Consider the following 115,343-nt stretch of genomic DNA (forward strand, 5'->3'; position numbering starts at 1 on the left):
GCTTAGCCCCGCAAAAGGACTGGGCAGGCAATGAGCCAGAGCAGCTGCAACGTGTGCTTGAGGCGTTAATCCGCATTCAGTCTGACTTTGATAAAGACGTGAGCTTGGCCGATTTGATTGTGCTTGCTGGTAATGCTGCTATTGAGCAGGCAGCAAACGATGCAGGCATAGAGGTTACGGTACCATTTACCGCAGGTCGCGGTAATGCAGAAGCGGCAATGACCGATACCGAATCTTTTGCAGACTTGGAGCCTTTGCATGACGGCTATCGCAACTGGGTCAAAGAAGACTATGCAGTCTCTCCTGAAGAGATGCTGCTCGATCGCACGCAGCTAATGGGATTGACAGCGCCTGAGATGGTGGTATTGATTGGCGGTATGCGCGTCCTTGATACCAACCATGGACAGAGCCAACAAGGCGTCTTCACTGACCGTGCTGGGGTCTTGACCAATGACTTCTTTGTCAACTTGACCGACATGAACTACACGTGGCATCCCGTGAAAACAGGTGACGAGCCAAGCAACACGGTCAATAGTTACGAAATACGTGAGCGTAGTACCGGTAATACCAAATGGCAAGCCAGCCGTGTGGATTTGGTATTTGGCTCAAACTCTATCTTGCGTGCTTATGCTGAGCTATATGCGCAGGACGATAACTTAGAGAAATTCGTTCGTGATTTCGTTAGCGCTTGGAGTAAAGTCATGAATGCGGATCGTTACGATATCGCCAAATAAGTCTGGTTCGCCAAACTGATTGATCATAGATGAGTATATAGATGATGAGCAGCTGTCTTTTAGAAGGCAGCTGTTTTTATGTTTGTGTCTAACACAATAGCTAGTACTATTTTGGTTGTTTTGCCTTGATAAAATAGAGACTTATAACTAATATTAAAAATCCTAGTCTTATATTCATAATTATCATAAATTGATAGCTATTTATTATATACAAGAATAAAACCTTTGTTTTACACTAGCCTTTTACGGCATACTTATACGTTTTTACTTTCATATACAGACCTTTTTAATACAGATAAGGTTGGTATCGTCATACAATAGGATTCAGTGATGGCAATCGATGTAGTGGTCAACCAGCGACATTTACAAATTCAGCTCAAGCAGCTGGAAACAGTATGGCATACGGTGATCAATGGCTATAATTTAAGTCAAGCAGCCACGGTGCTGCATACCAGTCAATCGAGCTTATCCAAGCACATTGCTGCGCTTGAGAGTCAACTAAAAACAGATGTGTTTATCCGTCAAGGCAAGCGCTTAACCGGCCTTACCGACATGGGCACTGCACTACTGCCACATATCGAAGCTATCTTTGCTGAGATACGTACGATTGAGAACTTAAGCCTCGATTATAATAACCCTAATACAGGTACGCTCACCATTGCCACCACGCATACGCAGGCGCGTTATGTCTTGCCGCATGTGGTAAAAGCCTTTAAAGAGCGCTTCCCTAAAGTGAATTTGATTCTGCAGCAGGCTGATCCTGAAACTATCGCGCAGATGGTCATTCGCGGACAGGCGGACATCGGTATCGCTACCGAATCTCTACTTCATAATAACTATCTACGCTGCCACCGCTACTATGATTGGACCCATCGCATTATCGTCCCTAAAGATCATGAGCTTGCCGGTCTAGAAACTATCGATCTGCCCACGCTTGCCAGCTATCCTATTGTCACTTATCACGGCGGCTATACGGGTCGCAGCGCTATTGATAAAACTTTTAGCGATGCAGGGCTAGAGCCTGATATTGTTTTAGCGGCTCTTGACGCTGACGTGATCAGTACTTATGTTGGGTTAGGTTTAGGGATTGGTATCATCGCGGAGATGGCCTTTGAGCCTAGTCATTATCATAACCTTACTGCTATACCCGTCGATCACTTTGGCCGCTTTACCAGTTGGATGGCGGTGCGTGATGATGCTGAGGTTCGCCAGTATGGCCGCGCCTTTATTGAGCTCTGTCAGCAGCAATTCGATCATAAAGGTGTGGTTTGACAATATTTCTGTCGCACGCAACCTAGTCTTTTAATATTTGTTACCCTCGTTAACACAGCCCTTGATAAACTCATGATCTACCCCATTATATACAGTATCAAACGCTCGCCCTTTTCATAAGCTGTCTTAAACGATAATAACAAAAGACTGCCTAAAGCTTGTGAGCGCTTATCACTACTCAATAATAGGTGAGATATGACCAACAGTAATACTACTACCATTCCTTTATCATTTTTAGATTTAGCCCCTGTACCGGAAGGTAGAACCATCACCGAGGGCATCGCCCAGACAGTCGAGACGGCACAAAAGGCCGAAGAAGCCGGTCTTAACCGCTACTGGATGGCAGAGCATCATAATATGGCAGGTATTGCCAGTGCGGCGACCTCTGTGCTGCTATCGCACATCGGTAGCCAGACTGAGCGTATTCGTATTGGGGCGGGCGGCATTATGCTGCCGAACCACGCACCGCTTGTCATCGCTGAACAGTTCGGTACGCTACAAGCACTGTATGGCGACCGCGTGGATTTGGGCTTAGGCCGAGCGCCGGGTACTGATGGCGCGACTTTTCAAGCGCTGCGCCGGCAAATGAAAGATGCTGAGCGCTTCCCGCAAGATGTGCAAGAGCTGATGTATTTCCTTGGTGATAGTACCGATAGTAGTCCTGTACAAGCTTTTCCGGGCGCTAAATCAAAAGTGCCCGTATGGATATTAGGCTCGTCAACTTTTGGTGCGACACTAGCGGCGCATTTAGGTCTGCCTTATGTGTTTGCCTCACACTTTGCCCCGCAAATGATTAGCCAAGCGATCAAAGCTTACCGCGATAACTTCAAACCTTCTGTTTATCTCGATAAACCTTACGTGATGCTAGCGGCCAACTTACTGTTAGCGGATGATGATGACACGGCAAATTATCACTTTACCTCAGCTCAGCAAAGTTTTGTACGCCTGCGCCGCGGTGAAAAAGGTCAAATGCCAAAACCTGTTGCCGATATGAGCTCTATTTGGAGTCCAAGCGAGAAAGCGATGGTTGATAATGCGCTGTCTGTGTCATTTATCGGGTCTGTGGAGACGGTTCAGCCAAAGCTTGCTGAGTTTATCGACCACTACCAACCTGACGAGCTGATTGTTACCGCTAACGTCTATGACCAAGCAGCACGTCTACGCTCATTTGAGCTCATCTCTCAGTTAAATTTGTTTACTTTACAAGGTGATGCCGCCATTGCATAATAATCAAAAGCACTAATTGGAAACCTGACATGGAAGCTACCCCTGTGATTGCAGCATCATTGTTTATTGGCAGCTCTATATTCTTATATATAGTCGCCTTTATTATCGTTCTGGTATTTTTTGGCTATTTAACTTATCGTGTCAGTCCGAAAGGCAAAGCTCGGCGTGAAGAGCGGCGCAATCGTGATAGACGCCGCTAAATTTAATCTTCACTTTTAGTATAAATAAAAACCTCCTTCTCGCTAGAGTAGGAGGTTTTTATTTACTCTGCTTTATTTGCTAAACAAATAGCACACCGTCCTCGGTTTGATGCGCCTTTATATCGACATCATAAACCGCGCTTAATTGCTCGCTATTCATAACCGCATTAGGAGAGCCTTGAGCCACAACTTGTCCATTATGTAATAGCACAACGGCATCGGCATAGCGATGTGCATGAGTCAAGTCATGTAATACGACTAAGATGCTTTTATGTTGACGGCGCGCCAGATCACGCAAATAGGTTAATAAAAAACGCTGATGGCGAATGTCTAAATGGTTGGTTGGCTCATCGAGCATCATAATGTGCGTATCTTGCATCAGCGCGCGCACGATAGCTAAACGCTGTTTTTCGCCCCCTGATAGAGTCTGTACTCGCGCTGATAGCAAATGATATAGCTCAAAATCCTCAAGCAAGCGTCTGGCCTGACTCACATGCTGAGCCTTTGGTCGTTGATACCAAGCTAGATTAGGGGATACGCCTAGCAGCACATAATCTAATACGGTCAATGGCAACTCAAAACGCTCATGCTGTCCGACCCAAGCGATATGACCATGGCGCATGACCTCATCAATGGGCTGACCATGAACGCTAATCTGTCCATCAGTTTTAAGACCTGATCCGGTATGCTGCCCTAATATAGCATGTAGCAAAGTGCTTTTTCCCGCTCCATTAGGGCCAATAAAAGCCACTAACTTGTGGCTAGGTAGCGTCAGCGAATTGACGCTTAATAGCACTTTAGCGCCATGAGCAATATGAATACCTTGTAAGCGTAGCAGCTCAGTATTATCTTCATGCTCATGATAGTCTATGGTAGTGGTTGTAGCTGCCCTAGCAGTTGAATTGAACATAGAGGGCATCCTTGATAGTTACTTGATTAACGACGGCTACTACGTACAAACAGCCAGATAAAAAACGGGCCGCCTAACAGCGCCAGCACAATGCCAACGGGCACATCTATTGGATAAGCCACATGCCGCGCCATACTGTCAATCACGAGTAGCAGCATCGCGCCCAGCCAGCCCGACCATATCATCAGCCGCATCCGTCCACCGCCAAACAAGATAGCTAGCAAGTTGGGCACCATCATGCCAATAAAGCCAATCACTCCGGCCAAAGATACTGCTGCTCCCGTTAACAAAGCTGAGGCAATAATTACCAGACAGCGGCTCAAGCCAACCTTTATCCCTAAAGATTTTGCCGTTGTTTCACCTAGCATTAACCCATCTAGTTGACGACCCAAAGGCAGTAAAATAATGAGTCCTAGCACCATAGAGATAATCGAATAACGTAGCGGTACAAAGCCTGCTTCTGCCATACTGCCCGATAGCCAGTTGGTCGCGGACCTAAGTACCATATCATCAGACATAAATAAAATTAGGCTCACCACTGCCGCGCAAAAGGCACTAATGACAAAGCCTAAAATCAGTAGCCCCATCTGACCGCCGCCCAAAAACCTATGACAGCCTAGGATAAACAAACAGACAATCACACTACCCATAAAGGCGGCAAAGGGAATACCAATACCGCTGACCCCAAAAGCAAGCACTAGCACCACGCCCAGTGCCGCACCGCCTGAGGTACCGATAAGACTTGGATCAGCCAGCGGGTTTTCGAATAATGCTTGCAGTGCAGCGCCGCTCACCGATAGTGCCATACCAACAAGCAACGCTGTAACCACACGCGGATAGCGCAATTGCCAAATGGTCTCATCTAAGTGCACCGGGCTTGACCACTCACCAAAGCCAATACCCAATCCCAACCAAACCAGCAGCAATGACGCTAGAGCTGCTAAGACATAGTAGACGCTCTGCTTATATTTAGAAGGTATATTCAACGCGCCGACATGAGAGCGACTCTGACTTTTGGAAGTGGCACTGTTTGACATAAGGATATCGTCTGTAGCGTGATAAATGAGGAATTAAACCGATGAATCATGACAGTAGAGGTTTAGAGTGCCCGCTACTTTGCCATATCGTGTAGCGATTTGATGACCTTTGGAGAGTTTAGGCCGTAGCGTAAAAACTTATCGGCAGGCCAAAACTCAACCTTATTATTTTTGGCGGCATTACTTACGGCAATCTCAGGACGCTTCCTAAACTTACTGACGCCGCCGATGACCTTTTGATTATGATCGGCGATGATAATCACATCAGGCTTGGCAGCCAGCCTTCACGCGACATAGGTTTGAGTCCTGAGACATTCGCCGCATTAATCCCGCCTGCCCGGCAAATCAGCTCATCCCCCACCGTCCCTTTGCCTGCGACAATGCGCCCATCATAGCTTAAGATATAGCGTTTGCCCGTTTTTGCTAACGGCTGCATGTCCTGAGACCAATGATCTGCAAGTTGTGCAGCTTCACTGCGGTTACCGATATAGATACCCGTCGCTTTGATGCTATTGGCAAAATAATCGACGCCCTCTTTTGGCGCTACGTTAGCGGCTTTGACATTTAAGTCATTGAGGCGCTGATAGACACTAACCGGCTGCACCATATAACTACCAAGTACCAAATCAGGCTTAACTGCCAACACGGACTCTGCGGTAATGTTGCGGTGCATCCCCACTTTTGGCACATCTTTTAAGGCAGGATGGCTATTGGTCGCATCTTTGCCCACCAGCTTGTCGGTCGCACCAAGCGCGACGATGATATCTGCCACATCAGGACTCATGGCGACGATGCGCTCATAAGCTTGTGCCGATAAGGCAGTCAGCGCGCAGATACTGCCAACAAAAAAAGATGATATGAGGCGGGAGCGAGAAAAAGAAGATGATAATTGCGCGAACATAAACGTTCCTTGTAACTGTGAATCATAAAATAGGAGTCATGAGTGGCTAACAGCCCTTTCATTAAGCAGGCTGCGCCGGATTATTGTGCATGGCAGTATGCTGCGCCTCTGCATTCAGCCCTTGTGAGAATTTAGCCACGATATCAGCAGTGATTTTTTGCCATGCTGCAAGCTCACTAGTGCCTTCCATACGCTGACCAAATACAGTCAAAATACTGCTGCCAAACTGATCGAACCCTTCGATACACGTGACGATACCATCAGCCGTTGGACGCTTGACGCACCATAATTGCGCCAGCTGCTTGTCTTTTAGATGCAAAGTGAAGTTATTGTGACTCTTATCTAAGATGTTGATCCAGTCGCCCATGCGTTTGATGGTTTTTACTGTACCGGTTTGAATTTGTACCAGCCCTGAATTGCCAACAAATATCATAATAGGACACTCGCTATCACGCGCTTGCTCAAAAACAGCACTCATCGCATCAAGGCTGAGCGAATATGCAGACCCTGTAGGCGCTTGACGGTAGCTACTGGCGCGATCAACCTCAAGCTTATTTAAAATGTGATAAAACTGATGGACGTCCGTCATCTTGCGCCATCGACGCTGCAACTTGTCACGGTTATCATCACTCAATTCTTTATACTGCCAAGTCTTGGGTACGGTTGCCTCATCAAGCACCAGCTCGGTTATATCGACCGCTTGCGCATGCTTATCGACTAACTTTTGCCAGCGCGCGATATTATCATCACTTAATTCGCGTAAAAACACCTTATCGATCGCAGCGCCCTGCTCATCAAAAAACTGAATGCTATAAGAGGGCTTATCACGCTTGCTAAGATCTGTCACGGCGAGCATATGCTGCCAGCGTCCCATAAAAAAGCGCAAATCTAAACCACCAACATTGAGGGCAATGCCCCTTTTTTCGCCAAGTTTTAGATTGTGATATGGTGCGGTTTTTTCATGGACGGCTAAGGCGTTACGTACGATACTCTCAACAGCACCGAAATTCTCTAGCTGCTCAAGCACTGCTCTGCATTGGCCACCAATATACTGGCTATGCGGTGAGGCAAGTAACAGCTCAAACTCACTTACACCCAATACCGCCGCGCCTTCGGTCGGAAATAACATCGGTGTCACCATTTTTTTATCTTGGTAGGCCTGCCAAAGTACCGAGTCTTTTTGGCCAAGCTGAATGGGGTGAGTCATGGTCGTATCCTCTATTAAGCAAATATAAAAGCGGCGTCTCTATGCTTTTTTAATAAAATGCCGGAGCGCTCACTGACAAAACGCATTATGACCAACTTTTTTTTATTTGTGAATGATAATAATTATTATTTGCTCATTGATAACCAATATCATTTGTATTAATCTATGCTTACTTTGTTACTTAAAACTAAGAATTATGTAACTTATATTTACTCAAACTTCCTTATTCTTACTGTGTACACTTATGCCAATATCTAATACTTTTAAAGTTTCTCATAAGCCTTTGAGTGCCGCTATAACGCTTGTATTAGCTGTCATGATAACGGCAAACGCGAAAGCAGCAGATCCTTATCAGCTCAATAGTCTTGCTGATAGCGAGCAAAGCTTGGCAAATAGCGCCATGCCTAGCACCGTACTTGATCCTATTGTGGTAACTGCCACCCGTTCACACCGAGCTCTTAGCGACGCCCCTGTCAAAGTAGATGTCATTAGCAGCAAGCAAATCGAGGATAATCATGCGCATACCCTAAAAGAGGCGCTAGAATTATTGCCTAACGTTTATCTCAAGCAAGTACATGGCAAGACGGGCTATGAAGTCAGTATGCAGGGTTTTACAGGCGATCAGGTTTTAGTATTGATTGATGGTCTGCCTATCACCGCCAGTACAGGCTCGACAGTCAATCTCAATCAGTATATGACCATGGATATCGAACAAATTGAGGTGGTTCAAGGAGCGGCATCCGCGCAATTTGGCAGTGCAGCAATGGGCGGAGTGATTAATATTATTACCAAACCTACTAACAAAACCAAAGCTTATGTCAATACCGAGCTTGCCACCAATGGCGATCAAAACCCTTCAGGTGATGATATTGATGCCAATAAACGCTTTATCGCTGCCGGTATCGAAGGAGCACTGGATCCAGCGCAGCGCCTGCAGGCCCGTCTGTCTGCTTCTTATTTAGATGATGATGGCCTAAATACCGATACCGCGCGCTGGCCACGAATCAAAGACGCTAGCGAACAAACGCAGGTAACAGGACGTCTCAGCTATACTCCTGATGATCGTACTATGCTGACGCACTCAAAGCTGTGGGCTGAGGCGAGCCGCTATAGTGAGGACGATACCAGCCGCTTTAATCTCCGCGTGGCGCAAAATATTTTGCCGCAGCAGCGTGAGGAGTCGATTAACAAGGATCGTATCAGCATCGGTGGTATAGTCGAACCACTATTAAAGTGTTACAGCGTTAGACTCGTTTAGCCTACTACTGTAGTACTTGCACTCGTCTGCCTTGTACCACTTTTAATATTGATTGACTATAGCACTGATATTCATCTCAATGAAAATACGCAAACCTATCAGTTATCTGCGCAAGCGTTATATGAAGACTATCAAAGCGACTCAGACACCCTATCCAATGAGGTGCTTGCATCAGCGCGAAATACAAACATCACCACCGCGCTAGGTCAGGTGCAGCTTGATTTACCAGCCATCGATTCAGGTGCGCATATGCACTTATTGCAAGTAGGCGGACAGGTGCAGCGCGACTCCCTATCTCAAACCAAAAACAGTATCAGCGAGCTTATCAGCGATGAGGTCAGCCGTGATGTGGGCGAGCTATACCTCCAAGATGACTGGCTGATTGGTGCTCATTGGGAGATACTCACGGGCATTCGTTATCAAGATGATCAAGACTTTGGCGATCATGTGGCACCAAAAGTAGCTGTCAAATACAACCGTACGGACGCAAGTGGACGCGATCATATCTTTCGCGCCAGCGTCGGCAGCGGCTACCGTGTGCCCAACTTAAAAGAGCGCTATTACGTCTTTGACCACAGTAATTTGGGCTATAAAGTCATGGGCAACCCTAGCTTACAGCCTGAAACCTCAACGAGCTATCAAGTCGGTTATCAAGGGCAGATTGGTGATGATTTAAACCTATCCATTAACGGCTTTTATAACGATGTGGAGGACTTAATCCAAACGGATAACGAAAACGCCATTATCGAAAATGGCATCCGTATTTTTCAATATACCAATATCGATAGTGCCTACACTTATGGCGGTGATATTGGCATCGATTGGCAAGTGGATGATCGCGCCACCCTACAAGCCACATACGCCTATCTAAAAACCAAAAATGCGAGCGCCAACAGCGAATTAACTTACCGTCCTAATCATAAAGTCATGCTGGCACTCGATTATCAATTGAGTGATACATTGCAGCTTATTCCTAGGTTGAACTACGAGTCTAAGCAGCTGATTGATACTGCCGCGCAGTCCTACTCACCATCATGGTGGACGCTTGATAGTCAATTGAACTACAAAATTGATGATAATTTTAGTCTGTATGGCGCGGTGAATAACATCTTTGATACCCAGCGTGATGTACGCGATACCAGTGATTATCGCCCGATTGACAACCGTGAGTGGCTAATTGGCGCACGTTTTAACTGGCAATAAGCTGGATCACAAAATCTTTAACCCTTACTTTCCTCGTTTTACTTAATATCATCGTTTTATTCAACAGGAGCTTTTTATGTCATCTTATTTACGCCTGACCAAAACATCTGCCTTAGGCGCACTCAGTGCCGCCATATTAGTTGCGCTAACCGGCTGCGGTAGTGATAGCGATAACAGTAGTAGTGGCGGTTCAACTACGGCACCACCCACGGCTACGGCGAGCTTTAGTCAAAGCGCTGAATGGACGATCAGTGGCGCGAGTCTCAACCCTAATGTGCAGACTTGTTTTGATTTTGACAGTGATAGCGAGGTGGACTGTAGTAGCGCCACGTGGGACGTTAAATTTGATAATCAACAACGCGGGGTCAGTCTTTGGTCAAACAGTGGCAGCTCAGGCGACGGTGATGGCGGCGTGTTTGGATTGATGGATTGGTCAGAGCTAAGCGCTTATAACAACGGTATGCAAGACCCAAAAACCGGGAGTGACATCACGCACCATTATAACGAAGATAACAGTGGCGGTATTTTTGATAGTGACTCATGGTACGCTTATAATATTGCAGAAAATCATAAGCTATATCCTAATAACCGCGTGTACCTTATCACAACAGACCATACCGATCCGGCCACTGCCAGCAGTGTGCAGCAGCCCATTTATGCCATGCAGATTATCAACTACTACGATGAAGCTGGAGAATCTGGCCACCCAACCGTGCGCTGGATTGATACCGCAATGCCGCGCGCCGATCAAGTCAAAACCAAGACCATTGACGCCACTAGCAACACGGAGTGGACTTATCTGAATCTAAAAACGGGTAACATCGTTGATGATGCTACAAAACAGTGGCAGGTGGCATTTAGACGTGACAGTGTCAAACTAAATGGCGGCGCGTCCGGTACCGGTAAGGTCGGTGGTTTTGTCGCTAATACTCCAGACGGCTACTATGATGATAAAGACGAGCCTATCAGAGCTAAGTTCATGACTGACAATAAAGAGCAAAGCCTTGCCAATCTATTGAATGTCACAGACTTTGATACGCCAAAATCAGCAGGCAGCTGGATGGTGGATAGCGACAGCTCAGATCTAAACCCAGGCTACACCGGCACTTATCCAAACCTCGATTTTGGCTGGTACACTTATAATGGCATGACTCATCAACTCAGTGCAAAACCTGATGACATAGCTCAAGGCGCGCTGATCCGCTCAAACAGTGGTGATAGTTATGCGCGCATGCGTCTGACACAGATTAATTATCCTGATGCTACCACCAAAGCCACCTCTTGGGTATTTAAATTTGATGTCCAGCCTGCTGAATAAATAAGATAAGTCATCAGGTTTATTATAAATACAACTTCATATCAGCAAAACACCAGCCATAGTTATTATGGCTGGTGTTTATTGTTCAGGACAATAGAACTTTAAGTTAAAATCTTAAGCTAATGAGTAGCCTCTTTGGCTATTTATGATCAGGCTTTTTGACCCATCTCCCATCGTCGTTTTTATGATAGACGTTTTCAACCGCCGCCCACGCGGTAGCAAACTGACGCGACTCATCTTCATATTGCTCACTTGCACTATTAAACGCCGCTTGAAAAATCTCTTGGGCATGCTTAGGTAAATTGTCTTTTACATTATCAGGCAGATCAGATAGTTTATCGTATGGCATGGCAGACTCCTTTACTTATATTATTTTTTGGGGCTGTCCTAGATAAGTAAAATTATTTAGGATAGCACTATGAGAAAGAGTAAACTAAGTTGGTATAAACAAAACAGACTCATCGAGTTATTTGTTGCTGGTTCTACCGCCAGAACAGCAGCAAGCCTAATTGGTGTTAATAAAACGACAGCCAGTTATTACTTTCATAGGCTACGAGTGCTTATTTACGAGAATAGTCAAGACCCTGGTCTATTTGAGGGCGAAATCGAAGTAGACGAATCATACTTTGGTGGCACTCGTAAAGGCAAGCGAGGGCGAGGTGCTGGTAGCAAAGTGCCCGTGTTTGGTCTACTAAAGCGTAATGGCAAGGTCTACGCTTGTATTATACCCAATGCTAAAGCAGATACTTTGATCCCAATCATAAGAGAAAAAGTGAAGCCTGATAGCATTGTTTATACTGACTCATTTAAAAGCTATAACGCATTAGATGTCAGTGAGTTTACTCATTATCGTATCAACCACTCCAAAACCTTTGTTAATGACAAGAATCACATTAACGGTATAGAGAACTTCTGGAACCAAGCTAAACGGCATCTACGTAAGTTTAACGGAGTTCCAAAAGAGCATTTTCACCTCTATTTAAAGGAATGTGAGTGGCGTTTTAATCACAGTGACCCAAAGTCGCAATTACTACAATTAAAACAATGGGTTAAACAGGGTTTGAACTAGTTATCTAGGACAGCCCCTATTTTTTTATTATAAAAAAAAGACGCTGCAAAACGCCATATGTCTTTGGTTAACACGGTTAAAGTTAGTGACAATACCTCAGCACCTCTTATCTTTAAATACACTAAGCCTAAGCTCACCTCACTTTTTACATCAATACTAGTTACATCAATACTAGTTACATCAATACTAGTTACATCAATCCTAAAGTACGCAATACCGCCGCGCCTAGCGCCATACCAAATAGACTCACCACCGTGGTAAACGCCAAAATATTGGCAGCTAAAATGTCATTACCGCCCATCGCTTTGACCATCACATAGCTTGCCGCTGCCGTTGGCGATGCGACCATCAAGAACAGCACCCCCATATGCACGCCCGTTAAACCAAATGCCAAACCGATAGCGATAGCCAGTAGCGGCGCAATCACAATACGGCCTATACTCGCTTGCATCGATAAGCCTGACAGACTGAGCATCGCTTTTAGGTTGATACTTGCGCCCGCACAAAGTAGAGCGAGAGGCAGCGCCACTGCTGCGAGTAAATCACCAGTATGATGAATGACTGAGGGCACAGGCGGCAGTGGTAATGCTTTATAAGTAAAAGCCGCCAGTAGCGCTAAGATAAGCGGATTGGTAAATACCTTTTTTATTACCATTAGGCTACGGCTTAGACGGGTATCATCTAAGCTTTTAGACACTCGGCTAAGCGTAATCACCGCTAGGATATTAAAGAGAATAGTGACGATGCCCATATAGACCGCGCCGATACTGAGGCCGATATCACCATAAGCGTTGGCGACGGTAGCAAGACCGATAATCGCCATGTTGCTGCGAAAGATACCTTGGACAAACACCCCTTGATCCGCGCTATCGGCTATAAAGCGCTTAGCGTAAATCTCGCTACCAAGAAACAAAATAAAGGTGACGACAACGCCTGCCGTTATTAAGGTGATTTGCTTAGCATAGTCAACCTCGCTATCGACCACACTAAAAAACAATAAAGCTGGCAGACAGTAATTAAAAACAAAATAAGAGGCTTGATCGATAAACGCTTGGCTCACTTGTCCGCGTTTTTTCATAAAAAAACCCAACCCCATCAAAAAGAGGTTGGGCAGTACGATAGTAATAGCAAAAATAACCGCAGCGATCATAAGTGACTCACGTCAATAAAACGTTAACTCATGTTTTAGATAAAACCTGTCTACAGCCTCATCAATAGTATAAAACTTACGACTCCAGTGCCGACTTGGCTTTTTTCTGCTTTTTGACTGTCATCGCTAGCAGTTGAATCGCGGCAGGGGTAACCCCGCTAATACGCCCCGCTTGTGCGAGCGTGGCTGGACGTACTTTACTGAGTTTCTGTACAATTTCATTCGACAGACCAGAGACGATACTATAATCAAAATCGAGTGGTAGCGCGGTATTCTCCAAACGCTTCATTTGCTCAATATCATCGCGCTGACGATCGATATAGCCGGCATACTTGACTGAAATCTCAATCTGTTCACCCACTTGGTTATCGACTTTGGAATCAGTAATCGCAGCGATATCGGCAAAGTTAATCTGCGGACGCTTGAGCAAATCATAAGCGGTCGCTTCTTTTGATAGCACCTCACCCGTTTGCGCGGCGACTTGCTTACCTAAGTCATTGACTGGCGTCGCCCACATGTCTTTGAGACGCGCGGACTCACTAGCTATCGATTCCATCTTTTGCTCATAAGCTTGCCAGCGGCTATCATCAACGAGACCTAATTTGCGACCGGTCTCAGTCAAGCGCTGATCAGCGTTATCCTCACGTAGCAGCAGACGATACTCAGCACGACTAGTAAACATTCGATACGGCTCAGTGGTGCCATGAGTGATGAGATCATCGACGAGCACACCTAGATACGCCTCGTCACGGCGCGGCGTCCACGTGTCATACTCGCTATTATTCGTGGTCTCTAGTGCAGCATTAGTACCTGCTAATAAGCCTTGCACCCCTGCCTCTTCGTAGCCTGTCGTGCCATTGATCTGACCGGCAAAATAAAGCCCATCAATCGACTTAGTTTCAAGCGTTGGTTTGAGGTTTTGCGGATCAAAATAATCATACTCAATGGCATAGCCAGGGCGGGTAATATGTGCGTTCTCAAGGCCTTTCATACTATGGATAAACTCTAACTGCACATCGAAAGGCAAGCTGGTGGAGATACCATTAGGATAAAGCTCATGAGTAGTGAGACCTTCAGGCTCAATAAAGATTTGATGACTGTCTTTATCAGCGAAGCGGTGGATCTTGTCCTCAATCGACGGGCAATAACGCGGGCCTACGCCTTCGATTTTGCCAGAAAACATCGGCGAGCGATCAAGGTTTTCGCGGATGATGTCATGGGTACGCGCATTAGTATGAGTAATATAACAATTGACTTGCTCAGGATGCATATCTACATTACCCATATAGCTCATCACTGGCAATGGCGTATCACCAGGCTGTACGGTCATAACGCTAAAGTCCACCGTGCGCGCATCGATACGCGCAGGCGTGCCTGTCTTCAAGCGGCCGACAGGTAGCTTTAGCTCGCGCAGACGATCAGCAAGCTTAATTGAGGGCTGATCTCCCGCGCGTCCGCCTTTAGAATTCTCAAGGCCGATATGTATGACGCCGCCTAAAAAAGTCCCTGAAGTCAAAATAACCGTCTGGGTTTTAAAAATAATACCGGTAGAGGTGACAACAGCAGTCGCGCGACCATTCTCGACTAAGATATCATCTGCACCTTGCTGAAACAGATCAAGATTAGGCTGGTTCTCAAGCGTATGACGAATAGCCGCTTTATAAAGAATACGATCCGCTTGCGCGCGCGTGGCCCGTACTGCTGCGCCCTTACGACTGTTTAGTACCCGAAACTGAATGCCCGCCTTGTCAGTCGCCAAAGCCATAGCACCGCCTAACGCATCAATCTCACGCACTAAGTGCGATTTACCGATACCGCCGATAGCAGGATTACAGCTCATCTGGCCTAAGGTCTCGATATTGTGCGTCAATAGCAAGGTCTGCGCACCCATACGCGCTGCTGCTAGAGCGGCTTCGGTCCCCGCATGACCGCCGCCGATGACGACTACGTCGTAATGTTTTGGGTATTGCATTTGTGCCTCGCTTGATAGATATCGACCCAAAAATAAGGACATCAACATCTATCGTATTCAGTGATTTAAAAAATGGCTAGAGAGTTGACATTGGTGCTCATTATAACAATTTTTTGCCGTTATTAGTGAGCTGCATTAATCAAACTTTATATTTTTGCCCTCGCTTAGCGGTACAATTTGATCGGAATGACCACTGACCAGCATATGCTGACTGCCATGACCTTCTGGGTTAATTTGCAAATAAGCATTCATCTGTCCAATCGCTTCGCCATCATCGCTAGCTAGTATTTGCTCTTTGATGAGCTCAACAGGCGGTAGTGGCAGGTTCTTCAATAAGGCCAAACGCTGCTCATTATCGCCTTTATTGACGACAATCTCGATAAGCTGACGAGCATCAACGGGCAGATCTGGCGTATTCTGTGCCAAAAGCGCTAGATGATAAGCCCCCGCCGCATCTTGATCAGCAACGATACGCTGCTCGATTGCAGTATATGTACCATCTGTCGCCCCGCCAGCGACGCTGAGCTGATGAATACATCTAAGCGCTGAGAAGTCCTCGTTATTGGCCATCTCGATGATGCGCGTTGATTCATTCTTAAGATGCTCGCGGCGTTTTTCTAAAGCGGCATCTTCATAGGCTTGCGTATTGGTTTGATTGGTCATAATACCCTCTTATTGTTTATTTGATTATGCAGCCGTATATGGGGATAAATACGCCGAAAACAACAAAGCCTGAGTCAGCAGCTATTGGCTGACTCAGGCTTTAACTAAGGCTGATTATTATTTTGAGTATTTACTCAAAGCTTATATGGGATCCAGACAACCTGATCGTTAACTTTGATTAAGCGGCAGGGCTATTAGCTTCGACTAGTGGCTTCAATTCGCCTGATTGATACATTTGTAGAATGATATCTGAGCCGCCCATCAGCTCGCCATCAATCCATAACTGTGGGAAAGTAGGCCAATTCGCCACTTTTGGCAAAGTCGCGCGAATCTCAGGGTTCTCTAAGATATTAACAAAAGCAAACGGACGGCCGATTTGCGTTAATACTTCAATAGAGCGCGCGGAAAATCCACACTGCGGAAACTGCGGCGTGCCTTTCATATAAATGAGTACTTTATTGTCACGAATTTGATCGCGAATCAATTGTTCGACATCATTAGCAGCGGTATTTGGGGTTTGCTCGCTCATAAAAGCTCCTATCCTATTAGTAGGGTGATTAAAATAGCAGGGTTATTAAAAATTTTGCTTAGCGTTATGTGCTACATGGGGTAGAGATAACTTTATTGCAAGCCATTTTGAGGACTTATTCTAAATCTTTAACAATGGCTTATTAAGGGTCACTATCAAAGCCACTAACGATTAGGACTTATCAGCCAATAAAAGGACGACAGCACTTGCCATAATGCCCTCTTGACGACCGGCGAATCCTAGCTTTTCAGTAGTCGTGGCTTTGACACTGATGTTGCTGACATCAGTTTGCAAATCGCTGGCAATATTATCACGCATCGCCTGATTATGGGGAGCAAGCTTAGGGCGCTCACACATCACGGTAATATCAGCATTACCAATCTTGTAGCCGGCGTCGACTATTTTGCTATACACATAGCGCAGTAACACTCGCGAGTCCAAGCCAGCATGCGCGCTATCAGTATCGGGAAAATGCTGACCGATATCACCCATCGCCAGAGCGCCAAGCAGAGCATCCGCAAGTGCGTGCAGCACTACATCGCCGTCTGAGTGCGCAAGCAAGCTATGGGTGTGCTCAATCGGCACGCCAGCTAATATGACATATTGTTGCTGTTCACCATTGTTATGAAAAGCATGAACGTCAATGCCTTGACCAATTTTTATCATTGTTCATCCAAAATTTTATTCAACATAAGCGAAACGATTATGAAAGCATCTAAGCTATTTTTAAAACTAGAAATTAGCTTGATAAGCATTGATTTTTAATTCAATGCTATAATATAGCGCCTATGTTATCACAAATTGTTGAGCGCTCCGTTATGCCAGTTACATCAGCCACGCAAAATTTATCCAGTCAAGCTACTACGATCACTCACCATCGCCCTCTAAACTTAGCCGACATCGATAGCCCAAACACGAAGCGGGTCATCGTTGGTATGTCAGGCGGTGTCGACTCTTCGGTATCGGCCGTACTTCTGCAGCAAGCAGGCTTTATCGTCGAAGGTCTGTTTATGAAAAACTGGGAAGAGGACGACGGCACTGAGTACTGCACGGCTATGGACGATCTTGCAGATGCGCAAGCGGTCTGTGACAAAATCGGTATCAAATTGCACACTGCCAACTTTGCGATGGAATACTGGGATCGCGTGTTCGAACATTTTTTGGCGGAATACAAAGCCGGACGCACGCCCAACCCTGATATTTTGTGCAATAAAGAGATCAAATTTAAGGCGTTTTTGGACTATGCCTCTGATCCAAAATTTGGTCTTGGCGCTGATTATATCGCTACCGGTCATTACACGCGCCGCAGCGTAAATTATAAAAATAGCGCGGGTATGGAGGTAGCGCAGCTATTGCGCGGCCTTGATAATAACAAGGACCAAAGCTACTTTTTGCATGCGGTGGGCGGCGACAAGATAGCCAAGACTTTATTCCCAGTCGGAGAGTTAGAGAAGCCTGAAGTACGCCGCATCGCAGAAGAGCATGATTTAGTGACCGCGAAGAAAAAAGACTCAACCGGTATTTGCTTCATTGGTGAGCGCCGCTTTAAAGACTTTTTGCAGCAGTACTTGCCTGCTCAAAAAGGCGATATCATCACTGACGATGGACATGTTATCGGTCAGCATGATGGGCTAATGTACTACACCTTAGGTCAGCGCGGCGGTATCGGTATCGGCGGAGTCAAAGACCGTCCTGAGGAGCCTTGGTTTGTCCTTGCTAAAGATTTAGAGAAAAACCAGCTAATCGTTGGTCAAGGCCACGAGCATCCTATGCTAATGAGCAACGAGCTAAAAGCGTACAAACTCGACTGGGTCGATGGTGCTGCACCCAAAGCTGTTTTTACTAGCGAAGGTTTAAGCTGTATGGCAAAGTCTCGCTATCGCCAGCCTGATCAAGCGTGCCGCGTGTTTGCGACCAATGCTGATGGCAGTGAGGTTCGAGTGGTATTTGATGAGCCGCAGCGCGCTGTCACCCCTGGTCAGTCAGCGGTATTTTATATCGATGAGGTATGCTTAGGCGGCGGTGTGATTGAATCTATTGATGCGCCATGCGGTTTTTAGATAGCGTTTAATTTCTAACAAGCGGCAGTAGCAACCGTAGCGTTTAATTTCTAACAAGCGGCAGTAGCAACCGTTACTGCTCCGCTTGTCATGTCGTCCGTTCGCGTTTGGATTATGATCCTCAATCGTTTTTGACTCCTCTCTCTATTCAATTTCTCCCAAATCTATTGACGTTGATGTCTGTCTTTGACGTACTATTAATTCGTGGAAAATATCGCTGACACTCCCTTTTTTGCATCAGTTTTTGCTATAATTGCGCCACCAAAATTTACTGCTGTCGTAAGCAGTCATTCACTTTCTGTTCATTCAAAGGCGATACCATGACCCCACTTACCGCTCTTTCCCCAATTGATGGCCGTTATGCTTCAAAAGCTGACAGCTTACGTCCTTATCTTTCTGAGTTTGGTCTTATTAAAGCGCGTGTCACCGTTGAGATCCGCTGGTTACAGTCGTTAGCAGATAATGATGCCATCGGTGAATTATCAGCGTTTGATGCAGATACCAATGCCTTTTTGAATAGTATCGTTGATGATTTTAGTGAAAGTGACGCGCAGGCGATTAAAGATATTGAGGCGACGACTAATCACGACGTCAAAGCGGTTGAGTACTTTATCAAAGATAAGTTTCGCGGCAATCAGCAGTTAGAGGACAGCTTGGAGTTTATCCATTTTGCTTGTACCAGTGAAGATATTAACAATTTGTCTTATGCGCTTATGCTCAAAGACAGCCGCGAGCTTGTGGTTGCAAAAATGCAGCAAGTGACCGACAGTATCGCCGAGTTAGCCATTGCCCATGCCGATCAGCCTATGCTGTCACGCACGCATGGTCAAACTGCCAGCCCAACGACGCTAGGTAAAGAGATGGCAAACGTCGCCTACCGCCTCGCTCGTCAAATCAAGCAAATCGGTCAGGTTGAGCTACTCGGTAAAATCAATGGCGCAGTCGGTAACTACAATGCTCACCTATCAGCCTATCCAGAAGTCAACTGGCAAAGTCACGCTGAGCAGTTTATCAATCAAAGCTTAGAGCTGACGTTTAATCCTTATACGACTCAAATTGAGCCACATGATTATATCGCTGAGTTGTTTGATGCGGTCAAACGTTTTAATACTATATTAATCGATTTTAACCGTGACATTTGGCAATATATTAGCTTAGGCTATTTTAAGCAGCGCCTAAAAGACGGCGAAGTCGGTTCATCTACCATGCCGCACAAGGTCAATCCGATTGACTTCGAAAACTCAGAAGGCAACTTGGGCGTGGCCAATGCCATGCTAGCGCACTTAGGGGAAAAGCTGCCTATCTCGCGTATGCAGCGTGATTTGTCAGATTCTACCGTCCTGCGTAATATCGGTGTCGGCCTGGCGCAAAGTATGATTGCTTATGATGCATGCCTAAAAGGTGTAGGCAAATTAGAAGTCAATCCTCAGCGTTTAAATGATGACTTGGAGCAAGCGCAAGAGGTACTTGCCGAGCCGATCCAAACGGTCATGCGCCGTTACCGTGTCGAAAACCCATACGAGAAGCTCAAAGCCTTGACTCGCGGTAATGCCATGACTCGCGAAGCCATGCTCACCTTTGTAGAGAGCGATGAGTTGGCTGCTGTCTCAGATAGCGACAAAGCAAGCCTGCGCGAGCTGACGCCAGCTACTTATACGGGTAACGCTGCTGAGCAAGCACGCGCTATTCAAGACTGGATAGCAAAGCTTTAAAGTTTGCTAAGGTGAATTGAATACCTTAAAGCAATAGAGATAAGGCACAATTGCCTCATCTCTATTTGTTCAAACTGGCTATACATTCGCCTAAGTCTATAAAAAAACAACCTTACTTTGCATGCTATGATGATCTTAAAAACTCATAGGTGATAAGTAAGGTTTTATTTTTTATCCTTTTTATCATCATCGTCATCACTGTCGCCTGGTATGATAGCCTTGCCGACCGCGACCGTGCCTTTGACTACGCCTTTGGTGGTTTTATAAGCAACTTTGGCAGGTACAGTGACAATTTTGTGGACACAAGCTTGTAGGACAAATACGCTGGCGATAATGACGATGAAATGCAACTTTTTCATAAACTTCCTATAATTTTAAGATAAGCCGATAGTCTTTGTATTAAGCTATCGAAAAGTCATCATAAACGATTAAAACTCTCCTATAAAGTCATCCTGACTATTAATTTTTCCTAATTTTTATATGGATTTACCAATGATCGCTATACCCCTTTGTTTACCTGATAATATGACCCCTGAGCAATTCTTAAACGAGTATTGGCAAAAAAAGCCATTGCTGATCAAGCAAGGTCTGCCGCAACTAATCGGTATGTTTGAGCCAGAAGATATGCTCGGCCTAGCGCTTGAAGAAGAGGCCTCTGCCCGCCTGCTCACTCAAGCGGCAACTAAGCCAGTCGATGAGCCGCAGTGGCAACTCAAAAAAAGCCCCTTAAGCAAAACCGACTTTGACAACCTGCCAGCGCAGTGGACAGTCCTTGTGCAAAACCTTGAGCAATGGTCGCCTGAGCTTGGGCAATTGTGGCAAGCGTTTGACTATATTCCGCAGTGGCAGCGTGATGATATTATGGTCTCTTACGCGCCTAAAGGCGGCTCGGTCGGCAAGCACTATGATGATTATGATGTGTTTTTGGCGCAAGGCTATGGCTCTCGCCGTTGGCAGCTAGGTAAATACTGTGATAAGAATACGGAGTTTGTCGCAGATGAGCCGATAAGACTGTTTGATGATATGGGCGACATCATCTTTGATGAGATATTAGAAGCGGGTGACGTGCTTTATGTGCCGCCCAAACTCTCGCATTTCGGCGTGGCGCAAGATGATTGTCTGACTTTCTCTTTTGGCTGCCGTCGTCCAAATTTGATGCAAATTATCGATAGCCTAGCGGATATCGCCACCAACGATAGCGATTTGTTTATTCCGCTGCTATTGCCGCAAGCACTACAGGCATCTGGCTCATTGCAATCAGAGAGTATCAGTGCGATCAAAGAGCAGCTCTTGCACATGCTACAGTCTGAGCGTGGTGACGATATCATTCGTCAAGCCGTGTCTGAGGTCGTCAGCAAGCGCCAATATGACGCGCTCGTACCTGAGGAGACTCTAACGACCGATGAGCTCATGCAAGCCATAACGGAAGGCGCGACCTTACAAGCAGATTACAGCAATCGGCTGCTCTATCATAAACATGCCGGTGAACTCATCCTGTACGCTAATGGTCAACGCCTAGATGGTCTAGATACTATTGCCAAACAGACATTGCAGCGCTTGGCAGATGGTGAAGCTTTGCAGGCGGATGATGTTGCAGACATCGATCCCGATGACTTAATGGAGTGGCTGGAGAACGGCTGGGTGTGGGTGAATATTGCTGATGATTTTTAACCTGCCTGGTTATATCTACTATTGGCTAAAAGACTGCAGCACTTATTAAATGAGCTCTATTGAAAGAGGTGCTGTCTCAGCAGTGTCGGCAGTGTAGAGAGAAATGTTACACTCAGTCACGAAAGTTATGCAGTTATACCGTGTACATATCTTATTGCTTGAACCATACTATTTTGGATACTATAAATAAATATGGAACAACACTAACTAGGAGTACTTTATGTCAAATCGTGATAAAACTGATGCAACAACCAAGATGGCACCTAACGATATTAATCAAGATGGCCTATCTGAAAAGGATCAACAACGTACTGACGATTCAGCTCTCGATATGATGCAAGGTATGCACGAGCATGAAGATCATGAAGATGAGAATGAATAAAACAGTTAAAAATTTAGCTTTTTATAGGTACTGATTAGAGCTACTAAACTTACATCGCTTATAAAATTGCTAATAGACTATCAAAATTAAAAAGCGCTTATCATATTGATAGGCGCTTTTTAGTGAGTAGATGGTATGCTCTGTATGCAAGCGAGACAAATTTTACAAAGCAGGAGGACGTCTCTCAGGTAGCTGATCTAAGGATTGGTTATATATAAATGCTGCTGCTAAGACGATAACAATAGGAACGATAAAGGCGGCATAATCAACTCTAGCAAATAAAAAAGCCCCGACTACCCCGCCGCCACAAAAGCAGTACCAAATAATGGCCTGAAAGCCTAAAGTGGGCTTACTAATAGCGCGTCCTGCCAGCCAATTACCGATAGCCGCGCCCATATCTGAGGTCAGTCCCGTCAGATGCGTGGTACGAATCACCGCGCCGCTATAAGTCGCTACCATGGCATTTTGTAATCCGCAAGCCATTGCCGCAGTGAGCTGACCTAGATAGGCATGCTGCTGATAGAGCCAGTAGCTCGCTATTTAGGACGACACTCTAGCGCTAAGAGTAATGAACCAGCAGTAATCTACGTTATTTATCCGCTTCATCTAGCATCATCAGCTGCTCGCTGATTGCGACGGTGTTGAAACCTGCATCCACGAACATAATCTCGCCCGTGATACCCGATGCCCAAGGAGACAGTAAAAACAGCGCAGCATTACCAACCTCCATCTGATTGATATTGCGCTGTAGAGGTGCGATTTTTTCGCTGATATCGAGCATCTTACGAAAAGACTTGATGCCACTAGCAGCAAGTGTACGGATAGGCCCTGCTGAGATAGCATTGACCCGAATACCCTCAGCGCCCATCGATGTTGCTAGATAGCGCACGCTCGCCTCTAAGCTGGCTTTTGCCATGCCCATGACATTGTAATTGGGTAGTACTGAGATGCTGCCTTCATAAGTTAGCGTCAACATGGAACCGTGACGCATCGCTAATAATTCGCGGGCGGCCTTAGCTAAAGCCACAAAGCTATAGCTTGAGATATCATGAGCGATTTGGCTGCCCTCGCGGGTGGTAGCGCTAACAAAATCGCCATCTAATTGCTCCATAGGGGCAAAGCCAATAGCATGCACCACCCCATCAATACCATCGCCCCAATGGTTTGTCACTTGCTCAAAGCAAGCAGCGATAGAGTCATCAGAAGCGACATCGCATTCAAGGACTAAATCTGCTTCAAACTTCTCAGCAGCCATATCGACGCGTTTTTTGATTTTGTCATTAGGGTAAGTCAGAATTAATGAAGCACCTTCGCGGTGTAGTGCCTCAGCGATAGCCCAAGCAATAGAGAGTTTGCTGGCGATACCAGTAACGACAAAACGTTGGCCTTGAAGTAACATAATAGGTCCTTATAAAGCAGTTATAATTATCTAAATCTACGGGTTCTCATTATACACGAATCAATTTAAGTAAACAGTCGTAAACTTAAATACTGCTAGCGCAATCGACAGCGGTATGAAGTTGCGCTGATTTCAAGTATAATCACAACCCTTCCAAGCTTGCACTTTCTTCATAAATCCTCAGCCGCCCAACATAAACTGTCTTGGGCACGAGAGGCTTTAGCGTTAAGCGATACCCACATTTTGGATGGCTGTCAAAATTATGAGTAATGACTCAACTCTAGCATCAAACTATCAAGAAACCATCGAATCTTATCGTCAACTGATAGAGTCGACTGGTGAAGACCTAGAACGTCCAGGCTTACAAGATACGCCTATGCGGGCGGCAAAGGCTTTTGCTCACCTGACCCAAGGCTATCATCAAAACCTAGCCGATGTCGTCAACGATGCGGTATTTCCATCGAGTAACCGAGAGCTGGTGTTGGTTCAGAATATAGAGTTTTATTCTCTATGTGAGCACCATATGCTGCCTTTTCATGGCCTTGCGCATATCGGCTATCTGCCTAACGGACAAGTGTTAGGGTTATCAAAGTTTGCGCGGATTGTCGATGTGTTTGCGCGTCGCCTGCAAATTCAAGAAAACCTCAGCGAGCAAGTGGCACAGGCTATTATGGATGTGACTGGCTGCCGCGGGGTGGCAGTGGTTATGGATGCCTCACACATGTGTATGATGATGCGCGGTGTCAATAAGCAGCACTCTACGACTCGTAGCACGGCTATGCTTGGCGAATATGTACATGATAACCAAGCACGTAATGAGTTTTTAAATGCGCTACCAGCGCGCAAGACAGCGTTTTAATTTGACTCTTCTTAATTTGTATTAGGGCGTGTTGAACATTCACAAATGCGCACTGCTGATCGCTACTAGTTAATCAAAGCTGTGTTCTAGTGGTCGTTAAAATTGCAGGTAATGCTTATTGCATTGGCTAGCTGATTTTATTTAAACAGTCGCAACGACTAGGGCGATTTTAGCATCAGCCCTCACGACAACAACAGGGACAGGACTATTTTTTGCCGCTTTATTGATAAAAATAGACGCTTAGAACGACTAAACTTACCATTTTTATCTGCAAATCGCCTAAAAAATAGTCTCTGTCAGTGCCATGGTCGAATGTTCAACACAACCTAAACAAAAAAAGGACGCTTAATTGCGTCCTTTTTCATATTAGATACCTCACACTAAACATCAAAGCTCAGCTTAGCTCGTTTTTACGTCATCAATCCACTGACCATAGCCTTCTGCTTCCATATCCGCTAAAGGAATAAAGCGCATCGCCGCTGAGTTCATACAATAGCGCTTGCCCGTTGGCGCAGGACCGTCATTAAAGACATGGCCGACGTGTGAATCTGCATAGCGACTACGAATCTCGGTACGAGTTGAGAAAAACCCTTTGTCTTCTTTTTCAATGACCATCTCTGGGCTCAGTGGCCGCGTAAAGCTTGGCCAACCAGTCCCAGACTTATACTGATCGCGAGAAGAATATAGCGGCTCACCTGAAACCACATCAACGTATAATCCGGGCTCTTTATTATCCCAATACTCATTATTAAAAGCGCGCTCAGTACCGTCCTCTTGCGTGACTTTATACTGTATATCACTTAAAGACTGCTTGAGCTCTTCCTTGCTAGGCTTAACAAATGACGCAGGATTAAAGCCTGAGTTTGCAGTTGTCGTTGAGCTCATTGTCTGGGTATTATTTATAGTAACTTCGCTATCTTTGGGCTTAAACTGACTAAAATCTAGCTCATAGTCCTTGCCGTAGACGCTCTCGATAAACTGATAGCGACCTGAATTAAAGGTATAAGCCTTATAACGTAGTGGATTTTTCTTATAGTAGTCCTGATGATACTCTTCAGCAGGATAAAAAGTACTCGCCGGTACGATCTCTATCACTACTGGCTTATCGTACACACCGGAGGCTTGCAGATCTTTTTTAGCCGCTTCTGCTATTTGTTTCTCTTTTTGGTTATGATAAAAAATAGCCGGACGATACTGCGTGCCTCTATCGACAAACTGACCTTGGTCGTCAGTAGGGTCAGCGATACGCCACAACGCTTGTACGATACCATTGTAGGTTATCTTAGTAGGATCATAATAGACCTGAGCAGCTTCAGTATGCCCTGTGCCTCCCGCTGATACCGCATTATAGGTTGGGTTATCAGTCTGTCCACCACTATAGCCTGAGACAACTTCTACGACGCCAGGGATCTTTTCATAACCGGCCTCTACGCACCAAAAACAACCACCCGCTACCGTCGCTACTGCTAGATTGGGATCTGTAGGGGCATAAGGATTGTCAGCATTAGGGTTTTTTATACTAGTGCTGTTTTCTGTGGAGGCGCAGCCTGCTAACAGAGCGCTACTGGCTAATGCCGCCATACTCATAACTTTAATTTGACGTTGAAAACTCATAAAACGCTCCTAACCGTTTTGTTTGCTACCTTCTTTGAATACTATAGCCTTATTACACTATAGTAACGCTCAAGCATGACAAAAAATACTTTATTCTTGTTATATATTTATTATTTATAGTTTCTACATAGTCAACGACTTCGATTCACATCTATTAAATGACTGAAAAGCGTTAGCTTTCAATAGAAAAAGAGCCTATTACTTTACGGTGATAGACTCTAGCTCTGCTAATAACCAATAGTTTTAAATAATATCGACCATAAGGTCAGTTAAGCGCTTTTTTTATCTTAAGTATCATTATTGGGTCGATCTTCACTCGCGGTTTGAATTTTTTGTAAGATCTTCTTGATACCCGCCGGTGGCATATAAGTGGGTACTGCATAAGTATCGCTGACTTCTTTGGCAGCGGCTTTGGCAATATTGTCATAATCTGTCTTTTTCATACCTTTAACGGTAGGATCAATGCCGACAGTTTCGATAAGCTCACGGACTTGCTCGATAAAGTAATTGGTCAGCTCTTTATCGGTTTTAGTCGCTTGAGCGCTTTCAACGATGCCTGTTTTTCTAGCAAGTTTCGCCAATCTTTTCTCTGATCCTTTACGGTTGACCTCTAACACATAAGGCAAAACGATTGCGTTAGCGCGGCCGTGAGGGATACTGTAATGCGCGCCCAATTGGTGAGCGATCGCATGCACATAACCTAAACCAGCTTTATTAAAGGCGATACCGCCATAATGTGCAGCTATCCCCATCTCTTCGCGAGCCTGCAGGTCTTCCCCATTTTCATAGGCGATTGGCAGATACTGCATCACCGCTTTGGTGGCAGAAGCGGCATAATAGTCGGTCTCAACGCTAGCATTAGCGCTCATCCACGCCTCTAAGGCATGAGTCAAAACGTCAATACCAGTATCCGCAGTGATATGCTTAGGCATCCCTTTCATAATCACAGGATCGATAGCGGCGGCTAATGGAATCATTCTAGGATCGATTGATAGCGCTTTTTGATGCGTGTCGTTGTCCGATACTACTGCGCCAAGCGTCGCTTCTGAACCGGTACCGGCAGTCGTTGGAATACAGTACAGCGGCACTCCTTTCTTTCTTGCCTTAAGGATACCGATAAGCTTTTGCGGCTTACAGTTATTGCCTTGTGACATTGCGATCATCTTCGCTGCATCAATAACTGAGCCGCCGCCAATAGCGATTATCGCATCGCACTTAGCGTTGAGCGTTTGACTTAGACCTTCTTCTACGACGGCAAAAGTAGGGTCTGGAGTGATGCCATCATAAACCTGATAGCGGATATTATGCTGATCTAAATAGTCAGTAACTTTGGCCGGGATACCAAGCTTATTGAGTACGGCATCGGTTACGATAAAGACGTTAGTGCCGCCTTCATTGATGACCATATCGCACAGCTCATTACAAGCGTCCTCACCGACGAATAACAAAGGTCTAGGTAGCGGAATAAGGTGCGAGAATACTTTTAGTGCTTTAGCACGCGTTTTTGCGACAGCTAAGTAGCCGGCATGTTGTAATTTGTCGTTGTTCATGAGTTTTGCAAGAGGAGAGTTTGTAGCAGGCATAGAAATATCCTTTTCAATAATGCGGCGGTAAATAAAACAAAGACCAAACGACTGTTTGTATGAATTGTACCACTGTCATTTTATATATATTGCGATAATTATGAACTCATATGTTCTAGTCAATATTTAGTCGTGGCAGCGTCTAAACTTTGGTAATCGTCTCTTTATCCTATATAACACTAGCCTGCAATAAGCGCTGAGAATACCGATGCTGCGGATGGTTAAATAGCTCCTCTGTTGCACCTGCCTCTATGCAAACGCCTTGTTTGAGTACCATAGTATACTGACACAGCGCCCGCACGACTTTTAGGTCATGGCTGATAAACACATAGCTGATATTAAACTTAGCTTGTATCTCGCGTAGTAGCGTCACAACCGTCACTTGCGTGGTGCTATCAAGCGCTGAGGTCGGCTCATCTAATATCAGCAGCTTTGGCCGCATCACAAGCGCTCTTGCCAACGCGACCCGCTGGCGCTGACCACCCGATAACTCATGCGGATAACGATGAACAAAATCAGCGGGTAGATGCACTGTCTTGAGACTCTCTAACACAGCCTGCTGACGCGCAGCCTGAGTGACGCCTTGCACCAGCAACCCCTCTTCGACCACCTGCATCACCGTCATACGCGGATTAATACTAGCAAAAGGATCTTGAAAGACCATTTGAATCTGCGAGCGAAACTGACGTAATTCGCTACTACTCAAGGCGAAAAGATCCTGACCGTCGATGAGCACTTGTCCGCGCACGCGCGCTTGATTGCTCAGTAGTTTGCTCAGCGCCAAGGCAATAGTGGTCTTACCAGACCCCGACTCGCCAACGATACCCAAAGCTTGACCAGCTGATAAGCTCAGGTCGACTGATTTTACTGCTTCGAACCAGCGCTTAGTGCCGCCAAATAGGTTTTTTTCTATCGGAAAATCCACTTGTAGCTTATTGACTACTAAGACTCTCTCGTCAGTGGCGGTTTCATTGGTAATCGTTAGCGCTGAGCCAAAATTTTGCTGCATCAGTGTGCGAGTATAGTCCGCTTTTGGCTGCGCAAAGATAGCAGCAGTTTTGCCTTGCTCAATCGTTTGACCTTGGCGCATAACGATAATCTCATCGCTATAGCGTTTGACTAAATTTAGGTCATGGCTGATCAAAATCATCGCCATATCTCGCTCAGACTTTAGGCTATTTAGTAGTGCTAATATCTCGTGCTGCAAAGTCACATCAAGCGCGGTAGTTGGCTCATCAGCGATCAAAATGTCAGGCTGCTGTGCTAATGCCATCGCAATCATCACCCGCTGGCGCTGACCGCCTGAGAGTTCGTGCGGATAGCGGTTGAGCTTATCAATAGGATCAGTGATATTGACATCTTCTAACAGCTGGATAGTATGCTTGCGCCACTGCGGCTTTGCGATACCGTTTAGGCGCAGCGATTCGGCGATTTGCTTGGCGACGGTATGTAGCGGATTCAGCGCAGTCATCGGCTCTTGAAATATCATGCCGATGCGCTGACCACGAATGGATCTGAGCGCTCTGTTTTGCGCCTTATCTTTACCTTGGTTATTGGTAATGGGTAGCTGCGTTCTTCCATCGAGCAAGATCTGACCACTGACGCTTAGGCTATTTGGCAGTAATCCTAACAGTGCTAGGCTGGCGATTGATTTGCCTGAGCCCGACTCACCAACGATAGCGAGCGTCTGGCTTTGATGCAGCTGATAAGATAAATTATCGACTAATATGGCTTTGTTATCCGCCTTGATAGTCAGATCTGTAACGCTTAGAACACATGGGTTTTGCTTAGTATTATCAGTCATATCAGCTGCGCCTTGGGTCAAAGGCATCACGTAACGCTTCGCCAATAAAGATGAGCAAGGATAAAATAAAGGTTAAGCTAAAGAACCCTGATAACGCAAGCCAAGGCGCATCGAGATTGTTTTTGCCTTGTACCATCAGCTCCCCTAATGACGGTGAGCCGGGCGGTAATCCGTAACCTAAGAAATCAAGCGCAGTCAGTGCAATGATATTGGCGGTTAAGATAAACGGCAACTGCGAAAGACTGGAGGCTAAAGCGTTAGGCAAAATATGTTTACGCATGATTTGGCTGTCAGAGACCCCTAAATTACGCGCCGCCCGTACATAATCAAAATTACGCGCCCGCAAAAACTCAGCACGCACCAAACCGACCAAACCCATCCAGCCAAACAATAACATCAAAGCAAACAGCACATAGACACTAGGGCTAAACAGGCTGACCAAAATGATAATCATAAATAGCTGCGGCATCCCGCCCCACACTTCCATAAAGCGCTGACCTGCTAGATCTACCCAGCCGCCATAGTAGCCTTGAATTGCGCCGACGATAATGCCTATTAGCGCTCCAGCTAAAGTCAACGCTATACCAAATAACAGAGAGACCCGCATACCATAGAGAATGCGCGCGAGCACATCGCGCCCTTGATCGTCAGTGCCGAGCCAGTTCTGAGCGTTAGGTGCAGCAGGATAAGGAAGACCCAATTCTACATTTGGCGTCTGATCGGCAAAAGGAATAATCGGCATCACATAAAAGCCTTTGTCCTCAATCAGCGCTTGTACCGCAGGATCTTTATAGTTAGCTTCAGTCTCAAATACACCGCCAAAAGTAGTCTCAGGATAAGCTGTCAATACAGGCACATAGTAGTCACCGTCATAACTGACCAGTAGTGGTTTATCATTGGCAATAACGTTAGCGGCCATACAGAGGATGAACACTAAGCTGAAAATAATAAGAGAGATTAAACCTAAGCGATTACTACGAAAGCGATCGAGCCGCGCCTGCCAAATCGGATTTAGGCGTTTGGCTTTTGATTTCGTTAAAGCAGGTGGCGGCGTAGCAGTAGAATAATTAGACATTAGCGACCCTCAAAATCAATACGAGGGTCTATCAGATGATAGCTCAGATCACTGATAAGCTGTAATAATAAACCAAGTAAAGTAAAGATAAACAGCGTACCAAATATCACTGGATAGTCGCGCTGCTGAATGGCTTCAAAGCCAAGCAGGCCCAGTCCATCAAGTTTAAAGATAATCTCAATAAGAAAGTTACCGGCAAAGAAAATACCGACGATAGCGGCCGGAATACCAGCTATGACAATCAGCATGGCATTACGAAAGACATGCCCGTAAAGCACTTGACGCTCCCCTAAGCCTTTAGCGCGTGCGGTCAACACGTACTGCTTGCTCAGCTCCTCTAAAAAGCTAAATTTAGTCAAGTAAGTCAAACCGGCAAAGCCGCCGACGGTACTCGCTAGTAAAGGTAAAGCTAAATGCCAAAAGTAATCTTTTATTTTACCTAAAGTGCTCAGCTGATCGAAATTCTCTGAGGTCAGCCCTTGTAGCGGAAAGATATTAAAGTAACTACCGCCCGCAAAAAACACCAATAATATTACCGCAAATACAAATACCGGTATCGCATGACCAACTGCTAATAGCATCGCTGTCGCTTTATCTACCGCCGAGCCGTGATGCATAGCTTTATAAACCCCCAATGGTATGGCAATCATGTAGATCAGCAGCGTGCTCCACAGTCCTAAGGAGATGGAAACAGGGAGTTTTTCGATAATGAGGTCAGTTACCGTCTGCCCTTTAAAGAACGACTCGCCAAAATCTAATTGAGCATAGTTTTTTAGCATAATCCAAAAGCGCTCAGGCGCGGATTTATCAAAGCCATATTGCGCATTAATCGCAGCGACCATCTCCTCCGATAATCCGCGCGTACCTTGATAAGTGCTGGTATTACCGCCAGAGCCGCCTGCGCCTACGCTACTATTAACCGCGCTATCTTTTGCGCCTTGTTCAATGAGAGCCAGTTGCTGCTCGACAGGACCACCAGGTGCGGCCTGTACAATCACAAAGTTCGCCAATAAAATCAAGAAAAGCGTCGGTAATATCAGTAGTAGTCTCTTTAAGATATAACGACCCATGATGACGACTTCCTTGCAAAGGTAAAATAGCAGACAACAGTCAGCGGACAAGTGAGGTAAGAGGTAGTGCTATGCGAGTGTTAGAAGTTATCCTTAAGCTCTCGTAGCGCTGTAAACACCGTTAAGCGCTCTTCATTGTCAATATTCGTTTTGGCTTTTACGCCTGCAATGACGCTAGGCTCATGCGCTCGCAAAAACACATTGACCTCGCGTTCATGCTCCAAAGTGACCGGTAGCGTACATAGTCCTTGCTGCGTCTGACTCTCTGCTCGCTCTAAAGCTTGCTGCATCGCCATATTACCCGGCTCAATAGACAGCCCAAAACGCAGATTGTTAGCCGTATATTCATGGGCAGGATACAATAACGTATCGGCAGGCAGACTGTTTAGTCGTTTGAAACTCTCGTAAAGCTGCTCGATAGTACCGGTAAAGACACGACCGCAGCCTGCGCTAAACAGCGTATCACCGCAAAAGCAGTGCTTTTGACCGTCGATATCCAACACATAAGCCATGTGACTTGCCGTATGCCCGGGGATATCCCAGACTTGTGCTGAGCAGCCCCAAGCACTGACCGTGCTGCCGTCTTTTATCGTTTGATCTTCCTCAACGCCATGCTCGCTATGGCCGACGATATGCGTCATCGGGAAGTGCTCTTGTAGCTCCATTACGCCGCCGACATGATCAAAGTGATGATGCGTGGTCCAGATAGAGGTCATCTCTAAGTCATGCTCTTCCATATAGTCCGCGACAGGCTGCGCTTGGCCGGGATCAATAACGATAGCTTGCTTGTTATTTTTATTAATTAATGTCCAAATATAATTATCGTTAAATGCTTTTATTGGAATAATTTGAATACTCATATCGAACCCTTATTGGTTAACACTGGTTTTACGTATTGATCTTAAATGTGCGCTTATATGACTGTTATTCACGGTTAATTGACGTTTATCGTCTTAGCTTACCGCTTTCACTTGGAGCTGAATTTAGCGTTTTAAATAATCATTAACTTTCGCTTCCGCCTCTTTGTCCACCCACCAGTAGTCGATACCAACCGCATTGGTCGGCAAAGTCGTATGGCGATACTGATTCCAGTACGCCACATTAGTGCCAGATTTGCCGTATAGTGGGACTAAATAGTGACCTGCACGCAGTAAGCGATCGAGCACTTTGGTATAAAGCACAATCTCCTCACGACTCTCAGCATCGCCAAGGGCTTCTACGACTGTATCTATCGCCGAGTTTTTGATGCCGATCGTATTGCGATTACCGACTTCATCAGCAGCCGCGCTGCCCCAAAAGGCGGCTTGCTCCGCGCCCGGTGATAAGCTTTGCGCGAACACATCGGTCGTCATATCATAATCATAACGACGCGTGCGCTCATAGTACTGCGGCCCGTCGACTTGACGCAGATTTGCCGCAAATCCTAAGCGCTCAATATTACGAATATAAGGCAGCAGTACTCGGCCTAGCGTATCGCCTGTCATCAAAATCTCAATTTGCGCGCGCTCACCATTTGGCTGATACAGCTGCATGTCTTGATAATAAAATCCAGCATCGAGTAGTAACTGCCTTGCCTTGAGTAAACTCTCCCGGTTAAAGCCGTTACCATCGCTCTTAGGTAGCTGCCAATCGCTAAGCACTCCTTGACGCTGCCTAGGCTCTAGATCACTGAGTAGTGGCGTCAGTACTGCCATCTCATCAGCAGCTGGCGTACCAGTCGCCGCCAGCTCTGAGCCATAAAAAAAACTCTGCAAGCGCTCATACTGGCCATGAAATAAAGTCTTGTTCATCCATTCAAAGTCATATGCTAGACTGAGCGCTTCACGGACGCGAATATCTTGAAACAAAGGCCTGCGCATATTCATCACGAGCCCCTGCATCGGTACAGGGTTTTGACTACTTATCGACTCTTTGACAATCATTCCCGCTTTTACGGCAGGGAAGTTATAGCCTGTTGCCCAATTCGAGGCTTTGTTTTCGGGACGAAAGCGATATTGTCCAGACTTAAAGCCTTCAAAGGCAATCTCATCGCTTTGATAATAGACGAACTTAATCATATCGAAGTTATAGCGGCCGCGATTTACCGCCAGATCACGGCCCCAATAATTTGGATCGCGCACATAGCTGACCGAACGCCCCGCCTCGACACGGCCTAATTTATATGGGCCACTGCCCATCAAAGGCGTTAAGCTTATCTTTTCAAAATCGGCATCAATGGAGGATTTGGCAAAGATAGGGAACTGGCCAACGGTTAGCAAAATCTCTTTGTTGTCACTGGAGGTAAAGACGAACTTCACTTTATGTTTATCAAGGATTTGTACTTCTTTAATATCGCCTAAATAGCTGCGAATATACATCGGGCCTTTGCTGAGTATCGCCTCATAAGTCGCTTTGACATCACTGCTAGTGACTGGCGTACCATCCCAAAACTTGGCTTTAGGATTGAGATGATAAATGATCCAGCTGGCATCATCAGTATCGTAAGTCACGCCTGTGGCCAGCTGCGGATACATGGTAAAGGCTTCATTCAGTGAGCCAGTCATCAAGGTATCGTACAGATAATCCGTGCCGACCATTGCCACGCCCGTCGTCATCCACTTATTGGCCGCATTAAAGGTGCCGCGAGCATCGAGCGATAGCGTACCACCCTTTGGCGCATCAGGGTTGGCGTACGGCATGTATGGGGCGTCGATGTATTCAGCGCTACTGTTATGTCCAAGCGCTGACGTGGTAACCACCTCGGCTTGACTGCTAGAGGCGTAGCAAAGCAGTAGGCTCAAAGTAGCAGCCTTATAAGACTTGTATAATATAGCTTGTATCGGAGCGTTATTGATCATAGCTTGTCTATCATTATGGGCGCTATCGGCGCTTTTTATCAAAGCAGACTTTTACAGTAGCCTAATTCTAGCGGTGATGCGAAATCTAATCATACCAAACTTCGCTTTTTTAACCTAATCAAAAGCGTAGATGTGTTTTGCTACTTTTTCAATATCGCCCTTAAAAATAATTTCAGTACCTTCTATACCCGCTTAGCTACTCCCGCTCAGCTATTCTCGCTCAGCTATTCCCACTTAGAAAAAAACGCCACTTATTCAGTGGCGTCTTTTGATTATAGCTATTTTTGCCGGCAAGGGGCGATATAGCAATTAGGCATACTTTTTTTCAAAATCCTGCATAAAGTCAACAAGCTGCTCTACCCACTCAAGCGATACCGCGTTATAGATACTAGCGCGCATACCGCCGACGTCGCGATGGCCCTTTAGATGTAGCAAGCCTGCTTTTTCTGACTCTTCTAAAAACACTTTATCTAAGCTATCATCTGCCAAGGTAAAAGGCACGTTCATAATCGAGCGATATTGTTTGGCAACCGGATTATTATAAAAATTACTATCATCGATTGTCTGGTATAGCAGATCCGCCTTTTTCTGATTGATTTTGCCGATAGCTTCAACGCCGCCTTGCTCTTCTAACCAGTCGAATACTAGACCCGCTAGATACCATGAATACGTCGCTGGCGTGTTAGACATCGACTCTTTTTCAGCCTGATGCGTATAGTTCATCAGCAGCGGGCACCAATCGCTGGCTTGGTTTAGTAAATCTTTACGGATAATAACGATAACAAGACCTGCGGGACCGATATTTTTTTGTGCGCCGGCGTAAATCATACCAAATTTGGAGACATCAATCGGCTGCGATAAAATATTTGATGACATATCTACGATGAGCGGCACATCAACCTTTGGCGGCTCAAATATTTGCAAGCCATGAATGGTCTCATTGGCGCAGTAATGAAAATACTTGGCATCATCACTTAGGTTCCACTCATCAGACGCAGGTACGTCCGTAAAATTGCTTTGTTTGCCACTAGCGACCACATTAACCTCACCAAGACCTAGCTTAGCGTAGCGCTTAGCTTCTTTAATGGCCTTATCTGACCACGTCCCAGTCGAGAGATAATCAGCGCGGCCATTGTTTAATAGGTTTAAAGGAATAGCCGAGAACTGCAGGCTTGCGCCGCCCTGCAAAAACAGCACTTTATAGTTATCAGGTATGTCCATCAGCGAGCGCAATTTACTTTCCGCTTTTTCAGTGATAGCGATATATTCTTTACTACGGTGGCTGACCTCCATCACCGAGACACCGCGACCCTGCCAATCGAGCATCTCGCTTTGCGCGCGCTGTAGAACCTCAGTAGGAATAGTAGCAGGGCCTGCAGAAAAGTTGGGAGTTCGATGTGGAGCAGTATGTTCAGACATAATAAGAATTCCAAGCAGTAACAAAGAAATAGAGAAAAAGCTAAGTATAAATTTTAGAACCGCGTAAAGCTATTTTGAGCTAAATGATATAGCAATCAAAAACAATGAATTAATTGGAGATCTGCTGCCAAAACTCCCGCTTAAGTAGACTGTCTTCAAGCATTGTCTCTAAGCTAGGCGTCGTCGCAAATTTAGGATGAGACAAACCGCCGGGCAAAGCGGTCAATACAGCCACCTGAATATCTTCACTCTGTGCAATCTTGAAAATATAACCAGCAAGGCTAGCATTGGCCAGCTCAGCGGTGTCCATACCCGCACATATCGGAAATGAGCTCGTCTCACAGTCTAATGATAAGGCTTGAGTGATGTTTTGCCAGAGCTTTTGACTGTCATTATCAAGCGCCTGAATATCAACTAGCAGTACCCAGTCCCCGTAACGATCGCCTTGCAAATCAAAGGGCGCTATTTTCTTAGAGTCAGGAGGGGCTAAGTTAGGAGTATGGCTAGCAGTATCAACTTGCTCAGTACTAGCTGATTCAGAGAAGCTATTTAAATGGTTAAAGTTGTAAGACTTGTTGCTAGCATTTGAACTTTCATTATTATTAGCAACATCAACATCAAAGCTGTCATTATCGAAGCTATTCATTTTTACGTGATCAGTAGCTAATACTTCATCATCTGAAGCAACTGGCGCAGTCGTAGTGTGTCTATCTATTGGATCACCACCTCGCACCTCTGGTCTAACTTGTTCGTCTGATACCGGCTGCTGCCCAGTTAATGAATCGGGTGCTTGTATATCACCTGCGCTCTCAGTGATATCGCTTATTTTTAGCGTTGGTGAGTCTGGCCGCACCCATTGTCCGATACCCATCATCGCCAGAATCTGTCGCTGCTGAGCTTGCTGCTGGCGAGCTAAAAGCTCTGAGCTTTGACGCTGCTCAGTAGGTAATGAAGTCGTTTGGCTATCACTCATTTAGATGGTTTACCCTACTCATTTAGACTCAATATCGTAGCTTTTAAGCGAGCAGGATGCAAGCTACTCATCTAGCTATTTTATTAGTTACTGATGGCGCTGACCCAAAATTTTGACCCAAAAAAAACCCTCTAGCAGGGCAGGTAAATCGAACAGCAAATCAATAACAGTTAAATTTTAGACAAAAAAAAGCGACTCCATCAGCACATCCTCGGCACACAATGAATCTAATACCGTTGCTACCTTCCGGTCCTGGCGGGGTTCATAGAACACTGTTGCGAGGCTACCAATGGAGCCACCAGTTGCAAATTATACTTACTTTTTTCTATTTTACAACCCCTAACGCTACAAACGATAGCTTTTCACGCCAAAGTGAATTGGGCTTAGATATTATCGCCATTTTTAACGCTGCTAGAAAGCAGTAAGGTTGTGACAAAACACTTATATTATTTATTATCAGGTTTGTTATGTTAATAACCTCTAAAAAACTATTAAATTATATGCTTTTAAAACTATTTATATAAGGAGTTACGATGAAAAACTTAACGAATAAACTGGCTTTCATAACTGGCAGTGCTTTTTTATTGAGTGCAGCGATGAGTACCGCCCATGCTGAACCCTCCGGTTATGATCAGCTTACCTTTGAGACGCAAGTTAAAGAAGACATTGCCAATGACGAAGTGCGCGCAAGCCTGTATAAAAAGGCACAAGCGAGCGATGCTAAGGCTTTGGCTACAACATTGAACACGTCAATCAATAGAGCACTGGCAATTGCTAAGCGCTACCCTAGCGTTACCGTCAGTACTGGCCAGCAGCACACTTATCCACGTTACGACAAAAACGACAAAATCATCGGCTGGACCGGTCAAGCTAATATCGATCTAAAAAGCACCGACTTCACCGCAACAAGCCAGCTTATTGCAGACTTGCAAGAAACCTTAGTGATGAATAATCTAAACTTTGGTGTCTCAGAAAGTAAAAAAGATGCGCTAGAGCAAAAACTGATGACGGAAGCGTCTCGCGCTTTTCAGCAACAGGCCAAAAACCTCACTCGTGCTTGGGATGCGCGCGGTTATCGCGTGGTCAGCGTCAACCTCAATGCTGGCAACACCGACTACCCACGTCCAATGTATAGCAGCATGCGCGCCGCTGATGCTGAGTCTTCGGTACCAAGTCAAAATTTTGAATCAGGTAATAGTACCGTCTCTGTTACCGCTAACGGTACTATCGAGCTGACTAAGTAGCTAGTAAAAAATGCTAAGCCATAGACTTTGTGGCACCCGCAGCGCGTTCGATCAGCTGATCTATGGGTGCATCTGGACTGAGCGTACCAAACGCCAGTCCGTGCGCGCCGCCCAAACGTGAGCGGCAAAACTCTGCTGCTATGTCTTTATTTTCTGTATTTAGCAGGATACAAGCTTGCAGCATCAACGCCAAGCGCTCGATGACGTAGCGGCTTCTAAACTCTAATGTCTCTACCTCTTCAAAATAACTTGCTAGTTGCCCAAGCTCTTTATCAAAATAACTGTCTTTACCAGCCGCACTTTGCAGCTCAGTAAACAACGCCTCACGAGTAGCGGGCTCTTTATTTAAGGCACGTAGCACATCTAAGCACTGGATATTGCCGCTACCTTCCCAAATTGAGTTGAGCGGTGCCTGACGATAAAGTCTCGGCATAATATTTTCTTCGACATAACCAATACCGCCGAGACACTCTTGTGCCTCGTTGACTAACACGGGCGTACGCTTACATATCCAATATTTGCCAATGGCAGTGGCGATGCGAGCCAGCGCAGCCTCATGTGAGTCGGTCTCAAGCAGACTAATGGCGCGCGCCACTCTCATAGTCAAGGCCAATGCCGCATCAGACTCCAATACCAAGTCAGCAAGCACATTGCGCATAAGCGGTTGATTGATTAGTAAATCACCAAAAGCCTCACGTCCAGAAGTATGGTGAATCGCCTGCACGACCGCTTGCCGCATTTGCGCGGCTGACCCTATCATACAATCGAGCCGCGTTAAGGCTACCATCTCAATGATAGTGGCAACACCTCTGCCCTCTACTCCTACTAATTCGCCAAAAGCACCGGCAAATTCTACCTCGGAGGAAGCATTCGACCAGTCGCCAAGCTTGTCTTTTAAACGCTGAATCCGTACGGCATTGAGCGTGCCATCAGGGCGAAACCTTGGTACTAAAAAGCAGCTAAGCCCGTTTTCAGATTGCGCGAGTACTAAATGAGCGTCAGACATAGGCGCAGAATAAAACCATTTATGCCCAATGATTTGATAACTGTCATCGCTTTGCTTAACGGCTTTAGTGCTGTTGCGCCCTAAGTCAGAACCGCCTTGCTTTTCGGTCATCCCCATGCCAATTGTACAGCCGCTCTTTTGCTCCATAGGTAAGCTACGAGGATCATATTCTGTCGATAGCAGTTTTGGTATCCACTTTTCAGCGAGCCTTGTGTTATGACGCAAAGCCGGAATCGCGGCGTAAGTCATCGACATCGGACAGCCAAAACCGGCTTCTGCTTGTGAGCCTAAATACATAACGGCCGCTCGCGCCACATGCGCACTTTGGCGACCCTCGTTACGCCAAGCAAAATTACTCATGCCATAATATACGCCCGCTGTCATTAGCTCATGATAGGCAGGATGAAACTCGACGTCGTCTATACGGTGACCATAGCGATCAAAGGGGCGAAATTTAGGAGGGTTTTCATTGGCAGCAAAGCCCTTGTCTACCATATCACCACCAGTACGGGCGCCAAACTCGCTCAGATGATCGCTTGCCCATGACGCGCCTTCGCGAATGACAGCTTCTTTTAGCGCGTCATCAGTCTCCCAAGCGTTATAATTCGCTAAAGCAGTAGGTTGATTATTGACTTCATGGGTGCTGAATTGATGGGTCGTTGACATCTGCTCGGTATTTTTCATAGCAATCCTTCATAATATTTGGCTAACTATCCTTGTTACTTATCACTTATCTTACTGAATGCTTATAATGTCCCGTATTTGATTATAATAAACAACTTAATAATAAATGACTCAACCCAGAGTATTACATATGAAATCATATCTTGTCAAAGAATGTAATTACCAATGGCCAGCCGCTCGCCCTCTCATTTTGCGTTTACTGACAGTGGCTGACAAGGAGACGCTGAGCATAGCGGAGATCATTCGTGCAGGCAGGCTGTTTGCGATCAAGGAAAACAATATACGAGTGACTATGGCTCGTTTGACGCAAGCGGAATTGGTAGAGGCGGTGGATGCTGCTGTTTATCGCTTAGGCCCAAAAGCTAAGAAGTTAGGCGCTGACGTTGCCGCTTGGGAGCACGCGGATAAGCGCGTTACAGCATGGGATAGCTCATGGATAGCGGTCACTACCGGCGGGCTGCCGCGTAGCGATCGCAAAATACTGCGCGCCCGTATGAGAGCGCTTTCCTTATTAGGCTTTCGTGAGCTAGATGCTGGGCTTTATATTCGTCCTAATAACTTGAGCGGCGGTGTTGAAGGGATAAGGTCACGGCTATTCGATTTGCAACTAGAGCCTGAAGCTGCAGTGTTTCAAGCCAGCCACTTTGATAAAGATAGACAAAAGAAGTCACTTGGCCTGTGGGCGCAGATGCAACTCGAAGCACACTATAAGAAAGTATCAAATCAGCTGAGCGACTGGCAGAAGACTCAGCATAGTCTCGATAATGAAACGGCGCTGCGTGACGCTTATCTTCTTGGCGATTTTGCTATTCGCAATGTCGTTTTTGATCCTTTATTGCCCGCACCTTTAGTCGAAGAATCAGCCCGGCAGCGCTTTTTTGATACTGTGCGTCAGTTTAATGCAGAAGGCCGCAAGCTTTGGTATGCTTTTTTTACTAAAGTAAATTAGCACATTACTAGTCAATAGGATAGTCCAGCCTACTTAGTTAATATAAGCTCATAAGTATTACTCTTGCTCAGCCTGCCAAGCACTCATTCCGCCAAGATAAATATCGAGATACTTGAAACCTTTGCTTGCTAGCCATCCTGCCGCGACTGTCGCTCGCTGACCACTAGCACACATCAAGGTATAATGCTCCTGTGGGTCAAGATCACGCCAACGCTCGTTCAGATGACCGACATAGATATGCTCAGACTCATCTATCGCAGCTTCGTTTCTCTCATTAACATCTCTGACATCAAGTAATGTCCAAGCCTTGCTAGCTTTAGTATTAGCATGACCTTCAAGACGCGATTTGACTGCCTCGGTCGTTATCATCGGCGTCTGCTCCATACTCTTGCCTTGTTTGGCCGCGGAAATGACACCGACATAACCGCCTACAATATTATCCAAAGCAATTCTCACAAGATGCGTCATCGCCGTCGCTAGCTGTTCCTCATCCGAGGCAATCAGCGCTATGCTCTCGCCCTCAGCGATGAACCAACCTGCAAAAGCAGAAATCATCCCAACAGGTAGACTCATAGAACCCGGTAGATGGCCAGCCGCATAAGCAAGCGGCTCGCGAATATCTATCAGGTGATCGGCTTCAGAGCTGCTGATTTCGTCAAGCGACAAATTGACGGGGCGCATAATGCGCGGCGCGGCATCGCCTCCATCCATGTTAAGGCGTTCCATGAGCTTAAAATAAGGCGGTTGGTAATGATTCTCGTTAATCTTCGCTTGGATAAACTCATCTCGGCTCTCGATTTGTAGCCTTGGGTTATTTAATCTCTCATGGCCGACACTTGAGAACTCACGATCTGCCATACCTGAGCCACAAACCGAACCGGCACCGTGAGCTGGATAGATCATCGCCTGATCGCCTAAGGCTAGGATTTTTTGTAGCGAATCATAAAGCAGACCGGCGACCTCTTCGCGCTTGTCAGGATAAAAATCTGTGCGCCCCACATCACCGACAAATAGCGCATCACCAGTAAATACGCCCACAGCCTTGGTAGGATAAGCGCTATCAAACATCACATAGGCCAGGTGATCAAAGGTATGACCAGGAGTCTCTAGCACTTGTATCTCAAGCTGACCAATCGCAAAACAGTCGCCTTCCCGCGCCGTTTGTGCATAAACGACTTCACGCTCTGGATTAGGCCCGTGATAGACGCTTGCACCAGTAAGCTTTGCTAATATAGGCGCGCCTGAGACTAAGTCTTCGTTACGATGCGTTTCAAATATATGGGTAATCTTAAGCCCAGCGGCTCGTGCTTTTTCGATATAAATAGCGCAGTCGCGACGTGGATCAATCACTGCCGCTTGCCCGTTCGAGCCAAATAGATAGGATAGGTGCGAGAGCCCCGGGGTTTTTATTTTTTCAAACAGCATCGATATCTCCTTAAGCAATATAAATGATAACTACCTTTGAAGATAACACAGGAATTCAATCCTCATCAATATACAATAACATATATTAACATGCTATATATTATGTGACATTGAGGCTAAGTCTTAGTACTAAGCGGTATCTGAGCCCGCCTTGATTAAACCATTTTAGTCTTAGGCTTAAACCGCTTTATTTTTGGGTTCGGTACTTTTGGCAGGACTAATAGTCACGCCGGTGAAGCCAAAGATGAGCGTCAATAATAACGACAGATAACAGAAAAAAGCATACGGCAGATAATCAAGGACAGGCACCCCTAGAGCTTGACTAACAAACACGCCGCAGACGCTCCAAGGCACTAGCGGATTGATAACGGTACCGGCATCCTCAATGGTGCGAGAGAGGTTTTTGGGGTGCAAGTTTAAGCGCTCAAAGGTCGAGCGAAAAGACGTCCCTGAGATTAAAATACTCAAATATTGCTCACCAATCAGTACGTTGATACTCAGCGCCGACATGGCAGCGGTAAATATCGCTCGTCCTGATGAGGTCAAAGACGCTTTGATTCCTGATAATAGCGCCGGCAGCACCCCTAAAGCTGTCAGCAGCCCGCCTAAACTCAGCGCCAATATTACAATCGTTTGGGTAAAGAACATACTTTGTACGCCGCCGCGTGAGAGCATGCCAGCAACCTCACCAAGCGCTAGCGACTCTGCAGGCGCGTAACCGCCAAACAGATAACCGCCAAGCTCCCCAAAGCTTGGTGCGCTATGCCAATAAGTAATCAGTAGCGCCACGCTGATCGTGCTAATAATCGTATAGATAGCATTAACACGAAAGACCGCCAGCCCAACTAAAGCGACAAAAGGCAATACTGCGTAGCTGTGCACTAGGCCGCTCTCAATCAGCTGCGCTTGTAGTAACGTCACTTGGCCCAGATTAGAGCCTGCCGTGTCTCCCGAGAAGAACCAAAACAACAGAACCGTCAATAACCACGCCGGTACGGTGGTGTACATCATATTACGAATGTGCTCGAACAGATCGATACCAACGACTGAGGAGGCAATCGTACAGGTATCAGACAAAGGTGACATCTTATCGCCAAAAAACGCCCCAGATACCACTGCCCCAGCAGCAATAGCGACATTGGCATCAAAAGCATGGCTCATACCAATAAACGCCACTCCTAAAGTCGCCGCAGTCGTTAAGCTACTGCCTAAAGTCACGCCAATAATTGAGGTTAAAACAAAAGCAGAGAGGTAATAAAACTCTGGCGATATCAGCTCAAAGCCATAATACATTAAGGTCGGTATCGCCCCCGACATCATCAAAGCCGCTATCATTAGACCGATAAAAAAGAACAAATAGATTGCACCGATACCACGCATGACACCTGAGGCCATTTGCGCTTGCATATCATCGAAGCTCAATCCTTTAAATAAGCCGATCGCTAATAAGACGCAAATAGCGAGTAGCAAAGATAGATGTGGCACCCAGCCAAACCCTATCATAGTCACGCCCATGATAGCGATGACGATAGCCGCTATCACAAAGGCCAGTTGGGTTGAGATGTGCGTCAATATTTTTGGTGACATTACCTATCCTTGACTAGCTAAACGTATCCGCTAGAAGCTTGCTATGAGGGTTGTGTTAAACAGACAAGTTTAATGAGTTATGACAGCTGGCCAATATCGCTAAAGCCCTTGATGGTATCAGCCAAGCGGCTATTGCCAAGTAATCCAATTAACCGCTCAAGACAAGTTTTTAGTTAATGGTGTCATGACAAAAGGGTTTGCCCAATAAGCAAACCCCTTTTATTTATCATACAACACTCATCGAAAAAACTTAAAACGCTAAGCTCGGCCTAAGCCGCTGCCGTATTAGGTATAGGAAAGACTTGGTCATAGACCCAGTTAAATACAAAGGCATATATAAGATAAAAGGTCGCCATCGCAATATCCATCTTAAACGCTTCCCACAGGCTAATGTTTAGATATATCGCTATAAATGGCAGGAATAGTAACAGCAAACCGCCTTAGAATAAAATGGCATGCAGCACTCTTATTGGCACAATTTTTTGTACCCTACCGCGCAGTTTTAGCATGGCCTTGTCGAATAAGATGTTATAAAAATAGTTCCACACGGTCGCGACAAGAGAGCCTACTAGCGCTATAGCGCCCATCGTATGCAGCTCAAAGCCAAAGACCAAGCTTGCCAATGGCGCAAAGATGAGCAACCCGATAATCTCAAAGCTTAAAGTATGCCGAATACGGTCTTTTTTGGTACGCATAACGATCACTACCCCAAGCAGTATTTAGCAAAACATCAGTCAATCATTATAAACGACGTCATCAGCGCTACCACATACGCTTTATCAGCTTATCCTTTTGGATAAATTGATGGTATAGCGCCGCGCCAATGTGAGCGGCAGTAAAGGCAAGAATCAGCGGCCAAATGATCTCTGTATGCCAATCATTAAAGGTACGCGCCAAACCGCGATCTGGGGTAACGAACACCGGAATTTCGAACAAGCCAAACATATCAACGGCTCGGCCGCCATAAACAGACATCAACAGCCCGACTGCCGGCATCGCTATCAGTAGCGCATAAAGTGCAAAGTGGGTGAACTTAGCAATGATATGTTGCCATTTTGGCATTGGCACGGCAGGTGGTGCTTTTGTGAATATTCGACTAATCACTCGAGCCAGCATCCAAAACAATAAACTTAACCCAAACGCTTTATGCAAACCGACATAAAACGAGTCATCAGTATTGTCATAAAGAAACATCAGCGCCCATGTCACTAATAATAGCAGTGCGCTTATCCAATGAAAAACACGGCTGATCATGGGCCATTTGTTTAGCGGCGCTACCCTAGGTTGAACTTGATTCATATGTCACCTTTAAATAAAAAAGCATTACTTTTTAGCCAAATATAACTGCTCTATTTAGCTTTTTTGTGCTTACAGTCTGTTGCCAATAACGAAATACTTGTGAGCTAAATACTTATGAGTTAAATACTAGGGGCTATCCTAGCGGCTCGATAATAAAACCTTACAAATAGTAGCGCTTATGATAGCAAATCTGCGTGCAAATGACTGCTATTGGCTCGTTTCGCTACCATTTAATAGCGTTCAGCAGTGAACAGTCCGTCAAAGGTTTTATACTACAGGCATATAAAGTAGATGATCTTAATATAGTCAATCAATATTAAAAGTGGTACAAGGCAGACGAGTGCAAGTACTACAGTAGTAGGCTAAACGAGTCTAACGCTGTAACACTTTAATAGTGGTTCGACTATAAGTATAAACCGGCAGTCTTGAAAACGAGTCGTATCGTTCGCAGTTATATAGTCAGCAATTAATAAAGTAAAAAATATAAGGATAACTGATGAATACTACTAATAAGCCTCTTCGAATCGATATTGTCTCAGACGTGGTCTGCCCTTGGTGCGTGGTCGGCTATAAACAACTAGCAGAAGCCCTAAAGCAGACTGATACCGACTATGAAATTCATTGGCATCCGTTTGAGCTGAACCCTAACATGCCAAGTGAGGGACAAAATATGCGTGAGCATATCATAGAAAAATACGGCTCAACTCCGCAAGAGTCAGACGCTAGCCGCGCTAGAATCACAGAAGCGGGCGCTGAGGTCGGCTTTGACTTTAACTTCACTGACGAGCTGCGTATGCATAATACTTTTAATCTGCATCAGTTACTGCATTGGGCACAAACGCAAGGAAAAATGCATGAGCTAAAGCAAGCACTGTTTACCGCGCACTTCACCGATGGGCGTAATCTTTCTGATGATGAGGTGCTCGCTGATATAGCGGCAGAGACTGGTCTTAATCGCGTAGAAGCGCTAGCGGTACTAGTAGATCAGCGCTTTGCGCCTGATGTGCGCGAGATAGAGCAGCATTGGCAGCGCCAAGGGGTGCAAGGCGTACCCGCTATTGTCTTCAACGAGCGGCATCTGGTCAGTGGCGCGCAAGGGGTTGAGAATTTTACTAGTATCCTTAAGCAATTAGCGGATATGCCAGACTAGTGGCTTTAGATACCGTTAAGATATGAGTCTTAAAAACCTGCTTTTTTCTCACTATTATGCTGAGAATAAAGCAGGTTTTTTTGAATAAAAAAGCCATTAAGCTTGGTTTAACTCAAGCTTTAGCTTCTTGGCGGCATCGATAATTTGTTTTCTTGTGGCTTTGATAGCACCATTAGCCAAAGCAGCCTCGCGCATCTGCACGGTGATATCATAATGCGGATAGCTAGCATTGCGATGAAAGAGGCGCGGATCAACCTCGATGAGCGTAGCAAACTCATGCAGCTCTTGTAGACTATCGGCTAGCATATGGCACCACTGATAACCTCTAAACTCAATCTTCACAAAATCTACATAAACCGCCAATCTCATAGCTCCTTACTTAATACAACCTCGCGATATAACCTCAGTAGCGAAGCTATATTTACTTCAATGCGGCACTGACTTTGGCTAGCATTGGCGGTATATCATGCTTATCTGTCATGACTTCGAGCATAATAAGCTTATCAGTAGTCGCCATTGCCGTGTTCAGTGCTTCTTTAAGCTCGCCTGCGGTAGTCGCTTTCAGTGATAAGCTATTATCTGCATTACCGCCGAATGTTTTCGGTATCAGCTGCCAGTCACAGGTAGGAATATCATTATAACGAGCATTTTCGCCATGAATCGCGCGCTCGACGGTATAACCGCTATTATTAATGAGTACGATAATAGGGTTAGTGCGCTGCTGCAGCATTATTGCTATCTCTTGAATCGTGAGCAGTGCTGAACCATCACCGATGAGCAGTACACTACGCTTGTTTTTTGAAGCGACACTAGCGCCTAAGCTGGCCGGTAGCGTATAACCAATCGAGCCCCATAAAGGCTGACCATAAAAAGTCACCCCTTCTGGCAAGCGCACTTCGCTAATACCAAAATAAGACGTTCCTTGATCAGCAAATACCACATTACCCGATTGTAAATGCTGAGCTACGATATGCCACAAGTCATCTTGACGAATCGCCTCATCATCGCCGCCTTGTTGCTCAAAGGCATGCACCTCTGCGCTGAGAGGTTTTGGCGTAATCTCAATTCCAGAAGTCATGACATCATGCAAGGCTTGCAGTGAGTCTTTGAGCGCGATGGGTGCAAAGTTTTGGCCGCCGATACTAGCTCGCTCATAATGCAAATCGACCACTACCTCATCATCGATGTCTTGGCTGAACCCAGCAGTGGTCGTGTCAGTAAACTGCACGCCAATCTTGATCAGGCACTCACAGTTCTCTACCGCGTCTTTCACCACCGGCCGTGAAGCGTCGCCTGCATAAGTCCCCGCCCAGCGCTCGTCTTGCTCATCAAGCAAGGTCTTGCCCCAGGATAGCGTAGTATAAGGCACCTCAGTATCTGCAATTAAAGCTTTAAGCTCATTTTGCAGACCCAAGCGATGTACCATTAAATCAGCGATAATCGTAATGGTCTTATTAGGTAAGAAGTCAATTAGGGACGCTTTAAAAGCTTCTAGCGCCGCTTGACTAGTCATGTCCTCTTGACTGTCATCGAGTTTAGTCGTCGGCGGATAAATAGGCAAAGCGGCGACATCAGGCGATAACATCAAGTAGCCCGGGCGATGCTTCTTGAGTACCATACGTATCACCCGATCAATCTCAGAAGCGGCATTCTCAGGCGTAATCTGAGCGCGAGCGACAGTGACCGGTTCAACCATTTTTATAAATTGGTTAAAAGTGCCATCTCCCAACGAATGATGCAGTCGGCGCTTGTCATGTTGCTGCTGCATAGTCGGTGTGCCTACGATTTGCAATACTGGCGCATACTCTGCAAAGGAGCCGGCGGTCGCATTGATAGCCGATAACTCCCCTACTCCAAAAGTTGTGACCAGTGCGGCAAACCCACGCTCTCGCGCATAACCATCAGCGGTGTAGCCGGCATTAAGCTCATTGGTATTACCTACCCAGCAAAGCTGATCAGAGTCAATAATATTATCAAGATAAGCTAGATTATAATCGCCTGGCACCCCGAAGACTTCGGTGGCACCGGCCTCAGCAATACGCTCAAATAGATAGTCAACGATAGTGTAAGGTTCAGTCATGGTATTAGTTGTCATTGTTATAGTCCTTTACAGGTATTGATAGCAGTTTTAATGAAGTAAACTTATTTTTAACGGTTTCTTTTTTATTATCCCAACAAGCTATCATACTAGTGTCGCTACTGGCGCTTGGTTTTACAAAATTAGAACCTATGTTGTTTTATACCAAACTCACTATACACAGTCTCCCTTTTGCCACTTACCCGCCATATCACCCCTTGCACACTGGAGTTGTTCGCCATACTGGACAAAATTCCAAGTGGCATTTGATTTATCATCCTCTTCAAGCTTAAAACTCACCCGATATCTATGGCCGCTGATACTATCATCCATCAAGCCTGTTTTTTGCATGATGACAACTGCCGTAGTGGGCTGTTCAGTGTTAGGGTAATAAAATACTTGCGCTAAATCATAGTCCTCATGCACGCTTCTCACCGGTAGATTAATCAAGGACAGCTTAGCTAAAGTACAATCGATGATCCCTTCAGCGACAGGACAGGGTGCTACCGCCTCTGAGACACCTCTACCATTAATACGGATACGCTTAAAGTTATCAGGATTGGCAACCAATTCTCGAGTGGCATAATCGGACGTATAGCCACTGCTCGCTTGAATAGTAGTACTAAAGATAAGGGCACTAAACGTTAATACTACAGCTCCTAGATATGTCCATAAATAACTAGCGGGATGGGTATTTGACATTGTGCTTGCAGCAAATAGTAAACGCATGACACTCTCCTTGAGACTATGATCCTTCTGATGACTGATAACTAACGGTTAGGCACTTATAAATTTAAGAATGACTCTATGATAAATATAGCAGAGTTGTAACGACCGTTGAAGGATAGACGTCTGATGTCTATAGGCTGATATCTGTACATGGCAATAGCTAAACGTACCTTAGGGCTAGATATCTCAAATAGCCACTACTACGTACGTATAGTATGATTTAACCATATCGCTTGGCACTGGGCTCTCTGTTATACTAAATATGATGACTCATAAGCGAATATTTGCCACTCTGTCATTTTTTAGTTGACAGGATAAAAAAACCGCGTATAATACGCCTTCATCATCTGATGATAGTTAATCAAACGATGAATCAGCGGGATTAGCTCAGTGGTAGAGCACAACCTTGCCAAGGTTGGGGTCGAGAGTTCGAATCTCTTATCCCGCTCCAGATATTAAGAAAGCCTCACTTCACAGTGAGGCTTTTTTTTGTCCATTTTTCGGGGCTTGCAGAGCATTTCTTCGAATATTTATCTTCTTATAGTTAAGTTTATCTACTCAATTAAAAAGCTCATTTTCGGTGCGGTGCCCATTTGGTGCCCAAACCGTGCCCTGCCCTAAAACTGCGAATACTGAATTGACCCCAACCTATACAATTTATATCATCGAAATTCATGACACCTAACCCAAAAGGTTAAGTGTCATATTGACTCTGAACCCAACTTCGATTTGGCAAAAAATATATTTTTTAGACTCTTTTTTCTTTGCAATATATTTTAGATTTATAATGTTCAAAACTAATCGTCACTCAAAAAAGAAGGCTTTCACTTAAAGATAAAAAGTTATTCAGCTTCATGATCACCCTTCAACTCTAATAAGTTTTTAGCTAGCACTTCCATTAAAAACTATTACGACAGTCAACCTACTCCTCTTCTGGAAAATCGCCTTCGTTTATTTCATCTGGTACGTACTTCAAAATATCTCCTGGCGTGACTTCTAATACATTACATAACTTGCTTAAAGTGTCGAACTCAATTCTAGTTGTATCGTCATTATATATTCTATGCAGCGTTGATTTACTTATATCTGTCATTCTCACTAAATCTGCTACTCGCAATCTTCTTTCTGCTAAAAGAACAGGTAAGTTACATGAAATCACAATAAATTCCTTATTGGTAAGTAAAAAGTACTTGCCAATGACTACTTTTCTGTTAATATAGTACTCGTTGGCAACAACAAAGTGTTTACTGAAAGTTATTTAATACTGACTGGAGAACTATTATGTCACAGACTTACCTCACTACTCAAGAACTAGCAGATCGTATCAAATACGATGCGCGTACTATCCGCAATCAACTCAAAGACACGGTTTTGATTGAGAATATTCACTATATACGTCCTTTCGGCGGTCGCAAAATTCTCTATGTATGGGAGCGTATCGAAGAGGATATGTGTAAGCCGGTTATGAGTGCTATCAATGGTATGGCTTTACAATAAATGTAGCTTGAATAAGGAATCAAATCATGGCTTCAATAAGGGCAAGGCGTGGCAAGCTATTCGTAGATTTTCGATATATGAATATACGTTGCCGTGAGACGACCAATCTCACAGATACTCCAGCTAATCGAAAGAAACTGGCTAAAATCATCGAAAAAATGGAAGCAGAAATCACCCTAGGTGTTTTTGACTATGCAGCTTACTTCCCAAAGAGTGAACGTGCCAAAGAGATGACGGCATTGGCTGATAGAGCAGAGGCTTGTATCAGTCGCAATCCTACCTTTAGGCAGTTCGCTGATATTTGGTATGAAGAGAAGAAGATTGAGTGGCGACCGAGTTATCAAGATAAGGTTCAGACTATCCTTAATAAGTATCTGTTGCCTGAGTTTGGTGGCAAAGCGGTCCATGCCATAAAAAAAACAGACTTGCTGGCTTTCCGTAGCGCCCTCGCCAAAGTTCGCTACGGTAAAGATGCCCAGTCAAGTCTGTCTGTAGCACGGATCAACGAGATCATGGTACCACTACGTATGATACTACAAGAGGCAGCTGATCGCTATGAGTTTCAGATGCCTTATAAAAACATCAAGACGCTCAAGCAATCTCGGCCTGATGTCAATCCCTTTACACTTACTGAATTATGGCTGTTTTTAAGGCATGTTCGCGCTGACTATAAGGCCTATTATACGACTCGGTTCTTCACAGGGATGCGTACTAGTGAGATTGATGGACTGAAATGGGACTGCGTTGATTTTGATCGGCGTGAGATTCGTATTCGCGGTGCATTAGTCAATGGTGAGATGGGTCCGACAAAGACGCTCGTCTCGCAGCGTGAGATTGCTATGTCGCAGTTAGTATATAACGCACTGCAAGATCAAAAGTCTGTCACCTATGGCAAGTCGGAGTTTGTATTTTGCAATTCACAAGGCAATCCTTTGGAATATCGCAATGTGAATCGTCGGATATGGAAACCCACCCTTGCCCTACTCGGTCTTAAGCATCGGCGTGCGTATCAGACTCGGCATACGGCAGCAACGCTTTGGTTGGCTGCTGGTGAGAATCCTGAATGGATAGCTCGGCAAATGGGTCACAGCAGTACAGAGATGTTATTTCGTGTGTATAGCCGCTATGTGCCCGATATTACTCGACAGGATGGCTCTGCAATAGACACTCTACTACTGGCGAGTAAAGAGCGGTTAATAGGAGACTCGAGTCATTCTAAAGCAAAGATGGTAGAACTTATCTCAGACGCTAAAGCAGACAAGGAGACGTCGCAATGAAAATCATCAATTATGACAAGCTATTTGCTGAATTCAAACGAGATGGTGCGATCAGTAAGGATGCCAATCAGATTGCTAATACGCTCATTCGTGAGCTTTGTATTCAATCTGGTAAGGGGTTGGCGCGTTTCTTAGGAGTGAAATCTTGTTTTGATAATCATATGGCACTGCGAGTATGGGTACAGCAGCGCTTGGATGACAATCCTGATTATCTTGTTAATGAGATGTGTCAGCAGCTGCAAAGCGAGTTTTATAGACTTCTACCGCAACCGGTCTATGGCTTTTAAGGAGAACTTTATGAGTGTAAAGCTTCAGCCTAATATGACTCAGAACGCGCGGGACCTCAAAATCTGTAGTGATTACTGGGCGTATGATCATAGAAGTAATTTTATCGGGCATGTGGAAGAAGTTTGTCGAAAGTATGACATCAGTTCTCATATTCTGTTTGATACAGTCGCTCAGTGTTTTGCCTATCTAGATGATGTGCAATGCGTTTATTGTGGCTATATTTGTCCTTTAGAAGTGCCAGCGGACATAGCTATTATGCGAGCAAAAGACAGTTGGTGCTGTGAGGTGTGCGAGCATGCCACTTGGCAAGAGCATAATCATAGATAAATTGTTCAAAATATTAAAGCCAGACGACTGAGGTTGTCTGGCTTTTTTTGTGTGTAGCGTCTATTAATAACCGCTTAAACTTTATGAGCCATCTTTGACTTGAACGCTTAGCTCCTATAAAGCACTTTTACCACATGCCAACCAAATTTGGTTTTGACTAAATGCGGAGTAAACAGCTCGCCGTTGAAGCAGACTTTATCAAATGGTCCTACCATTTGGCCTTTTTTAAATTCGCCTAAGCTGCCGCCTTTTTTACCTGATGGACAGGTTGAGTGTTTCTTAGCCAATACATCGAACTGGACACCCTTTTTCAGCTTAGCGATAATATCCTCCGCCAGCTCCTTGTCTTTTACTAAAATGTGTAATGCGCTAGCGGTGCGAGCCATGACGCTATCCTTTATAAAGTATCGATTATAGAGGCATTATATCACTACTTACGAGTCTAAAAAAAACCCAGACAGCTTAGTTGTCTGGGTTTTCTGACAGTGCGTAACAATGGCTTATTTTGACTACTCAGAGTACGGACTATACTTAGTCTTCCCCATAGTATGTCGCGTCATCCATCCAGACAATAGGATCTTCACACAGATGAACTAAGTGATACCAGATATCACTACTACGGGCAATTCGGTGATGACCGCGCTCAAAGTAATCCACCTCCCAGCTATCGGGTAAATTGACCAGTGTACGTCTAGCAACGGCCACATCTAAGCATTCGTCCTCAATCTCAACCATGACCCGCACCATCTTAGTGTTTGAGGTAGGAAACGATAGCTTCCTATCAGTCAACTCAGGTATACGATCAGCTAAAACCTCACTCGGATAAATACAAGGCGCGATCAATAGCGCGCGTAGATTGTATTTATGCGCGAAGTGATTGGCAAACCAAGCGCCCAGTGAATGCCCTGCCAAGACCACGCGTGGATACTGCTTCAATTTTTCTTGAATAAGTGACTCGTAAATATCGAAAACCTCATTAAAGTTCTCTCGATAATTGACAGTTTGGCAGTATTTAGGCTCACGAGTAATACAAGTGTACTTACTGGTCTCACAGCTTGAGTCAAGACCGTGAAAGAACAATAAAAACGTGTCGTTGTTCTCAATTGGAAACATCATAGCTTTCTCCCTTATTTATTATGTTTATATTCTAACCACAGTCCATAGATGATCTCGGCAACCGCTTTAGGAACTGTAGTATATCCAGCACCAAACGATACATCGTAGACCGCAGTCATCAGCGCCAATACGTCATCTACACTATCAGCATCTTCTGTAATGAGCCGATTGGCAATCTGCTCCGCCTCACTACTATATTCATCCCACATATGATTGTAATAACAGCCCACCATGCCAAAGTCATAACGATAGATCACATCTGTAATAGCGACCATAAAACTCGCGCGCGTGCGATCATAGTGGTCAGACCACCTTTGGTATAACTGCTGACGTATGGGCAGTACTGGCGGTAGGATAGGACGATCTTTGGGATCATTTCGTTTATCAATACTTACAACTCCTGAAGGTTTAGTGCCATCCTCCCACAGCAAAGAATAGAAGGACGGAAACATTCCCTTTTCACACGCACTAAAACGCCAAACGCCCCACATCGCTTTGCTAGCACGACTCATGGTATAAACAATGATTTGGTTGAGATAATCACTATCATAAATGATGTGCTGACGATCGATTCTCACGCCTTGCTTCGGCAAAACATCAGTATAAGTAAGAGACTTATCACATTCACTTGGCTCGACAGCAATAACACTCTCAGTGCAATCTGGGCTCCTCTTCATCAGCTCATAAGGCGCGACAAAGCTTAATGTTTCATCGCTATTATTAACAAAGTAAATGTCCTCTTCATAGTCATTGACGGGCTCATTATGAAGATAAAACAGCGGGGTCTTTTGCTTAGTCTGTAAATCATTTTGAATTAATTTAGAAGGTTGTGACGTATCTGACCAAGATATGTTGTCTATCCGTTTTGGTCCGAAAGTACTCTTAACGTCTGTCATAACGTCTCCTTGTTTTTAGTATTATTAGTCGTAGCATTTAAATTTTTATTTTTATTATCATCTCAAATTCGACTCAGCCGAGTCTGTCCGCAGCTTTTCAAGCTCCGTTATCAAATATATTTGAGGATATAGTTTTTAACGATTGAGTTATCTTGTCAGTCGGACGAGACAGAATGTTTCACCATCGTTTTAATGAGGTCTATTGTTTAGTATTATTTTTGGTATTTGACAGTAATAGCAGAGTTATATGGTGAGACATTGCGCCTCGGGGGTTAACTCTATTTATGCTTTATTTATCTCCAGCTCAATAGACCTCTTGCAAAAGTCATAGTCTAAGCTCGGAATTAATGATACCAGCAAACAGCTTCATTCTAAGATCATAGCGCTGACGACGGTTGCGATATTTATGAGCCACGATTTTAAACAACTTGATTAAGCCTATTTTGTGCTCAACCACAATACGGAACTTTGCCAGATAGTGATTGGCCTGTTTGCATATCTCCAGTAACTGACCACCACGTGGCTTTTTAAAAGGGGTGAAGGTTTGCTTATGTAGCTTTGCTATACCTTGATAGCCACTATCTGCTAGTAATTTAGCATTGTCAGGAAGCCAATCAGGACAAGTATCTTTATAGAGCTTAAAATCGTGGATTGACCCTTTGCAGGTTTGCACATCAAGTATCAAGCCGGTTTGCCAATGGACGATAACCTGCGCTTTTAAGGTGTGTTGTTTTTTCTTGCCGCTGTAGTAGTCGCTTTGGTTTTTTTTGGACGCTCAATAGGGGTTTCGGTGGCATCGACGATGACGACTGACCAATTGATGTCCTCATCGACACGACTAGGCAGCTTTTTAGGCAATTCAAACTTGCCAGAGTCAATCAGTGTGTCTTCTACTTTACGAATGATACGGCTAGCAGAAGACTCATGAATACCAAAGTCCATACTGATATGATAAAGCGTGCGGTATTCACGCCAATAAGTCAGGGCTAGTAGTATCTGCTCCTTAAGACTGAGCACACTTGGTCTGCCTGATTTGGTCTTAGATGCTTCATGCTCTTGCATGGCATCAAGCATCTCATAAAAGGTGGCTTTATGAATGCCAGTGTAGCGTTTAAAACCAGCGTTACTTTGTTTGAGTAGCTTATTTATGTTTGGCATATCTATTAAGTAAGTAGAGTTCAATAATATACGTTGTGTCTTACAACTACTTTTGCAAGAGGTCTAATAACTATAGTATAAATTTTGATAAAAATACACCAATCAATTAGCGTACACGACAACTGCTGTCGTTAAGTTTAGTCAGCCTGAGTTTTGATACTATCTTGTCATAGTTGTTAAGATTAGAATTCACCTCTTACGACATTAGATGACGCATAGTATCTCCTCTGCTCTAAACATCCTTCTCATTTAGTCGCACTAACTCTACACTAGACTCGATAATTATTAGCCGTTTAAGTCAGGCTATACAGTAAGCAAACAAGCAGTAATGTGCTACCATTCTTCGATATTTTTTCATTCAATAAAGCATTCTCTAAACATAAGATTTATAACTATGGCACTTAAGAAAACCGAAATTTATTCTACCCTTTGGGCAAGTTGCAATGAGCTACGCGGTGGCATGGATGCCAGCCAATACAAAGACTATTGCTGGATTAGTAAATTTGGTCAATGGAAAGTATGGCGTTTCAGATAATACTATTGTGATCAACTTAAATAATAATAATGATGTTGAGTTTATTAAGTCTTGGCTAATCAAAAAGGACTTAAATACTTTAGTGTTTGGTTCAGGTCAACCTCTAATAACAGGTACCCAATTAAAGAAACTGCTAATCCCACTACCTAAACTAAAAGAACAAACCGCCATCGCCACTGCTCTATTCGATATCGATAATTTAATCGGGTCATTAGAAAAGCTCATTGCCAAAAAAGAAGCCATCAAAACCGCTACCATGCAACAGCTACTTACAGGTAAAACGCGCTTGCCTGAATTTGCTACTCGTGAGGATGGTAGCCTAAAAGGTCTTAAATAGACTGAGTTAGGGCAGATTCCTAAGGATTGGGAGCACAAAACTCTTTTCGAAATGACAGAGAACAAAGGGCTTGTTAGAGGTCCATTTGGTGGGGCATTAAAAAAAGATAGTTTTGTTAGAACAGGTTTTAAAGTATATGAACAAAGAAATGCAATCTATGCAAATACAGAGATTGGCAAATACTATATCGATAGAGATAAATTCAATGAGCTACAGCGATTTACAGTTAAACCTAAAGATTTCATAGTAAGCTGCTCGGGTACAATAGGCAAAATCTATCAGATCCCTGTTAATGCCCCTGAAGGTATTATTAACCAAGCTCTATTGAAAATAACTCTTAGTAAAAATACTGATGAGCGCTTCTTTTATCAGATTTTTAACTCTAAAGAGTTTCAAGAAAGCATCACTGATAGTACTCAAGGCGGTGCTATGAAAAACTTGATTGGAATGTCAGAGTTTAAAAAAAGTATCATGCTAATGCCTCCCAAAACAGAACAAACCGCCATCGCCACTATACTTTCTGATATGGATACCGAAATTCAAGCATTGCAGCAGCGTTTAGAGAAAACCAAAGATATTAAACAAGGCATGATGCAGCAGTTGCTGACTGGAAAAGTGCGGTTGGCGCATTAAAATTATAAGGAAGTAAGATGCAAAATAATAAATTGGAAATAAAACCAATAGTCGACCTATTGGATGAAAGTTTCTATATCCCTGCTTATCAACGTGGCTACCGCTGGAAAGAAAAACAAGTTCAAGACTTATTAGAAGATATCAGAGAGTTTTATCTGACCTCACTGAACTCCGAAAAGGATACTTTTTACTGCTTACAACCTGTTGTCGTCAAACAGCGTGAAGATGGCTCTTGGGAAATCGTCGATGGACAACAACGACTAACCACTATTTACATCATTTTAACCTGCTTGAAAGATATACCCTCGCTATTATGCAAGGCACCTTATGAAATTAGTTATGAGACTAGAGCAAAATCCTCCGATTTTTTAGCCAATATCAACGAAGATCAAGCTAGAGATAATATCGACTTTTTCCATATTTATAAAGCTAAAGAAGCCATCAAATCATGGTTTGATGAGCAAGAGGACTCAGATAAACATAACTCTATAAAGACGCCTTTAATCAATTTAGATAATAAAAGTGTAAAAGTAATTTGGTATGAACTCAGTGACTATGAGGTACCCACCCAAGTCTTTTCAAGACTTAATGTCGGAAAAATACCGCTGGTAAGTGCAGAGCTTATTAAGGCATTGTTCTTAAAATCAAGCAATTTCACTTCAGAATCGAAGTCGAAGGACGCCCAAAGCCTATTGCAGCTTACACTCTCCCAAGAGTGGGATACCATTGAGAAAAGTCTTCAAAACGATGCTTTTTGGTATTTTCTGAGCAACAAGAACCTTGAGTCAAATCGCATTGATTTATTGCTTTCTCTTAGAGCATCAGACCATAGTGAAATTGAAAATAGTAAAGATGAATTAAACACTTTTTTGCAATTTAATGAGTTGCTAAATGAAGATAACTTTGACATGGTTCGAGAATGGAAAAGCATCAAGCGTTTAATGATGACATTAGAAGAATGGTTTAATGACCGCGAACTATTCCACTTAATCGGCTATTTAATAACTGAGGGCAAAACGATTTCTGAAATTATGCGACTTAGTAAAGATAGCCGAGATAAGCAACATCTAAGACATAAACTTATAGGACAAGTTTTTAACCTGACTTTTGATGCTAAATTCAATGCCTTGTCATCATCTGATGAAATTGAATTGAAAGTCCGCAATCACTTATCAGAGCTTGATTATGAGTCTAAGAACTTGAGTAAGATTCGCCGTATCTTTCTACTTTTCAATATTGTCAGCTTATTGAGCAACCCCAAATCAAACTCTCGCTTTCAATTTGATAGGTATAAAAGTGAGAATTGGGACGTTGAACATATACGCTCAGTAGCCTCAGATATGCCCGAAGGCATTAGTAATCAAATGAAATGGCTAACAGATGTTAAAGACTATTTAGATAAATCACCAGTTGATAAAAGCGCTTTTAAGCTGGATGAAGCTGATCAAGATAAAAAGCAACGTATCAATAATGAAATCAACCAAATCCTTCAAGCACAAACCTTTCAACAAAATAAGTTTGAGAATGTCTATAAGAGTATCATAGAGATCTACGATCCTAGCAATGCCGAAGCAGTAGATAACTCAATCGGCAATCTAACTTTGCTTGATAGATACAGCAATCGCAGTTATAAAAACGCCATCTTTCCGATTAAACGTAAACATATTATTGAGCTTGATAAAAAGGCAATATATGTGCCCTTATGTACCAAAAATGTATTTTTAAAGTATTACAGTCAAAATTTAGACAATATGCTTTACTGGAGTTCAAACGATAGAGATGACCATCATGATGCTATCGTAGAAACGATAACAGAATACTTTTTTAAAAATGGAGCTCAATAATGAACATGGGAGAAAGAGTAACCTTTAATGAGCTATTAGATATAGTAAACTTTATAGAAATTCCAATTATCCAGCGTGATTATGCCCAAGGACGCAAAGATCAGTCAGAGGTTAGAGATGCTTTTTTAGACTCTCTGTTTTCAGCTCTAATCATAGATAAGACTTATGATGATCAACCGTCTCTAAATTTGGATTTTGTATATGGCGACATTGATAAAACTGACACACTCTCAGTACTAGATGGCCAGCAGCGTCTTACAACTTTATTTTTATTACATTGGTTTTTGGCAGTAAAACATAACCATTTAACAGAGTTTAAAGCGCGTTTTACTTTAGAAGGTAATTCACGCTTTACCTATAAAACCCGTCCAAGTTCATCAGAATTTTTTGATGCTTTATTATCTAACGGTACTATCGAGCAACGTTACCATGCATTAACTAAATTTAATGTAGATCAAACAACCGAATCTAGCAAAACCAATAAATATACTATTGACCAACTCATTACTGACAGCACTTGGTTTTTTTCAGCTTGGAAACAAGACCCTACTGTGCAAGCTTGCCTTAACATGCTAAAGGCGATTGAAGAAAGATTTGCACTCTATGATGAAGATTTATACCTGCGGATTATGGATAGCGATAACCCTTGTATCACTTTCCAATTTTTGCCCTTGAGCAAGTTTGGGTTATCTGATGAGTTATATATCAAAATGAACGCGCGAGGTAAACCCCTCACCCCATTTGAAAACTTCAAAGCTAATCTACAACAAATTATAAAGTCGTTTTCTGAAGAACTGCCTAATTATGATTTAGCAGCTAGAGGTGGTGTAGTCAATGGTTATGAGTACTTTATTCATAAGATCGACACCGACTGGGCAGATCTGTTTTGGACGTATCGGACTGTTGGTGATAAGCATGATTCCTATGATGATGAGCTTATGAACTTTATTCGCTTAATTATTCTATACCAATATATTATCGATACTAAAAACAATGATAGTAAAAGTGAAGATAAGCTCAATACTTTTTTTGCACAAAAAGCCAAGTTGCAGCACTTAACAATAGCTCAGTACACTAAACTAAATTGTTTTACACCTAATTTTGTAACTAACCTCATGGGTCTTTTAGATCTGCTCGATCTAGATGACTATCACAACCATCATCTCAAGACTTACTTACCTGACACATATAATAAGACACATTATTCAGAAGTGTCTATGTTCAAAAAGGTACTAGCAGATAATACTATTTATCCTGAAAAGCTACGGTTCTATGCTTTTTATCGTTTTCTCTCAAAAAAGCTCAATTCAGCTAACAACATTGATGCTAATGACATTCAATCTGAGCTCATTGAATGGGTACGTGTCATTTATAACTTAACTGAAAATACTATCTTTAATACCTCAAAAGACTTTTTAGAAGCTCTGTTGTCAATTGAAAAGCTAAGTAAGTTTGACTCTCCTATTTTAAATACCCTTACTGATAGACCTGGGCTCGTCTTGAGTAGAATTTCAGAAGATCAGCTTGTTGAGGAGAAGATTAAAGCTCATTTGATATTAAGATCAGATCAGTGGAAACAGGCGATTCTAGAAGCTGAAAAACAATCATTTTTTGATAGCGATAAGAAACGTCCATTTTTTGACGGTCAAATCGGCTTCCTACTGAACTTTTCAGGTATTTTAGAGTATTACAGAGAGCATGGTGATTGTAAGTGGGAAATGGATCAAAACAGTATATATTTTGCTAATTTTGAGAAATACGCCCAGTCAGCGGGAGCCGTTTTTGACCTACTCCAACACAACTCCTCCGACATTAATTATATATGGGAACGCGCTGTATTAAGCAAAGGGGAATACTTTACTCAAAGAGGACAAGATCGTTATAACTTATTAAGCAGTCGCTCTACTAAACATAACATTGATCGTGATCATAGTTGGAAGAGACTACTACGCATTGGCTCTGCTTATATGAAGCGAGAAGAAACAAGTACCAAAATCGAAGAAAGACAGTCATATATAAAAGCTGTATTAGACGATAAGGATTTCGACGTTTACGATGTCAAACGTTCACTACAGAAAATCTGTGACAAAGCACTGGCTAGCAATAGTTTAGTTAAATGGCGTGCACATTTCATACAACATCCTGAGCTTTTCAAAGATTGTAAGCAAGGGTTCATTCTTAAGAATGAGGATGAGTTTGTACTGTTTAAAGAAGCCCAACGTAACCATACGCAATATGAACTTTATACCCGTGTTATTGAAATCAAACTGAATCAAGACAAATCCTTAATTAGGCCTTTCAAGCATCTCAATTATCAGGAGGTTATGTCTAGTGCCATACCTGCCAGTCTAAAGATAGAAGGTTGGAATTATGCAAGCAGTGATTACCACTTCGAAATTATTAAGTCTTCAAACAACTTTATAATCCGATTTAAAAACGGCTCATCAAACGATTACCCTCAAAAAGTTACTGATGTGCTTGAAGGCAATGGATTTCAACACAAACATATCACAGATAAAGAAACAGGCGATGAAGCAGTGCACTACGAGATTAGCTCATTAACATCGGTAGATGACGTGATCAGTCAGCTTATTCAAACTTGTAGCTCATTGAGGAGTATTGAGAATGAGTAACGTCACCGACATAGAAAGACTCACTCAGAACCGTGTCATACCCTTTTTCACCGATACGCTTGGTTATCGCTATCTCGGCGACTTCAAAGACCGACCTAATAACAAAAACATTGAGTCCGAGATTTTAGCGGCGTGGCTAAGCTCACGTAATGTCAGCCGTACATTGCGAAATAGAACCATTAACGTTCTAGAAAAAGCAGCCGCTTTAGGCAGTGGCGTTAAACTATACGATGCCAATAAAGAGGTCTATAGACTACTCCGTTATGGCATCAAAGAAAAAGAAGGCACAGGGGATCATAAAGAGACTGTCTGGTTAATTGATTGGGATAATATAGAGGCCAATGACTTTGCCATTGCCGAAGAGGTCTCCATCAATGGCGAAAATAAAAAACGTCCTGACATCGTCCTTCATGTCAACGGCATTGCACTAGGCGTTATTGAACTTAAACGCTCTAGCATCAACGTCACCGAAGGTATTCATCAAAACTTAGATAATCAAAAGAAAGAATTTATTCGCAGCTTCTTTAGCGCCATACAATTGGTTATGGCAGGTAATGATACCCAAGGCCTACGCTATGGCACGATCGAAACGCCTGAGAAATATTACCTAGAATGGAAAGAAGCCAACCCCAATCATACACCCCAGTCTGATACTAGCGTACCGACGCACCTTACCTTAGCAAACGCTAACTTCACCGATCAGCCCTTAGACTTCCATCTGTATCATATGTGCAATAAGCACCGATTCTTAGACATCATTAATAACTTCATTGTCTTTGATTCGGGTGTCAAAAAGACTTGCTGACACAATCAATATTTCGGAATACAGGCGGCAAAAAAACACATTGCGCAGCGCAAAGATGGGATTGTTTGGCATACCCAAGACTCAGGCAAAAGCTTAACGATCGATGGTTTGGCTGGCCAAATGGATACGGGAGAATGTCACCAATAGCCGTGTACTCATCATTACTGACCGTACCGAGCTTGATGAACAGATTGAAAAAGTCTTTTTTGGTGTCGATGAATCAATATATCGCACCAAGAGCGGTGCTGATCTTATTAGCCAGCTAAATCGGCCTAACCCTTGGTTGCTCTGCTCCCTAGTTCATAAATTTGGGCGCGGCGTTGATGATTATAACCATGATAGTAAAGACACAGACGAATTCATAAAGGACATTCAAGCCAGCCTACCGTCAGACTTTAGCCCTAAGGGCGATTTATTTGTCTTTGTTGATGAGTGTCACCGCACTCAGTCTGGCAAGCTGCACGGCGCTATGAAGGCATTATTGCCAGAAGCGATGTTTGTCGGTTTTACCGGGACGCCACTACTCTAAAAAGATAAGAAGAAATCTATCGAAGTGTTTGGTCCTTTTATTCATACCTATAAGTTTGATGAAGCAGTTGCTGACGGTGTGGTATTGGACCTCCTGTATGAAGCACGTGATATCGATCAACAGCTTACCTCCTCTAAGAAAGTCGATGAATGGTTCGATGCTCATACTCGTGGCTTAACCAATATTGTTAAAAGCCAGCTTAAGCAAAAATAGGGAACCATGCAGCGGGTTCTGTCTAGCCAGTCGCGCATAGAGTGCATCGTCAATGACATCTTGCTCGATATGCAACAAGAACCAAGACTTATGGATGGTCATGGCAATGCCATGCTTGTGTGCAATAGTATTTATCAAGCCTGTAAATCTTATGAGGCCTTTGAGAACTCTTTCTTGAAAGGCAAAGTAGCAATTGTGACCAGTTACTTACCGACTGCAGATAGCATCAAAGGGGAAGAAACTGGCGAAGGCATGACAGAGAAGCTTTTCAAATATCGAATCTATCGTAGAATGATTGCTGATTATTATGACATCAGCGAACAAGAAGCAGGCTCTAAGGCCGAGGACTTTGAAAAGTCAGTTAAAAAACGCTTCATCGAAGAACCAGGTCAAATGCGCCTACTAATCGTCGTCGATAAACCGCTAACAGGCTTTGATGCACCTTCTGCTACCTATCTATATATCGATAAAAAGATGGCTGATCACAATCTCTTTCAAGCCATTTGCCGGGTTAATAGACTTGATGGTGCAGAAAAAGACTATGGCTATATCATTGATTATCAAGATTTATTTCAGTCTTTAAACAGTACTATTTCTGACTATACGCAAGGCGCGTTCTCAAGATACGAAGATGAAGATATTGATGGGCTGTTAAAGAACCGCTTAACTGCAGCAAAACAAAACCTAGATGATGCCCTAGAGATGGTCAGAGGACTGTGTGAGCCTGTTAAATACCCCAGCAATACACAAGATTATGGCGCTTACTTTTGTCCTAGTGATGGCACGACTGAGGCCGAAAAAATAGAACAAGAACAGCTTAGACTGACCCTGTACAAAAGCGTCTCCAAGCTGATACGTGCTTATGGCAATATTGCTAATGAAATGGCGGAAGCGGGATATAGCGATCAGGAGATAAAACGCATTAAAGACGATGTAAAACACTTTGAGTCCGTGCGTAATAACATCAAGCTTATGAGTGGCGACCATATCGATATGAAAAGCTATGAACCGACCATGCGTAGGATGCTAGACACTTATATTCATGCCACGCCTAGTGAGACGGTCATCGACTTCGAAGATTTAGGACTTATTGAGCTTATTGTCAATCGAGGAGCTGAAGCTCTAATCAAAGCCATACCTGAAGATATAGCGAGCAACCCTGAAAACGTCGCAGAGACCATTGAAAACAATGTTCGCAAAACGATTGTGGATGAAAACCCTGTCAACCCAAAGTACTACGAGCATATGTCTGCCCTACTCGATGAGCTCATTGAGCTACGCCGACAAAAAGCCATTGCTTACGCTGAGTACTTACAAAAGATACGCCAGCTAACCTCTAAAGTAATCAATCCAACTGGCACAGCAAGTGGTGACGCATATCCTGAGGCTATTAACACCCCTGTTAAGCGTGCACTATATGATAACTTCGATCAAAATGATAACTTGGATCAAAATGAGGACTTGGCAGATAAAGTAGACGCTGCTATTAGACTCAATAAACATACTGATTGCTGGGGTCACCTAATCAAAGAGCGCAAGATTAAAAACGCGGTGCATCAGGTCATTAAACAATATGAAGTTGATACCGACATCGACGCGCTGATTAATTTGGTTAAAGCACAACAGGAATATCAGTGATTGTTAACTCAGCGCTTATTAAGATTGGCGAGTTGGATATACATTTAACTCGCAAGGATATTAAAAACCTACATATCAGCGTGATGCCACCTGATGGACAGGTCAGAGTATCTGAGCCTGATGCTATGACCGATACGGCCATTCGGATGGCTGTTATTCACCGTATACCTTGGATTCGGCGTCAGCAGGCTGCCTTTGCCAAGCAAGAGCGCCAATCTACAAGGGAGATGGTAAATGGAGAGACACACTATCTATGGGGCAGGCGTTACCGGCTCGAAGTGATTGAGCTTGATGACCTAAAGTCTCAAACCGTCAAACTAAAAAGCGTCAAGCTTATACTAAGTGTAAATAAGGGAGCATCTGATGAAGCAAAGCTTAAGCTATTGTCTGAATACTATCGTGGCCGATTAAAAGCCAGAGCACCCGATCTTATCGATAAATGGTCGAAGAAAACTGCTGTCACTATCAGCGGTTGGCAGATCCAAAAAATGAAAACCAAATGGGGCAGCTGTAATATAGAAGAAGGAAACATACGGCTTAACTTAGATCTGGCCAAAAAGCCACTACCCTGTTTGGAATATATCATCTTGCATGAATTGCTACATTTTAAAGAGCGGCAGCACAATGATAGGTTCAAGGCCCTGCTGGACACTCACATGCCCGATTGGCGATCTAGACGCGACTTACTCAATCAAATGCCATTAGGACAAGAGAACTGGAAGCATCAAGAGTAATGCTTTAGTTATAGACTAACGCCTAAGTCTGGGCTTATACCTACTCCTCAGCATATATCGCCTTTAACCCAAAAGTATTAAACTCATCAGTACTACTTGAACTACAGTATATAGATGCTTCATCACCAGACAACAATCCTTCAACAGCTTCTGTCACATAAGCAATAGATTCCAGTGGTAAAGCTTGCATGCTCTGCATTCCAACTAGCACCCCTTTAGTATCACTAGCTTTTGCAAGTAAACTGATTAGATTGTATGTAACTACTTTTATCATATCGAATTCAGGCTCGCCTGTAGCACTCGCTTGAACAAACTGGAATGAATTGCCGCACTCAAACAGCCTTTTAACATCTACAACATCTATACCAATTAAGGTGCTAGCAGCCTTTACGTCAAGCAATGCAATGACATCGTTTACTTCATCAGGCCGACAATTAATAACCCCATCTATAATGTTCAGAACCTCAAACTGGCTGTCTACTGTTTGTAACCCAACTAAAAGGTAAGCGCCCGTTTTTTCTTTTAGCTCACGCAGCATCTGCTCGTTCCAATCATCGTTCATAATAAAGCAGACGATAATAGAAGGCGAAAAACAGTCCATATTTGGCTTGTATAGGGCTGTACAGGGTATGTCATTTTCGTGTGACTCATCGAGTTGATATTTCATGACTGTATTCACCATTAATTGAGGATTCAGCACGCTCTATTAATCGTACTCCAAGCACATCAATCTACTAATATTCTCATGCTTGCTCTAGACTATACTTAGTGCATCCCTAACCTGCCACATATATCGCCTCTAACCTATAGTAGTTAGGCTTATCAGTGACTCTTGGGCCGTAAAACACTTCTGCATCATCAGAAATTTGGCTGTAAATAACATCTGGTACACCAGAAAATTCATCCTCAGATATCTTATGACCACTTTCAATATTGAGTACCATAGACTTAATATTAAGACTTTTAGGTGTTTGTTTTAGCAAATTATTAACGGCATATTCCAGTAGTTTTGCGCTTGGCATGCCCGTCACCTTAGTCTGTATATATCTGGCAGCCTTATCAGCGCCCCAGGGGAGTATAATATCTCTATAAACAATGCCCATCATACCCTGATGCAGTAACACCGATTCAAAAACGCTTATCACTTGCTCGACTTCATCGGCTTTGCAAATGATCATACGATCTATAATCTCGAACTTCTCAATATGCTTATCTGAAGTTTGTAGACCAAACAATGTGCCGAGACCTGTTTGTTGTTTTAACGCTAGTAATGACTGTTCATCCCAGCCGTCTTCGATAACAATAAACCCGACTTCAGATAGAACAGATATCTCTTTGTGCGGCCTATACAGCGCGACAAAGGATTTTCGCTTTTTCTGAAGCTTATTATCAGCTTCTTGAACAATATTATTAGTTAGAGATTCACTACAGTTAGAAGTACTATTTGCTGTCATATCTGCTTTCTCATTAAATAACTCTATTAATCGTTATCGTAAAGCGCCTTCCCACTTTCTAGGCGCTCCAAAATAACCGCCTTCAACTGAGCAGGTTCAACCACCACTGCCAACTGCGACATACTCACTAGCCAGTCTTGCAAGCGCTGCGTATTGGTAACGGTCGCGCGCACCTCGTTCCAAGTATTATCGATAACCGTAATCTGCTGATCATTTGATAATGGACGCTCATAGAGGTGCTGACACGCATATCTTTGTATTTTTAGAACTAGTCTAATTTCTAGACCATCATTCAATTCTAGCTTTCCTAGCTTACTTAGATTTTTAAGAGTGAAAGCATTGCGCGCGACCCAGTCTGGTATTGACTCATCCATGACGGCCGCTTTAGTGATACGGTTAACCGCAAAGTTTCGATGCGCCTTCAACAAGACGTTATCGTCAATATGATCCTCTACAGGATAAAAGCCTGTTAGGTACATCATATTATCGATAAAGACTAAACCCTTAGGATAAATCAGCTTTTCGTTAGCGCTTTCATCCCATTTTTTGCGGTAAGTAATTTTTAGCTGACAGCTATGAAGCAAAGCTTGGTGAATACTGGCGAGCACGTCACTATCAAGTTTCGGTGCTTGTACAACACTCGGCAGGGTAATGAGATGATTTTGCCACTGCCCTAGTCTGCCTTGATTGAAGCTGGTCTTATCTTGACGATCTAACTGGTCTAGCTTGTCGCTGATACTTTGCTTGAAAGACGTTGGTAAATAGTTTGCAGTATAGTTAGCAAGCATCTGCCAAAAGAACACCGTTTGCTCATTAATGACATCAATACTAAAGCTTGGCTCAATATAAAACCGTGCCGTCTGTCCGCTGATATTCTGACCCCAAGCTGGCTCTCTGACCAAGGCCTGACTATAAAAAATATCGTTAAATATTTGATTAAGACTCATTAGATCGTTTTCTAAGTTTTTACGCTCATTTGCGTAGCGGTCAGGATTAGCACCATAGACACTCATTAGCTCTGTCAGGGACATTGCGTTGACTTTGTCACGTGGTAGAAATTGATAGAGCGCAAACAAACGGGTAGATTTGTTGTAACTTGCGATTGGGTGTGTAGTCATATTGGCTGCTCTATAGGTTATTAAATCTATCAAATTATCACTTTAAAAGTGAACTGTCATAAGACAACTATTCAAACCGCACCGCAATAGCCGTACCGTTATCATAAGCATTACCATCCGAATCATAAACTTGCTGTTTGAGCGCTTGTAGCCACTCTTGTAAATCCGTTTGGTTATCGATAGGAGACCATTCATTACTCGTTACTAAATCATGAATACCATCAGTACAGATAATGAGGCTATCACCTGATTGCACCGTGATGTTATGTCTTGTGCTCTTTGGTAGCTCGCTGCTCAGATCATCACTTTCTACGGCTAACGCAAAGCACTCGGTAATGCTATATAAGCTGCCTGCCATACCTTTTCGATTGTACTCATCAAACTCTGCTTGGCGACCTTCTGCACGGGCTTGCTCATCGACTAGCTCATTTAATAAGTTATGATCACGAGTTAAGCACTGCCACTCTTTTGCCTCTTTGCCCAGCTTGTATACACGACTATCACCGACATGGGTGATGTCTATATTGATTGATTTATTGTCGTTTAGTGTTCCAACGATCATGGCGAGGGTTGTCGCAGCGCCATAACGTTTTTTTGGATGTTTGGTTTGGCTCAGTTGTTTATAGATATGATCTGAGGTCATGCTTAGGACGTTTGTTTGTTTGTCATCCCATAGTGCTTTAATTGCTTTGACCACTGCCTTTGAACAGTGCTGAGACTGATTGGAGCTAGCGACACCGTCTGATACTGCTAAGCAAAACGGCGCTTGCACTGAAGCTACAGGCATCACCCCTAATTCCTCTTGATACCAATGATCTAAAAAGAAAAACGCATCTTGTTGTAGTCCATTACTAGCATTGCCTTTAAAGGTAATAGCGCAAGCTTGAGCTATCATTTGGTTGGTATTTGGAACATCGTCCGTTTGGGTCATGATCTTACCAGCTCATTTATTATTCTCTACTTTAACGTCAGTATAGCGGACTACCTATCAGTTTATTTTCTAGGTTAGACACAATTTCAAATGCGTTTGAATATATATGCTCATATCATCTCTTGCTCGGATAGCTCTCCAATTAAACATTGATAAGTACAGCGCTTTTAACTTTTCTGTAGCACTTAACCCTTTCAAACAATAATAACTTGGAAGTTTAGACCTAATTAGTTCGGCTTATGTTGATAAATGCATTGATTAAAGCTACTTTTTAGAGTATAAAGCTTCTAGTTAGTCTTAACTAACAATTTCTTTTACTAGTATCTACTAATTAAACTGATAATTTATATATGTCATTAAATAGTTAATTACATGTGCTACGTGAGATACGTAAATCTTAGCATTATATAAATTATCAAGACTATTTTTGACGAAATACCTAGTCAGTGTACAGTTTATGGAATAGCTTCTATGGTACTGCTAAAAACAGCTATTTTTAATCCATTTGAAAATAATTTGGACGAAGAGTTATTTTTACCTGTTGTAAAAAATGCAATCGGTTATGACTGTATGATAGGTTATTTTAATAGTTCATCCTTTCGAGCTATAGCCCAATCACTTCTTTACTATTTACAGTCAGATGTTACTCATCGAATGCGTCTTATCGTTAGTCCAAACTTATCGAAGGGGGATATTACTACTCTTATCAACTTGTATGAAGGTGAAGGTAAGATAGATAATGATAATGTCATTGGGTTTATTTTGAATCAAGATAGCTTAAGCCAATCAACCTTACATGCTCTAGCTTATTTAATTAAGCTGGACAAAATTGAGCTTAAAATTGCCTTACCAAAATCAGGACTGTTTCATGTTAAATGTTGGTTAATTCCGCAAAGTGATGGTAGTGAAATAATAGTTCAAGGATCAAGTAATCATACTGAAAGCGGCCTAGTCAGGAACTTTGAATATTTAAGTGTTGATTCTACTTTGATGAGTGAGCAGTCATTACATATCTGTCAAAAATTACGCAAAGACTTTGATCTGTTATGGGAGAATGACTATCCTGAAGTTACTTGTGGTAATTTGAGCTTAAATGTATTACGGGCTCTACTGCTGCAATTTTCATCTACCCAAGTTTCTAATAAATATACTAGGCAATATTTATTAAATGCATTAAGCCAAGCTCTTAAGCAGCAGGAGTCCGAACCTATGCAACCTGAGGACTATATCTCAAACCTTGAAAGTCTTTTATCAGGCTATGAGCCTGATACGTTGACCACTCCTGATTGGCTAGACTATCGTACAGGCGATTATGCTCATCAGGGCGATGCAATAGATGCTTGGTTTGCAAATCAAAATAGAGGCATACTATCTATAGCAACAGGTGGTGGTAAAACTCTTACCTCATTAACTACTGCTACCCTATTAAGTAAGTCTTTGAAAAATATATTGATCGTTATTGCTGTTCCTACTAAGGCGTTAATGGCTCAATGGCAGAATGAAGTTGCATTGTTTGGAGCGAATGCTGTAAATCTTAATAACGTCAGCGGTTCTAAGAATAAGTTAAGTAAAATTGATCATGCTTGTAAGAACCTTAAGTTTAACTCTTCACATGTTGAGGTATTAATAGTTAGCCATAATGCTCTTAAATCTGAACTAATGGCTAGAATAAAGAGATACTCAAGATCGTTTAGTACGCTATTAATTGCAGATGAAGTGCATAACCTTGGTAGTACTGGTTTTGTAGAAAATCCACCAGATTTTTTTGATTATAAAATTGGTCTTTCGGCAACACCAATACGCCAATATGATGAAGAAGGTTCGGAATTTTTATTACAGTACTTTGGTGATGTGGTCTATGACTTCCCACTTGATAAAGCGATTGGCAAGTGCCTTGTTCCATTTGATTATTATGCTCACATTATTCACTTAACGGCAGAAGAGAATGATAATTTCTACGAGCTAACCCAAAAGATAAGACGGCTATCTTTTGCAGCCAATGCCAATAAAGATAGTATCGAGTTTCAAAATTGGTCAAGACTTTGTATCAAACGACGTAAAATTATTGAAACCGCAGAGAATAAAATATTCAGCTTCAAGCAATGCCTTCCCTCTAAAGGCTCTGACATTAGAAATTCGCTAGTTTTTTGCAGTGACAAACAACCAGAGCAACTTGAACTCATAAACGATATTTTAAATAAACAACATGTTAACTTCCATCAGATAACCAGTCAAGAAACCGCTAATAACGCTACCTTGAAGCAAATTATTGATGAATATAATCAAGGTAGAATACAAGTTTTAACTTCTAAACGGGTTTTAGATGAGGGGTTTAATGTACCACAAACGCAAACTGCCTATATTCTTGCCAGCAATACCACAAAAAAGCAATGGACACAACGGCTTGGACGAGTATTAAGAAAAGATAAGGGTAAAGATAGCGCTAGTATTCATGATTTTATTGTCATGCCTTCTATATCTGGTATTGTTATGGATGATGACTTTAAAAATTTATTAAAATCTGAAGCCGCACGTATACAGTTTTTTCTTCAGTTTTCAAGAAATGGTACCGAACAAAACGGTGCAGTTGAACTTCTTGGTAAAATTGGAGATTTATTACAAGGAAAAAGGATATAACTATGTCTATTTCATCACGTAAAATTAATGCCATGATAGAAGATGAATTTTTAGCTACAGACTATGCAGCCGAAAATAGTAAATTACTTATCAATCTTTCGAAAGCCATTTATGCTATGGAAGCAAGTATTACAGGTCAAAGTAATCAGAAAAAGATTGAAGAAATTCGAGCTAGAATTGATGCAAAAGCAGATGATTTTATTGTTTAGTGAGTAAAGGATAACCATGAAACTAATAAGAGCCGATATTAGAAACTTTCGCTTGTTGAAAGATTTACAGTTAGACTTTTCAACACAAACAGACAAACCATTGACTATTATTCGTGCGGCTAATGAGTCAGGCAAAACAACATGTCAGTATGCTCTTATGTGGGGTATTTGGGGTGAAGAAGGATTACCCGATAAGTATCATAATTTCAATATTGTTCCCTTTAGCGAATCTGATACGACTCAAGAAGTACCTGAAGTTACCATAGAGTTTGAAACAGAGGCTAAAGAAGATCAGCCCCACAAACGCTATCGTTTAATCAGAAAGTACATTGAAGCATCAAACCCTCCTATTGATGACCTTACTATTTTTGAAATCCAAACTACTGGCGCTGTACCGTTATACGACGCTCAAAAAACACAACTTATTCAAAATATTTTGCCTGAAGCCTTAAAAGACGTTTATTTCACTGATGGGGACAGAGCATTATCATTTATTGAAGCGAGTTCTAGTCCAGGAGTAAAGAAAAGACGTGTCGAGAATGCGATTAAATCATTGTTATCGTTAGACATCTTAACTGACACTATTCGCCATATAAATACAGTTTCCACTAAATTTGAGTCGGAAGTAGATAATCGCGATTATGCTCAAGAGTTTGAATTAATCAATAATCATATTATTTCATATAATGAAGATATTAAAGAGCAAACTGAACGTTTACAAGGTTTAGAATCAAAGAAAACCCACTTAGAACAAGGCAAAAAAACAGTCAATGCAAAAATAGAAGAAATTATCAAACAAGGTGACAAAAACAAGCTTATTGGAGAAAGAAAAAGGATACAAAGAGAGCTTGAAAGTCTGATTAGAACAGAAGCTGAATCATTAAAGACGATGCGAAATAATGTTCAAAATGAAAATGTTTCGCTTGGCCTATTAAAAGATGATTTTAATAAAACCAAATCCTATTTAGCAGATTTGAAAGATAAAAAACAGTTGCCTAAAGCTAACGTACCTATCTTAGAAGAGCTACTAGATAAACCGAAATGCTTTTGTGGCTCTAGTCTTGACGAGCTTACAGATGAAGGTAGAACACACCGTCATCATATCCAAGTTGCCATTAATGACAGTGAAGAAGCTGATAGAAAAACTGAACTAGCAACAAGCTTACACTTTGCGATCTACCGCAGTGATACTGATAAAGCAATTGAACAGTGGGAAAATAAATATAACTCATCTTCACAGCAATATTATAATCTAAGTAAGCTTATTAATGACAAACAGTTTGAGCTTGATAAAAAAGAAGAAGAGATTGCTCAGGTTCAAGACGATGGATTAGATATCTTTCGCACTCAACTGCGTGAATATGAGAATAAGTTGATGGAAACTGTCTCTGATATCAGTAGGGCCAATACAATCATAGATACAAATCAGCAAAGGCTAGAAAGTAAGGAGCGAGAAAAGCAAAAAATTCAGAAAAAGCTAAATAAAAACGATAAGTCCACTAATAAAATTGAATTGTCTAAAAATTTGAAACGTGGCTTTGAAAGCATTCTAAATAAACTAAAAGGACAAGAGGTTGAGAAAGTCAGTCAAGAGATGAATCGCATCTTTTTAGATATGGTAGGATCTTCTGCTGATAACAATGAGTTTTCATCCATTACTAAAGCTGAATTAAGCCCTAGTTATGAAATATTAGTTTATGGTATGAATAGTCAGAAAATTAATCCGGATCAAGATTTAAATGGTGCTTCAAGGCGTGCCATCACACTTGCCTTTATTCTAGCATTAACCAAAATCTCACAAGTTGAAGCCCCTAACGTTATTGATACACCGCTTGGTATGATGTCAGGTTATGTCAAGCAGTCTGTATTAAAGCAGATGGTTAAAGAAGGCACTCAAGTTATTTTGTTTTTGACTCATGATGAAATTAATGGTGTTGAACCTTTAATTGATAGATACGCTGGCGCTGTATATACCTTAACTAATCCTGCTCATTATCCTAAAATACTGAAGAATAGACCACCTATGGATAGTGGTAGCATCATACGCTGTGATTGCAATCATTACGAATCATGCTCAGTCTGTGCAAGAAATAACTATTTAGAGGAAGCCTAGTATGTCAATGCGAAACCCTTTTGAAAGCTATCAAATTTCCATACCTAGCAAATACTCAGATAAAGTAAAACAATTTTGTAAGCAATCTAGTTCACAAACTAGTCCGCAATATACGCCTTTTAATCGCCAAGTAGATTTTTGGTATTTTGCTTTCCTCTATGCTTCTAAAGAGAATTTACCACCTGATCATTTGACAGATATGTCTAATATTACTGCTGCTAGCATTTTAGATGATTATCATATCAATCATATTCAAATGTCCTATTTAGCTAAAAATCTAGATATAGAAAGTCTAACAGACAGCCGGAAGATATTTAATTACGCAGCTGACATGGCAAATGCAGGGATTCCACATGTCATTCAATTATTAAGTGATGAAGACACTCCTTTAGATAATCTGTTTTTACTTAGAAGAAAATATGAAGTAAATAAATATTATTATATTTAAGTTATATATGCGACCTCGATGTGTCGAATCTAAGTATAGCAATGTGTACACTTACTGATTACAATTGTCGATGTAAATAAGACCTATATAAGGAACAAGCATGTCAGTAGACCCAAAAAACATATTTGAAGCCGTAACTAAACCAGTTACAGAATTGTTCTCTGATAGAGGATTAGGATTATACATCCCCTCTTATCAACGGCCTTACAGCTGGGATAAAGAAAAAGTAAATAGATTAATTGAAGATATTAGTCACGGTTTTAAACTGCTCTTAGACTCAGAGGATAGTTTTACTTTTTTAGGCACTGTTATTACTATTCATGATCATAAGCATGTGACTGTACAACCTATAGTCAGGCAAGATGTTCCAAGCAAGGTGCTTACCGTTATTGATGGCCAACAACGTATGACAACGCTCTTACTGTTATGTATGGCGCTACATAATGAGCTTTCTGTTGTTCATCAAAAGTATATTAACTATAAAAATAAAATTGAGAAAACCTTTGATCAAGAACAAAATAGCTTAGACTTTGGCGCAGAAAGGGCAGAAGAACTTCAAAGTTTTCGAGATGCTTTTGAGTGGCTTGATGGGCAAACTCGTCAGGTTATAGACGCACTCTCTAGTACATTTTATGAAAAATATCCCTATGGTGAAACACCTCTCTACCCTAGAATGATCAGATCATTAGATGATCAATGGTCTAAAAGCGCTAAGTCTCGTAAATATAACTCATCGATTGCCCATCTCATTACAACATATATCGAAGAGATTGAAGGCACAGATTATAAAACATCTCAGTTCAAGCCAGTAAAACGTTCAGATCAGAATATAGAAGGAGAAGAAGCTTTAGTTAATCGCTTTAACCAACTTAAAAGCTTACTAAAAAAGCTGGGCAAAAGTAACGATGAAGAGATTCAAGAAGTTCCAACTAATGAAGAGTTATATGATTCCGAAGTTTTACAATTAGGTCTACTTAATCATGTTGCCCCCATTGATAGTATTAAAAAAGTAAGTGAAGAGTATCGCAAACAGTTTGATGAGCTCTCTTTACTTATGTTTTATGCAAACTACGTTCTAAGCCGGGTTGTTGTAACTGTAGTTCAAGGTAAAAACGAAGACTATGCTTTTACTATTTTTGAGTCTCTGAACACTACAGGCGAACCGTTGACAGCATTTGAAACTTTTAAACCACGCGTAGTAGGATCAGTTGAATTAGAGAACTATGAGCAGTCTGAAGAAAAAGCTCTCATGGATGAGATATCTAATTATCTTAGCCAGTTTTCTGCTGGCAAAGATCTGCAAAAAGAAACAATGGCGTTATTGATTGATTTTTTTGGGGCATATGCAGGCAAGAAAGTACCGCGTAGGTTAGCAGACCAACGTTCTGCCTTGAAGGTAGGATTCGAAGAGGCACAAGAAAGCTCAAACTCTAAGAAAGAAAAACTAAGATTTATTGAAACTATGCGAGATGTTGCTAATTTTAGGCATTATTTTTGGGACGCAACTAGCTTTAATGATACTCATAAATTCATTGGTCACTTAAAGCTCTCTAGTACGTCGAAACTATGTTTAACTTTTTTAAATGACCTCAAACATACTATTGTTATCCCAGTATTGACTAACTTTTTTACACAAATCAATAATGCAGAAACTATAGAAGAAAAGAAAGCGAGGCTTCATGATTTTGAAGAAGCACTTAAAGCTATTGTTGCCTTTAGTGTTTTATGGCGTGCGTCGAGAAATGGCACAGGAGGTATCGATAATCAATATCGTGAGCTGCTTAGTTCAACTGATATGGACTCTGGCTTACCCTCCATGGCTAGAAAACACTTACAGGATGATCTGATTGATATAAATCTATTCAAGAAGGAGATGAAATTACGCTTAATTGATTCAGGTCATAAAGGCGCTTTAAAAAATAAAAATAACTTTATAGATCAAGCAAGTGAACTGCCTATCTATAATATTAATAAAAAAGTTGCAAAGTTCTTATTACTTGCTGCTCATCATAATGCTGTAGAGGATAATAATAACCCTGGACTTCTAATAAAAGGTAAAGAGGCTTTAAACCCTTGTCTATCGTCTGATATGTATACAGATGAGAGAAACTTATCCTTAGAACATGTTGCTCCTCAGACATACAGCAGCCAATGGGATGAAGAGATATACGCTAAAGGCTCACTTGTACACACTTTAGGCAACTTAGTCTTAGTATCATCAAAACTAAACTCTTCACTAAGTAATAGAGTTTGGAATGAAAAACGTGTTCTATATCGCGCTGTTGGTGCTAGAACAGAAGAAGAATCATACGATATTTTAAGAGATGCTGAACATAATCAAAACTTTCAACTTCGTAACAGCACTAAAGATGTTATTGAGGCGCAAAGTTATATGCCAAACTTAGTAGCATTAAGCAAAATGGAGGCTAAATGGAGTGCTGACTGGATTGAGCAACGCTCAAAGCATCTATATTCATTAGTTTGGGATGAGTTAATAGAATGGTTTGAGTGACTATTATATTTATAAAAGACTTTTCTTTATAGAAACTTTAAATGACTAAAGACTAGTGTGCAATCATAGTTTATATTCTCGAATATACTATGATTGCGACGTAGCTACTTATGACACATCACACAAACCTTGCCCTGACCATAGATATCATCCATATCTAGCTCAGGCTCACCATCGGGTCTTAGCGGATTAACTTTAATCCGCTTTTTCATTTTTGCAAGTCGCTTCTCATGATCTGCTTTAATCTCAACAATGCGCTCAGGGCGACTAAGCTCTTCTAGTGATTCACGCTCAGACCAGGTGAAAGGCGTTTGGTTGGCTAAAGCTTCTTTTTCGTAATCCATAGCCTCTTTAAAGGCTTCGGGATGACGCTCTAAAAGTCCTACCCACTCTATCTTACGCTGAAAGAAACAGAAAGTGCACCCACTGCGTGTACGCCATTCATAATATGACGGCAGCCCTACTCCAGAGTTTTCTAAAATATCCATAACACCTGGTTTGTCTATGCCGTCTTCTCTAAAAGGTAATTTAATGACTAGCTTTTCATCACTAGAGTCATATCCTGTACGGTATGGCTCGTCAGAACGAATAGCAACATATGAGTGGACCTCATAGCCCTCATCTAAAAAACCCTGTACCCAGTCTTGAAAAGGCTTTAGCTTCATCTTAATCGTACACCAGCGTGCCTGCGGCGATGGCAAATAATCATTATGTTGAGTTAGCCAAAAGTCAAAATCTCTATCAGGATTGATGTGTTGTACAGGTTTACCTAAGTACCCTTCTAAATAAGAGAGATACTCATACACTTCATCAAGCTCTTTGCCAGTATCGGTAAAGAAGTACTCAATCTCTAAATCTGGGTAATTATCGCGCATATAAATAGCCAATGCAGCACTATCTTTACCACCTGATATACCTAATACGTGCTTAATTTTAGACATTTAAGATTCTTCCTTTTCAGCATCTTCTTCATTTAGCGCTTCTAATAGCTTTGCAATCACAGCAACTCTATCATTCATATCGAATTGACTTGCTTTTAGTGAGTTTGTAATTTCTTCTACCTTTTTACTGATAGGCTCGATATTTTTAGAGGTAATGTGCGCTTCTCTTACTCGGCTGGTCGTTGCATTAGGAGACTTCGTAATCACCCCGACTTTTTGTCTATCTGGGCTGGCATTTACATCAGCATTCACCTCTGCTTCCAAAAACTGAAAGCCATAGGTGGCAATATGCTGTTGCGCCTTGATGATATCTTGGTCGATCCACTTCTTAGAGGGCTTATTACCCGCCAACAAACTGATTAAACTTTCAGCATCGTTCATAGAGCCATCGTATTTAACAAGTCTAGCTATAAACGCATCTAACAGATAATCACCGGACTTGCCAAACAGTGCTTCAGAACGTTTATTGATTTCAGTATAAGGGTTAACACTGTCTTCTTTTATTTTAAGATAATTCTGTAGTCCCATATTTATCTCAGACACGAGGTCTGGATAAATCTTATCCAACTCTTGTAGACCTTCAATGATTTTTTCTACTTTCTTATTATCATCATCTGCTGCATTAAAGAACTTAGGCAAATCATCGAAAAGTAATTGATTAGGATCATTTGCTTTTTTCAAAATATCGCGCAGCTGCTTAGTTTTAGGTGATAGAGTATTGGTACGCTGAATCCATGGATGCAAACCATAGAAAATACTCACTAATGCTTGAGCAATCGGTAGTGGTTCATCCTCAATCTGAGTATTCAGACGAGCGCCGAACTCTTCTTGCAACCTGTCTCTTAAAACATGAATCCACGATTGGACGCCCTCTAAGAAAGATACCTCTCTTACACCTACATCAGCAGGCACCTTAATCAGATATTCAGCCAATAAGTATTGAACCGAAGGCTTATATTCACCATTGATATAATTCGCTAAGTCACTATGGCGCGATAGTATATAGGCAATATATAGAATCTCATGAAGTCCTGCTTTCACGCCATAAGGAGGTGCTTGCCAAGCTTCATAGATCTCTTTAGCCGTAACTAACTCCCCTTTAGCATCAGCTATAATATTATCGGCACATTCCCAGATAGCTTGTAGCTGTACATCATCAGGTCTAGAGAAATAATAATTACCATCGCTATCTGCTTTATGTAGGCCATTTTTGACAATAACAGACTCATACACGCCTTTTTCAGGTGGGAATTTTTCGATGCCAAGACCCGCCTCTTCACTACGTTCAATCATACGTTTAAGCAACTCACGAATAGCGCCTTTTGCGCTAGGTGACGGTTTATTACGATTGACTAGCTCATTATTACAGATGAAGTTTTGAGTGACTTGCTCATCAGCGATAGTTGATGCAAGTTCTGATAATTTAAATCGGTTCAGCTGACTTTCAGGGCTTGATAAATAATTACTATACCATTTGGACGTATTCAAACTCTTATCAAGCAGTCTATTCAACGCATCTTCAATTTCAACCAAACGTCCTTCAGTTTCCTGACGCGCAATCTTATCGTTCAGCAACCTTTCTTCGTTTTTCAAAATATTACTCAGGGCAATTTTGTCTTTTAACATGTCGATGATAGTTGTATGACTATCCAAGACCGCAACAACCAAATTACTAAACTCATCAGAGCTGTCTATTTTTTTGCAAATCTCTGTTGCCAATAATACTTCTTCATCATTCTTAGGTATTAGGAGACAGAAGTATCCGACTAACGATGCATTGATAGCACTTTGAAGGCTCATTAAAACATTTTCTAATGCATCGGTAACTGGAAGTAATTTCACTTCCATCCAACGGAGGCTACCTGTAATTTGATAGTGTTTCTTAGCAACAATAGGTTCAAACTGTTGTAGTTGCTCAAAAGGTAGCGAGTCAAGATCCTGAATCTGCTCTCTCAACGCATCGTTTAGATTAAAGTCACTGCCTTCACTAAGTACATAGGACTGTTTAAATTTACTATAAAATATGATCGAAGCAGATTCTAAGGACTTTATAAGTTCACTCAGTTGTTCTTTAGTTATACCCAGCAATGTCTTTAATAGCTCAGGACTAGCATGCACTCCTGTACCATCACCGAATATACTAATTAAGGCAATTATTTTAATTAATTTAACAGCAACTTCATCATAGAGCCCTTCATAACGGTTGACCGCTGTTTGAGACAGTAGCCATTGTTTACTATACTCAGAAGCAATAATAGCGCTATTTAAATTACTATCAAGATAGTCCCAAAACTGATGAGGTTTAAATAAGGCGAATTCTTCTAATTTAGTATTTTTTAGATAAGAGCCAAACCCATTAGGCTCAGACGACATCAAAAAGGAAAAAATACTACGTTGGTTTTGTCCAAAGTTTTTTTGAGATAACTTACATAATAAAATAGCTACAAGTGGATGTAGAGGAAAAACGTCACTTAGTAATTGCGTTAGACTTTCTATATTAGTTTGACGAGCATTAGCAATATTAGTAACTAAAGACTGAATTTGGGTGGTGAAGTCAGCGCTATTCTTATATCTTTCTAGCTGCTCACCATTTGTATTAATGACTTGACCAATTAGATAAATTTGCTCATCAACTGATAATGTAATAGCAAAATCGATAAATCTGCCCTGAATTTTCATCCACTCATTATGAGTTTTAGCAGTCGCTTGACGTGCATAAGCCGTAAAAGACTGATGCAACATACCAACTAACAGCATTCTTCCACTTGTTCTACTTACAAACTCAGCAAGCTGCTGTAAAAAATAAATATCATCTGGACGATGACTCTTAGCCGCACCATCAAAGACTTTACCTAACTCATCAATAAAAATTATAAGACGTTGCTCTTTAGTGACGTAGTTGTCTAACGCCTTTAAAATGTCTTTAGCACTCGCACTTGATTCTAAGTTCAACGCATCTTTAAATATCTGTTCTGGCGCTATTGTCTGACCTGTTAGGTTAAGCGTTTTCCATTGTTGGTCTTCAGAGTTAAAGTGCTCAACAATAGCAGCCTTATTTTTTTTGCTTAACTTAGAAGATGCTATTTCAACGATCTCATTATCATCACTTACTAGACCCTGTAGAAACAAAGCTAAGCTAGATTTTCCTGACCCAAAAGGACCTGTCCATGTAAATGCTGTCTGGCCACCCTTTATATGATCAATCATATTGATTAGGATTTGTTCATAGGAGGCAGTACAGTAAAAATTGCTAATAGATCCTTTATCGTTACTATCAGCATGGATATTTATAGAGCGTTGAAAATATTGATTACGCTCAATATGGTCTACAAGGTATTTGTCTGTATTCGGAATAGTATTCATGACTATTGATAACTCTATAATTAATTTATTAAAACACGGTAATTAAATCTTTCTCATATAATCTTAATGGCTATAATCTTCTTGTTGCATCTGCTCTACGCACTGTTCAAAAATAGTATTAAGATTGCTGCCGTTCGTTATTTGAAATTGTCGAATCCCAGCAGACTGAGTCCAAGTTAAAGAATAGTTAGAATCCTGTAGTTGCTCTGCATAATCTATAATCGCATCTTCGTCTAACATGAATACACGCCCTGGCGAACATTCGTCATAAGTACACATCTCTAGCGATAACGTATCAGCTGCCCCATTATGAATCCGCCAACAGTTTATTAGCGCATACACAAATACATGCAGAGTCAAAGAGTTTTTCTCACCTCGTAGCGCTCTGATGTTCTGTTTGTTTACACGAGTCAATAGACCAAGCTCTACTAATGGACCCTCTAATAAATTTTCAAAATCATCAGAAGCTTTACGCATTTTTGTCGTGTAATTTTGAATTAAGCATTCAATATCTTTTTTTATTGTCGAGTCTGAAGGAGCCGATAAACCGTGGTCCTTAAAAAATTCTTTTAATAATCTAGCAAAATCTTCACGGCTTAACTCTGACTTTGTATTTATATTAAACAACCAGTAATAAGTCATTAAATTAGGATTTGTAACCAGGCATAGATGTAACAACCAAATGGTTGAAGGTGACTCTAAATAAGGGTCTAAACCGTTATCAGCAAAAATATTCTCAGAATTATAGAAGGAATTAAGCTGCTTAGTTGCATCAACAGTACTACTATTCGGAATTTCATCAATTATCGTATTAGCATGTGTATAATAATAAGCACTATTATCTCTAATGATCATAGCAGTATGGGTCGACCAAAACCGCATAGCATTCAACATATTTTTACCAACACCAAAGTCAGCAATAGCGGTATTTTGAGAGAATACGTTTTCGATCTCTTCAGATTCTAACTGTATTGCAATTTGATCATGAACTTTTTTTAACCAGCCATATCTCAGTGGGAAGGTATCATGCCCTGAAAGAGTTGGTTTTATATTATCTATCAAAGATGCAAAGTAACGCATAAATATCAATCAATCCATATAAATTATAATAAGCTTGTCTAGTTGCCTTCTGCATTGGAACAACTCTCCAATGCAGAAGTATATCATGTTACTATCCTTAAGTAATTAAATTCTAGTTTTTTCATCCTAAAAACTATCTTTATAAGCAGATAATAGAAAACGATATGAAAAACATATACTTAGATTATAATTCGCATACTCCTTGCGATATCTTGGTCATTAACGCAATGTATGATGTATGGTCGCAGCCTGGTAACCCCCATTCAGATGGGCACTCTTTTGGTTGGTCTAAACAAACATTAGTTAGTAATAGCCTCGCGACGTTGGCCGATATATATGACTGCTTTGAGGAAGAGCTCCTATTTACTTCAGGAGCAACTGAAGCAAATAATTTAGCTATTTATTCAGGTATTCCTATTGCTAAAAAAATGGACCTGCAAGCAGACACTATCCTAACTAGTCACTTAGAACATAAGTCTGTATTAAAGCCCTTAGAGATAGCTGCTAGTACATATGGTCTCAAACTGCTGTATATGGACATCACATCGGAAGGCACTATCGATTTAAAAGATATGCACAATAAACTTGAGCAGAATAATGTGCTATGGATTTCCTGCTCGATGACAAATGGTGTTATAGGAACAAACCAGCCTATCTATCAAATTGCTGAGCTATGCCAACGTTATAATGCAATATTGCATGTAGATGCCTCACAAGCGGGCTATCTTGATATCGCTTGCCATGATTTAGATGTCGATTTTTTGACCCTATCAGCACACAAAATATACGGACCATCAGGTATTGGTCTGTTGTATTCAAAACATCTTCAACATCCTGACTTTGCGCCTATGATTTCTGGGGGCGGTCAACAAGATGGTTTGCGTGCTGGCACCTTGCCTGTGCCACTAATCGTTGGATTTGCTGAAGCAGCTAGAGTATTAGACGATTCTAAAGAATCTGAAGCCATGACATTAAAACAGTTAAGCGACGCTCTCTTGAATGGATTACGCAAATCGCTAACTGTTAAGGTATTTGGTGATTTAGATAATCGCCACCCTGGTAACTTATACTTAGCGATTGAAGGTGTTGATAGCATACAATTATTAAACAATTTACAACCACACATCGCCTTTTCTCTTGGTTCTGCTTGTGATGGTTTAAATCGTGAATATTTACCTATCATGAAAGCAATGGGTATTTCAAAAGAGATCGCTGAATGCGCCTTTAGAATTTGTGTCGGCAGAATGACTACATCTGAAGATATTAATATGGCCATTGAACTTATTTCAGATAAAGCCAGAAGAATACAATCTTCATAAAAGAGTATCATGCATATCATTATTTGAACAGTATATACGTTATACAGCGCTTATGACTGTCTGATCCGATAAGCTGACTTAGCTTTAATTTCTTAGCCCTAATCTGTTGGTATTGCAGACACCTGCTGATGATAGTTCTCGTGCTCCCTCATTTATATGGTCTTCAGTACTTTGCTCCCTCGACCTAAGATAATAATATTAATTAATGCTATTTGTTATAAAATGCCTGATCTTATTCTCCTACCCTCACCTCTTAAACCGCCTAACACTACTCACCACCACCCCAAACAGTTCCAGTGACCCTTTCACCACGATATCTGCATAGTTCTCATTATGAGCTCGTAAGATAATATGCTCACCAAGTATCAGCTGCTTGGCGGTAAAGCCGTCATCGACCAGTGCAATCACAATGTCTTTATTCCTAGCGCTCAATGAGCGATCCACAATCAAGATATCATTAGGATAGATACCTATATCGATCATGCTATCGCCTTCAACCTCTACTAAGTAGGTTGTCGTTGGGCTATGAATAAGCAGCGTGTTTAGATCAATACGGTTTTGCACATAGTCTGTTGCTGGGCTTGGAAAGCCTGCTTTGACTCTATCGCTATAAAGCGAGAGCAATACCGTCTCACCTTCATCGGTGAGCCTTCCTATTATCTTAACCGTCATTGAGTCCACCTCTGGTTTAATCTACTTTGGGTATTTGGTTAATGTTTGTGGTATAGCAAGGCGATAGCATGTCTCGGCTCATCTGCCATGACTGCTTATCTTTTATTCCCTCACTCGCGATAAACACAGCAGACTGCTGATTACTGTTTTGACCATATCTTTTATTAAGCTGATCCATAACGGCAATAACCTCTGCGCTCTTTGAGGTACTTTGTTGGTTGGTTTGATTGTCGCTACTATCGTCTGCAAACAAGTCAGGCTGTACCTCATCATGCAGGCAAATATCAAAGAGCATGACGCCTGCTTTAGCGTAGCGAACATCTTTTTTAAATATCTGCGTCAGTATCTGCCGAGCTGCCGCTACCATCACTCTCGTATCCGCTGTCGGTGTTATAAACTGACATTGACCCGCTATAGAGGCATAACTCTCTGTTTTGCTAAACGGACTATTCTTAGCAAAGACGCTTAAGTAATGACAGACGCTGTCTTGTTTACGTAGTTTGCTTGCCGCTTTTGCCGCATGACTACAGACTGCTTGACTCAGCTCATTAGGGCAGCTAATGCGAGTGGAGAAAGAGCGAGAAGAGATAATCTGCTTCTTAGCCTCTACCGCCTCAATACCAAGACAGCTATGACCATTAAGCTCTAAGCAGGTGCGCTCGAGTACCACCCCAAAGTGCTGTCTTATTTTCGCAGGCTCACAGACGGCGAGCTGATAAACCGTATGAATACCCATCTTATTGAGTCTGACCTTGTAACGACGACCCACGCCCCATACCTCACCAACATCGGTGATCTGCATGATACGTCTGATCCATCGAAGATTATCTAGCACGCAGACGCCTTTAGTCGCGGGGTGCTTTTTAGCAGCATAATTGGCAAGCTTTGCCATGGTCTTAGTACTGCCCATACCCACACATACTGGAATGCCGGTGTACTGCTCAACGATGCTTTTGAGCTTACGCCCATAGCTATCAAGATCAGTCATCGCAGTAGGATAATCGGCTAAGTATAAAAAGGCTTCATCTATAGAATAGACTTCAACGGTAGGACACAGCTTCTCGAGGGTGCTCATGACTCTGTGAGACATATCAGCATATAAAGTGTAGTTTGAACTAAAGACGGTAACGTCGTTCTTCTCGCAGAACTCTTTAACCTGAAAGTACGGCACACCCATCTTGATACCGAGCTGTTTTGCCTCACTGGAGCGAGCGACCACGCAGCCATCATTGTTAGACAGTACGACCACTGCCTTACCTCTTAGATCAGGGCGAAAGAGCTTCTCACAGTTGGCATAGAAGCTATTGCAATCAACAAGAGCATACATGGCTGTCTCAGTAGGTGGATGGCATAAAAAAAAGCATAACCAATCACGAGTATTTACGTGATCAGAGATGCCTTTGATTGTAGAGATAGCGTGCTTGAAAATTCAAGAGCAAATAAAGGGTAGACGACGATGGTTGTCGTGAGGGTTTTGAAATCTGAAGTATGCTCGGAGAATATTTAGCTTAATTATTAAATTTAGAGGCTGTAATAGATACGCACTATGCTAGACTACTTTCATGAAGATAACCCGTTGTAAACTAAGTAAAAAAGTGAAAAGAAGGCTCTTAGAGTTTTTCACGGCTGAAGTAACCGCTAAAACAGCCGCAGATTTGCTTGATATTCAGCCTAACACTGCTGCACTTTTTTATAATAAAATAAGATTTGTCATAGATTATTATCTCTCATTAGAAGCTGATGAGCTTTTTGATGCTGAAGTCGAATTAGATAAAAGTTACTTTGGCGGTGTACGTAAAGGTAAAAGAGGTCGCGGGGCTGCTGATAAAACCGCTTTATTTGGTATTCTAAAACGAAACGGTAAGGTTTATACCATTATCTTAGCAGACACCAAACAGACTACCTAATGCCTGTTATTAAACGTAAAATAAAGCCTTACAGCTTTGTTTATACGAATAGTTATCGAAGTTACAGTGCATTAAATGTGAGTGAGTTTAAACATTTTAGAGTCAATCACTCTAATGATTTTTCTTATGGTAAAAACAATCACATCAATGGCATTGAGAACTTCTGGAATCAGTCTAAACGAACACTCAGAAAGTATAATGGGATCGATAAGAAGAGCTTGCCTCTATTTTTAAAAGAGTGTGAATTTAGATTTAACTATGGCTCACCCTCTAATCAGCTTAAAACGCTGAGAAAATGGTGTGATATTTATTTCCTATCTACTACCGCCTAAATATTTTTTTGTTGGAAAAATATAAGTAGGTTTCATAAGCTTGGTGATTAGGTTACATAAAAATTGTTCGTAATTACAATACCTTTTACATAAATATATAGCTGGCGCGTTTGACGCGATACCAAACCTATAAGGGGTTAGTTCATAACAGGATAAAACGGTTTGCCCCATTCCATCTGATCATGATGATCCATCATGATTTGCAGTATCAACGGCAATAAGGATGACAAAATGGCGCAAGCATCTTTGATTTGCGCGCGGTTGACCTGACTATTATGAGTCGCGCCGCCGTGAATAATCTGATTACGAAGGGTATATAAGCGATTAAATACTACTGCTAACACGGTGTCAGTGTCTTTATGACTGAGCGCGCGATGTACTTTGTCTTTAGCGCGTTTAAAATCCTCTTCCCATGCCTGCTGACTGATCAAACCATTGTGATGATCCCAAAACGGCTGAAAGGTATATTGATTGTCCAGCAATACACGAATGCTGCCAGAGTAGGTATCCCATACTAGATTATACACTTGCTGATCGCGATCTAAACGGCAAATCAGCTGTAAAAATCGCCGAAACTCGCTACGCTCTGAGCTGCTGGTCAGTAGATGCGCTTCACGAGCATATGCTGCATTAAAGGCAATCCATAAGGTAATAAAACGGATATCGTCATCATTGACGCTGCCCGACTTGGCGCACCAGCTGAGCGCTCGGTGCATGCGCAGGCGAAATAGGTCGGTGAATTGGTGTTTTTGGGATTGGTAGTGTTTTAATATTGCATCAGACATTTGATTATTACCATTTATAGTTTTTCATAACTAAAACTAGCTTATAAAAAGTCATCTTGCATAACCACCTTCTGCTGAGGGTGAAGAATAACTGCTATACCATGCTCTTCGTCCCAAGAACAATTACATAGTAGCGCGAACTCTCCATCACGGTTAAATTGTAATGCAGTAGGGTGAGCTACTGAGTTAGTAATGTTATTTACCTCTGTGTAACTAGTTAATAGTTCTAAAGCTTTTAACTCAAATTCTGAATTATTGTTATCGAAAAATTTGTAGGATTGCTCTTGCTCATTAGTGACTTGTTCTCCTTGGAACGCACTGAAAACGCAATCTATCACAAAATCCTGTCCATTAAGCTTAAATTTAATAGGTTTCCGCCAACCATAGTTAAATGATAGATTTGAAATATCCATTTGATAATCCTTAGTTATTTGTAGTTAGCAGTTGTTTTTTGGCAACAGAGATACCGCCTTCATGAGGGATGTTATTGTGAACCTCAGAAGGAACTAGTTGCATAGTTTGACAGTCTTTGCATTCATGCCAAGTATGACCATTTTCTTTACGCCAATTAGCAACCTCTCTAGGTGTACACTCCCACTTTTCAGCAAGTTGTTCATCAGCTTGAGGAAAGTTCTTATTTCTTTCAGTTGTGAAGTTGTCTATTCTTACTTCATCTGTCATTACTTCTGAGAAGTCTGGTTCACCATCTTTAAAAGATATTCCATCAATACCATATTTTTCCTTGAGCTCACCCCAAGTCAAGTTATCTGGATTAGCACTTAAAGGTATAAAGTCATCGTCAGGATTCCATACTGAGTTGCCTACTTCATCTATCCATTCACCATTGCTTACTGGTAGATGGATGCTAGATGGAAGAATTTCGATAGACTTTGAATAATGTTCTGTAGACCAGAGCTGATCATTAGCAAAGATGTCACCTTTCTTGTTAGGGGGAAAAGTATCCCAGCACTCATTTTTAGAGAATATTCTTTCATCAAGAATAGACTTATCAAGTGTCTTAAAGACCTCAGTTTGTTTAATAGACTCAATCATAAAATCATATCCTTAGAACTATTTTTCCAGGCAGTACTTAAATCATTATGAATACTGCGTGTCATATTATCTGATAGTTGAGTTAAATGATTTTTTAGTAAAGTATCCGCTAATACGTTCAGCTCCACTTTACTTGACATACGAGTTAACTGGGAACTAATCGTTTCTCGTATACCTAACACAGAAAATAATAAATTTATTGCATTAGTATGATCGGACCAAATTGTTGTATGACCGGTTTTTTCAATTTGTTGTATCGAATTAAGCAACCCAATCTTATAATTAGTAGCTATGTTATATTTTTTAGCACCATCTTTGAGTATCTGCAAGTCAAACGGCTCTTTCTCATCCATTCGTTTATGCAGTAGCAACCTTGCTAAGTGAAGATTAAACTCTTTACGTTTATCGCTTAAGATAACTTGATTAATAGCTGAATGCTTGTACTCTTTTTCTTCTCCATTAAAAAAGTTAATCTTACAAAGGACAGGCTCCAACCAGTTGTTTTGATAAATAACAGCAACGCCTCTAGGTAGCCTTGCAATCTCTTCAAGCTGGTCGTCGTTGACTACGGCTGCTTTACCAATCAAGCGACGATCTTGCTCGTCAGGTAGTCTCAAGATAATCTTAGTATTGGTATTGCGTATCGCTGAACTATCTACCGCACTTGGTGATTGATCAATAATAAGAAAGCCTTCGCCATAAGTACGCATTTCAGCGATAGAATTTGAAAGCATTTCGACGGCTTTACCAGTCACATTTGACCCTTCAGAGCTTTGCTCAGTGGATGTTCTTTTTAAGAGGTGATGAGCCTCTTCAAGAATAGTGACGTGTTTGAGAGGTTGATTCATCCCAGAAAATGCCATACGCCGCTCGTTAAGGCGCATGATCAAAATGCCCATAATCAAGGACTTTGTTTCTTGTGAACCAACGCGACTTAAGTCAATGATAACGTTAGAGTCAAAAAGTATATTGTTATCAATTTCATAAGAAGCAAAAATCTGACCATTTAAACCGTTGGTCAAGCTTTTCACGCGTGTCGCAAGTGAGCCAACATAGTTGCTTTTAACTTCATCTGAATATGCTGATGTATTAATAACATTGTTAACTGCTTCTAATAAGTCATTGAAGGTTGGGAAAATATCTTCGGAATAATAGTTATATGAATTATTTATATCCCAACCACTGGCTTCATAAGCTTGAAGAATAGCATCTTTGAGCACAGCAGGCATCGCAGCATACATCGACCAACAGACGTTAAATATTTCAACCAGTCTATCAATATGCTCTAAAACATGAATGCTTTTCGGGAATTTAAAAGGATTAATTTTTAATAATGGCGCTTGGGAAGGATTGGTTGAAAAAACATTAACATTCTCTAGGTAACCAAAGATATGTTTATATTCACCTTTGGTAGGTTCAATAACCAAAAATGGAATATTCTTTTCTTGTAGCTGAGACATTATCTCATAAACCGTATTACTTTTACCTGACCCTGTTGAACCTGATATAAATACGTGACTGGTTAAATTATCAATATCTAAACTAACTTTTTGTGGTAAATCATTCCATAAGTGCCGAATAACGCCTAATTCAATGCTCCCATTAGTAGCAATATTATGGCCATCTAAAGATTTGACTTGTCTACCAAATGCCTGAGTCTCGACCACAGCGGTGCTCGAGGTAGAGCGGCGAGGCATACTGAGCTGAATAGCCATTTCTTTGCCAGAAACTAATGTGGCTGGAGTTAAATATTTAAGCGGTAGGGTGTTAAAAAAGCTGGCATTGAGTCGAGGATGGCTAATCAGCTTTAACCACTCAAGCACGCTTCTCATTTTAATGTTATTAGATTTATCCCACGTGGTTAAAGCAAAGTCTTCAGTATCTGAATTACCGCCACGCATTAATCCTAAAAATATACTAGCTAGCGTTTCAGATGAAGCAGTGCTATTCCCAATAAAATACGCAGCTGTTTGCCAGCCACCATAGCGAGAAGCTTCATCGACACGCTCTAACTGCTTATCGATTTTCTTAAGCATTTGCTCAATACTTTTATCGGTCATATCAAGGGTTAATTGACGACTCGTCCCTACAGTCTGTGTATCCGATTTAGCGGTAGTTTCACTATTGGTACTTGATTCACTAGTAGTTCGTCCTGCTGCACTGCTAAAGCTAGTACCTTCATTAATTCCTTGAGACTCTGTATAGCTAGTACCAGCTGTTTTATTTTCAGTGAATGGATCACTTATCATTCTACCTACATTACTACCTATCATTGAACCTATACCAGCGCCTACTACGTTACCTATTGCACCACCTACAATTGTAGCGCCTAATGTGATGGCAGTTCCACTAAAAGACGCTACTTTAGATTTATTGGTTTGTTCAGAAAGTGATTCTGAAGTCCCATAAGCTTTAGAGGTGTTTGTTCCTTCTGTAACGCCAGATGTTTCGGTTTGGCTCAAGCTATCACTTAACGACTGGCTGAGCCCATGACTGATAGATAAACTCATAGCTTCACTATCATTTTCACCATAGGACACTTGCTGTTTTAGTAATGGTGAAAGTTGAGTGGAGACACTTTCGTAACCAGATCTGATGTGAGAAAGTTGGGTCGGAGTGACTGGCTCTGCTAAAATCACTGCAGAATAGTTATGCCCTTCGGCAGCATCAATGAATCGTTCGAGCCCTTGCATAAAGTGCTCTCGCTCTTCCACAGATAAAGAGGGTACACCAGTAACTGCAGTGACAGACTGGACTTTAGACGTACCATCATTATTTTCAGAGTACAGATTATTCATTAGAGTTTGAGTAGCCGAACCATTCAATGGCAAAAGCTCACTACCAGAAAAGTGACCCTTAAAAGTTTCTTGCAATAGCTGACCTGCGGTGCCGCCCTGAGTACCACCTGATTGACCACGAGCACCTAAGTATAAGTGAGTCTCAGAGCCATCACAGTCTAAAAATATAAACACTGAAAATCCAGCAGCACCTAGCGCATTATAGGCTGCAGTCATACTCTCTAAAACTGACTGCTTGTTTTCAAGAACGATACGCTCCACCTTAAATACTCTAACGTCCGAGCTTAAATTAATCTTGTGATTAAAGCGCGGCACGATATCACAATAACGTAATTCCGATAAATAGCTTTTATTAATAAGATTACTAGCATCTTGCAGTGCACTGAATGCTTGTTGTTGTATAAGTTCAGCTTCCGTTTTAGTAGCGAGCGCTATCTGGTTAGTCATGCTCTATCCTATTTTTATAATCATCTTAACTTCGCCAACAAAGCACGTATATGCTCTAAAACAGCGCCCCCTATTTTCATAGCGGTCTTTATAAAGCCATCTTCTTGCTTTTTCTGAGACGACTGTCCGGTATTTGAGCGACTGCGATCTGAACTTGATTTATTGTATTCTAAGCTACTGCTAGAAATACGATTAGACTGATGCTTTTTCTTAGATTCTTTATTAGCTTGAGTTTGAGATGTTGGCTTAGCCCTTATATACTCAAAACCCTCAACGCCTTTCTTTGCTAAATAATCCCGCACGTTAATGAGATGCATTAGCCTTTCCATAGCAAAATTATGATTAAGATAACTTTGCTGCAATAAAAAATAGTCTTTATTCCAACTTTCTTTGTTTTCATCGATAGCTAAACAAAATTTATCTTCGTAATAGTCAACAAAAACATCTGATGTATGTTTATTTATAAATACAACTTCCTGAATTATATCTTCAATAAGTAAACGATTGTTTTTTAAATCAAATTTAATTATATTCTGTATGGCTCTAATATCTTTTTTTGATACTGCTATCTGTAACTTTTCTGTAGGTTGATAATTTTTAAGAATATCGGGTAATTCTTCAATATCACATTCTGTCTTAATTGAACTCGTACTGATTTCTTGAGACCGATCATCACTATTTAATGTTGGCTGTGTTTTTTTAGTAGATGGAGAGGTATATTGATCACTGGTAATATCAAACCCTACTGCTCCAATATGCTGCAAGTGATGTTTTACGTTTATAATATGCTCACAACGTTGTTTGGAAAATTCTTTACGTTGTATTAAGCTAAGCTGTGATCGAAAGTATTCTTCATTCCATGAGCTCTTGTTGAGTTTTATTGGGTATGTTTCGCTATCGAATTCCATGAAATCAGATATTGAAATACCATTAAGAATAACCTGAGACTCCATAACAGGCAATGAGCTGTTAGAAGATACTTCAATAAAACTTTCTTTACTAAATTCATTTTTCATAGTATTCCTTAAAATATATTCTTTAACTATCTATAGGGTCAAAATATCACTAATTTTAGAGTTGAATTTTTCAATATGGTCTAATTCCATTCTAGCTACATCGATAGCTTCTTTTCGTTTATTTTTGTCTTCAACTTTTTCTTCTAGATCCGACATCAAATTATTAAAACGTTCACTAAACTCTTCATTCATAAATTCAATATATATACTAATTGTTTTATCACTATTGTCTTGAATTTTTTGCTTGGCATCAATTAATAGGTTTGCGAAAACAGTATCTATCTCTGGCCCTCTATCCTCCCACAAATCATCAAGACTAACAAACTCTTCTTCTACAGTTTCATAGACAGCTTCTTCTCTACTACTGAACCAGCTAAAAGGGTTGTACCATTTTGCACTAACAGTTCTTGTTCCTGTTTGTACTCTGTGACGCTTAACCTGTATTTCATCTTCTTCTAAAGAAATACTGAAAGACACCATATGGTTCTTTAAACCTTCTAAGATAGGCAGGTCCAACTCTGATACATCATCAAATAAACTTGCTATGTACCTATTGTAATCAGTTGACAAGTCTTTTTGTATTTCTAACTGATCAGACTCAATCATATTTTCTAGATTAACAACAAGAAGATTGAACTCGCTTTGCAAGTCACGAGTTAGTTTATTGATCTTATTTTGAGCCTGTCTTTTCGAGGCTTCACCCTGAAATGCATTTCCAAAATCATAAATTATTTCTCTTAACTTCTTTTCTTCTAGCATAAATGCTTGTGCTGTTTCTTTTCTTATACCTTTTTGCTGATTTTTTACTTTGTTAATATAACCATCCGACTTAAATGCTTGTTTTTCCTTCTCGCGTAGCAGATTAATATTTTCCTGAAGTTTATTAAGATTTTGTTCATCTGTTTCAAGGGATTTCTGCAATTCAGCAGCATTAGTAGATTGCTGTATTATCTGACTGAGTGCCTGATTTGCTCGTGTCACACGGTTAGGAAGGCTATACTTTTCGATATAGTCGTCTATCATCATCTCAACCGCAGGTAAACCACTACGATATAATACTGTTGAGTAGTTTTTCTTATTGATCTTTTCCTGAGTGTTTTTGGATAAGGGCATATATTGGACTAAATCCATAAGAGGTTCCTCATTAAACAGGTCTTCCATTGCACTGAGGTCACCTCGTTCACTGCGTGTCAATAAGTCGATACTTAGCTCACGTTTGCGAAGCAGAGAGGTTAAGCTAGCAGAAACTGGGTATACTAAAGGATTGGCAATACCATTATTTTTTAAATATTGTTTAGCGCGTGTAACTACATTCTCAATATATTCACCTTTCTCTGGATCGAATACATCCGCTTTATTAATGACGAAAATAAAGCGATCTTTACTTTGCTTACCTCCTTTACTCATAACATCAGCAATCTGACGCAATAAGCTTCGATCGTCATTAATACCAAGTTGTTGTCCATTTAGAATATACAGAACTAATGGATGACGATCGGAATCACCAATATATCGCATAGTTGTTAGGTTATGTTCGATATCTTGGCTGTTATTAGGACCTGGAGTGTCTGTTAATACTAAACGAACACTTTCTCGCTCTTCTATTGCTGGTATCTTCCCCTCTATATTAATTCGGAACACATCAGGGGATTTATTCCATTCGCTCATTAGCTGAGCTGCCGATTCAGCACCTATCTTTGTTGTAAGATCCAATTCTTGTTGTTCATTAACTATATATCCTTCACTATCTTTACAACTTACAGTAAAGTGACCTTGTGATATGTGGTCGTAATCCGTAATTTTAGCAATAGTAGCAGTGGTTGCCTCGTTCAATGCTGGTAGTAAGTCACAACCTAACATAGCGTTAATCAAGGTAGATTTACCAGATGACATGGTTGCCACTACATAAACATCAAAATTTTTGTCAAATGCCGCATCAAATTTCTTGAGTACATCTGGAGTATTAACATATTGTTTGAACAGTGGATCTTGCTTTGCTTCTAATATAAGTTGTTGAATTTTGTCTAGGCGTTCTTCTGATCCTGGAACTATGTCATATGACATCTTAACATCTAGCCCGTCTTCATTAGCTTGTTTAACGGCTTCTTCCATGTCAACACAGTCTGCTTCAACTCCTTTGAAATGAACTCTATATTGTTCTTCACCATTAAATATGTCATACAACTTTTGAAAGAACCCTTCTATCCATAATTGTAGTCTTTGGTTTTCATATTCAGCAAGCTGGGAATTATTCTCAGGCTTTTGATCATTAATAAGAAAACAAGTCTCAATTGTAAAAGGGTTATGTTTGATGGCTACGTTAATCATGAAATACTCCGTTAATATTATAAACTAGATTGTTGAAAGTTATAATTAATAATACTTTCTAACAGTGGTAGCCCACTAAAGTATACTAGGTTTTCAATTTTACTCTTTGGTATCTCTAGTCCATCTTTTATAACAATAGATATATCTTTTTTATCTTTATTCGGTAATGACATAGTCTTTACTTCATCAGATACATTATAAGAAGCTCTTATTAATCTACTATCATCAAGTTCATTTATATTTTGTTGTAATATATTACGCTCGAATCGGGTAAGAGGTTCTGCATTTAATGCTTTTCTAGCATTTAATGCAGAAAGTGCAGATACTGGTATAATAGCAGGGTCTATGAAACCAATATCTTTTAAGTACGAAGCTGCGTTCTGAACAAATGTTTCAATATCCTCACCTTTCTCTGCATCTAAAACATCTGCTTTATTCAGTATAAATATAATTTTCTTATGCTTATCTTTTTTTAAAACCTGATTTATCTGTGATAGAAAAAGCCTATCGTCATTAATACCAATCTGGGTAGCATTTAATACATAAATAATAACTCCGTAACAGCCATCATTTACTAGTTTTAAAGTCAAATTTTCATGTGTATTATCTTGACTATTATTAGGGCCTGGCGAATCGTATATAACAATATTTTTATTGGAATTTTTATAGAAGGAATATTACCTGTTATGCTAATAAAATTTATCTCCTTATCAGCATTCCATAATTTTAATATATTACTATTAATATTTTTTGTAATCTACGAAATTTAAGATGGTTTCTTTATTTAAATTTATATTTTTAAATTTATGCGGAACCATTAAAATGATGTTGTTGATCATTATTATGTATTCTAGTTATTGTTGCTGTCGTTGCTTCATTAGCACAATGAAGCAGCTCTCGTCCTAACATCGAGTTGATTAGTGTGGACTTCCCTGAACTCATTGTCGCTACAACAATGATTTTAAAGAAACTTACTACCGACTTACTTCTTTTGTTTTTTGTCATCGTTTAAATTTCCATTAAATACTTGGTTATAGTAGCTTCTAGGTCTTTATTTAAAGTGTTTGGGCTAATTACTCGGATATGTGGTATCCAATACTGCACGATAGGGATAACCTCTTTTGGATGCACGTCTTTACAAGCTAGCAGCAAGTCGCCATTTTCAAGCCGACGTATCAGATTTTGATTTGGCAGCAGGTCACGGCGCTCAAAGTAGCCAGCAACTTTAGCATTAACTTGCACGACAATTTCTTTAATTTGATTACCAAAGAATAGACTATCTGTAGTGACAATTTCTTTCTTTATATCTTCATAACATTCGAAAGTCTCAGTATTTACTTGTAAATTACTAATTTGAGTAAAGCAAAAGGTCTTTGTTCTATCATGAGTTTGCCCAACTACATACCAAATACCATTCTTGTTAAGCAAATGGTATGGTGCTAGGCGATATTTTTTTCTTCGATTATAAGTCGGACTATCACTGATTTTGTAGTAATCAAATTCGATATAATGGCAGCCTCTAATTGCCTTATTAATTGCTTCAAAGTCCTGCCTACGCTCTTGAATATCCTCATAATCATAACCTTTAACCAAAATACTTTGATTCAAATGTTGATGAAAAAACTGACGATCAATTTGTGGTAATAATTCTTGGACGCTAGCAAAGTTAGCGAATCGCTTTATATCATCAACGTTTAGGTAACCTATACTTTTGGGATTAAGGAGATAAAACTGTGGACCTGATTCTCTGAAATCCAAAACTGTCAGACGATCCTGAAAATCTCGTTTCAATGTGCGAGTAGAAACCTTATAAGTATCTGCTAACTCAAAAATATCCAAACGCTCGCCAGCGTTTAGTCGGATAATAATGTCAGATAAGCGATATGCAAGTCGTTCGTGCTTTTTTGATTTCATCACACTTTCTTGAGCCACATTTTGTAAACAATTATAATAGTGTTGCTTAAACCATACAGAATTGTAATTATGCACATTTATTCAGATTTCTCAATAAGTATTTAGTGCTTTTAAGTCACATTCAATACAAAGCATTGATATTTATATATATTAATTTTGATATATATATATATTAAATAAATATACTTTACAATTTTCAATTACGATAATCATTTTCATAAAAGTACAACAGGAGCATAAAATTTTAGAACTGTTACGAAATTATAATTTACATGTATTTATATGATAATACTTCGTAGTCCACAAACTCATAAAAGATGATACAAACCTATTGTATCTTCAGTAATCAAATCACTACTGAAATTGATACATTCACCAAAAATAAATCAAAACCGAATAGATATATCTTTAGGCAACGGATGTATCATAGCAATATCAATTCACAAAGCTGTTTGTTTTTATACAGTTCTCTAAGTAAAGTATTATTGAGAATACGCTTCATAAACACTTTCAAATATCAGTAAAGCATTAGTATAGCGTAACGTCATGACAGGTTGTGTCAAAAACATGAAATTGAAGAATAATTTTGGATGGTATTTTATGATTATAGGATAAGATAGTAGTGAACAGTAACCCGCCTAGACATAAGACAACAATTATAGAGATTATGATTATCAAAAGATTTTAGTAGTCAATTAACTTAGGACTGTTAATCTAAAGGTTATCTATTCCGTTGATACACCTGAGATAGTAGAGGGTATTTTGAACATTTCGATGCATGACCCCTGCCGTCAATTCCGTATCTTCAAACTTAGTACATATTTACCACTCAAACCATCAACAACCAGCAAAAGGTGCAGCACATAACTCATCAAAGCCGAAGACAGCTTTGCCTTGCCTTTCTGCTTAAGCGGACTAATAACCGTTAGTGCATAACCGTTATAGGTGCCTATGCTTGTAACCTCGCCTTCAAAACTAGGGACTTTTTGTCTAAACTCTTCTATACGCTTGAGCTGAGCAGCCTTATTGACAACAGGACGATACCCTTTTTTATTTTTGTCATTAGTATAAGGCTCAGACTCAATACAACTGATATTTACCCGCCAATGTTTACTGGGTAGAATTTGACACATGGTTTTTAGATAGCTATAAAACAGCTTTTTTTGCTTAAAGGTAAAACGAATGTCACTCTTTGAGGTATTGGTTTTCTCATAAAACACCTCCAGTATTTGCTTTATTTCACGTCTGCTTGTTTTAGATGTATAAAGCGCCTCAAGGTTATCAAAGCATTGATACACCAGCGCTTGCTCTTCACGATAATGCAGCGGTGTTGGCGAGATTAAAACATGATCAGAGAGTTGTTTACGTTTTTTAGAGATGAGCTTATGATTAAGCGTTCCATCGTCATTTTTTACCAAGCTCAATGCGCGTTCATAAATCATCAACGCATCATCATACCTAAAGTTTAAGCTACTAGCTTCCCCTAGCGTTTGCCCATCCTCTATGTCGTATAACAGCTTTTCTATCACCTCACGGCTATAGCTACCAAATACAGCTGAAGACTGTTTTTTGATAGTGTTGCTATTATGGCTAGTTGGATAAGGCGCTTTTACCTTATGAGTAAATGCTAATTTTTTACACTCAATTTTACGATTCACGTATGGTCTGATTTGATTGAGATGAACCTTGTCATCTCTAGTCTCTAAAGCAAGTGGATTATGCTGTTTTAGGTCCATACGACTGGTGCCAATCAGCTTGTTAACTACACCTAAAGGTAGAGTCAATTTAGCCTGCTGCAATTGGTGACTTGCAACAAGATCAGCAACATGTATATAAGAGCTAAAAGTAGTATTGAGATCAGCATGACCTGCAAACTCCATCAGTGCATCCCAGTGATTGGTTGAGACACGACGCTTGTTACCTAAAAAATGTGTTTTAACCTTCTCGATTTGCGTCTCATCATAATCTGTAAACTGCTGAGCAAAATCAGGATTGCATCTGAGTACAAGTGCCATATTAGATATCGCATTATGACGAAAGCTGTGCAGGGTTAGATCATGATAAGCGGTATTTTCTAATATACGTTTTAACGGCTGCTCTATACCATAACGAGATATGACAGCGGCTTGATATGCTAGCGTAAATAAGTAGCGAGACGACTGACTCTCTTTTAGATGAAAGAGGCTTTTAAAATCTTCTAGCTCTTCTGGCAAAAGTAGTACTGACAAATGAATTCGGCGCGTACCGTCATCTGATTTCAAATCACGATGCGCATTAGAGCGAATAATAACGTTGTATTCCCTAAATCCTTGATTATCATATTCGATATCTTTAACCTGTAATCCTAAAATCTCGCTGATGCGCATGCCAGTACGGTATAGCAATATTATGACGATACGAAGGACTTGCTTATAGTAATCACTCAGCGTCTCTTGCTCAGCGATACAGTTAAGAATTACATGGTAAAGCGGATTAGGTATAAGATAACTGGATACTACCTGCGGATCGCCGCCGCCTCTGATATCAATATCAGGCGCTTGGTAATGTTTCTTTAAAGAGTAATGCAGTGAGCAAATAACTGTCTTAGTAAACCCTAGTCTATTTGGGTTCTTCTCGACAATGATTTCGTTGTATAGATAGTGGTAGTCATGTTTCGACAATTGTGAAAAATCAGTTGTACGAGTTCCTGCGATGAAACCATTACCGACCTCAGATAAATACCGCTTTAAGGTATTGATTTTACTACCGCTGGTGAGTAAGTCTATCATCCATCTCACCAGTCGTTCTTGATTGGGATATAGGTTTTGGGTCAATAAATCTAATAGCTGTGGTTTAACTTGTTTTTTGTCACTGTTAAGTATGCTGCGTATCTCTTTAACCGCATCCGATCGAAATCTTTCGACTTTAACATCAGCGATTGAGTTCTCAGCGCTATTACTAGATTCAATCACTAATTTACTGACGTGTTCATCTGACAGTACTGCATTGGGTGTTTTAATACTTTTAAAATATCTCAGCCACTGTTCTATTGGTAGTGAAGTTTGCTTTTGCTGGCCTGTTAGCACTTGTACTAATTGAATGTCTAGATGCACGTCTGGCATCGTTTGCCAATAGATGGCAATATGCCGTAAGTAGTTAGACTTCTGGATAGATCTAACCGAGAAGTCCTCTCCAATATACTCTCCTAGCCTTCTTATCACTTGATGGTATTTAGGAAACTCATTTTGCGCTTGATACTGGCGCTGTAGTTTGAGCAGCCATAAACGGCTGATGTCATCTACGCTAATAAGGCGTGTGAGATATACCTCATCTAAATCGTTTTCTGTAGGCACTACCTCATTGCCATACTCAGGTGATAATAGTCTAACCGGCATGATAAGCAGGTCATTAGCCATCTGATAGATAGGCTTTTTTTGTTCTAAATGGTCGTAAATCTCTTTGAGTATCTTTTCATCGTTACAGCCTGCAAAACTAATAAGTGAGAAGAAAAACCAGCTGACGCTCTCAAGCAACGAAAAGGTGTTCCTTTGCTGCCATCTATCAAAGGCTTGTGCAACAATGCTTTGGGCTTTAGTTAGATATAAGAACGTCTCAAAATCGTTGATGTTTTTAGGGCGCTGAGGACGTACAGCAATAATGGGTTTTGGCAGTAACGGCAGGTGTCTTTTTTTACGCGTATCATTAATTTTATCAAAAAAGCGCTTGCGCTCGAATAATGCAAACGGGATAAGATGCGCTGAAACGCTCTTTTCAATCTCTTTGTAGAGAGATTCGTATAAAGCGTAAATCTGCTCATCCGTTATCGCAGCTGCTGATTGGTTTTCCTCAATAAAGGTATCCCAAGCGTTTTGACAAAGCTCTTTTGTATGCTGCAGTGCTTGTTTGCGTCGATCTTGCGCTTGTTCTGAGCGTCTTAGGTGTCCATATTGACTATCCGGCTGTATCCTTGTCATAGTTTTGCCTGCTCTAATTCTAGCTCTACTGCCAATTGCTGGTAAGATTTTTTAGCGTCTATTATATGCCCCATAGACAATGTTGAGCTCTTTCGCCACGCTTCTTGGCCCATCATTTCATGACCAAAAATCGCCAGTATGACTGCTTCATCTACTCTCTGCTCATGTAAAAACCGTTGTCCCACATGGCGGGGCCAATCTGGCTTAAAACGGAAATTGTCACCTAACTCTTGAATAATGATAGCTGGTCTGAGCGCGTGGAATTTACCTTTCTTATCTATAAAGTTGAGTAGCGGCTTTTGGTAATCAAAGATCTTATTCACTTCGATACCGATGTTAGTATCTAAACGTCCATAACGCTGAGCAAAGCTTTTCAAGTAATTTAAAAAACTTTGGATAGCCTCATACAGAAATGAGCAAATAGGCACTAAGCGCTGACTACTCGCTGTCGCTCGTTCTTCCTTATCAGAGATCCAAACGATACCTGCCTCAAGGTTCATTTGGTTGAGATAACCAGGCGCACCTTCTACTGCTCTTATTGAGGTCAGCAGAAGAGATACATGCCATAACCATAAGTTGTAAAAATTAAACTTTTCCCTATAGTCTTGGGTAGTTACTACCTTTTGCTGTAGGTAACTCATAAATTGTTTCACTATTGGATAGTCAGGACTGTTTTGACTACCTATAGATTCATCACTGAGCGCGACTTGGTCTAAATAATCAACGATAATGGGTTTGTTGTTGTGACAGCGAGCGGTGAGGACTTTAATCGCACTATAGTAAACCTCTTTTACCTCTTCAATCGCATGCGAGCTATACCAAATATCTGCTCTTTTTTTGCTATTTCGTGAGGTAATAATAGTGGCCAGTTGAGTGCTACTGACTTCATAAATTAGAATGGTGTAGAGCGACTTTTCAATCCTGCCTAAGCTAATCAATGGAAGCCTTAATGTTGTTCTTAAATCAGCAATGACTTCATTGATGTGTGCTGAATCTGGGTATCCTTTATAGGTCAAAAAAATGCCTAATGTCTCAGGTAATGGTAGTTTGAACTGCGTTAACCGATTAGAAATGACAGACTCTATTCCAGCTGTTCTAATGCGTAGCGGGGTAATGTCTAAATCAATAATGAACTCATACTTTGACTTACGAGCGCTGATATCAATGATTTCTTTGTCATTGTTATTTATATCTTCAGCGAGTCGAGCGACTGAATGACCTGTGTATAAAGACAACAGTAAATAAGCAATTGCGCGCTTTTTATCCCTATCGCTTTCACCATCACTATCTTCATCAAACCACTGCCACAATCTAGACGCTATGTTCTGAATGGCTGTTATCGGTAGTTGTCGAATATTACTACTTACAAATCGCTCGTTTTTATTTGCATGCGCGAATTTTGCGTGTGTCCTTCGGTAAATCTGATTTGTTGAGAATTTCTCAGTTTCTTTTAGCGTTGTCTGCTCAATATAGTTAAAATCAGGGATTGGGTTGTCTAATCGCTCACGATTAATGTCGTTGTTATTTTTTGTCGGCTCAAAACCTATAACCGATACTAACTCATCTGTATCACCATCCACATCCGTTTGTGTGATGTGCTCTATTTTTGGCGCATCAATTTTACTCTGCTTGGTCTGTTTTCTGCCGGAGGAGGTCCGCGTTATGCTACTTTTATTATTAAACGCAAAATCAATGGTTCGATATATTTTACTAAAAGCCTTGAGTTCAACATTATTTTTACGCTCAAGCTCATCTCGATAGTTCTCAAAATTTTTGTACATGGCCTGCAAAGTATCAGCCTGCAGCGTTAAGTAACAGTACTGCCAGATCTCATGGCTCCTACTTGTTGGATTCATCCACTTCCGAGCTTCAGCAGTAGTCTCACTAATGCGTCTTGGTAGGTTATTTTGGGCAAAATAGATCAGTAAATGACATAATTTTGCAATCCACAGCCATTCCTTACTTGGGTTATTGATATCAAGATTTGGTAAATGATAGGTACTGGCGATAAATGCTCGAGTTAGATTTTCGGGCTTAGTCAGCTTACCTCTATAAGAGTCGTATATTTCTTTGAGATATATTGGAGTCAAAGGTTTTGACTGTTCCACCACTATGTTGATGTCCATAAATTCTCTTGGCACTAAACTGGCTACAGTTATGAGAAAGTTACGAATATCGGCGGTATAGATGTCCTCATTATCTGGTATTAGCATCTCTACGTTAGTTATTATTGTCATAGCGAACCTCAGCAATTAGCTCAGAGAAAGGTGGTATCTTAGTGTGCTGCTGATTGCGGTATAGACTGGTTTGGTAATCGTAGTGATGACGCTTGAGACCTTTAATATCTAAAATGTACTGTATGGTCAGAGGTTTATTAAATAGCGCTTGTTGCATCTGAGCGGGCATACTGCTTTTTATAGCCTCAAAAACTTTTGGGTTGATAGGATTTACATCGATAAACTCATTCATAAGACAGGACCAAGCACGTCGCTCAATCTCTGCTTTAGAAAAACCTACTCTTCTAATGGATATTTCAGTGCCGTTCGTTAGCAAACCTACTTCTCTAAAACTTTCAAAAAAATAATACTGCTCGTCTATTTCAACGACTTCTAATAATAGCGCCCTATCTAAAGAAAACGCATCAACTTCAGCTTTGAAAAACTCACAGAATATCTGATAAGGCTTCCTGGCACATTCGTGCACTACCAAATTGTTTTTTATGGCAATGCTTTTGACGCTTCGCCTCACTACTTTTTTAGTACGCTTCGCCATAATCAATGACCTACACGTTAGAGATATGCAGCATACAAAATCGATTATCTTCGATAGGGCAGGTATGCAAAAAGTTTTTGGTTGGTGTCATAATACCATAATAATATAGTGTCCAGAAATATATTCATGCTATTAATATACTTGTTATTTACAAATTATAATATATAATAGAAACCACCAAACCCTTTAACAACAAGGCATATAGACTAATAAAACTTTATGTAATTTTGGTCGACGCCATTGCCAAGGTTGGGGTATCTCTTATCCCGCTCCAAATATTTAAAAAGCCTCACTTAATAGTGAGGCTTTTTTTTGTCCATTTTCCGGGGCTTGTAGAGTATTTCTTCGAATATTTATTTTCTTATAGTAGACCTCTTGCAAAAGTCATAGGTTAAGCTCGGAATTAATGATACCAGCAAACAGCTTCATTCTAAGATCATAGCGCTGACGACGGTTGCGATATTTATGAGCCACGATTTTAAACAACTTGATTAAGCCTATTTTGTGCTCAACCACAATACGGAACTTTGCCAGATAGTGATTGGCCTGTTTGCATATCTCCAGTAACTGACCACCACGTGGCTTTTTAAAAGGGGTGAAGGTTTGCTTATGTAGCTTTGCTATACCTTGATAGCCACTATCTGCTAGTAATTTAGCATTGTCAGGAAGCCAATCAGGACAAGTATCTTTATAGAGCTTAAAATCGTGGATTGACCCTTTGCAGGTTTGCACATCAAGTATCAAGCCGGTTTGCCAATGGACGATAACCTGCGCTTTTAAGGTGTGTTGTTTTTTCTTGCCGCTGTAGTAGTCGCTTTGGTTTTTTTTGGACGCTCAATAGGGGTTTCGGTGGCATCGACGATGACGACTGACCAATTGATGTCCTCATCGACACGACTAGGCAGCTTTTTAGGCAATTCAAACTTGCCAGAGTCAATCAGTGTGTCTTCTACTTTACGAATGATACGGCTAGCAGAAGACTCATGAATACCAAAGTCCATACTGATATGATAAAGCGTGCGGTATTCACGCCAATAAGTCAGGGCTAGTAGTATCTGCTCCTTAAGACTGAGCACACTTGGTCTACCTGATTTGGTCTTAGATGCTTCATGCTCTTGCATGGCATCAAGCATGTCATAAAAGGTGGCTTTATGAATGCCAGTGTAGCGTTTAAAACCAGCGTCACTTTGTTTGAGTAGCTTATCTATGTTTGGCATGGTTCCTAGACAGTTATGAATGTTTCAGTTATTGTAAAATTCTCTGCTACTTTTGCAAGAGGTCTAGTTAAGTTTATCTACTCAATTAAAAAGCTCAAAAATCGGCACCGTGACCAAAACGTGAAAAATTGAATAGGGCGTGTTGAACATTAGCGACAAATTGATGGTAAAAAAATAGCGAACGGTTAATCTTTAAGTTCTCACACAAAAAAGATATCGTTCGCTATGCCTCGCACCATGCTCAAAGATGAACACTGGACAAGACTGAAACCATCTATAAAGCTTACCAGCGCTGGTTTCGCAGTAATAAGTTGATTGCATTATTTACGTTACTGATCAAAGACGCAGACCTTGAGTGGGTCTTCGATGGCACTCATATTAAAGCGCATCAGCACAGCAGTAGTGGCAATGAGAACCTACAATCCATTAGCAAAAGTGTGGCAGGCCGCGCGACCAAGATTCACTTAGCAGTTGATGCGCATGGCAATCTGATTACCTTTATTTTATCAGATGGCACAACCCACGATGTTAAAGTCGCACCTGATTTAGTAGACAAAGTGAATTTGAGTGATACAGAGGTTGTATGTGCCGATAAAGGCTATGATTCTGATGCACTACGAGCGCATATTGAACAGTCAGGGACGCATGATAACATCCCTCGAAAACGAAACACTCAGTCTTCTAACGACCATATGGACTGGGACTTATATAAAGCCAGGCATCTAGTAGAAAATGCTTTCGTTAAGCTAAAACAGTATAGGGCGGTTGCCACCAGATTTGATAAGCTCAAGCAGAGTTATGAAAATACGGTCGCTCTTGCTTGTGCTTATATCTGGCTCAAATTATGAATGTTCAACGCGCCCTAGATTTAGTGAAAAAAAAGGTGTGCTTGGCATAACCCGGTACAAAAAAGCGGCGCTAAGTCGTGACATCAGCGAGCAGCAGGTACAACGCAATCAGTGCGAGCTACTAGTTAAAGCCGCTCATAGTGAAACATTAGAGCGTTATGGTATAGATTGTTTGCATGCGCATCTAAGCGATCAAGAACATACTATCAGCTCCTACATGGTTAGAAGCATTAGAAAAGGTTTATAAGTCTGATGTTTTACACTACTAAGATTATCTACGCCATTTTCGATTATTTTCATAATCCAGTATTTACTTTATAAAAAATAAGGCCACGAATGGCCTTATTTTTTCAATAGCTACTTTTGATAATAAGGATAATCGCTATAGCCTATTTCCGTGCCACCATACATTGTGGCTGGATCTACCTCATTGAGCGGCCAATGATGAGCTATGCGCTCCGGTAAATCAGGATTAGCAATAAAAGGACGACCAAAAGCAAATAAATCACCATAACCTTTAGATAACATATTGAGCGATTTCTCTACAGTGTATTTTCCCGCATAAATAATACGTCCTGAAAACTCAGCTCTAACCGCTTGATAAAAGGGCTCTGGTAAATCAGGTGCACTATCCCAATCAGCTTCTGCAATGGACAAATAAGCGATGCCCGCTTTCTCAAGTACTTTAACCGCTTCAATATAAGTATGGTGAGGATCTGATTCTACCAGCCCTAAGTACACACGATCCTCACCGGTACTAGCAAACAAAGGCGCAAAACGGACGCCTAAACGATCAGCGCCGACCACATCACTGACAGCAGCAACCACTTCTTTTAGGAACCGCAAACGATTCGCTAGCGAGCCACCATACTGGTCATCACGTTTATTGCTATGCTCAGAGATAAACTGGTTCACTAAATAACCATTGGCACAGTGCAGCTCTACCCCATCAAAACCCGCTTCTAAGGCGTTGCGAGCGGCTTGAGCGTACATCGTTATCAACTCGCTCACCTCTTCTGTGCTCAGTGCCCGCGGCTCACTTGGATCAGCTAAAGCACCTTCGCCTGGACCTGTTTCAATGAATACTTTGACATTATCAGCAGTAATAGCAGAGGGCGCTACAGGCTGATTTTGGTTGGGTTGTAAGCTAGTATGAGACACACGACCAACGTGCCATAGCTGAGCAAAAATAATACCGCCCTTGGCATGTACCGCTTGCGTGATATTTTTCCAGCCTTCAATTTGTGCTTGCGTATGAATACCTGGCGTCCATGCATAACCTTGGCCTCTGGGTTCGATCTGTGTCCCCTCCGTCACCATAAAGCCTGCAGAAGCACGCTGGGCATAATAACTTGCCATTAAATCATTAGGAATATTGCCAGGTTGCGTGCTACGAGAGCGCGTCAATGGTGGCATCACAATACGATTTTTAAGCGTATAAGGCCCAAGTTTTACAGGCGAAAACAGTGCACTGGTATTAGGAATAGTTTGTTTCATAACATTCTCTTTTATAGCAAACAGATAGGCTTATTACTTGAAATTTATCCGTTGTTTTAAGGTTTGATTGATCACTTAAGTAATATGAGTAAGCATAAAGTTTTAGAGGTACAATTAGAAACAACGTTTTCTTGTTGAAGATACAATTATTAATGGTACAGATGATGAATGGTATAAATCGGCTTGATATCAAACAGCTCAGAGTGCTACAGGCATTGCTTGATCTAAAGAACCTATCAAAAGTTGCACGCAAAATGGGCTTAACCCAACAAGCTATCAGTGAGCAGCTGCGTAAGCTACGTGATCTATTTGATGATCGTCTGTTTATTCGTCAAGGAAATAGCATGGTGCCCACACCAAAAGCACTATCGATGCAGCAACCTATTAACGATATATTAAGACAGTTAGAGGTGCTCTTGGAGCCGGATGTGTTTACGCCGCAAACCTATAAAGGTGTTTTTACGATTAGTGCGACCGATTATGCGACGCAGGCATTATTACCGCAGTTGTTTAATCTAACGCGCCGTGAAGCGCCTAACTTAAAATTGATAGTGCGAGATTTTGCCTCAGACAACATCAATCAGCTTATTGCGGCAGGCGAACTTGATTTACTGCTTACCTTTCCAGAGTTTATCCCTGATAATTTATCTTATGTCACTTTGTTTGAAGAACAACATTTATGCATTACAGGTTATAAAAACGAGTTCGTAACAAAGGTGCTAACACTGGCACAAATTGCAGCACACCCGCAGCTGGTGGTATCGCCTTCGCGTGCCAACTTGCGCGGTTCTCATGATCAGTGGTTTGCCGAAAAAGGGCTTAAGCGAAACATTGTGATGTCAGTGCCTAGCTTTTCAGCTGTGCCAGATATTTTGCATACCACTGACATGATTGCCTTTTATCCCGCGCGACTACTGCCAAACAGTAAAGTTAAAACGCTTAAAGTAGAAGCCCTACCGCCTACCTTTAAGATAATAGCCGCTTGGCATCCACGTACCAATGACAGTGGCATTCACCGTTGGCTAATCGAGCAATTACGAGATTTATAATGGATAGGAGTAGTTAGTATTAGTTAGTATATTTTCTCATAGTATTAAATAAGGGGCTGTAGTAGATAAGGATTAAATATCACACCATTTTCTCAAGGTTTTCAGCTGATTAGATGGTGAGCCATAGTTAAATCTAAACTCGCACTCTTTTAAAAATAAATGGAAGTTCTTCTTATCGATTCCATTATACTTTCTGAGTGTTCGTTTAGACTGATTCCAAAAGTTCTCAATGCCGTTGATGTGATTGTTTTTACCACAAGTAAACTCTTTAGAGTGATTGACTCTGAAATGTTTAAACTCACTCACATCTAATGCATTGTAACTTCGATAGCTATCCGTATAAACAAAGCTGTCAGGCTTGATTTTACGCTTAATAGCAGGCATTAGGGTGGTTTGTTTGGTGTCTGCTACGACAATGGTATAAACCTTACCATTTCGTTTTAGGATACCAAACACGGCTGTTTTACCAGCAGCTCCGCGACCTCTTTTGCCTTTGCGTACACCGCCAAAGTAACTTTCATCTAATTCGACTTCACCATCAAAAAGCTCATCAGCTTGTAATGAGAGATGATGATCTATCACAAGTCTTATTTTATGATAAAAAAGTGCAGCAGTATTAGGCTGAATATCAAGCAAATCTGCGGCTGTTCTAGCAGTCACTTCAGCTGTAAAAAACTCTAACAGCCTTCGCTGTAATTTTTTACTGAGTTTACAATGGGTTATCTTCATAAAAGTAGTCTAGCATAGTGCTTATCTACTACAGCCCCTTTAACTATTATCTACAACTATGACATGAAGAAAAATTTATTAAAGCAGGTTGCTTGTGATATAACAACTAATATTGAGAGGATGGTGAGTTTATAACGCTATATAAGTTGTTAAATTTGTTGTTCAAAATAAAAGCTCTTAATGATTACCCCTTATACGCCTTGAGCTATAAGGGTTTTTTATTACCGAATTACAATTAACTGAACCTGTCAACAGCCCTTCTTTACTAACTTAAACCTTCTATTTTGATATTTAGACTTATCAAGACAGTAGAACCCTCTACCCTTTCAACACATTTATTCTGCCCAGTTTTAGCCCCTTAAAGAAACAATGGCTTTTATTCGCAAGTATTAATAAACCATCGTGGTGCATAAGAGCCTATAGGTCTATTTTGGTGCAAAAAAAGAAGGCTTCTTACTCAATAAAGAACCATAGTGGTGCAATTTTCTATCTTTAAGGCTGGCATAGATATTGAAGTAATAAAAATAGTAAAACAGTCAAAGCCATTAATTGACTCACCTTGTTGCTATTTTACTCTTTTTGGAGAAGTTTATGTCTTTATTGCCGACCCTTGCTACCGCTACCACACTGAATAGCGCCCCTCGTACCGACTTACGATTGACCTCACGCTTATCTATAGTGGCGCTTGCCGTTGTAGGTAGTTTGAGCCTTGCTGGCTGTCAAAAGCCAGCCGAGACGAGCTCAGAGACGACAGCTAGCGATACCACCACTCAAAGCGCAGCGGCGACTAATGGCGATACTATTAAAGTCGGTATTTTGCACTCTTTATCGGGGACGATGGCCATCTCTGAGACCTCGCTAAAGGACACCGCGCTAATGACGATTGAGGAGATTAATGCCAACGGCGGGGTACTCGGCAAGCAGCTCGAGCCTGTCGTCGTTGACCCTGCCTCTGACTGGCCGCTATTTGCTGAAAAAGCGCGCCAGCTCCTCACGCAAGATGAAGTAGATGTCATCTTTGGTGGCTGGACGTCGGTATCGCGTAAGTCGGTATTGCCCGTCGTTGAAGAGCTCAATGGCTTGATGTTTTATCCGGTGCAGTACGAAGGTCAAGAGCAGTCCGAAAACATCTTTTATACTGGTGCTGCGCCCAATCAGCAAGCTATTCCTGCCGTTGAATACTTGATGAGTCCTGAAGGTGGTAGCGCTGAGCGCTTTGTATTATTAGGCACGGATTATGTCTATCCTCGTACCACCAACCAGATACTACGCGCTTTTTTACAGTCTAAAGGCGTTGCCGATAGCGACATTATGGAAGAGTACACGCCATTTGGCTTTAGTAATTATCAAACCATTGTCTCTAATATCAAAAACTTCGCTACGGGCAAAAAGACAGCAGTCATATCGACCATCAACGGCGACTCCAACGTGCCTTTTTATCGCGAGCTTGGTAATCAAGGTATTGACGCCGCTGATATTCCAGTCATGGCATTCTCAGTTGGTGAAGAGGAGCTACGCGGTATCGATACTAGCGCGCTGCAAGGGCACTTAGCGGCATGGAACTACTTTATGTCGGTCAAAAACCCAACCAATAACGACTTTACCAAAAAGTACAAGCAGTATGCGCTCGATAACAACTTACCCAATGCCGACAATGTCGTTACTAACGACCCTATGGAGGCCACCTACGTCGGTATCAATATGTGGAAGCAGGCGGTGGAGGACGCGGGTAGCACAGATGTGGACAAAGTCCGTATCAGTATGGGCGGTCAGACTTTTGCTGCCCCTTCAGGCTATACGCTAAAGATGGATGCAGAGAACCATCACTTGTGGAAACCGGTCATGATCGGTCAGATTCGCCCCGATGGTCAATTTGATGTGGTCTATAAGACACCCGAGGTTATCCAAGCTTCACCGTGGAGCCAATACATTCCTAAGTAAGGATTATCCTAAGCTTTACTTTCTTATTGGTATCAATATCAGCAAACCTTGATAGTCCCGCCAAGCTATAGGCTAGCTTGGCAGGGTTGGAGGAGTGTTGATTATAAAAAAGGATTCCACTATGTCGCCTTATCCCTCTTTTATATATGACGCGCAGGCTAGCGGCTTTAACAAGGCCTTTAGTGCTGTTAGTCTTAGTCTATCATTTGTGCTTCTTTGCTTAGCATTTATGCTCGCTTTAACCCCGCTTCCCGCTTCGGCTGACGACACCGCAGTAGATAGTCATTCTCCTGCCAATACAGTAGCGACCACCTCTAATCTTGCCAGCGATGATAAGAGTTTGCTTACGCAAAATGCGCAGTCTTTGACTACGCCTGCCGCGCTTACCAGTCCAGTTACCAGTCCAGTTACCAGTCCAATTAACAGTCCAATTAACAGTCAGGGCGATGCCATTGAGCAGTTTGTGGCTGCAGACTTTAGTCAGCGCCAAGCGATGCTGGGTCAGTGGCCAGGCTCCGCTGAGAGTCTCGATACGTTAGTTGAGCTGATTGATAATGATGAGCTGTATCAAGGCAACGGTGGGCAAACTTATTTGCTAAACGCTGATGACGAGCTGTTTACCTATCCTGATAGAGATCTGACGGACGAATGGCCAAGCGATCTGGCGCAAGTAACATTGACTAATGCCCTGCGCTCCGCACTGGTGTTTGGGCAAGCAAAAGTGAAGCTGGATTCAGACGATCCGGCGCAGCGCTTGCAAGCGGTGAGTATCCTTGCTGATAACATCGAACAAATAGATCCTGCAATCGTCAGCGCAGCAGCCGTGCGCGAAGATGACGCGGAGGTGAGCGCCGCGCTTAGTACCTTGCAGGCGAGGCTAAATTTTCGCGATGGCGATGTGGCTACCCAAATCGCCGCGCTTGACGTGCTCGCTGACAGCGATAGCCCGCAGGTGTTAATCGATGTCAAACAGGCGTTGGCAAACGACAATCTTGATCCTAATCTTGAGACGGCGTTGCTGGCGGCTGAAGCAAGTATTGAGCAGCGCATCTCGATCAGTACATGGTCGGGGCATCTGTTCACCGGTCTTAGTACCGCCAGTATCTTACTACTAGCAGCGCTAGGGCTTGCAATTACCTTTGGGCTGCTTGGCGTCATCAATATGGCACATGGCGAGCTGATTATGATTGGCGCGTACGCCACTTATGTGGTGCAAAACCTATTTCAAGCCTATCTGCCTGAGATGGCAAGCTGGTACTTACTCGCCGCGATACCCAGTGCGTTTTTGGTTAGCGCTGTGATCGGTATGGTCATCGAGCGTATCGTGATCCGTCCGCTCTATGGGCGTGAGCTTGAGACCCTACTGGCGACGTTTGGTATCAGTTTAATTTTGATGCAGCTGATACGCATGGTGTTTGGCGCGCAAAACGTTGAGGTCAGCAATGTCTCATGGCTTAGCGGCGCGTATCAAGTGTCCGCAAGCCTTGCCCTTCCCTATAACCGCATCGCTATCATCGGCTTTACGGTCATTATTCTGCTGCTACTGGTATATTTACTTAACAAAACGCGCTTTGGGCTATTTGTACGCGCGGTAACGCAAAATCGGCAGATGGCACGCGCGGTTGGTATCCCCTCTGCGCGCATCGATATGCTGGCCTTTGGCCTTGGCTCGGGGCTGGCAGGATTGGCAGGCTGCGCACTCGCGCAAGTCGGCAACGTCGGACCCAGCTTAGGTCAGACGTATATCATCGACGCGTTCTTAGTTGTCGTCGTCGGCGGTGTCGGTCAAGTATGGGGCGCAGTGCTCGCCTCTTTAGGTTTAGGCGTCAGTGGTACGGTGCTTGAGATTGGTATTGGCGCGGTGCTTGCCAAAATTGTATTACTGGTTCTTGTGATTCTGTTTATTCAGAAGCGGCCACAAGGTTTATTTGCACTAAAAGGCCGTTTTGTTGATTAAGGAGAAGGCTATGAGAATCATCACATTATTATCTGATACCCCGCGCAGCGCTGTATTTATCGGCTTATGCTTTTTGCTATTACTTATCGTACCGTGGCTGCATCTGCTGCCTATCACCTCTCCTTTTCACCTCTCCGCTTACTGGATTACCCTTATTGGTAAGATTATGGCGCTAGCGATGGTGGCGCTGGCCCTAGATTTAGTCTGGGGGTACGCGGGTATTTTGAGCTTAGGGCATGGGCTGTACTTTGCGCTTGGCGGTTATGCCTTTGGTATGTACCTCACGCGCGAGACCGCAGGCGACGGTATCCCTGATTTTATGCGCTTTTTGAGCTGGACTGAGCTGCCGTGGTATTGGGCAGGGACGCAGCACTTTTGGTGGGCGAGCGCTTTGGTGCTATTGGTGCCAGGTATCGTTGCCTTTATCTTTGGCTTCTTTGCTTTTCGCTCAAAAATAAAAGGCGTGTACTTCTCGATTATTACCCAAGCTATGACGTACGCGGCGGCCTTACTGTTCTTTCGTAATGAGACAGGCTTTGGTGGCAACAATGGTTTTACCGGTTTTACCACTCTTTTGGGCTACGACATTACTGCCGCCTCCACGCGCGCTACCTTGTGCTTTGTGACCGCACTGGCACTACTGATATCTTATGCTGGCCTGCGTTATTTGATGGGTCAGCCTTACGGGCGCGTGCTTGGCGCTATTCGCGATAGTGAAAACCGCTTGCAGTACTTAGGGTATCGCACGCTTTGGTACAAGCTATCGGCATGGGTGCTATCAGCGGTTATCGCTGGTATCGCAGGGGCGCTGTACGTCCCGCAAGTGGGCATCATTAATCCTGGCGAGATGAACCCGATTAACTCTATTGAGATGGCCGTGTGGGTCGCTGCTGGTGGCCGCGGTAATCTTATCGGTGCCATCTTAGGCGCAGGCGTAGTCAACGCGCTCAAGACTTACTTTACCGTCGCCTACCCTGAGGTCTGGCTATTAATACTTGGCAGTCTGTTCGTCGTTGTCACCCTATTTTTACCAAACGGCATTATTGGTCTGCTTGGACGCTTTAAAAAGGAAAAATCTGATGCTCAATAATCATTTATCAACATCGCTTGTCTCTAAGCTGTCTAGCAATTTACCTGATAAAGCGCCTAAGAGGTCGCTAGCTATGACAGCTAAGGCGCTTGATGAATACGACTACGATGACGACCACAGCGACGGTTTGAGTCACCCTAAGCGTCGCGGCGCAGACTTTAGCCACGGTATTGCGCTGTACCTTGAGGAAGTGAGCGTCTGGTTTGACTCATTTCGGGCGCTGAACAACTTGTCCTTATACATCGAAGAAGGAGAGCTGCGCTGTATTATCGGTCCTAATGGCGCGGGCAAAACAACCTTGATGGATGTGATAACCGGTAAAACCCGTCCTACCGAAGGTAGCGTGTTCTTTGGGCAAACCTATAATCTGGCGACTATGTCAACAGAACAAATCGCAGAATCGGGTATCGGGCGCAAGTTTCAAAAACCGACGGTGTTTGAGAACTTTAGCGTGCTCGATAATTTACTGCTTGCCGCGCCCAAGGACAAACGCGTAATGGGCAGTTTGCGCCGTAGGCTTGATGCCGATACTCGAAACACACTTGAGGCGACCCTTGAGCAGATTCGCTTGACAGACAAGACCCGCCTGCCCGCAGGCCTCCTCTCGCATGGGCAAAAGCAGTGGTTGGAGATTGGTATGCTGCTGATGCAAAGTCCTAAGCTTATCTTGCTCGATGAGCCAGTCGCTGGTATGACGGACGCTGAAACCGAGCACACCGCTGAGCTATGTCTGCGCCTCAAACAAAATCATACCTTAATCGTCGTCGAGCACGATATGAGCTTTATTGATGCCATTAGTGAAAAGGTCACGGTACTTGCCCAAGGGGCTATTTTAGCCGAAGGTACTTTAGCTGAGGTGCAAGAAAATGAGGCGGTCATTGAGTCCTATCTTGGACGCTAACGGCTTGACTTTTACTGCTTAAAACCATTTAAACATAGGAGCCTCTATGCTAGACGTTAAGGCAATCAATCAGTACTACGGCGGCAGTCATATTTTGCGTGACGTTTCATTTACTGCGCCGGTTGGCGAGTGCAGTGTAATACTCGGGCGTAACGGCGTTGGCAAAACCACTTTGCTTAAATGTCTGATGGGCATACTCCCAATCAAGTCAGGACAGGTTGTCCTCGATGGTACAGACATCAGTAAGCTCACTCCTGAGCAGCGCGTGCGCGCCGGACTCGCTTACGTGCCCCA

Annotated in this window: 99 protein-coding genes, 1 tRNA gene, 1 other RNA gene and 8 pseudogenes (2 of these 109 running past the window's edge); 45 read left to right on the forward strand and 64 right to left on the reverse strand. The window is 42.0% G+C overall.

Translation table 11 applies throughout. The annotated features are described in order from the left end of the window. From katG to JMY03_RS08610, 4 genes are all read left to right on the forward strand, one after another. Positions 1 to 734: the final stretch of a catalase/peroxidase HPI gene (katG, locus tag JMY03_RS08595; RefSeq protein ID WP_201603303.1), read on the forward strand. The gene continues 1,459 nt to the left of window position 1, outside the view; only the last 734 of its 2,193 coding nucleotides appear in the window; its start codon lies off the left edge, out of view; its stop codon occupies positions 732 to 734. A gap of 330 nt (positions 735 to 1,064) precedes the next feature. Next, the gene (locus JMY03_RS08600; protein ID WP_201602977.1) at positions 1,065 to 2,006 is read left to right on the forward strand and encodes a LysR substrate-binding domain-containing protein; all 942 of its coding nucleotides are present in this window, start codon (positions 1,065 to 1,067) and stop codon (positions 2,004 to 2,006) included. 195 nt (positions 2,007 to 2,201) lie between these two features. Continuing rightward, positions 2,202 to 3,233 (forward strand): LLM class flavin-dependent oxidoreductase, encoded by a 1,032-nt coding sequence (locus JMY03_RS08605; protein WP_201602979.1) that lies wholly within the window; start codon positions 2,202 to 2,204, stop codon positions 3,231 to 3,233. A gap of 29 nt (positions 3,234 to 3,262) precedes the next feature. Beyond that, positions 3,263 to 3,433: a hypothetical protein gene (locus JMY03_RS08610; RefSeq protein WP_156923993.1), complete on the forward strand. Its 171-nt coding sequence runs from the start codon at positions 3,263 to 3,265 to the stop codon at positions 3,431 to 3,433. 79 nt (positions 3,434 to 3,512) lie between these two features. On the opposite strand, the gene JMY03_RS08615 is transcribed toward JMY03_RS08610, so the two are convergent. The 5 genes from JMY03_RS08615 to JMY03_RS08630 all read right to left on the reverse strand — a co-directional run bounded on the left by JMY03_RS08615 (position 3,513) and on the right by JMY03_RS08630 (position 7,488). After that, the gene (locus JMY03_RS08615) at positions 3,513 to 4,343 is read right to left on the reverse strand and encodes an ABC transporter ATP-binding protein (RefSeq protein WP_227675564.1); all 831 of its coding nucleotides are present in this window, start codon (positions 4,341 to 4,343) and stop codon (positions 3,513 to 3,515) included. 26 nt (positions 4,344 to 4,369) lie between these two features. After that, the gene (locus JMY03_RS08620; protein WP_201602984.1) at positions 4,370 to 5,380 is read right to left on the reverse strand and encodes a FecCD family ABC transporter permease; all 1,011 of its coding nucleotides are present in this window, start codon (positions 5,378 to 5,380) and stop codon (positions 4,370 to 4,372) included. Between the two features lie 74 nt (positions 5,381 to 5,454). Further along, positions 5,455 to 5,643 carry a hypothetical protein gene (locus tag JMY03_RS13300; RefSeq protein ID WP_265089623.1) on the reverse strand — a complete coding sequence of 63 codons (189 nt, stop codon included), beginning with the start codon at positions 5,641 to 5,643 and terminating at the stop codon, positions 5,455 to 5,457. Further along, positions 5,640 to 6,281, reverse strand: coding sequence for an ABC transporter substrate-binding protein (locus JMY03_RS08625; protein WP_265089624.1), 642 nt, complete (start codon positions 6,279 to 6,281; stop codon positions 5,640 to 5,642). Before JMY03_RS08625 ends, JMY03_RS13300 begins: the two co-directional genes overlap by 4 nt. 61 nt (positions 6,282 to 6,342) lie before the next feature. Further along, entirely contained in the window at positions 6,343 to 7,488 is a 1,146-nt protein-coding gene (locus JMY03_RS08630; protein WP_201602986.1) for a ChuX/HutX family heme-like substrate-binding protein, read from the reverse strand. Between the two features lie 316 nt (positions 7,489 to 7,804). Here JMY03_RS08630 and JMY03_RS08635 point away from each other — a divergent pair, with 316 nt between their 5' ends. The 3 genes from JMY03_RS08635 to JMY03_RS08645 all read left to right on the forward strand — a co-directional run bounded on the left by JMY03_RS08635 (position 7,805) and on the right by JMY03_RS08645 (position 11,267). Then, positions 7,805 to 8,746, forward strand: a complete 942-nt coding sequence (locus JMY03_RS08635) for a TonB-dependent receptor plug domain-containing protein (RefSeq protein ID WP_201602988.1) — start codon at positions 7,805 to 7,807, stop codon at positions 8,744 to 8,746. Between the two features lie 48 nt (positions 8,747 to 8,794). Then, positions 8,795 to 9,949 (forward strand): TonB-dependent receptor plug domain-containing protein, encoded by a 1,155-nt coding sequence (locus JMY03_RS08640; RefSeq protein WP_201602990.1) that lies wholly within the window; start codon positions 8,795 to 8,797, stop codon positions 9,947 to 9,949. Positions 9,950 to 10,025: 76 nt separating this feature from the next. After that, positions 10,026 to 11,267: an HmuY family protein gene (locus tag JMY03_RS08645; RefSeq protein WP_201602992.1), complete on the forward strand. Its 1,242-nt coding sequence runs from the start codon at positions 10,026 to 10,028 to the stop codon at positions 11,265 to 11,267. 139 nt (positions 11,268 to 11,406) lie between these two features. Here JMY03_RS08645 and JMY03_RS08650 read toward each other — a convergent pair whose 3' ends face one another. Further along, complete coding sequence (locus tag JMY03_RS08650) at positions 11,407 to 11,616, reverse strand: ChaB family protein (protein WP_025646866.1); 210 nt, start codon at positions 11,614 to 11,616, stop codon at positions 11,407 to 11,409. A 69-nt stretch (positions 11,617 to 11,685) separates the two neighbouring features. On the opposite strand from JMY03_RS08650, the gene JMY03_RS08655 reads away from it, so the two are divergent. Continuing rightward, positions 11,686 to 12,336 carry an IS1595-like element ISPssp3 family transposase gene (locus JMY03_RS08655; RefSeq protein WP_201602994.1) on the forward strand — a complete coding sequence of 217 codons (651 nt, stop codon included), beginning with the start codon at positions 11,686 to 11,688 and terminating at the stop codon, positions 12,334 to 12,336. Between the two features lie 190 nt (positions 12,337 to 12,526). Here JMY03_RS08655 and JMY03_RS08660 read toward each other — a convergent pair whose 3' ends face one another. The 5 genes from JMY03_RS08660 to ispF form a co-directional block, all read right to left on the reverse strand. Then, on the reverse strand, positions 12,527 to 13,486 hold the full coding sequence (locus JMY03_RS08660; protein ID WP_201602996.1) for an AEC family transporter: 960 nt from the start codon (positions 13,484 to 13,486) through the stop codon (positions 12,527 to 12,529). A 76-nt stretch (positions 13,487 to 13,562) separates the two neighbouring features. Continuing rightward, on the reverse strand, positions 13,563 to 15,458 hold the full coding sequence (mnmG, locus tag JMY03_RS08665; RefSeq protein WP_201602999.1) for a tRNA uridine-5-carboxymethylaminomethyl(34) synthesis enzyme MnmG: 1,896 nt from the start codon (positions 15,456 to 15,458) through the stop codon (positions 13,563 to 13,565). A 135-nt stretch (positions 15,459 to 15,593) separates the two neighbouring features. Further along, positions 15,594 to 16,121, reverse strand: coding sequence for a hypothetical protein (locus JMY03_RS08670; protein ID WP_201603002.1), 528 nt, complete (start codon positions 16,119 to 16,121; stop codon positions 15,594 to 15,596). Positions 16,122 to 16,299: 178 nt separating this feature from the next. Next, positions 16,300 to 16,650 (reverse strand): Grx4 family monothiol glutaredoxin, encoded by a 351-nt coding sequence (grxD, locus tag JMY03_RS08675; RefSeq protein WP_025646862.1) that lies wholly within the window; start codon positions 16,648 to 16,650, stop codon positions 16,300 to 16,302. Between the two features lie 171 nt (positions 16,651 to 16,821). Then, a complete protein-coding gene (gene ispF, locus JMY03_RS08680; RefSeq protein ID WP_201603004.1) occupies positions 16,822 to 17,316 on the reverse strand; it encodes a 2-C-methyl-D-erythritol 2,4-cyclodiphosphate synthase in 495 nt (164 codons plus the stop codon). Positions 17,317 to 17,468: 152 nt separating this feature from the next. On the opposite strand from ispF, the gene mnmA reads away from it, so the two are divergent. Both mnmA and purB read left to right on the forward strand, forming a co-directional pair. Next, positions 17,469 to 18,710: a tRNA 2-thiouridine(34) synthase MnmA gene (gene mnmA / locus JMY03_RS08685; protein ID WP_201603007.1), complete on the forward strand. Its 1,242-nt coding sequence runs from the start codon at positions 17,469 to 17,471 to the stop codon at positions 18,708 to 18,710. 320 nt (positions 18,711 to 19,030) lie between these two features. Further along, on the forward strand, positions 19,031 to 20,422 hold the full coding sequence (gene purB, locus JMY03_RS08690) for an adenylosuccinate lyase (protein ID WP_201603009.1): 1,392 nt from the start codon (positions 19,031 to 19,033) through the stop codon (positions 20,420 to 20,422). A gap of 164 nt (positions 20,423 to 20,586) precedes the next feature. Here the strand turns inward: purB and JMY03_RS08695 are convergent, their stop codons facing one another. Further along, positions 20,587 to 20,781, reverse strand: coding sequence for an NF038104 family lipoprotein (locus JMY03_RS08695; protein WP_100749484.1), 195 nt, complete (start codon positions 20,779 to 20,781; stop codon positions 20,587 to 20,589). 133 nt (positions 20,782 to 20,914) lie between these two features. Between JMY03_RS08695 and JMY03_RS08700 the strand changes: the two genes are divergently transcribed. Then, positions 20,915 to 22,093, forward strand: a complete 1,179-nt coding sequence (locus JMY03_RS08700) for a cupin domain-containing protein (protein WP_201603011.1) — start codon at positions 20,915 to 20,917, stop codon at positions 22,091 to 22,093. Between the two features lie 220 nt (positions 22,094 to 22,313). Continuing rightward, entirely contained in the window at positions 22,314 to 22,475 is a 162-nt protein-coding gene (locus JMY03_RS08705) for a hypothetical protein (RefSeq protein WP_198013373.1), read from the forward strand. Positions 22,476 to 22,637: 162 nt separating this feature from the next. Here the strand turns inward: JMY03_RS08705 and JMY03_RS08710 are convergent. Next, a pseudogene (locus tag JMY03_RS08710) lies at positions 22,638 to 23,015 on the reverse strand (YoaK family protein); the annotation flags it as partial. Positions 23,016 to 23,064: 49 nt separating this feature from the next. Continuing rightward, positions 23,065 to 23,874, reverse strand: a complete 810-nt coding sequence (locus JMY03_RS08715) for an enoyl-ACP reductase FabI (protein WP_025646855.1) — start codon at positions 23,872 to 23,874, stop codon at positions 23,065 to 23,067. A gap of 262 nt (positions 23,875 to 24,136) precedes the next feature. Between JMY03_RS08715 and folE the strand changes: the two genes are divergently transcribed. Further along, positions 24,137 to 24,733 carry a GTP cyclohydrolase I FolE gene (gene folE, locus JMY03_RS08720; RefSeq protein WP_025646854.1) on the forward strand — a complete coding sequence of 199 codons (597 nt, stop codon included), beginning with the start codon at positions 24,137 to 24,139 and terminating at the stop codon, positions 24,731 to 24,733. Between the two features lie 399 nt (positions 24,734 to 25,132). On the opposite strand, the gene msrB is transcribed toward folE, so the two are convergent. The 10 genes from msrB to ffs form a co-directional block, all read right to left on the reverse strand. Then, on the reverse strand, positions 25,133 to 26,347 hold the full coding sequence (msrB, locus tag JMY03_RS08725) for a peptide-methionine (R)-S-oxide reductase MsrB (RefSeq protein ID WP_201603024.1): 1,215 nt from the start codon (positions 26,345 to 26,347) through the stop codon (positions 25,133 to 25,135). Positions 26,348 to 26,634: 287 nt separating this feature from the next. Then, positions 26,635 to 27,930: an iron-containing alcohol dehydrogenase gene (locus JMY03_RS08730; protein WP_201603025.1), complete on the reverse strand. Its 1,296-nt coding sequence runs from the start codon at positions 27,928 to 27,930 to the stop codon at positions 26,635 to 26,637. Between the two features lie 169 nt (positions 27,931 to 28,099). Beyond that, a complete protein-coding gene (locus JMY03_RS08735) occupies positions 28,100 to 29,761 on the reverse strand; it encodes an ABC transporter ATP-binding protein (protein ID WP_201603026.1) in 1,662 nt (553 codons plus the stop codon). Then, complete coding sequence (locus JMY03_RS08740; protein ID WP_025646850.1) at positions 29,736 to 30,809, reverse strand: ABC transporter permease; 1,074 nt, start codon at positions 30,807 to 30,809, stop codon at positions 29,736 to 29,738. Before JMY03_RS08740 ends, JMY03_RS08735 begins: the two co-directional genes overlap by 26 nt. Beyond that, entirely contained in the window at positions 30,809 to 31,879 is a 1,071-nt protein-coding gene (locus tag JMY03_RS08745; RefSeq protein WP_201603027.1) for a microcin C ABC transporter permease YejB, read from the reverse strand. The genes JMY03_RS08740 and JMY03_RS08745 overlap by 1 nt, the downstream gene beginning before the upstream one ends. 80 nt (positions 31,880 to 31,959) lie before the next feature. Next, positions 31,960 to 32,739 carry a hydroxyacylglutathione hydrolase gene (gene gloB, locus JMY03_RS08750; protein WP_201559566.1) on the reverse strand — a complete coding sequence of 260 codons (780 nt, stop codon included), beginning with the start codon at positions 32,737 to 32,739 and terminating at the stop codon, positions 31,960 to 31,962. A 123-nt stretch (positions 32,740 to 32,862) separates the two neighbouring features. After that, positions 32,863 to 34,716 (reverse strand): extracellular solute-binding protein, encoded by a 1,854-nt coding sequence (locus JMY03_RS08755; protein WP_201603028.1) that lies wholly within the window; start codon positions 34,714 to 34,716, stop codon positions 32,863 to 32,865. Positions 34,717 to 35,025: 309 nt separating this feature from the next. Then, the gene (gene serC, locus JMY03_RS08760; protein WP_201603029.1) at positions 35,026 to 36,135 is read right to left on the reverse strand and encodes a 3-phosphoserine/phosphohydroxythreonine transaminase; all 1,110 of its coding nucleotides are present in this window, start codon (positions 36,133 to 36,135) and stop codon (positions 35,026 to 35,028) included. Positions 36,136 to 36,244: 109 nt separating this feature from the next. Further along, positions 36,245 to 37,108 carry a DNA polymerase III subunit psi gene (locus JMY03_RS08765; RefSeq protein WP_201603030.1) on the reverse strand — a complete coding sequence of 288 codons (864 nt, stop codon included), beginning with the start codon at positions 37,106 to 37,108 and terminating at the stop codon, positions 36,245 to 36,247. A gap of 195 nt (positions 37,109 to 37,303) precedes the next feature. After that, an RNA gene (gene ffs / locus JMY03_RS08770) (signal recognition particle sRNA small type) lies at positions 37,304 to 37,400 on the reverse strand. A 241-nt stretch (positions 37,401 to 37,641) separates the two neighbouring features. Here ffs and JMY03_RS08775 point away from each other — a divergent pair. Then, a complete protein-coding gene (locus JMY03_RS08775; protein WP_201603032.1) occupies positions 37,642 to 38,352 on the forward strand; it encodes an SIMPL domain-containing protein in 711 nt (236 codons plus the stop codon). Between the two features lie 13 nt (positions 38,353 to 38,365). Here JMY03_RS08775 and JMY03_RS08780 read toward each other — a convergent pair whose 3' ends face one another. Further along, positions 38,366 to 40,042, reverse strand: coding sequence for an isovaleryl-CoA dehydrogenase (locus tag JMY03_RS08780; RefSeq protein ID WP_265089625.1), 1,677 nt, complete (start codon positions 40,040 to 40,042; stop codon positions 38,366 to 38,368). A gap of 130 nt (positions 40,043 to 40,172) precedes the next feature. On the opposite strand from JMY03_RS08780, the gene JMY03_RS08785 reads away from it, so the two are divergent. Next, positions 40,173 to 40,991, forward strand: coding sequence for a PaaX family transcriptional regulator C-terminal domain-containing protein (locus tag JMY03_RS08785; RefSeq protein ID WP_201559533.1), 819 nt, complete (start codon positions 40,173 to 40,175; stop codon positions 40,989 to 40,991). Positions 40,992 to 41,048: 57 nt separating this feature from the next. Here JMY03_RS08785 and JMY03_RS08790 read toward each other — a convergent pair whose 3' ends face one another. The 5 genes from JMY03_RS08790 to JMY03_RS08810 all read right to left on the reverse strand — a co-directional run bounded on the left by JMY03_RS08790 (position 41,049) and on the right by JMY03_RS08810 (position 45,302). Continuing rightward, positions 41,049 to 42,416, reverse strand: a complete 1,368-nt coding sequence (locus JMY03_RS08790; RefSeq protein WP_201603034.1) for an MBL fold metallo-hydrolase — start codon at positions 42,414 to 42,416, stop codon at positions 41,049 to 41,051. 177 nt (positions 42,417 to 42,593) lie between these two features. Further along, positions 42,594 to 44,003, reverse strand: coding sequence for a Na+/H+ antiporter NhaC family protein (locus JMY03_RS08795; RefSeq protein ID WP_201603036.1), 1,410 nt, complete (start codon positions 44,001 to 44,003; stop codon positions 42,594 to 42,596). A 269-nt stretch (positions 44,004 to 44,272) separates the two neighbouring features. Then, positions 44,273 to 44,437, reverse strand: coding sequence for a chlorhexidine efflux transporter (locus JMY03_RS13435; protein ID WP_201603037.1), 165 nt, complete (start codon positions 44,435 to 44,437; stop codon positions 44,273 to 44,275). Positions 44,438 to 44,443: 6 nt separating this feature from the next. Then, positions 44,444 to 44,698 (reverse strand): chlorhexidine efflux transporter, encoded by a 255-nt coding sequence (locus JMY03_RS13305; protein ID WP_201603038.1) that lies wholly within the window; start codon positions 44,696 to 44,698, stop codon positions 44,444 to 44,446. Between the two features lie 67 nt (positions 44,699 to 44,765). Then, positions 44,766 to 45,302 (reverse strand): cytochrome b, encoded by a 537-nt coding sequence (locus JMY03_RS08810; protein ID WP_201603039.1) that lies wholly within the window; start codon positions 45,300 to 45,302, stop codon positions 44,766 to 44,768. 496 nt (positions 45,303 to 45,798) lie between these two features. On the opposite strand from JMY03_RS08810, the gene JMY03_RS08815 reads away from it, so the two are divergent. Continuing rightward, complete coding sequence (locus tag JMY03_RS08815) at positions 45,799 to 46,452, forward strand: DsbA family oxidoreductase (RefSeq protein WP_201603040.1); 654 nt, start codon at positions 45,799 to 45,801, stop codon at positions 46,450 to 46,452. Positions 46,453 to 46,548: 96 nt separating this feature from the next. Here JMY03_RS08815 and JMY03_RS08820 read toward each other — a convergent pair whose 3' ends face one another. The 3 genes from JMY03_RS08820 to JMY03_RS08830 all read right to left on the reverse strand — a co-directional run bounded on the left by JMY03_RS08820 (position 46,549) and on the right by JMY03_RS08830 (position 49,258). Further along, on the reverse strand, positions 46,549 to 46,815 hold the full coding sequence (locus JMY03_RS08820; RefSeq protein ID WP_201559546.1) for a DUF4031 domain-containing protein: 267 nt from the start codon (positions 46,813 to 46,815) through the stop codon (positions 46,549 to 46,551). 58 nt (positions 46,816 to 46,873) lie between these two features. After that, complete coding sequence (locus JMY03_RS08825; protein ID WP_201603307.1) at positions 46,874 to 48,532, reverse strand: alpha-keto acid decarboxylase family protein; 1,659 nt, start codon at positions 48,530 to 48,532, stop codon at positions 46,874 to 46,876. A 171-nt stretch (positions 48,533 to 48,703) separates the two neighbouring features. Continuing rightward, on the reverse strand, positions 48,704 to 49,258 hold the full coding sequence (locus JMY03_RS08830) for a hypothetical protein (RefSeq protein ID WP_025646833.1): 555 nt from the start codon (positions 49,256 to 49,258) through the stop codon (positions 48,704 to 48,706). A 376-nt stretch (positions 49,259 to 49,634) separates the two neighbouring features. Between JMY03_RS08830 and JMY03_RS08835 the strand changes: the two genes are divergently transcribed. Next, positions 49,635 to 49,709: transfer RNA gene (locus tag JMY03_RS08835), tRNA-Gly, on the forward strand. A 471-nt stretch (positions 49,710 to 50,180) separates the two neighbouring features. Here JMY03_RS08835 and JMY03_RS08840 read toward each other — a convergent pair. After that, positions 50,181 to 50,417, reverse strand: coding sequence for a helix-turn-helix domain-containing protein (locus tag JMY03_RS08840; RefSeq protein ID WP_201559540.1), 237 nt, complete (start codon positions 50,415 to 50,417; stop codon positions 50,181 to 50,183). A 122-nt stretch (positions 50,418 to 50,539) separates the two neighbouring features. Here JMY03_RS08840 and JMY03_RS08845 point away from each other — a divergent pair, with 122 nt between their 5' ends. The 4 genes from JMY03_RS08845 to JMY03_RS08860 are packed head-to-tail and all read left to right on the forward strand — an operon-like array spanning position 50,540 to position 52,647. After that, positions 50,540 to 50,755, forward strand: coding sequence for a hypothetical protein (locus tag JMY03_RS08845; RefSeq protein WP_021815097.1), 216 nt, complete (start codon positions 50,540 to 50,542; stop codon positions 50,753 to 50,755). Between the two features lie 26 nt (positions 50,756 to 50,781). Next, the gene (locus JMY03_RS08850) at positions 50,782 to 52,032 is read left to right on the forward strand and encodes an Arm DNA-binding domain-containing protein (protein WP_201603041.1); all 1,251 of its coding nucleotides are present in this window, start codon (positions 50,782 to 50,784) and stop codon (positions 52,030 to 52,032) included. Then, a complete protein-coding gene (locus JMY03_RS08855) occupies positions 52,029 to 52,319 on the forward strand; it encodes a hypothetical protein (RefSeq protein ID WP_201603042.1) in 291 nt (96 codons plus the stop codon). The genes JMY03_RS08850 and JMY03_RS08855 overlap by 4 nt, the downstream gene beginning before the upstream one ends. A gap of 10 nt (positions 52,320 to 52,329) precedes the next feature. After that, on the forward strand, positions 52,330 to 52,647 hold the full coding sequence (locus tag JMY03_RS08860) for a hypothetical protein (protein ID WP_201603043.1): 318 nt from the start codon (positions 52,330 to 52,332) through the stop codon (positions 52,645 to 52,647). A gap of 107 nt (positions 52,648 to 52,754) precedes the next feature. On the opposite strand, the gene JMY03_RS08865 is transcribed toward JMY03_RS08860, so the two are convergent. The 5 genes and pseudogenes from JMY03_RS08865 to JMY03_RS08885 form a co-directional block, all read right to left on the reverse strand. Beyond that, entirely contained in the window at positions 52,755 to 53,033 is a 279-nt protein-coding gene (locus JMY03_RS08865; RefSeq protein WP_192993525.1) for a peptidylprolyl isomerase, read from the reverse strand. A 145-nt stretch (positions 53,034 to 53,178) separates the two neighbouring features. Continuing rightward, positions 53,179 to 53,763 (reverse strand): YqiA/YcfP family alpha/beta fold hydrolase, encoded by a 585-nt coding sequence (locus JMY03_RS08870; RefSeq protein WP_201603046.1) that lies wholly within the window; start codon positions 53,761 to 53,763, stop codon positions 53,179 to 53,181. 11 nt (positions 53,764 to 53,774) lie between these two features. After that, entirely contained in the window at positions 53,775 to 54,659 is an 885-nt protein-coding gene (locus tag JMY03_RS08875) for a hypothetical protein (RefSeq protein WP_201603047.1), read from the reverse strand. 325 nt (positions 54,660 to 54,984) lie between these two features. Further along, a pseudogene (locus tag JMY03_RS08880) lies at positions 54,985 to 55,368 on the reverse strand (transposase family protein); the annotation flags it as partial. 8 nt (positions 55,369 to 55,376) lie between these two features. Beyond that, the gene (locus JMY03_RS08885) at positions 55,377 to 55,817 is read right to left on the reverse strand and encodes a transposase family protein (RefSeq protein WP_201600943.1); all 441 of its coding nucleotides are present in this window, start codon (positions 55,815 to 55,817) and stop codon (positions 55,377 to 55,379) included. Positions 55,818 to 56,260: 443 nt separating this feature from the next. On the opposite strand from JMY03_RS08885, the gene JMY03_RS08890 reads away from it, so the two are divergent. From JMY03_RS08890 to JMY03_RS08915, 9 genes and pseudogenes are all read left to right on the forward strand, one after another. Beyond that, entirely contained in the window at positions 56,261 to 56,689 is a 429-nt protein-coding gene (locus JMY03_RS08890; protein ID WP_201603049.1) for a restriction endonuclease subunit S, read from the forward strand. 15 nt (positions 56,690 to 56,704) lie between these two features. Further along, on the forward strand, positions 56,705 to 57,322 hold the full coding sequence (locus JMY03_RS08895) for a restriction endonuclease subunit S (protein ID WP_227675582.1): 618 nt from the start codon (positions 56,705 to 56,707) through the stop codon (positions 57,320 to 57,322). A 17-nt stretch (positions 57,323 to 57,339) separates the two neighbouring features. Continuing rightward, positions 57,340 to 59,166: a DUF262 domain-containing protein gene (locus JMY03_RS08900; protein ID WP_201603053.1), complete on the forward strand. Its 1,827-nt coding sequence runs from the start codon at positions 57,340 to 57,342 to the stop codon at positions 59,164 to 59,166. Further along, entirely contained in the window at positions 59,166 to 61,799 is a 2,634-nt protein-coding gene (locus JMY03_RS08905) for a DUF262 domain-containing protein (protein WP_201603055.1), read from the forward strand. The genes JMY03_RS08900 and JMY03_RS08905 overlap by 1 nt, the downstream gene beginning before the upstream one ends. Beyond that, positions 61,792 to 62,604 (forward strand): type I restriction endonuclease, encoded by an 813-nt coding sequence (locus JMY03_RS13310; protein ID WP_265089627.1) that lies wholly within the window; start codon positions 61,792 to 61,794, stop codon positions 62,602 to 62,604. The genes JMY03_RS08905 and JMY03_RS13310 overlap by 8 nt, the downstream gene beginning before the upstream one ends. A gap of 39 nt (positions 62,605 to 62,643) precedes the next feature. Further along, positions 62,644 to 62,751, forward strand: a complete 108-nt coding sequence (locus JMY03_RS13315) for a hypothetical protein (protein WP_265089633.1) — start codon at positions 62,644 to 62,646, stop codon at positions 62,749 to 62,751. Next, positions 62,708 to 63,346: pseudogene (locus JMY03_RS13320) on the forward strand (DEAD/DEAH box helicase family protein). Before JMY03_RS13315 ends, JMY03_RS13320 begins: the two are co-directional and overlap by 44 nt. A gap of 6 nt (positions 63,347 to 63,352) precedes the next feature. Continuing rightward, positions 63,353 to 64,984 carry a type I restriction enzyme subunit R domain-containing protein gene (locus tag JMY03_RS13325; protein WP_265089628.1) on the forward strand — a complete coding sequence of 544 codons (1,632 nt, stop codon included), beginning with the start codon at positions 63,353 to 63,355 and terminating at the stop codon, positions 64,982 to 64,984. Continuing rightward, complete coding sequence (locus tag JMY03_RS08915; protein WP_201603057.1) at positions 64,981 to 65,718, forward strand: M48 family metallopeptidase; 738 nt, start codon at positions 64,981 to 64,983, stop codon at positions 65,716 to 65,718. The genes JMY03_RS13325 and JMY03_RS08915 overlap by 4 nt, the downstream gene beginning before the upstream one ends. A 40-nt stretch (positions 65,719 to 65,758) precedes the next feature. Here JMY03_RS08915 and JMY03_RS08920 read toward each other — a convergent pair whose 3' ends face one another. The 4 genes from JMY03_RS08920 to JMY03_RS08935 form a co-directional block, all read right to left on the reverse strand. After that, a complete protein-coding gene (locus JMY03_RS08920; protein ID WP_201603060.1) occupies positions 65,759 to 66,385 on the reverse strand; it encodes a hypothetical protein in 627 nt (208 codons plus the stop codon). Between the two features lie 109 nt (positions 66,386 to 66,494). Further along, positions 66,495 to 67,172: a hypothetical protein gene (locus JMY03_RS08925; protein WP_201603062.1), complete on the reverse strand. Its 678-nt coding sequence runs from the start codon at positions 67,170 to 67,172 to the stop codon at positions 66,495 to 66,497. A 26-nt stretch (positions 67,173 to 67,198) separates the two neighbouring features. Beyond that, positions 67,199 to 68,290, reverse strand: a complete 1,092-nt coding sequence (locus JMY03_RS08930) for a helix-turn-helix transcriptional regulator (RefSeq protein ID WP_201603064.1) — start codon at positions 68,288 to 68,290, stop codon at positions 67,199 to 67,201. 67 nt (positions 68,291 to 68,357) lie between these two features. Next, positions 68,358 to 69,221, reverse strand: coding sequence for a PP2C family protein-serine/threonine phosphatase (locus JMY03_RS08935; RefSeq protein WP_201603066.1), 864 nt, complete (start codon positions 69,219 to 69,221; stop codon positions 68,358 to 68,360). Between the two features lie 471 nt (positions 69,222 to 69,692). Between JMY03_RS08935 and JMY03_RS08940 the strand changes: the two genes are divergently transcribed. The 5 genes from JMY03_RS08940 to JMY03_RS08960 all read left to right on the forward strand — a co-directional run bounded on the left by JMY03_RS08940 (position 69,693) and on the right by JMY03_RS08960 (position 77,140). Continuing rightward, positions 69,693 to 71,858 (forward strand): DEAD/DEAH box helicase family protein, encoded by a 2,166-nt coding sequence (locus tag JMY03_RS08940; RefSeq protein WP_201603068.1) that lies wholly within the window; start codon positions 69,693 to 69,695, stop codon positions 71,856 to 71,858. Positions 71,859 to 71,860: 2 nt separating this feature from the next. Further along, positions 71,861 to 72,067, forward strand: coding sequence for a hypothetical protein (locus tag JMY03_RS08945; RefSeq protein WP_201603070.1), 207 nt, complete (start codon positions 71,861 to 71,863; stop codon positions 72,065 to 72,067). A 16-nt stretch (positions 72,068 to 72,083) separates the two neighbouring features. Continuing rightward, positions 72,084 to 74,180: an AAA family ATPase gene (locus tag JMY03_RS08950; protein ID WP_201603072.1), complete on the forward strand. Its 2,097-nt coding sequence runs from the start codon at positions 72,084 to 72,086 to the stop codon at positions 74,178 to 74,180. A gap of 1 nt (position 74,181) precedes the next feature. Next, positions 74,182 to 74,628, forward strand: coding sequence for a hypothetical protein (locus JMY03_RS08955; protein WP_201603075.1), 447 nt, complete (start codon positions 74,182 to 74,184; stop codon positions 74,626 to 74,628). A gap of 100 nt (positions 74,629 to 74,728) precedes the next feature. After that, on the forward strand, positions 74,729 to 77,140 hold the full coding sequence (locus JMY03_RS08960) for a DUF262 domain-containing protein (RefSeq protein WP_201603079.1): 2,412 nt from the start codon (positions 74,729 to 74,731) through the stop codon (positions 77,138 to 77,140). 104 nt (positions 77,141 to 77,244) lie between these two features. Here the strand turns inward: JMY03_RS08960 and JMY03_RS08965 are convergent, their stop codons facing one another. The 3 genes from JMY03_RS08965 to JMY03_RS08975 form a co-directional block, all read right to left on the reverse strand. After that, entirely contained in the window at positions 77,245 to 78,081 is an 837-nt protein-coding gene (locus JMY03_RS08965) for a phosphoadenosine phosphosulfate reductase family protein (protein ID WP_201603082.1), read from the reverse strand. After that, positions 78,082 to 81,444, reverse strand: a complete 3,363-nt coding sequence (locus JMY03_RS08970; protein ID WP_201603084.1) for a hypothetical protein — start codon at positions 81,442 to 81,444, stop codon at positions 78,082 to 78,084. It abuts the gene before it with no gap. A 63-nt stretch (positions 81,445 to 81,507) separates the two neighbouring features. After that, positions 81,508 to 82,524, reverse strand: a complete 1,017-nt coding sequence (locus tag JMY03_RS08975; RefSeq protein ID WP_201603087.1) for a DUF4007 family protein — start codon at positions 82,522 to 82,524, stop codon at positions 81,508 to 81,510. A 164-nt stretch (positions 82,525 to 82,688) separates the two neighbouring features. Here JMY03_RS08975 and JMY03_RS08980 point away from each other — a divergent pair, with 164 nt between their 5' ends. Further along, positions 82,689 to 83,843 carry a cysteine desulfurase family protein gene (locus JMY03_RS08980; protein WP_201603089.1) on the forward strand — a complete coding sequence of 385 codons (1,155 nt, stop codon included), beginning with the start codon at positions 82,689 to 82,691 and terminating at the stop codon, positions 83,841 to 83,843. A gap of 246 nt (positions 83,844 to 84,089) precedes the next feature. Here JMY03_RS08980 and JMY03_RS08985 read toward each other — a convergent pair whose 3' ends face one another. Further along, positions 84,090 to 84,515, reverse strand: coding sequence for a LexA family protein (locus JMY03_RS08985; RefSeq protein ID WP_093068970.1), 426 nt, complete (start codon positions 84,513 to 84,515; stop codon positions 84,090 to 84,092). A 16-nt stretch (positions 84,516 to 84,531) separates the two neighbouring features. After that, positions 84,532 to 85,842 carry a Y-family DNA polymerase gene (locus JMY03_RS08990; protein ID WP_201603091.1) on the reverse strand — a complete coding sequence of 437 codons (1,311 nt, stop codon included), beginning with the start codon at positions 85,840 to 85,842 and terminating at the stop codon, positions 84,532 to 84,534. A 235-nt stretch (positions 85,843 to 86,077) separates the two neighbouring features. Here JMY03_RS08990 and JMY03_RS08995 point away from each other — a divergent pair. Continuing rightward, positions 86,078 to 86,754, forward strand: a pseudogene (locus JMY03_RS08995) (IS1595 family transposase). Between the two features lie 137 nt (positions 86,755 to 86,891). Here JMY03_RS08995 and JMY03_RS09000 read toward each other — a convergent pair. From JMY03_RS09000 to JMY03_RS09065, 14 genes and pseudogenes are all read right to left on the reverse strand, one after another. Continuing rightward, on the reverse strand, positions 86,892 to 87,539 hold the full coding sequence (locus JMY03_RS09000) for a HEPN domain-containing protein (protein ID WP_201603094.1): 648 nt from the start codon (positions 87,537 to 87,539) through the stop codon (positions 86,892 to 86,894). A 41-nt stretch (positions 87,540 to 87,580) separates the two neighbouring features. After that, entirely contained in the window at positions 87,581 to 87,952 is a 372-nt protein-coding gene (locus JMY03_RS09005; protein ID WP_201603096.1) for a DUF6985 domain-containing protein, read from the reverse strand. A 10-nt stretch (positions 87,953 to 87,962) separates the two neighbouring features. After that, complete coding sequence (locus JMY03_RS09010) at positions 87,963 to 88,592, reverse strand: HNH endonuclease signature motif containing protein (protein ID WP_201603098.1); 630 nt, start codon at positions 88,590 to 88,592, stop codon at positions 87,963 to 87,965. Next, positions 88,589 to 91,837, reverse strand: a complete 3,249-nt coding sequence (locus JMY03_RS09015; RefSeq protein ID WP_201603101.1) for an ATP-binding protein — start codon at positions 91,835 to 91,837, stop codon at positions 88,589 to 88,591. The genes JMY03_RS09010 and JMY03_RS09015 overlap by 4 nt, the downstream gene beginning before the upstream one ends. A gap of 20 nt (positions 91,838 to 91,857) precedes the next feature. Beyond that, positions 91,858 to 92,853 carry a hypothetical protein gene (locus tag JMY03_RS09020; protein ID WP_201603104.1) on the reverse strand — a complete coding sequence of 332 codons (996 nt, stop codon included), beginning with the start codon at positions 92,851 to 92,853 and terminating at the stop codon, positions 91,858 to 91,860. 30 nt (positions 92,854 to 92,883) lie between these two features. Then, positions 92,884 to 95,181, reverse strand: a complete 2,298-nt coding sequence (locus JMY03_RS09025) for a dynamin family protein (protein ID WP_201603106.1) — start codon at positions 95,179 to 95,181, stop codon at positions 92,884 to 92,886. A 17-nt stretch (positions 95,182 to 95,198) separates the two neighbouring features. After that, positions 95,199 to 95,771: a hypothetical protein gene (locus JMY03_RS09030; RefSeq protein WP_201603108.1), complete on the reverse strand. Its 573-nt coding sequence runs from the start codon at positions 95,769 to 95,771 to the stop codon at positions 95,199 to 95,201. A gap of 214 nt (positions 95,772 to 95,985) precedes the next feature. Continuing rightward, a complete protein-coding gene (locus tag JMY03_RS13440; RefSeq protein WP_201603110.1) occupies positions 95,986 to 96,186 on the reverse strand; it encodes a dynamin family protein in 201 nt (66 codons plus the stop codon). A gap of 3 nt (positions 96,187 to 96,189) precedes the next feature. Beyond that, complete coding sequence (locus tag JMY03_RS09040; RefSeq protein WP_201603112.1) at positions 96,190 to 97,095, reverse strand: helix-turn-helix transcriptional regulator; 906 nt, start codon at positions 97,093 to 97,095, stop codon at positions 96,190 to 96,192. Between the two features lie 791 nt (positions 97,096 to 97,886). Beyond that, positions 97,887 to 101,048 carry a site-specific integrase gene (locus tag JMY03_RS09045; protein ID WP_201603114.1) on the reverse strand — a complete coding sequence of 1,054 codons (3,162 nt, stop codon included), beginning with the start codon at positions 101,046 to 101,048 and terminating at the stop codon, positions 97,887 to 97,889. Then, positions 101,045 to 103,285 carry a hypothetical protein gene (locus JMY03_RS09050; protein WP_201603116.1) on the reverse strand — a complete coding sequence of 747 codons (2,241 nt, stop codon included), beginning with the start codon at positions 103,283 to 103,285 and terminating at the stop codon, positions 101,045 to 101,047. The genes JMY03_RS09045 and JMY03_RS09050 overlap by 4 nt, the downstream gene beginning before the upstream one ends. Beyond that, entirely contained in the window at positions 103,269 to 103,820 is a 552-nt protein-coding gene (locus tag JMY03_RS09055) for a hypothetical protein (protein WP_201603119.1), read from the reverse strand. Before JMY03_RS09055 ends, JMY03_RS09050 begins: the two co-directional genes overlap by 17 nt. Before the next feature lie 384 nt (positions 103,821 to 104,204). Continuing rightward, positions 104,205 to 104,588, reverse strand: a pseudogene (locus JMY03_RS09060) (transposase family protein); the annotation flags it as partial. 8 nt (positions 104,589 to 104,596) lie between these two features. Beyond that, on the reverse strand, positions 104,597 to 105,037 hold the full coding sequence (locus tag JMY03_RS09065) for a transposase family protein (protein WP_105243994.1): 441 nt from the start codon (positions 105,035 to 105,037) through the stop codon (positions 104,597 to 104,599). Between the two features lie 263 nt (positions 105,038 to 105,300). Here JMY03_RS09065 and JMY03_RS09070 point away from each other — a divergent pair. Together JMY03_RS09070 and JMY03_RS13160 are read left to right on the forward strand one after the other, a co-directional pair. Then, positions 105,301 to 105,885: pseudogene (locus JMY03_RS09070) on the forward strand (IS5 family transposase); the annotation flags it as partial. 70 nt (positions 105,886 to 105,955) lie between these two features. Next, positions 105,956 to 106,123, forward strand: a pseudogene (locus JMY03_RS13160) (IS3-like element ISPar1 family transposase); the annotation flags it as partial. Between the two features lie 119 nt (positions 106,124 to 106,242). Here JMY03_RS13160 and JMY03_RS09075 read toward each other — a convergent pair. Further along, positions 106,243 to 107,382 carry an alkene reductase gene (locus tag JMY03_RS09075; RefSeq protein ID WP_201603121.1) on the reverse strand — a complete coding sequence of 380 codons (1,140 nt, stop codon included), beginning with the start codon at positions 107,380 to 107,382 and terminating at the stop codon, positions 106,243 to 106,245. A gap of 164 nt (positions 107,383 to 107,546) precedes the next feature. Between JMY03_RS09075 and JMY03_RS09080 the strand changes: the two genes are divergently transcribed. Beyond that, on the forward strand, positions 107,547 to 108,431 hold the full coding sequence (locus JMY03_RS09080; protein WP_201603124.1) for a LysR family transcriptional regulator: 885 nt from the start codon (positions 107,547 to 107,549) through the stop codon (positions 108,429 to 108,431). A gap of 72 nt (positions 108,432 to 108,503) precedes the next feature. On the opposite strand, the gene JMY03_RS09085 is transcribed toward JMY03_RS09080, so the two are convergent. Continuing rightward, positions 108,504 to 109,160, reverse strand: coding sequence for an IS1595 family transposase (locus JMY03_RS09085; protein ID WP_201603125.1), 657 nt, complete (start codon positions 109,158 to 109,160; stop codon positions 108,504 to 108,506). A 591-nt stretch (positions 109,161 to 109,751) separates the two neighbouring features. Between JMY03_RS09085 and urtA the strand changes: the two genes are divergently transcribed. The 5 genes and pseudogenes from urtA to urtE all read left to right on the forward strand — a co-directional run. Next, on the forward strand, positions 109,752 to 111,101 hold the full coding sequence (gene urtA / locus JMY03_RS09090; protein ID WP_201603128.1) for an urea ABC transporter substrate-binding protein: 1,350 nt from the start codon (positions 109,752 to 109,754) through the stop codon (positions 111,099 to 111,101). Positions 111,102 to 111,222: 121 nt separating this feature from the next. Next, positions 111,223 to 113,058, forward strand: coding sequence for an urea ABC transporter permease subunit UrtB (urtB, locus tag JMY03_RS09095; protein ID WP_227675566.1), 1,836 nt, complete (start codon positions 111,223 to 111,225; stop codon positions 113,056 to 113,058). Positions 113,059 to 113,068: 10 nt separating this feature from the next. Next, positions 113,069 to 114,148, forward strand: coding sequence for an urea ABC transporter permease subunit UrtC (gene urtC, locus JMY03_RS09100; RefSeq protein ID WP_201603131.1), 1,080 nt, complete (start codon positions 113,069 to 113,071; stop codon positions 114,146 to 114,148). A 139-nt stretch (positions 114,149 to 114,287) separates the two neighbouring features. Next, a pseudogene (gene urtD / locus JMY03_RS09105) lies at positions 114,288 to 115,049 on the forward strand (urea ABC transporter ATP-binding protein UrtD); the annotation flags it as partial. A gap of 46 nt (positions 115,050 to 115,095) precedes the next feature. Continuing rightward, positions 115,096 to 115,343 carry the 5' end (the start) of an urea ABC transporter ATP-binding subunit UrtE gene (gene urtE / locus JMY03_RS09110; protein ID WP_102077817.1) on the forward strand. The gene runs 451 nt beyond the window's last position, so only the first 248 of its 699 coding nucleotides appear in the window; it begins with the start codon at positions 115,096 to 115,098; its stop codon lies beyond the right edge, outside the window.

It is taken from the genome of Psychrobacter submarinus, assembly GCF_904846685.1.
GTDB lineage: Bacteria > Pseudomonadota > Gammaproteobacteria > Pseudomonadales > Moraxellaceae > Psychrobacter > Psychrobacter submarinus.

Excerpts from the sequence above, each read along its gene's own strand:
- JMY03_RS08600 (WP_201602977.1), top strand. The coding sequence starts at position 1,065 with ATGGCAATCGATGTAGTGGTCAACCAGCGACATTTACAAATTCAGCTC.
- JMY03_RS08605 (WP_201602979.1), top strand. The coding sequence starts at position 2,202 with ATGACCAACAGTAATACTACTACCATTCCTTTATCATTTTTAGATTTA.
- JMY03_RS08610 (WP_156923993.1), top strand. The coding sequence starts at position 3,263 with ATGGAAGCTACCCCTGTGATTGCAGCATCATTGTTTATTGGCAGCTCT.
- JMY03_RS08615 (WP_227675564.1), bottom strand. The coding sequence starts at position 4,343 with ATGTTCAATTCAACTGCTAGGGCAGCTACAACCACTACCATAGACTAT.
- JMY03_RS08620 (WP_201602984.1), bottom strand. The coding sequence starts at position 5,380 with ATGTCAAACAGTGCCACTTCCAAAAGTCAGAGTCGCTCTCATGTCGGC.
- JMY03_RS08625 (WP_265089624.1), bottom strand. The coding sequence starts at position 6,281 with ATGTTCGCGCAATTATCATCTTCTTTTTCTCGCTCCCGCCTCATATCA.
- JMY03_RS08630 (WP_201602986.1), bottom strand. The coding sequence starts at position 7,488 with ATGACTCACCCCATTCAGCTTGGCCAAAAAGACTCGGTACTTTGGCAG.
- JMY03_RS08635 (WP_201602988.1), top strand. The coding sequence starts at position 7,805 with ATGATAACGGCAAACGCGAAAGCAGCAGATCCTTATCAGCTCAATAGT.
- JMY03_RS08645 (WP_201602992.1), top strand. The coding sequence starts at position 10,026 with ATGTCATCTTATTTACGCCTGACCAAAACATCTGCCTTAGGCGCACTC.
- JMY03_RS08650 (WP_025646866.1), bottom strand. The coding sequence starts at position 11,616 with ATGCCATACGATAAACTATCTGATCTGCCTGATAATGTAAAAGACAAT.
- JMY03_RS08655 (WP_201602994.1), top strand. The coding sequence starts at position 11,686 with ATGAGAAAGAGTAAACTAAGTTGGTATAAACAAAACAGACTCATCGAG.
- JMY03_RS08660 (WP_201602996.1), bottom strand. The coding sequence starts at position 13,486 with ATGATCGCTGCGGTTATTTTTGCTATTACTATCGTACTGCCCAACCTC.
- mnmG (WP_201602999.1), bottom strand. The coding sequence starts at position 15,458 with ATGCAATACCCAAAACATTACGACGTAGTCGTCATCGGCGGCGGTCAT.
- JMY03_RS08670 (WP_201603002.1), bottom strand. The coding sequence starts at position 16,121 with ATGACCAATCAAACCAATACGCAAGCCTATGAAGATGCCGCTTTAGAA.
- grxD (WP_025646862.1), bottom strand. The coding sequence starts at position 16,650 with ATGAGCGAGCAAACCCCAAATACCGCTGCTAATGATGTCGAACAATTG.
- ispF (WP_201603004.1), bottom strand. The coding sequence starts at position 17,316 with ATGATAAAAATTGGTCAAGGCATTGACGTTCATGCTTTTCATAACAAT.
- mnmA (WP_201603007.1), top strand. The coding sequence starts at position 17,469 with ATGCCAGTTACATCAGCCACGCAAAATTTATCCAGTCAAGCTACTACG.
- purB (WP_201603009.1), top strand. The coding sequence starts at position 19,031 with ATGACCCCACTTACCGCTCTTTCCCCAATTGATGGCCGTTATGCTTCA.
- JMY03_RS08695 (WP_100749484.1), bottom strand. The coding sequence starts at position 20,781 with ATGAAAAAGTTGCATTTCATCGTCATTATCGCCAGCGTATTTGTCCTA.
- JMY03_RS08700 (WP_201603011.1), top strand. The coding sequence starts at position 20,915 with ATGATCGCTATACCCCTTTGTTTACCTGATAATATGACCCCTGAGCAA.
- JMY03_RS08705 (WP_198013373.1), top strand. The coding sequence starts at position 22,314 with ATGTCAAATCGTGATAAAACTGATGCAACAACCAAGATGGCACCTAAC.
- JMY03_RS08715 (WP_025646855.1), bottom strand. The coding sequence starts at position 23,874 with ATGTTACTTCAAGGCCAACGTTTTGTCGTTACTGGTATCGCCAGCAAA.
- folE (WP_025646854.1), top strand. The coding sequence starts at position 24,137 with ATGAGTAATGACTCAACTCTAGCATCAAACTATCAAGAAACCATCGAA.
- msrB (WP_201603024.1), bottom strand. The coding sequence starts at position 26,347 with ATGAGTTTTCAACGTCAAATTAAAGTTATGAGTATGGCGGCATTAGCC.
- JMY03_RS08730 (WP_201603025.1), bottom strand. The coding sequence starts at position 27,930 with ATGCCTGCTACAAACTCTCCTCTTGCAAAACTCATGAACAACGACAAA.
- JMY03_RS08735 (WP_201603026.1), bottom strand. The coding sequence starts at position 29,761 with ATGCCTTTGACCCAAGGCGCAGCTGATATGACTGATAATACTAAGCAA.
- JMY03_RS08740 (WP_025646850.1), bottom strand. The coding sequence starts at position 30,809 with ATGTCTAATTATTCTACTGCTACGCCGCCACCTGCTTTAACGAAATCA.
- JMY03_RS08745 (WP_201603027.1), bottom strand. The coding sequence starts at position 31,879 with ATGGGTCGTTATATCTTAAAGAGACTACTACTGATATTACCGACGCTT.
- gloB (WP_201559566.1), bottom strand. The coding sequence starts at position 32,739 with ATGAGTATTCAAATTATTCCAATAAAAGCATTTAACGATAATTATATT.
- JMY03_RS08755 (WP_201603028.1), bottom strand. The coding sequence starts at position 34,716 with ATGATCAATAACGCTCCGATACAAGCTATATTATACAAGTCTTATAAG.
- serC (WP_201603029.1), bottom strand. The coding sequence starts at position 36,135 with ATGTCTGAACATACTGCTCCACATCGAACTCCCAACTTTTCTGCAGGC.
- JMY03_RS08765 (WP_201603030.1), bottom strand. The coding sequence starts at position 37,108 with ATGAGTGATAGCCAAACGACTTCATTACCTACTGAGCAGCGTCAAAGC.
- JMY03_RS08775 (WP_201603032.1), top strand. The coding sequence starts at position 37,642 with ATGAAAAACTTAACGAATAAACTGGCTTTCATAACTGGCAGTGCTTTT.
- JMY03_RS08780 (WP_265089625.1), bottom strand. The coding sequence starts at position 40,042 with ATGAAAAATACCGAGCAGATGTCAACGACCCATCAATTCAGCACCCAT.
- JMY03_RS08785 (WP_201559533.1), top strand. The coding sequence starts at position 40,173 with ATGAAATCATATCTTGTCAAAGAATGTAATTACCAATGGCCAGCCGCT.
- JMY03_RS08790 (WP_201603034.1), bottom strand. The coding sequence starts at position 42,416 with ATGCTGTTTGAAAAAATAAAAACCCCGGGGCTCTCGCACCTATCCTAT.
- JMY03_RS08795 (WP_201603036.1), bottom strand. The coding sequence starts at position 44,003 with ATGTCACCAAAAATATTGACGCACATCTCAACCCAACTGGCCTTTGTG.
- JMY03_RS13305 (WP_201603038.1), bottom strand. The coding sequence starts at position 44,698 with ATGCGTACCAAAAAAGACCGTATTCGGCATACTTTAAGCTTTGAGATT.
- JMY03_RS08810 (WP_201603039.1), bottom strand. The coding sequence starts at position 45,302 with ATGAATCAAGTTCAACCTAGGGTAGCGCCGCTAAACAAATGGCCCATG.
- JMY03_RS08815 (WP_201603040.1), top strand. The coding sequence starts at position 45,799 with ATGAATACTACTAATAAGCCTCTTCGAATCGATATTGTCTCAGACGTG.
- JMY03_RS08825 (WP_201603307.1), bottom strand. The coding sequence starts at position 48,532 with ATGACTGAACCTTACACTATCGTTGACTATCTATTTGAGCGTATTGCT.
- JMY03_RS08830 (WP_025646833.1), bottom strand. The coding sequence starts at position 49,258 with ATGCGTTTACTATTTGCTGCAAGCACAATGTCAAATACCCATCCCGCT.
- JMY03_RS08845 (WP_021815097.1), top strand. The coding sequence starts at position 50,540 with ATGTCACAGACTTACCTCACTACTCAAGAACTAGCAGATCGTATCAAA.
- JMY03_RS08850 (WP_201603041.1), top strand. The coding sequence starts at position 50,782 with ATGGCTTCAATAAGGGCAAGGCGTGGCAAGCTATTCGTAGATTTTCGA.
- JMY03_RS08855 (WP_201603042.1), top strand. The coding sequence starts at position 52,029 with ATGAAAATCATCAATTATGACAAGCTATTTGCTGAATTCAAACGAGAT.
- JMY03_RS08860 (WP_201603043.1), top strand. The coding sequence starts at position 52,330 with ATGAGTGTAAAGCTTCAGCCTAATATGACTCAGAACGCGCGGGACCTC.
- JMY03_RS08865 (WP_192993525.1), bottom strand. The coding sequence starts at position 53,033 with ATGGCTCGCACCGCTAGCGCATTACACATTTTAGTAAAAGACAAGGAG.
- JMY03_RS08870 (WP_201603046.1), bottom strand. The coding sequence starts at position 53,763 with ATGATGTTTCCAATTGAGAACAACGACACGTTTTTATTGTTCTTTCAC.
- JMY03_RS08875 (WP_201603047.1), bottom strand. The coding sequence starts at position 54,659 with ATGACAGACGTTAAGAGTACTTTCGGACCAAAACGGATAGACAACATA.
- JMY03_RS08885 (WP_201600943.1), bottom strand. The coding sequence starts at position 55,817 with ATGCCAAACATAAATAAGCTACTCAAACAAAGTAACGCTGGTTTTAAA.
- JMY03_RS08890 (WP_201603049.1), top strand. The coding sequence starts at position 56,261 with ATGAGCTACGCGGTGGCATGGATGCCAGCCAATACAAAGACTATTGCT.
- JMY03_RS08900 (WP_201603053.1), top strand. The coding sequence starts at position 57,340 with ATGCAAAATAATAAATTGGAAATAAAACCAATAGTCGACCTATTGGAT.
- JMY03_RS08905 (WP_201603055.1), top strand. The coding sequence starts at position 59,166 with ATGAACATGGGAGAAAGAGTAACCTTTAATGAGCTATTAGATATAGTA.
- JMY03_RS13310 (WP_265089627.1), top strand. The coding sequence starts at position 61,792 with ATGAGTAACGTCACCGACATAGAAAGACTCACTCAGAACCGTGTCATA.
- JMY03_RS13325 (WP_265089628.1), top strand. The coding sequence starts at position 63,353 with ATGCAGCGGGTTCTGTCTAGCCAGTCGCGCATAGAGTGCATCGTCAAT.
- JMY03_RS08920 (WP_201603060.1), bottom strand. The coding sequence starts at position 66,385 with ATGAAATATCAACTCGATGAGTCACACGAAAATGACATACCCTGTACA.
- JMY03_RS08925 (WP_201603062.1), bottom strand. The coding sequence starts at position 67,172 with ATGACAGCAAATAGTACTTCTAACTGTAGTGAATCTCTAACTAATAAT.
- JMY03_RS08930 (WP_201603064.1), bottom strand. The coding sequence starts at position 68,290 with ATGACTACACACCCAATCGCAAGTTACAACAAATCTACCCGTTTGTTT.
- JMY03_RS08935 (WP_201603066.1), bottom strand. The coding sequence starts at position 69,221 with ATGACCCAAACGGACGATGTTCCAAATACCAACCAAATGATAGCTCAA.
- JMY03_RS08940 (WP_201603068.1), top strand. The coding sequence starts at position 69,693 with ATGGTACTGCTAAAAACAGCTATTTTTAATCCATTTGAAAATAATTTG.
- JMY03_RS08945 (WP_201603070.1), top strand. The coding sequence starts at position 71,861 with ATGTCTATTTCATCACGTAAAATTAATGCCATGATAGAAGATGAATTT.
- JMY03_RS08950 (WP_201603072.1), top strand. The coding sequence starts at position 72,084 with ATGAAACTAATAAGAGCCGATATTAGAAACTTTCGCTTGTTGAAAGAT.
- JMY03_RS08955 (WP_201603075.1), top strand. The coding sequence starts at position 74,182 with ATGTCAATGCGAAACCCTTTTGAAAGCTATCAAATTTCCATACCTAGC.
- JMY03_RS08960 (WP_201603079.1), top strand. The coding sequence starts at position 74,729 with ATGTCAGTAGACCCAAAAAACATATTTGAAGCCGTAACTAAACCAGTT.
- JMY03_RS08965 (WP_201603082.1), bottom strand. The coding sequence starts at position 78,081 with ATGTCTAAAATTAAGCACGTATTAGGTATATCAGGTGGTAAAGATAGT.
- JMY03_RS08970 (WP_201603084.1), bottom strand. The coding sequence starts at position 81,444 with ATGAATACTATTCCGAATACAGACAAATACCTTGTAGACCATATTGAG.
- JMY03_RS08975 (WP_201603087.1), bottom strand. The coding sequence starts at position 82,524 with ATGCGTTACTTTGCATCTTTGATAGATAATATAAAACCAACTCTTTCA.
- JMY03_RS08980 (WP_201603089.1), top strand. The coding sequence starts at position 82,689 with ATGAAAAACATATACTTAGATTATAATTCGCATACTCCTTGCGATATC.
- JMY03_RS08985 (WP_093068970.1), bottom strand. The coding sequence starts at position 84,515 with ATGACGGTTAAGATAATAGGAAGGCTCACCGATGAAGGTGAGACGGTA.
- JMY03_RS08990 (WP_201603091.1), bottom strand. The coding sequence starts at position 85,842 with ATGTATGCTCTTGTTGATTGCAATAGCTTCTATGCCAACTGTGAGAAG.
- JMY03_RS09000 (WP_201603094.1), bottom strand. The coding sequence starts at position 87,539 with ATGTCTGATGCAATATTAAAACACTACCAATCCCAAAAACACCAATTC.
- JMY03_RS09005 (WP_201603096.1), bottom strand. The coding sequence starts at position 87,952 with ATGGATATTTCAAATCTATCATTTAACTATGGTTGGCGGAAACCTATT.
- JMY03_RS09010 (WP_201603098.1), bottom strand. The coding sequence starts at position 88,592 with ATGATTGAGTCTATTAAACAAACTGAGGTCTTTAAGACACTTGATAAG.
- JMY03_RS09015 (WP_201603101.1), bottom strand. The coding sequence starts at position 91,837 with ATGACTAACCAGATAGCGCTCGCTACTAAAACGGAAGCTGAACTTATA.
- JMY03_RS09020 (WP_201603104.1), bottom strand. The coding sequence starts at position 92,853 with ATGAAAAATGAATTTAGTAAAGAAAGTTTTATTGAAGTATCTTCTAAC.
- JMY03_RS09025 (WP_201603106.1), bottom strand. The coding sequence starts at position 95,181 with ATGATTAACGTAGCCATCAAACATAACCCTTTTACAATTGAGACTTGT.
- JMY03_RS13440 (WP_201603110.1), bottom strand. The coding sequence starts at position 96,186 with ATGACAAAAAACAAAAGAAGTAAGTCGGTAGTAAGTTTCTTTAAAATC.
- JMY03_RS09040 (WP_201603112.1), bottom strand. The coding sequence starts at position 97,095 with ATGAAATCAAAAAAGCACGAACGACTTGCATATCGCTTATCTGACATT.
- JMY03_RS09045 (WP_201603114.1), bottom strand. The coding sequence starts at position 101,048 with ATGACAAGGATACAGCCGGATAGTCAATATGGACACCTAAGACGCTCA.
- JMY03_RS09050 (WP_201603116.1), bottom strand. The coding sequence starts at position 103,285 with ATGACAATAATAACTAACGTAGAGATGCTAATACCAGATAATGAGGAC.
- JMY03_RS09055 (WP_201603119.1), bottom strand. The coding sequence starts at position 103,820 with ATGGCGAAGCGTACTAAAAAAGTAGTGAGGCGAAGCGTCAAAAGCATT.
- JMY03_RS09065 (WP_105243994.1), bottom strand. The coding sequence starts at position 105,037 with ATGCCAAACATAGATAAGCTACTCAAACAAAGTGACGCTGGTTTTAAA.
- JMY03_RS09075 (WP_201603121.1), bottom strand. The coding sequence starts at position 107,382 with ATGAAACAAACTATTCCTAATACCAGTGCACTGTTTTCGCCTGTAAAA.
- JMY03_RS09080 (WP_201603124.1), top strand. The coding sequence starts at position 107,547 with ATGAATGGTATAAATCGGCTTGATATCAAACAGCTCAGAGTGCTACAG.
- JMY03_RS09085 (WP_201603125.1), bottom strand. The coding sequence starts at position 109,160 with ATGAAGATAACCCATTGTAAACTCAGTAAAAAATTACAGCGAAGGCTG.
- urtA (WP_201603128.1), top strand. The coding sequence starts at position 109,752 with ATGTCTTTATTGCCGACCCTTGCTACCGCTACCACACTGAATAGCGCC.
- urtB (WP_227675566.1), top strand. The coding sequence starts at position 111,223 with ATGTCGCCTTATCCCTCTTTTATATATGACGCGCAGGCTAGCGGCTTT.
- urtC (WP_201603131.1), top strand. The coding sequence starts at position 113,069 with ATGAGAATCATCACATTATTATCTGATACCCCGCGCAGCGCTGTATTT.